Below are 100508 nucleotides of genomic sequence, written 5' to 3'. Positions count from 1 at the left end.
CAGCACCGGTGATCATGTTTTTAACGTAGTCGGCGTGACCCGGGCAGTCTACGTGGGCGTAGTGACGGGTAGCGGTGTCGTATTCTACGTGGGAGGTGTTGATGGTGATACCACGCTCACGCTCTTCCGGTGCCTTGTCGATCTGGTCGAAGGCGAAAGCCTTACCACCGAAGTGCTTGGCCAGCACGTTGGTGATAGCGGCAGTCAGGGTGGTTTTACCGTGGTCAACGTGGCCGATGGTACCCACGTTAACGTGCGGTTTATTACGCTCAAATTTTTCTTTAGACATGATCGTCCCTCTAAACTAACGCTGAGTACGCGGTGGCAAGCTAACCACAGAACAGTTTATATGATGGATTTGAATCTGGTGGGGAAGAGAGGCTGGTGCTGACAGGCAGGTTCGATTGCCGAACTCACCCTAAGGTGTGGCTCTGCTATCGCCTGAGCCGTATCAGCATCTTGGAGCGGGCAGCGGGAATCGAACCCGCATCATCAGCTTGGAAGGCTGAGGTAATAGCCATTATACGATGCCCGCATTTCTCTAACCCAAAGAACTCAAACCGCAGAGAAATATGGTGGAGGGAGAAGGATTCGAACCTTCGAAGGCAGAGCCGTCAGATTTACAGTCTGATCCCTTTGGCCGCTCGGGAACCCCTCCAGTTGCATAAATGCCACAACGGTAATTCTGCTTGCACCCGTTGTTTTATCGCTTTTGCCGAGCAAATAGACGACAGACATCTAAGCGTCGCGCATTTTATGGTAAGCATTTTGGGGATGCAACCATTGCGCCTTGCAAAATGTGCATTATTGCCGGGAACCAGGCAAAAAAGGACTCACTCTCCGCTCGAAACCGTCGCTTCTCTTGTCGCTCCCCACCCCTTGGTGTATGGTCGCCCTGCCCAAGAAACAGTGATGACACCATGACGACAGAGCATAACCCCTATCTGCAATTCACCCGCGAACAATGGGCGTTATTGCGCGACTCGGTCCCTTTGACCCTGACCGAGCACGATCTGCAGACCCTGCGCGGGATCAATGAAAAGGTGTCATTGCAGGAGGTGGAAGAGATCTACCTGCCCCTCTCCCGCCTGCTCAATCTCTACGTCAAGGCCAAGCAGCGCCGCAGCCGGGTACTGGAACAGTTTCTCGGTCAGTCCCGCGGCAAGGGTACCTACATCATCAGCATCGCCGGCAGCGTGGCGGGTGGCAAAAGCACCACAGCGCGCATCATGCAGGCACTGCTGGAGCGCTGGCCGGAGCACCCGCGGGTGGAGCTGGTCACCACCGACGGCTTTCTCTATCCCAACAAGGTGCTGGAAGAGCGCGGCCTGATGCGCCGCAAGGGCTTCCCGGAATCCTATGACATCCGTCATCTGGTGGAATTTGTCGCCAACATCCGCGCCGGCCACGAAAAGGTCGAGGCGCCCGTCTACTCCCACCTTATCTACGACATCATCCCTGACGAGAAGAAGGTGGTGGAGCAGCCGGACATCCTGATCCTCGAAGGGCTCAATGTACTGCAGAGCGGCATGGATTATCCGCAGGAGCCCCATAGAGTCTTCGTCTCCGATTTCGTCGACTTCTCCATCTATGTGGATGCCGAAGCCGAGCTGCTGCGCACCTGGTATATCGAGCGCTTCCTCAAGTTCAGAAGTGGCGCCTTCTCGGATCCCGACTCCTACTTCCACCACTACGCCAAACTGGCGGAGAGCGAAGCGACCAAGATTGCCAACAACATCTGGCAAGATATCAACTATCTGAATTTGAAAGAGAACATACTTCCGACCAGGGAGCGGGCCAACCTGATCCTGACCAAGGGCAACGAGCACGCCATCGAGCAGATCAAACTGCGCAAGTAGCGGCTACCAACACGAATCACAATGAAGAGGGGGCCCGCAGGCCCCCTCTTCTATTCATGACGATCGCCACTGCCTTCAGTCGCCCCGGCGCAGGGAGATCTCGCCGCCCAGGTAGAACTTGATCCCCTCAGCGGTCTCCAGCCGCAGGGCGCCGCGATCATCGATGCCGCGCGCCACGCCGCGGATCTCCTGCTCGCCCATCAGCAGCCGCACCGGCCGGCCGGCGAAGTGATCGAGCCGGTTCCAGTCCGCCACGAAGCTGGCGAGACCACTCTGTTCGAAGGTGAGCATGGCCTGCTGCAGGTGATCGAGCACCCGGCCGGCCAGCAGATTGCGATCCACCAGTTCCGGCTGGATATGGCGCAGTTCGGACCAGGCCTGATCGATCCGCTCCCCCTCCCGGCTCGGCATCGCCAGATTGAGGCCAACCCCGATCACCAGATGACAGCTGGCACCGGCACTGCCGCTCATCTCCACCAGAATACCCGCCAGTTTGCGGCCCTGATAATAGAGGTCATTGGGCCATTTCAGCTCCACTCCCGGATAACCGAGGGATTCCAGCGCCTGCACCACGGCCACGCCGACCGCCAGACTTAGTCCCATGGCGGCCGCCATGCCCTGCTCGAGCCGCCAGTACATGCTGAGGATCAGCTGGCAACCGAAGGGGGAGACCCAAGGCTTGCCGCGACGGCCACGACCGGCGGTCTGGCACTCGGCCAGGCAGCTCTCGCCGGAGCTCAGCTGATTAACCCGCTCCAGCAGGTACTGGTTGGTGGAGTCGATGACCGGAAAGCAGTGTACCGGCGCCATGGGCGCCAACGCCTGCAGCTGTGCCTCGTCATAGAGCGCCATCGGCACCGCCAGCCGATAACCCTTGCCGGTCAGGCTGAACAAGTCCAGCCCCAGCTCCTTGAGCGCAGCCATGTGCTTGCTGACCGCCGCCCGGCTGATGCCGAGCTGCTCACCCAGCTGTTCGCCGGAGTGAAACTGGCCGTCGCTGAGCAGGGTGATCAGGGTCTGTCTGATGGGGGTCAGGGTCATGAGAGCACCTCGTCGAGCCAGGTTTCACCGCTGCGCCCCATGAAGCGCACCTCGTGCTCCAGCAGCACACCAAATTTCTGCTCCACGCTGTCGCGTACGTGAGCCGCCAGGGCGATCAGCTCCATGGCGCTGGCACCGCCCAGATTGACCAGCACCAGGGCCTGCTCCTGATGCACGGCGGCGCGGCCGATGGCAAAGCCCTTGAGGCCGCACTGATCGATGAGCCAGCCCGCGGCCAGCTTGGCCTGCCCGTCAGCGGCCGGGTAGCAGGGAAGGTGCGGGAATTGCTGCTTGAGCTGGTCGGCCTGCGCCGCCGTCACCACGGGGTTCTTGAAGAAGCTGCCGGCATTGCCGAGCACGGCCGGATCCGGCAGCTTGGCCATGCGGGTGGCGCAGACGGTGTCGAAGATGGCCTGCGCCGTGGGCTGCTCCCCGAGCGCGGCCAGCGGGCCGTAACCCGCCACCGGCTGCCAGGCCTTGGCGAGGCGCAGCCCGACGGCGGTGATGAAGTGGCTGTCCTGACAGGCGTGCTTGAAGATGCTGTCGCGATAGCCGAATCCGCAGGCGGCCGCCTCGATGCGCTCCAGCTGGCCACTCTGCCAGTTGAACGCCTCCACATAGGCACAGACGCTGGCCAGCTCGACCCCGTAGGCGCCGATATTCTGCACCGGGGCGGCCCCGACCGTGCCCGGGATCAGCGCCAGGTTCTCGAGCCCGAACCAGCCCTGCTGCAGGCTATGGCACACCAGCTCATGCCAGCTCTCGCCGGCCGCCACGTGCAGCAACCAGTGATCCCCCTCGTCGTGCAGCGTTATCCCCTTGAGCCGGTTGAGCACTACGACACCGGCGAAGTCATCGCAAAACAGCACGTTGCTGCCACCGCCCAGCACCAGCCTCGGCAAGTCGGCCAGCTCGGGGTTGGCTACCAGTTGCGGCAGATCGTCGATCCGTTCCACTTCGGCCAGCCAGCGGCAATGGGCATCGAGGGCGAGGGTGTTGAGCGTCAACAAGGAGGCGTAAGGGGTGAGTTTCATCTGCGTGTCCCGACAATGGCAAGCGGGCAGTCTACCTTATATTGCCGCCGGACGAAAAATCCGCCCCCCTTTTCGGACTCATGCCGCAGGAGTAGAGTATCCGGCTCCGACGCTTGAGGAAGTACTCATGAACAACCAATTTGCCGTGATCGGCCTGGGACTGTTTGGCAGCGCCCTGTGTGAAGAGCTGCAACGGCAGGATGCCGAGGTGCTGGCGATAGACATCGACGAGAGCAAGACCCGCCAAATCGCCACTCTCTGCAACCACGTCATCGTCGCCGATGCCACCGACGAGGCCACGGTGGCCGAGCTGGGGCTGGCCGACTTCGACATCGTCTTCGTCGCCATCGGTGACAACCTCGAGACCAGCATCCTCACCACCCTCGTCCTCAAGGAAGCCGGCGTGAAGAAGGTGTGGGTCAAGGCGCGCGACAAGTTCCACGCCAAGATCCTGCAGAAGGTGGGAGCCGACAAGGTGATCAACCCGGAGTGGGACATGGGCCGCCGGGTCGCCCAGAGCATGCTGGACAACCGGCTGTTCGACTATCTGGAGCTGGGCCACGACATGGTGCTGACCGAATTCGTCATCGGTTTGCCGCAAAATGGCCGCACCCTCGCCGATCTGCATCTGCTGCAGCAGACCGAACTGCAACTGCTGGCCATCAAGCGCGGCCAGGTGCTGCACAACGTGCTGACCGGCAAGATGGAGCTGCAACTGGGTGACATCCTGATCCTGGCGGGCAACAAGCACGCCATCGACCACTGGCTGGAAACCCTATGACCCGCTGGCGTAGCAACTACGCCTTCGCCCTGCACCGGGACGACGAGTCGCGCTGGAGCGAAGCCAAGCTGATCCTCGGCAGCTTCCTGATCATCCTGCTGGTCGGCACCCTGTTTCTGGTGCAGCCCTCCAGCCACAACGGCGAAGTGAGCTTCATCAACGCCCTGTTCACTGCCACCTCGGCCATCAGCGTGACCGGGCTCGGGGTGGTGGATACCGGCACCGCCTTCACCCTGCAGGGGCAGATCTTTTTGCTGATGCTGATGGAGATTGGCGGCCTCGGCCAGATGACCATGACCCTGCTGCTGATCGCCATGTTCAGCAAGCGGGTCGGTCTGCGCCAACAAGTGCTGGCCAAAGAGGCGCTGGGCCAGGAGGGGTCGGTCAACATCATCCAGCTGGTGAAGCGGATCGTGCTGTTCGCCTTCATCGCCCAGCTCATCGGCACCGGCCTGATGGCCATCCGCTGGGTGCCCGAGCTCGGCTGGGAGCGCGGCCTCTACGTCAGCTTCTTCCACGCGGTCTCGGCCTTCAACAACGCCGGCTTCTCGCTGTTTGCCAACAATCTCATCGACTATAGAGACGACCCCATCATCAGCCTGACCATAGCCGCGCTGATCATTCTGGGGGGGATCGGCTTCACCGTCATCGTCGACCTGGTGCGCAATCGCCGCTGGCGCAAGCTCAAGCTGCACAGCAAGCTGATGCTGATCATGACCCCGGGCCTGCTGCTGCTGGGTACCCTGATGTTCTGGCTGCTGGAGCACAACAACCCGGGCACCCTCGGCAAGGCCTCCTTCGGCGGTCAGTGGCTGGCGGCCTTCTTCCAGTCCACCAGCGCCCGTACCGCCGGCTTCAACTCCATCGACATCGGCCAGATGGTGCCTGCCTCTCTGTTGTTCATGATGATGCTGATGTTTGTCGGGGCCGGCGCCACCTCCACCGGGGGCGGTATCAAGGTGACCACCTTCGCGGTGGTGCTGCTGGCGACCAAGGCGTTTCTGACCAAGCGCCCCCATGTCACCGCCTTCGGCCGCACCCTGTCACCCCAGATAGTGACCCGCTCGCTCGCCATCATCATCGTCAGCACCATGGTGCTGATGTTGGCCATGTTCCTGCTGATGCTCACCGAGCAGCAATCCTTCGACAAGATCATGTTCGAGACCATCTCGGCGTTTGCCACCGTGGGGCTCTCCACCGGCATCACCGCCGGTCTGAGCGAACCGGGCAAGCTGATCCTGGTGCTGGTGATGATCTGCGGCCGTCTCGGTCCGCTGACCCTGGCCTTCATGCTGGCCCGCCCAAGCGAGACCCGCATCAAGTATCCGGAAGAAGCCGTCTACACCGGCTGATGACACCGGGGCCCGCCGTGGCCCCGGTCATTCGCGCTGCCGCGTCTTGAGCCAGCGTCCCGGGCTCATGCCGAACTCCCGTTCAAACGCCCGCCCAAAGGCGGTTCCGCCGCTATACCCCGCCCCCAGCGCCACCTGAGTGATGGACTCCCCTGCCAGCAGCTGCTGACTGGCCAGCATCATGCGCCAGCGCGTCAGATAGCCCAGTGGCGTCTGCCCGGTCAACGCCTGGAAATGGGCGGCGAAGCGGGCGCGCGACATGCCCGCCTCCCGTGCCAGCGTCTCGACCGTCCAGGGCTCGTCCCCGCGCTGATGCATGACCGCGATGGCCCGCGCCAGACGCGGGTCGGAGAGCGCAGCCAGCATCCCCTGCCGGCAGTGCCCCTGCTCCACCAGATGGCGCAGCAGCAGGATCAGCAATACCTCCAGCAGACGGGAGAGGATCGGTGGCTGACCGTAGCGGTCGGCGAAGGCCTCCTCGAACAGCAGGGTCAGCACCGGCGCCATGGCCGGGATCGTCTGCAGCGGCAGTACCAGGGTATCCGACAGCGCCAGCTGCAATGGTGAGTCACCGGTCGGTCCAAACGACACGCTGGCGCACACCAGATCGCAACCTGCCAGCTGACGCGGCTCGAGCCAGTGTCCCCGCCCACGAGGAAACAGGATCAGGGTCGGTTCGGTCAGCAGCAGGGGCTCACCCCCCTCCTCGCGCAGCAGCAGTTCGCCACGGCGCAGCAAGTGCAAGTGGCCACCAGCCGGATAGTCATGGCTGTGGGAGTGCTGGCACAGATTGCCGGCAAAGAAGAGGTTGGCCCGGGGCGCGGCATGGACCAGCAGTATCGAGAGTGGATCCATGTTTGAGACGATAAGTCGCCAATAGTGGACTATGGGTGATAAACCGTACCATTAAAACCGGCATAGTGTCTCCCGTACCCAACCCAAACAGGAGCACACCATGAGTCGCATTCACACCGTGAGCCAGCCCAAACCGGCTGCCGCCCCCACCTTCGCCGCCCTCAAAAGCAGCCTTGGCAAGGTTCCCAACCTCTACGCCACCCTGGCCCATTCACCCGTGGTGCTCAACGGCCTGCTCGGTTTTGCCGATGCGCTGGGCAAAGGGCGACTCAGTGCCCGCCAGCGGGAGCTGCTGGCACTGGCCATCGGCCAGGCCAACGCCTGCCAATACTGCCTGTCGGCCCACACCCTGCTGGCTGGCCGGGCCGGTTTCGATGACGACGCCATCCGGGCTGCCCGTCTGGCCCAGGCAGCGGATCCACTCGATCACGCCCTGCTGCAGCTGGCGGTCGCCCTGGTTACCCAGCGCGGTGTCATCAGCGATCAACAACTGGCCGCAGCCCGTGCCGCGGGCGTGGATGATGAGCTGGCAATGGAGGTACTGGGACAGGTGGTCATCAATACCCTGACCAACTACGGCAATCATCTGGCGGCAACCGACATCGACTTCCCGCCGGTCACTCTCACCCCCTGACAAAGGAGCATGAATGGAACGCCATGACCGAGGTTTTCTGATCGCCCTCGCCGGGGTGGTACTGACCCTGCTCTGGATCGGCGTGTTCAAGTTCACGCCGACCGAGGCGGCGGCCATCCGGCCGCTGGTGGCAAGCCACCCGCTGATGAGCTGGCTCTATGCCGTGCTCTCGGAGCAAGCCGTCTCCAATCTGATCGGACTGGTCGAGATCCTGATCGCCGGCGGTCTGATTGCCGGCCTGTGGCGACCACGTCTGGGCTACTGGAGCAGCCTGGGGGCCATCCTGACCTTCCTCGTGACCCTCAGCTTTCTGCTGACCCTGCCGGGCGTCTGGAAGCTGGTCGACGGAGTGCCGGTCACCGAGTTCTTCATCTTCAAGGATCTGGTACTGCTCGGCGTTGCCTGGCACTACCTGAATTTGAGTCGCGCCAGACTGGCCGACGCCTGACGACAATGCCTTTTTGCGCCCCGACAGGGGCGCTTTTTTTATCAGGCAGCCTTGACCGGCCGCTTGCTCCCCCGCTTGGCTGTCCCGCTCGTACCACCAGCCGCCGTGCTGCGCTTGCGCTTGGTGAAGCGGCGCTTGTCGGCTCCGGGCGCCGCCTTGGGCAGGGCACTGAAGCTGGCCCCCGAATCCTGTCTGGCGCCGTCGATCAGGCCGTTCAACTGCTCGGTCAGCGGCCCCATGAATTGCTGATAGCTCGTCTGCCGCTCGGCAATCCGGCCGAGATGCTGCTCCCACAGCGCCGTCATGTCAGGGGTGGTCGCCGTGACAGGCAACGCCTGAATGAGAGCTCGCCCGGTCGGGGTCGCCTTGATGCTCTTGCCCTGGCGCACCAGAAAGCGGCGCTTGAACAGCAGATCGATGATGCCCGCCCGGGTCGCCTCGGTGCCGAGGCCGTCGGTCTCGCGCAGGGTCTTGCGGATCTCGGGATCCTGCACGTAGCGGGCGATGCCGGTCATGGCCGCCAGCAGGGTGGCATCGGTGAACGACTTGGGCGGCTGGGTCATCTTCTCCTGCAGCTCCCCCCGCTCGCACAGCAGTTGCTCGCCCTTGCGCAGGGCCGGCAGGGTCCCCGCCTCCTCCTCATCATCCTCCTCCACCCCGAGCAGCGCCTTCCAGCCCGCCTTGAGGATCCGCCGCGCCTTGGCCTGGAACAGCCCGCCGGCGATGCGCAGCAGCACTTTGCTGTCGTTGTACTCGAACGGCGGGTAGAACTGCAGCAGGTACTGACGGGCAATCAGGCCGTAAAGCTTCGCCTCGTCAGCCCCCAGCGTGGCCGGGCTGCCCTGCTTCTCGGTGGGGATGATGGCGTGGTGGGCATCCACCTTGCTGTCGTTCCACGCCTTGCTGCGGATCTTGCCGTCCGCCTCGCTCACCGCCTTGGCCAGCGCCGGCGCCGTGCTGGCGATGGCATCCCGCACCTGGCCGGCCCGGTTGAAGTGATCGCTCGGCAGATGACGGCTGTCGGATCTGGGGTAAGTGATGAGCTTGTGGCGCTCGTAGAGCCCCTGGCAGACGTCCAGCACCCGCTTGGCGTCCATGCCGAACCGCTTGGCGGCATCGATCTGCAGGCTGGAGAGGTTGTAGGGCAGCGGCGCCGCCTGCTTGCGGGCCTGCTCCTCCACCTCTTCCACCAGTGCAAGTTGACCCTGGATCCGCTCCACCACCTTGGCGGCCAGCGCCCGGTTGAGCACACGTCCCTCCTCGTCCTGCCAGGGCAGACAGGCCTCGGAGGGCAGCCACTTGGCGCTGAAACGCTCGTTGCCTTCGGTCTGTAGATGGGCCAGCACCTCGAAGAAGGGTTTGGGCACGAAGGCTTCTATCTCGAGATCCCGCCGTACCACCAGCCCCAGCAGCGGCGTCTGCACCCGGCCGACCGACAGCAGCTCGCTGCAACCCCCCTTGCGGCCAAGCAGGGTATAGGCCCGGGTCATGTTGATGCCGTAGAGCCAGTCGGCCCGGCTGCGGGCCAGCGCCGACACCGCCAGCGGCACGAACTCCTTGTTGTCTCTGAGCTTGTCGAGGGCACGGCGCACCGCCGGCGGATTGAGATCGCTGATGAGACAGCGCAGCACCGGCCTGGTTTTGCCATAGCCGAGGAAATCGATCACCTCGTCCACCAGCAGCTGCCCCTCCCGATCCGGGTCACCGGCGTTGACCACGCAGTCGGCTTGTTTGATCAGCCGCTTGATGACGGTGAGCTGGGTCTTGGTCTTCGGCTTGGCCACCAGTTGCCACTGGCTCGGAATGATGGGCAGCGATTCCATGCGCCACTGCTTGTAGGCGGCGTCATAGGCATCGGGCTCGGCCTGCTCCAGCAGGTGGCCGATGCACCAGGTCACCACATCCCCCTGCGCGGTCTCGATAAAACCGTCCCCCTTCTTGTGGGGCTTGGGCAGCACGTCGGCAATGGCACGTCCCAGACTGGGCTTCTCGGCGATGAAGAGTCGCATGGCAAACACCTGAATACTGTATATGTGAACAGTATATAACGGGCCCCGGGCAAAGCCCAAGCCCTCCCCGGGCGCGAGGCGACAGGCCCTTGCCGAGGCAGGAGCAATTGAGAGGGGGTGGCGGGCGGGTGCACAGCACCGCCGGGGCGTGGATGGCAGGCCCAGGCTGGCCATGCTTCAAACGAGGACGAAAGAGACGGTAAAATCGCAGGAAGTTAAATTAAATTCAATTAAATGATAAATTACAAAATAATAAATGCATTTAAAATAACAATACAAAATATAAATCATGATAGAGGTCAATCAACTACCTCTCCATGGATACTACTATATTGGTAATATTTGATCGTAGGAAAACGCCGTCATGCTTGGAAAATTGTTGAGAAAAACCTGGTTCTGGCTACTGCTGCTCGGAGCCCTCTTGGGCGTTGCAGCGCTGGGGGTTACGGTGACCGTCATGCACAAGACCAGCTCCACCGAGTTCTGCGTCTCCTGTCACTCCATGCAGACCCCGCTGGCCGAGTATCAGGGCAGCGTCCACTTCCAGAACGTGAAGGGCATCCGCGCCGAGTGCGCAGACTGCCACATTCCGGGTGATCCCACCTCCTATCTGTGGACCAAGATCCGCGCCGTGAAGGATATCTATCACGAGGCGATCGGCACCCTCGACACGCCTGAGAAATACGAGGCTCACAAGCTGCGCATGGCACAGTCGGTGTGGGACGAGCTGAAGGCCAACGACTCCGCTACCTGCCGCAGCTGCCACAGCTACGCGGCGATGGACATCCTGGCCCAGCGCCCCAACGCCCGTGCCGAGCACCCGGTCGCCATCAAGGAGGGCCAGACCTGCATCGACTGCCATCGCGGCGTCGCCCACATCATGCCCGACATGAGCGGCCTGGCCGCCGCCGGTGCCAGCGAGCTGGCGCAAGCCGCCGCCCAGACCCCGGCCAGCGTCACCACCCGTTACGCCATCGCCACCACCCCGCTCTATCTGGATGCCAACGCCAAGACCGACGAAGGCACCCTGATGCCCTCCACCCAGGTGGAAGTGCTGGCCAACGACAACGGCCGCGCCCAGGTGCGCATCGACGGCTGGCAGCAGGACGGGGTGAGCGAGGTGTTCTACGCCGCCCCCGGCAAGCGCATCCTGAGCACCCTGCTCGGCGACAAGGCCAAGGCGCAGCTCACCACCGGCAAGAGCGAAACCGACAGCACCACCAACCTCACCTGGCATCAGGTCAGCCTGACCGCCTGGGTGGATCAGAGCCAGCTCATCGGCGATCAGGGCAAGCTGTGGCAGTACGCCTCCACCCTGATGTCCAACAACTGTACCGGCTGCCACGGCCTCACCGCACTGGATCACTTCAACGCCAACCAGTGGATCGGCGTCATCAAGGGGATGGAATCACGCACCTCCCTGACCCCGGAACAGGCACGCATGTTGACCCAATACGTCCAGAAACATGCCAGTGACATGAACGCGGCGCACTAAGGCTGGCACAGAGGAAATCGTCATGACTTTTTTTACCGATAAGCAAACCAATCTCTCCCGCCGCAACCTGCTCAAGGGGCTGGGCGCCTGCGCCGCCCTGCCGCTGCTGGCCGGCGTCTTCCCGAAAAGCGCGCTGGCCCAGGCCATCAGCACGGCGCTTGAACAGTTCCCGACCCTGGTGCCCGCCCAGAAAGGCATCCTGACCGGCGCCCACTGGGGGGCTTTCGAGGCCATCGTCGAAGAGGGCCGCATGGTACGGGTCCAGCCGGTGGCCGATGATCCGGCCCCCAACGATCTCATCGACATGGCGCCGTTCCAGGTCCACGCCAAGAACCGCATCAAGTACCCCATGGTGCGCAAGAGCTGGCTGGAGCAGGGCCCGGGGGCCAAGCCCGAACTGCGCGGCGCCGACGAGTGGGTGCGAGTGAGCTGGGAGAAGGCCATCGCCCTGGTGGCTGGCGAAATAGGCCGGGTGCAGCGCGACTTCGGCCCGCAGGCGATCCACGCCGGTTCCTACGGCTGGAAGAGCGTCGGCATGTTCCACAACAGCCGCACCCTGCTGCACCGCCTGATGAACCTGGCGGGCGGCTTCACCGGCTATGCCGGCGACTACTCCGCCGGCGCCGCCCAGGTGATCATGTCCCACGTGATGGGCTCCATCGAGGTGTATGAGCAGCAGACCGCCTGGCCCAACGTCATCGAGCACGCCGAACTGGTGGTGCTGTGGGGGGTCAACGCCCAGGTCACCCTGAAGAACAGCTGGAACATGCCGGATCACGAGGGCCAGGCTGGCTTCAAGGCGCTCAAGGAGAAGGGTACCCGCATCATCAGCATCGACCCGGTCTACAACGAAACCGCCAAGCTGGCCGGGGCCGAGTGGATTGCGCCGAACGCCTACACCGACGTGGCCATGATGCTGGGGGTAGCCCACACCCTCTACAGCGAGCAGAAGCACGATCAGGCCTTCCTCGACCGCTACACCACCGGCTTCGACAAGTTCCTCGCCTATCTGCTCGGCCAGGAAGACGGCCAGCCGAAGAGCGCCGAGTGGGCGAGCACCATCTGCGGCGTCGATGCCAAGGTGATCCGCCAGCTGGCCCTCGACATGGCATCCAAGCGCACCATGATCATGGCGGGCTGGGGCATGCAGCGGCAGCAGCACGGCGAACAGCCCAACTGGATGCTGGTCACCCTGGCCGCCATGCTGGGCCAGATCGGCCTGCCGGGCGGCGGTTACGGCTTCAGCTACCACTACTCTTCCGGTGGCAGCCCCACCGCCAAGGGCGGCATCCTGGCGGGCATCTCAGCCGGCAATGCGCCGAAGAACGGGCCGTCTCCGATCCCGGTGGCCCGCATCGCCGACTGTCTGGCCAACCCCGGCAAGACCATCGACTTCAACGGCCGCAAGGTGACCTACCCGGACATCAAGCTGGTCTATGTGGCGGGCGGCAACCCCTTCCATCACCACCAGGACACCAACAACCTGGTCAAGGCCTGGCGCAAGCCGCAGACTGTGATCGTGCACGAGCCCTACTGGACCGCCACCGCCAAGCACGCCGACATCGTCCTGCCGGCCACCACCAGCTACGAGCGCAACGATCTGGAGATGGGCGGCGACTACTCCCAGCGCTACGTCTTCCCGATGCACCAGTGCGTGCCGCCCCAGTTCGAGGCGCGCAACGACTTCGACATCTTCCGCGACGTGGCCGCCAAGCTGGGTCTGCAGGAGCAGTACACCGAAGGCAAGGACGAGATGCTGTGGCTCAAGCAGATGTATGACGGCATGGCCGCCCAGGCCCGCGGCGCCCGGGTGGCGCTGCCGCCGTTCAACATGTTCTGGGAGTCCAACAACTACATCCGCTTCCCGGTGCCCGAGGCGAACCGCCAGTGGATCCGTCACGCCGATTTCCGTGAGAACCCGCTGCTCAACCCGCTCGGTACCCCGTCCGGCAAGATCGAGATCTTCTCCAGCACGGTGGCCGGCATGGACTATGCCGACTGCGCCGGCCATCCCAAGTGGTATGAGCCCAAGGAGTGGATCAAGAGCAAAGAGGCGACCCGCTATCCGCTGTCGCTCAACACCTCCCACCCGACCCAGCGGCTGCACTCCCAGCTCGACAACACCCCGCTGCGGGACAAGTTCGCCGTCGCCGATCGCGAGGCGATCCTGATCCACCCGGACGACGCCAAGGCGCGCGGCATCCAGGATGGCGATCTGGTACGGGCCTTCAACAACCGAGGCCAGATCCTGGTGGGGGCCCTGCTCTCGACCGACATCCGCCCCGGAGTGGTGCGAGTGTGCGAAGGGGCCTGGTTCGATCCGGCCAAACCGGGCGAGGCGGGAAGCCTGTGCAAGAACGGCAACGTCAACTGCCTCACCTTCGACGAGGGCACCTCCAGCCTGGCGCAGGGCAACTGCGGTCACATGGCCCAGTTGCAGATCGAGAAGTACCAGGGCCCGGCCCCGGCCAACACCGCCCACGCGGTGCCGGCCAACGCCTGAGCAGAGGAGTGAGCAACAAAAACGGCGCCATCAAGGCGCCGTTTTCTTATCGCGGTTTGGGGTGTGGCTCAGAATCAGAAGTCACCCTCAACCATCTACTCTTCCGGACACTCCAACCGCCTTGCAGCCAGAGCGCGGACAAGGGCTCAGAATCAGAAGTCCCCTTCCACCATGTACTCTTCCGCACACTCCACCAGCTGGGGCCAGAGTTCTTCCGGCACCCAGGCATCCGGGTCATCTTCATCCCCGTCGTACTGGCTCCAGAAATAGCGGCGCAGGCCGGAGGCGAAGTCATCGCTCAGCTCGGCCAGCTCGGAGAGCGGCCCCAGCCAGGCGATACGGCGCAGGCCGGAGGCGAGATCGTTGATGGCGTCCATCAGGCCGCGATCGTCGAAGCTCTGCTCCACCAGCAGGGTGAAGCGCTCGCGCGCCCGCTCGGTCTGATCCTCATCCAGCTCGCCCACGTCGGCCAGCAGGTCGACGAAATCTTCCAGCAGGAAGGCAATCAGGCTGTCGCGATCCTCAAACCACTGGATCTGGGCCCCCTTGGTGCCCAGCACGGAGGCATCGAACGAATCGTCCAAGTGACACAGTGCCCATGGATCATCGGTCATGGTTCTCTTCCTCAGGCTAAAACAGGTGCCATATCTTATGCCTAGCTCTCTACTCTTGCCACCTTGGGCAACGAGAGAGAAGCCGCCAGCCCGCCCAGTTCGGCGCGCCCCATGATGAGGCTGCCGCGATAGGCTTCCGCCAGATCGGAGACGATGTTGAGGCCCAGCCCCGAACCCGGCACCTTCTCGTCGAGGCGCACCCCGCGCAGCACCGCCTTGGCGATCTGATCCTCGCTCATGCCGGGACCGTCATCCTCGATGCGCAGGGTGATCCAGCCCCCCAGCTCGGCGCTGGAGATGCGCAGCCGGCCGGCCGACCACTTGAAGGCGTTCTCCAGCAGGTTGCCCACCATCTCATCGAAGTCCTGCTCCTCCACCCCGACCGCCAGGGTGGGCGGCACCTGCAGATCCACCTCCCGGCCCGGATAGAGGCGGGAGAAGGCGCGGCAGATGTACTCCACCCGCGCCCGCACCGGGGTCGACACCCCGAGGATCTTGGCGGCGCCAGTGACCCGCGCCTTGCCGAGGTGGTAGTCGATGTGGCGCTGGATCTGATCGAGCTGCTCGCCGAGGGCGGCCTGATCTTCCGGCGGCAGCTGGGCCACCTGATTGCGCATGATGCTGAGCGGCGTCTTGAGGGCGTGGGCCAGGTTGCCGGTGTGGGAGCGGGCCCGCTGCAACAGCTCGCCATAGTGGTGCAGCAGCCGGTTGATGTCCTCCACCAGCGGCTGGATCTCCAGCGGATAGCGCAGCCGGAACCCCTCCTGATGGCCCTGATGGACCCGGCTCAGCTCGCGGCGCAACAGGTGCAGCGGCCGCAGACCGTAGACGATCTGGAACATGAAGCCGAGTACCAGCCCGGTCGCGGCAAAGCCGAGGCCGAGGAACAGGCTGATGCGGGTCTTCTTCAGAGTCTGAGTCAGGGCGCTGCTGTCCTTGGCCATCACCAGGGTAAACACCCGATCCGAACCGGGCAGCAGCACGGTGCGGGTCATGATCAGCAGCGGCTCCTTGTTGGGCCCCTTGCCGACGAAGAGATCCGGATCGCCGAAGGCCGACTTCAGGCCGTGCACGTCGAGGTGCACATCCCACAGGGAGCGGGAGCGGCTGACCACGCTCTCCCCCAGCTCCAGCTGCCAGTAGTAACCGGAGTAGGGCTGGCGAAAGCGGGGGTCGGCCATGGGTTCGGTGACCACCGGCAGGCCATCCGGCTGGATCTCGAGGCGAGAGAGCAGATCGTAGAGCTGCAGGCGCAGGCCGTCGGCCTCCGCCTCCTGCCAGTAGTTGCGCATCATGGTCTGCAGGCTGAAGCCGGTGGCAAACAGGAACAGGCCGCACCAGACCATGGCGATGACCACCAGCCGCCCCCGCAGGGTGCGCACCAGCCTCATTCAGCCGCTCCGGCGCACGAGGGCATCAAGTGCCAGCTCATTCGTTGATCCGGTAGCCGAGACCGCGCACCGTCTCGATGAGATCAGAGTGGGTCTTCTTGCGGATCCGGCCGATGAACACCTCTACCGTGTTGGAGTCGCGGTCGAAATCCTGGGCGTAGATGTGGTCGATCAGCTCGCTGCGCGACACCACCTTGCCCCTGTGCTGCATCAGATAGCCGAGCACCCGGAACTCGTGGGCGGTCAGCTTGATGGGGGTGCCTTCGTACCACACCTGGGACGCCGCCATGTCGAGCCGCACCCCGCCGATCTCCAGGATCGAGCTGGCGTTGCCCGCGGCGCGGCGCACCAGGGCATGGACCCGAGCCACCAGCTCGGCCACCTGGAACGGCTTGGTGAGGTAGTCGTCGGCCCCGGCGTTGAGCCCCTCGATCTTCTCGTGCAGCTGACCACGGGCGGTCAACACCAATACCGGGGTGTCGATCCCCTTGCTGCGCCACTCTTTGAGCACGCTCAGGCCGTCGCGGCCCGGCAGACCGAGATCCAGAATGATGGCATCGTAGGGCTCGGTCTCGCCGAGAAAGCCGGCCTCGTTGCCGTCGTGGCAGAGGTCGGTCACGAAACCGGACAGGCGCAGCTGTTCCGCCAGCTGGCCCGCCAGGGTCTTCTCATCTTCAACTATCAGAATTCGCATAAATGGGTATCCAAAGCAGGGTTGTGCCGGTACCGGCGGCGGTTGGGGAACGAACCGGATGGCGGCGCGTTCGCGGACTCACTCCATCACTCCTCTTCCGGGGGCGGACGCGGTTCGAACAGCCGCTCCAGATGATGGCCCTTGAGCCACACCATCTCCAGGTTGTCGGCCCGATAGCCCACCTTGATGACGCTGTTCTCGCTGTCGATCAGCTTGAGTTCGTACAGCCAGATGCCGTCCTCCTCCCCCAGATCGACCCGCAGCACCCGTACCGGCAGGCGGGAAGCCACCTCCATCACCTCATGAAAGGGGCGTACCCGTCCCTCGCTGACCGCCTGCTGCAGCAAGGCCTCGTTCGGCGTGGCCGCCTGTGCCAGAGCCGGCAGCAGCAACCCAAGCAGAGACAGGGCTCTATTCATGGATGATTCATCTCCCAAAACCTAACATAATGCCGTTTATAGTCTGCCAGCCATGAATCCGGAATGAATATGATCCGACGCAGTTTCCTGCTGATCCTTTGCCTCTTCTCCACCCTCGGCTGGGCCGCCGAGAGCCGTCTCGACATGGCCGGGCTGGTCAAACTGCTGGTGGCCCAAGGGTATCACGACATTCGGGAAGTGGAGCTGGAAGGGGACAAATTCGAGGTGGAAACCCTGGATGCCCAGGGACAACGGGTACGACTCCTGGTAGACGCCCATACGGGTGACATCAAAAAAGAGGCCGACTAGGCCTCTTTTTTATGGCGGGTTGCCGGGGCGGGCACTGCCGGCCTCATGCCTCCCTCAGTTTCTGCGGCCGAAGCCGGCGCCAGGGGCGCAGCAGCTTGTCGCGGCGCGGCACCAGCAGGGCGCAGGCCAGCAGCAGATAGATGAGCGGCTCCTGCCAGCCGCTCTTGAGCGACCACCAGTAGTGCACCGGTACCAGCAGGGCCACCGCGTAGATCCAGTTGTGCAGCTGCTGCCAGGCCGGCCCCATGCGCCGCAGCAGGGCCGGGATCGAGGTGAGGCTGAGCGCCAACAGCAACAGCAGCGCCACCATTCCCACCACTATGTATCTGCGCTTGACCAGCTCGCCGCCAATCAGCCCCCAGTCAAACTGCAGATCCAGCCCCAGCCAGACCATGAAATGCAGACCGGCCCAGGCCGCGCACCAGAGCCCGAGCGGGCGGCGCAGCTTGATGAGTTGCCCCTGCCGCCAGCGTTTGGCCAGCGGCGACACCAGCAGGGTGAGCAGCAGCAGGTTGAGCGCCCCCTTGCCCAGATAGTGGGTCAGCCCCTGCACCGGATCCCCTCCCAGCAGGCCGCCGGGCACGGCCACCAGCAGCCAGAGCAGAAACCCCAGCGAGGCGAGGTGTACCAGTGCCCGCAGCAAGGTAATGTGACGCGCCGTCAGTCGCAGAGTCATGGTGTCAGCTCCTCTTGTCTCAATACCACTTGCGCAGATCCATGCCCTGATAGAGGGACGCCACCTCGTCGGCATAGCCATTGAATGGCAAGGTCGGCTGGCGCTTGGCCCCGAAGATGCCCCCCTCGCCGATGAAGCGCTCGCTGGCCTGACTCCAGCGCGGGTGATCCACCGCCGGATTGACGTTGGCGTAGAAGCCGTATTCGTTGGGGGCCAGCAGGTTCCAGGTGGTGGGCGGTATCTCCTCCACCAGCCGGATGGAGACGATGCTCTTGATGCTCTTGAAGCCGTACTTCCAGGGCACCACCAGCCGGATCGGCGCACCGTTCTGGGCCGGCAGCGCCTTGCCGTAGAGCCCCATCGCCAGGAAGGAGAGCGGGTGCATCGCCTCGTCGATGCGCAGCCCCTCGACATAGGGGTAGTCGATGCCGCCACCGAGGGAACGCGACGCCTGTCCCGGCAGCTGCTCCGGATCATAGAGAGTCTCGAAGGCTACGAACTTGGCGCGACTGGTGGGCTCGGCCTGGCGGATCAGATCCGCCAGCGCGATGCCGCTCCAGGGCAGCACCATGGACCAGGCCTCCACGCAGCGCAGCCGGTAGATGCGCTCCTCCAGCGTGCTCTTGTTGATGAGATCCCACACATCCAGGGTAAACGGTTTGGCCACCTCCCCTTCCACCTTCAGGGTCCAGGGCTCGGGCTTGAGGTAGTGACCGTTGCGGGCCGGATCCCCCTTGTCGGTGCCGAGCTCGTAGAAGTTGTTGTGGGTGGTGGCCTTCTCCTCCGGCGTGAGGATCTGCCCCTCCGGCCGGGTAGCGGCGTGGATGTTGAGCGCCCGGGTGGCGACCGGCGCCGGCTTGTCGCCAGAGAAGAGATCGAGCACCCCGGCCTGGGTCGGAAACGCCAGGGTGGCGGCGCCGAGCCCCAGCCCTTTCAGGATCAGGCGGCGATCCTGATAGACGGCTTCCGGCGTGACGTCCTGTTCGGTGAGGTGGTGGGCAGAGCGGCGCTTGAGCAACATGGAAAAACTCCCGGGGCGATGAGGGTAACAATCATAAGACCCGCCCCGGCCGAGTTTTATTTCACGGAAAATTACATGAATTGATAGAGGGGCAGTGCCTTGGCCATGGTTCCGACCAGAAACAGCACTACGAACACCAGCAGGGGAACGATCACATTTGGCACCATCAGACTCACTCCATGAGCAGGACAGGGCCTCTAACTATGGAGCAGGGGCCAGCGCCTCACCATGAAATATTTTCGCGAGCGCAAGCGTATTCCTGAGTTGAAATGAGTGATGCAGATCACACACAATCCCGCCCCTGCTTGCCGCCCCTCTTGCGCGGGGTAGGCTCCCTTTTTTCCGAATTTCACTACTGAAGAGTCACGCCATGAGCCCATTGATCGCCATCGCCATCACGACCGGGATCCTCTCCGCCGTCTGGGGCTGGGTCGCCGTTACCCTCGGCCTCATCTCCTGGGTCGGCTTCCTCGGCTGCACCAGCTATTTTGCCTCCAGCGGCGGCTACAAGGCGCTGCTGCAGACCCTGCTGTGCAATGCCAGCGGCATGCTGTGGGCCCTGCTGCTGATCCATGGCGACGCCTGGTGGGGCGCCGGCGTGGCGGGCTACCTGATGACCGGGGTGGTGGCCACCCTGATGTGCGTGCAGGCCAAGCAGCAGTGGCTCAGCTACATTCCCGGTACCTTCGCCGGTTGCTGCGCCACCTTCGGTGCGGCGGGAGAGTGGCGGCTGATCCTGCCGTCGCTGGTGATTGGTGCGCTGTTTGGCTACCTGATGAAGGCGAGCGGCCTCTGGCTCTCCCACAAAACCCAGAAAACCCAGGCCACCGCTGGCGTCACCGACCCTGCCTGATCCTGGCGATGTGACCGAGCCGGTCTGAAACAAGAGGGGCGGTCCGCCATCGACGGGCCGCCCCTCTGTCATTTATCCCTTCGACTTGAAGTTCGCGGCTTCGATGCCGTGCCGATTCAACAGCTTGTAGAAATCGGTGCGGTTTCTGCCCGCCATGTTGGCCGCCAGGGTGACATTGCCCTCGGTGGTGCGCAGCAGCCGGATCAGATACTCCTTTTCGAACTCGGCCCGCGCCTCGTTGAACGAAGGGATGCCACCACTGCCGCCGCTCAGCGCCGACTCCACCATGGCGGCACCGATCACCGGGCTGCAGCAGAGGCTGGCCAGCTGCTCCACCACGCTGCAGAGCTGGCGCACGTTGCCGGGCCAACCCGCCGCCGCCAGCAAGGCCAGCGCCTCCGGCGAGAAGCCGAGGGCGGCGCAGTCGCCATGGCGGCTGCGATAGTCATCCAGCGCCTGCCTGGCCAGCAGCGGAATGTCTTCGCTGCGGGCGCTGAGGGGGGGCAAGGTGATGTTGGCCACGTTGAGCCGATAGAAGAGATCCTCCCGAAAGCGCCCCTCCTCCATCGCCGCCACCAGATCCTGATGGCTGGAGCTGATGACCCGCACCTCGGGCGTGCCCTGGCCGTACTCTTGCAGCACCTGCAGCAGCTTGGCCTGCAGCGATTCCGACAGGTCCCCTATCTCGTCGAGAAACAGGGTCGCTCCCTTGGCCTGTTCAAACAAGCCGGACTGGCCATCCTCGCCGAACAGCTGCAGATCCAGCGCCGCCCACGGCAGCGCGGCACAGTTGATGACATGCAGCGGCTTGTCACGCCGGCTGCTGGCCTGGTGCAGCGCCTGGGTCATGACGCCCTTGCCGGAACCGGAAGGGCCCATGATCAGCACGGGCACCTCCATGGCGGCGATGCTGCCAGCCTGGATCAGCAACTGCTCCATCTGCGGGTTGCGGGTCAGGATCAGCGACTGCCAATCCTGTCGCTGCTTTGGGCGCGTCAGGCTCAACGCATGTTCTATGGTGGCGAACAGCTCATCCTTGTCGATGGGCTTGGTGAGAAAGCTGAACACACCGGAGCGGGTGGCCTGAATGGCATCGGGAATGGTGCCGTGGGCGGTCATGATGATGACCGGCAGCCCCAGCCACTGGGACTGGATCCGCTCGAACAGCGCCAGCCCGTCCATGCCGGCCATGCGCAGATCGCTCAGCACCAGATCGGCCCGCTGCTGGCGCAGCCGGTCCAGCGCCCCTTCGGCACTGTCGGCGGTATCCACCTCATAGCCCTGGCTGCGCAGGCGCATGCTCATCAGCTTGAGCAGGCTGGCATCGTCATCGACCAGCAGGATGCGACTCATTTCAGCGCCTCGCCATTGCCGTTCAGCTTGCGCTGATTGAGTTGATCATCGATGGCGGAGAGTTGCTCGATCTGGCGGCGCAGACGCTGCACCTCCTGACTCTGATCGTCGCGCCGGCTGTCGCGGGCCAGCAGCTCCTCGCCGAGGGCTATCCAGCTGCGCAGGAAAGCCTGGGCATCCAGCCCAAGCTCCGGCAGCAGGCTCTTGAGCTTGTCCAGACCGGCCCGCCGGCTGGCCACCGACTCGGACGGGTGGGTGTTGACCATGGCCAGGCTGACCCGGCTCTCGATATCGGTCGCCCCCTTGAGGCGCTGGCGCTCCTGGGCCCGCTGCTGGGCATGGCTGGCCAGCAGCCAGTCCGAGTATTGCAGGCGCACCTGCATCTCCTTGTTGGCAAACTCCATCCGTTTGGCGAGGGCGAGATCCGGCGACGCCGCCGGGTCACGCGCTGGCAGCAGGGAACAGCCTGTGAGCAGGCTCATCATCAATACCGGAACAACACATTGTTTCATCTTGGGCTTCACTTCAACGTCAACCGGAAACAGACATCCGCCTGTTCATCTTCAACCAATACCAACTCGCCGCCAAGGCTCATCGCCGATTCCCGGGCGATGGAGAGCCCCATGCCTGAGCCTTTCAGCAGCCCCTGGCGCACAATGCTGCCCTGCTCGAAGGGCTCGAAGATCCGCTCCCGCTCGGCCAGCGGAATCGCGGGCCCTTCGTTGGCCACCTCCAGCCAGCTGCCGTTGCCATCCTGCCCGGCGCGGATCCAGATCTGCCCGCCGCTGGCGCCGTAGCTGACCGCATTGGAGAACAGATTATCGAGGATCAGCCGCAAGCGATATGGCTCGGCCTGCAGGGTGATCGGATCGGTCGGCAAGTGTACACTGATTTGTTTGGATTCCAGCGCCAGCCGGTACTCTGCAGACAATTCTGACAGCAGGGGCGCCAGCGCCACCGGGGTCAGGGTGAACACCTCCTGCTGACTGAGCCGGTTGAAGTCGAGCAGCCGTTCGATCAGGGTCTGCAGCCGGCGGCTGTTCTCCTCCAGCATCTGACAGATCTCCTGCTGATCCGGGGTGAGCGGCCCTACAAGCTGCTCGGAGAGCAGATCCGCCCCTTCCCGCAGCACCGCCAGCGGGGTCTTCAGCTCGTGGGAAACGTGGCGCAGGAACTGGTATTTCTGCTGCTCCAGCTCCTTCAATTTATCGTGCAACCAGACGATCCGCTCCCCCAGCAATACCAGTTCGGCCGGCCCGTCCACCGGGCGTTTGTCCGGTTCCACGCCGGCACCCAGGCTCAAGATCCGCGACTCAATCTGACGCACCGGGTGGATGATCAGATAGGTAAACAGCAGCACCAGCAGCAGGCTGAGCACTGCCACGAAACCGCTGACCCACCAGATCTCCGTCATCAGGGCGGCAATGGTCGCCCGCACCCGGCTGACATGCTCGTCTACCTGGCTGCGGGTGATAATCTCAAGCTGCTGATTAACCTGATTAAATTCATCAAATTTGGGGCTGTTTGACTCGGCCTTGGCGCGGGCGAGATCCTGCAGGCTGTCGAGCCAGGCGAGTGCCTGCTCGAGACCCGTGTAAGCCTCGGCATCCGGGATGGAACTCTGGTGAGCGGCCAGCAGGCTGCGATAACTCGCCAGCTGCTGCTGATAACTGGCCAGGATGCGCTCATCCCCCAGCACCGCATAGCGACGAAGAGTACGTTCAAGATCAATAGCTTGGGTGGTAAGCAGTGTCGCTCGACGGGTGTCGCGCACCGCCCGTTCCAGCTCGTCGCTGGTCAACTGGCTGAGGTGTTCGAGGGACTGGCTGTCGTGCCAGATCATGCCGCCCAGAGGCATCAACACCAGAACGAACCCCATCAATACCACTTGCAGCAGGGAGCGTGGGCGTACCTTGGTCATCTTGGACTATCTCAATTCAGCAGGGGTGGGTCAGCATATCTGCACTCCCCCAAAAAGCAAAACCGGCCAGAGGGCCGGTTCATGCTGCAGCTTGGGCATTACGCCAGACCGACGGATGCCACACAGATAATCAGGATCATGGCCAACGCGCCAGATGCGGTCAGCAGTGCCCATTTCAGTTCCACGCTCATGCAAACCTCCTTTCTTGCCAAGATGATAGAGCCTGATCACAACAGACAAACCGATGTTAATGCATAGTTAACCCGATAACCGTGAGCTGTGTATGAATTTCAGATGAGCCCCATCCAAGGACCGGTGACATGTTCTATCTGTGTAGCATTGGATCGAATCTTGACCCCCATCAGCACGTCAGTCAGGCGGTCGGCGAGCTGCTCGTTCACTTTGGCCGCCTGCAGCTGAGTTCGGTGATCCAGACCAAGCCGGTCGGGATGCACTCCAGCCATGATTTCCTCAACTGCCTGTTCGTCGCCGAGAGCGAGCTGGCACCGCACCAGCTCAAGGCACACTTCATCGCCATGGAGCTGGCCCACGGCCGGGATCGCAGCGATCCGCGCTGCAAGGTGCTGGACCGGCCGCTGGACATCGACATCCTGGCCAGCAGCCAGAGCGATGACTTCTCCACCGCCCGGGTCGATGACTATCTCGACGAGCTGCTGGCGGAGCTCTATGGCCGTGGCCAGGTGCATGATCGCAAGGTGACCCTGCCGCTGCACACCCGCTTGATGGCGGGCAAGGTGATCGAGGAGCGCCAGGTCGGCCTCGCCCCCATCGCCCTGCAGCAGGAGATGGCGACCCCCGCCGCGCTCCTGCGCTGACCCCTAGATGACGGCCAGACTGCGGCCACCATCCACCCGGATGCTGGCCCCGGTCATGTAGTCGTTCTGCATCAACAGCTGAACCGCCTGCCAGATGGGCTCCAGCCCCCCTTCCCGCGCCAGCGGCGTCTTCGCCAGCACCTGCTGACGCCACGCCTCGCCATGCTCGTCGAGAAACAGAATGGGGCCCGGCTCTATGGTGTTGACCCGGACGGCGGGTGCCAGCTCGCGAGCAAAGCTCATGGCCAGCGAGTGGGCCCCCGCCTTGGTGGCCACATAGCTGGCAAACTGGGGCGCCGGCGCGTGGATGTAGATGTCGGTGATATGGATGATGCCAGCATTGGCGTTGCGCGCCAGCTGGGGCGCCAGCGCCCGGTTGAGCTGGAAGGGGGCCGCCATGTGCACCCGGTAGAACTGCTCAAACTGGGCCAGCTGCGCCGCCGGATCCGCCGCCTGCGGCTCAAACGCCGAGGCGTTGTGGATCACCAGCGCCAGATCCTGATGGACCGCCAGCGCCTCGATCAGCTTGCCGACCTCCTCCTCGCACGCGAAATCCGCCTGCACCAGCTCGACCCCCAGCGCCCGCAGCCGCACCAGCTCAGGCCGCTCGCTGCGATAGCTGCCCGTCACCTGCCAACCCGCCGCCACCAGCTGTTCGCACAGATAGAAACCAAGCCGGCGGCCACACCCCGTCACCAATGCACGCATACCCTCTCCTTGATTGTCTGGCCGGGGGATACCTATCGATCCCCACGGCACAAGCCATTGGCCGTGGCCGTCACCCGGCGGGCATAGTGGCGCCATTGCCACCTTACGGAGCCACTTCCATGTTACAGATCCGCGATCACATGAGCCGTTCGACCCACTCCCTCACCCCGCAGCTCGGCCTGGCCGAGGCACTGGACCGGCTGCATGACTCAGGCCTCAGCGGTCTGCCGGTGCTGGACCCGCAGCAGCGGCTGATCGGTTTTCTCTCCGAGCAGGATTGCATCCCGAGCCTGCTCACCGGCAGCTATCACTGCGATACCCGCACCCGGGTCGAGGATCTGATGAGCCGGACACCGCTCTCGGTCAGCCCGGATGACAGCATACTGGATCTGGCCCGCCAGATGACCGAGGCCAGACCCAAGGTCTATCCGGTGCTGGAGGGGAACCGGGTCGTCGGCATCATCAGCCGCCGGCAGGTCATGCAGGCCCTCAACGCCCAGATGAAGGGCTGCCAGCCCACCTAGATCTGGTAGCGCCCCTTGTCGCCGATATCGAAGTGCAGCGGCATGCGCCACTTGGCCAGGGAGAGCAGGCAGAGCAGCAATCCGCACACCAGCGCCACCAGGGCGGCGGCCCAGCCGATGCCGGCCAGCTCCAGCAGCCACAACAGGGGCAGCAGCAAGGGGACCGCCCTGACCCCCGGAATGGCGAAGCAGAACTGCTCCTTGAAGGCCAGCCCCGCCAGGGTGGCCAATGCCGCCCCCAGCACCAGCACATCCGGCGCCCCGCTCGCACTGAGCAGCAGGGCGCCCCAGCCCAGCCCCTGCAGTACAAAGCGAATGCGCTTGTCATAGACATGCAGGCATAACCCGCATACCCCGCTGGCCACGGCCAGCGCCACCAGCCAGCTCGCCGGCGCCCAAAAATCCTGCCCGAGCAGCAGGCTTGCCCCTCGACATAGCAGCAGCAAGGCTGCCAGACTCAAGCCAAGGCGATAGAGGCAGACCGACACTCTGTCGATGCCGTCCAGCTCGCTTTCTATTTCAGGGTTTGCCATCGGCGGTCGCCTCTGTTGCAGGTAGGGGCCAATATACTTGAATTATGCCCGCGAGCGATTCCCTATTCCGTGCAGGAGATGTGGTTTGCGAAGATTCATTCTGCTCTGCCTGTTGTTCCCCCTCTGGCTGCAGGCCAAAGAGTTGATCATCGGTGGCACCCTGGAGCCGCCGCTGAAGTTTCTGGATGCACAGGGCGTTCCCCATGGGCTGGACGTGGACGTGGTCAGCACCATCTTCGGCAAGCTGCGCATTCCCATCCGCATCGAGCTGACCGACTCGGGCGCCCGGCTGACCCGCAACGCCGAAACCGGGGTCTACGACCTGGTGATGACCCACTCCTACAAGCCGGAGCGGGAACGCTATCTGCTCTACCCGCAGCAAGCCCACTTGCGCCACAGCTGGCACTTCTTCGTGCGCAAGGCCGACCTGCTGAAGATCCGCTACGACACGCTGAGCGATCTGAAACCCTGGCGCATCGGCATCACCAAGGATTTCTCCTATACCCCGGAGCTGACAGCTGCCCTCGCCGACCCGGCCTATCACTTCCAGGAGATCCCCATCAACCAGCTGCAACTGCGCAAGCTGATCGCCGGGCGTATCGACGTGGTGCCCATGCCGCTGGTCACCGCCTTTGCCCAGATCAAGGAGGAGGGGCTGGAGGGTAAGCTCGATTACCTGCCCAAGCCACTCAAGGCCAGCCCTTACTACACCGTCTGGACCAAGGCCAGGGCCGATGCCACCACCCCGGCCCTGATGGCGGCCTACGACGCCGAACTGCTGCGCATGAAGCGCGACGGTCGGCTCAAGGCCATCTACGACCAGTACGGCATCCCCTATATCGAGCCCTGATCCCGACCGTCAGGGCTGCACGCCTCGCAAGATCGGGCACTGCAATGAAATCAGGGTTTCGCATGTGAAATGGAACTCCCGCGTCCCTCAGTCCTTAAGGCTTCACATCCCGCAAGATCGGGTTTTGCAGCGAAATTAACGTCTCGGTGGACTGGATCTCGTCGATGGTCTGGATCTTGTGGATCAGCACCGTCTGCAACTCGTCGATGGAGCGGGTCATCACCTTCATGAAGATGCTGTAGTGGCCGGTGGTGTAGTAGGCCTCCACCACTTCGTCCAGCGCCTGCAGCTTGGCCAGCGCCGAGGGGTAATCCTTGGCGCTCTTCAGATTGATGCCGATGAAGCAGCAGACGTCGTAGCCCAGCTTCTTGGGGTTCACCTGCACCCGCGTTCCCTCGATGATGCCCGCCTGCTTCATCTTCTCTACCCGCACATGGATGGTGCCCGGGCTGACCAGCAGTTGTTTGGCAAGCTCGGCATAGGGAATGCGCGCATTCTCCATCAGGGCGGTGAGGATGGCCTGATCGAGATTATCGATCCGATAATTTTCCGGCACTTTTTTGCACTCCCTTTGATGATTCATCATTAATTACCGGTGCATTTTGAAGAAAAAAATACACAAAGCCTATTTCTATTATCGAATATTGAATTTAGTTGGCAATCTATTGAAGAATCCTCACATCCAACGGGTTCAAGACAGGTATTCAGCATGAAACAGCACTACATTCGCAGCCAGCAACAGATCAGCTTCGTCAAAGAGATGTTCTCCCGCCAACTCGCCCAGCAGCTGGGTCTGATGGAGGTGCAAGCCCCCATTCTGAGCCGGGTCGGCGATGGCACTCAAGACAACCTCTCTGGCCACGAGAATGCGGTGCAGGTCAAGGTGAAGACCCTGCCTGAGCACAGCTATGAAGTGGTGCATTCACTGGCCAAATGGAAGCGCCAGACCCTGGGTCGCTTCGGTTTCGGCCCGGGCGAAGGCATCTACACCCACATGAAGGCGCTGCGTCCGGACGAGGATCGCCTCACCCCCATCCACTCCGTCTACGTGGATCAGTGGGACTGGGAGAAGGTGATGCCGAGCGAGCGCCGCGATCTGGCCTACCTGCAGGAAACCGTGCGCGGCATCTGGGCCGCCATCAAGGCCACCGAGCGCGCGGTCTGCGCCGAGCACGAGCTGACCCCCTTCCTGCCGGCCGAGATCCAGTTTCTGCACAGCGAAGAGCTGCTGACCCGCTACCCGGATCTCGATGCCAAGGGGCGCGAGCGTGCCATCGCCAAGGAGCTGGGGGCCGTGTTCCTGATCGGTATCGGCGGTGCCCTCTCCCACGGCGAGCGCCACGACGTGCGTGCCCCGGACTACGACGACTGGAGCAGCCACAGCGAGCTGGGTCTGGCCGGTCTGAACGGTGACATCCTGGTGTGGAACCCGGTACTGCAGGACAGTTTCGAGATCTCCTCCATGGGGATCCGGGTCGACGCCGAGGCGCTGCGCCGTCAGCTGGCTATCACAGGCGACGAGGATCGCCTGCAGTACGACTGGCACCAGGATCTGCTGGCCGCACGGATGCCGCAAACCATCGGCGGCGGCATCGGCCAATCCCGTCTGGCCATGCTGCTGCTGCAAAAAGAGCATATCGGCCAGGTCCAGGTCGGCGTCTGGCCGGCCGAGATGAAAGCCGCCGTGCAAGGCATGCTGTAACGAATGAAGGCCATGCCGGCGTCATCGCCGCCGGCATGGCAACAGGCAGGTGGCCGTCGGGGTTGAGCGAGCGCATCCCCGGCAGGCTGTAAGAAGCGAGGCCAGCAGTGGCCGCGCTTCGCAATCGGGGGCTTGCCCCTGCGACCCGCTCAACCCACGTCAGGTCGCTTCACTACATTCCTCCCGGCAATCTTCGGATTGCCGTTTTTTTTACGCCGAAAAACTGTGTTCGAACCCGGCCCCGATCTGGCGCTGGCGCGGCAACCCCGCCTTTCTGCTGCCGGTGCAGTGGCAGGCAAACAACTGATCCACCGCCTCTTCCTGCAGATAGGCACCGAGCGCCACCGCCCGCTCTGGGCCGGAAAACTTCAGGTGCAGGCCGCCGATGACGGCGTGGATCCGCTCGTCACCACACACCTCCTTGGCCCACTCGACGATGTTCTCGACCCCGGCGTGGCCACAACCGATAAAGACGATAAGCCCCTGCTCGCTCTTGTAGGCCAGCGCCGAATCGTCGCTGATGAGGTCTTTCTCCACCCGCCCGCCCCGCACTATGTAGCCGAGCAGCGAAGGCGCAGCCCGGTCGCGCCGCACAATGCTGCCGAGGAACACCAGACGATCCGAGAGCCACACCGGCTCGGCCGAGCAGTGGGGAAGCAAGCCTCTGGCCGGCAGCGACTCCCGAGCCAGCTCCCCCGACAGGCGATAGAGGTTGCGCCGCCAGAAGGGGAGCGACAGGAAGTAACCCCGCTCGCAGAACACGTCCGGACAGGCGATGAGCGGGATGGGTCTTGGATAGACGGGCAGTGAGCCGACCCCGCCCACATGGTCATAATGACCGTGGGAGAGCACCACATGGGTGAGCGAGGCGAGATCGATCCCCATCACGGCGGCGTTGTGGCACAGCGCCCGGCCACGGCCGCTGTCGAACAGCACCCTGAGGCCGTCACACTCCAGCAGCAGCGCTAACCCTCGCTCGGGCAGACAGCCAGGCAGATGAACGTCGTCATCCACCAGCACGGAAAACTTCAGCATCTCGCTCCCCCTGAAAACAAAACGCAGGCACGAGGCCTGCGTTTTTCATCGACAATCCCGTTACTGGGTCATGGTGAGGCCATTGCTGTCGGCCCCCAGCACCAGCTTTTTGCCCGGCACGATGCGACCGGAGAGCAGCGCTTGCGCCAGCGGGTTCTCCACCTTGTGCTGGATCGCCCGCTTGAGGGGACGCGCCCCGTAGACGGGATCGAACCCGGCGTGCACCAGCTTCTCGAGCAGCGCCTCGCTCACCTCCACCTCGTAACCCTGGGCCTCCAGTCGACCCATCAGGCTCTTGAGCTGGATGCGGGCGATGGACTTGATGTGCTCCTCGCCGAGCGGGTGGAACACCACGGTCTCGTCGATCCGGTTGATGAACTCCGGCCGGAAGCTGCGGGTCAGCACCTCCATCAACATGCCCTTCATCTCGTCGTAATCCTTCTCGGAGTGGTGCTCCTGAATGAGATCCGACCCGAGGTTGGAGGTCATGATCACCACCGAGTTGCGGAAATCGACGGTACGACCCTGACCATCGGTCAGGCGGCCATCGTCCAGCACCTGCAGCAGGATGTTGAACACGTCCGGGTGTGCCTTCTCCACTTCATCCAGCAGGATCACCGAGTAGGGGCGACGGCGTACCGCCTCGGTCAGATAACCGCCCTCCTCGTAACCCACGTATCCCGGAGGCGCCCCCACCAGACGGGCCACGCTGTGTTTCTCCATGAACTCCGACATGTCGATCCGCACCATGGCGTCCTGGGTATCGAACAGGAACTCGGCCAGCGCCTTGCACAGCTCGGTCTTGCCCACCCCGGTGGGCCCCAGGAACAGGAAGGAGCCGATGGGGCGGTTCGGGTCGGACAGCCCGGCACGGGAGCGGCGAATGGCGTTGGAAACCGCCTCGACCGCCTCTTCCTGGCCGATCACCCGGCTGTGCAGCTGATCTTCCATCCGCAGCAGCTTGTCGCGCTCCCCTTCCAGCATGCGGGCCACCGGAATACCGGTCCAGCGGGCCAAGACGTCGGCAATCTCCACGTCGGTGACCCGGTTGCGCAGCAGGCTGGTCTCCTGCATCTCGGCCTGGGTGGCGAGATCCAGCTGTTTCTCCAGCTCCGGAATGCGGCCGTACTGCAGCTCGGACATCCGGCCCAGATCGCCTGCGCGGCGCGCCACGTCGAGATCCTGGCGGGCCTGCTCGAGGGCCGCCTTGATGTGCTGGGTGCCGGCGAGGGCGGCCTTCTCGGCCTTCCACACCTCGTCCAGCTCGTTGTATTCACGATCTTTTTCGCTGATTTCCTGATTGATCAACTCGAGCCGCTTGCGACTGGCGTCATCATCCTCCTTCATCAGCGCCTGCTGCTCCAGCTTGAGCTGGATGATGCGCCGCTCGAGTCGGTCGAGGGACTCGGGCTTGGAGTCGATCTGGAGCCGGATGCTGGCCGCCGCCTCGTCGATGAGGTCGATGGCCTTGTCCGGCAGCTGGCGATCCGCGATATAGCGGTGCGACAGCTGGGCCGCCGCCACGATGGCGGGGTCAGTGATCTGCACATGGTGGTGCAGTTCGTAACGCTCCTTCAGGCCGCGCAGGATGGCGATGGTGTCCTCCACGCTCGGCTCCTCCACCAGTACCTTCTGGAAGCGGCGCTCCAGCGCGGCATCCTTCTCGATGTACTGGCGGTACTCGTCCAGCGTGGTGGCACCGACGCAGTGCAGGTCGCCACGGGCCAGCGCCGGTTTCAGCATGTTGCCCGCATCCATGGCCCCTTCACCCTTGCCGGCGCCGACCATGGTGTGCAGCTCGTCGATGAAGAGGATGACGTTGCCCTCCTCCTTGGCCAGATCGTTCAGCACGGCCTTGAGCCGCTCTTCGAACTCGCCGCGATACTTGGCACCGGCCACCAGCGCCCCCATGTCGAGCGACAGCACCCGCTTGTTCTTGAGCCCTTCCGGCACCTCGCCATTGATGATGCGCTGGGCCAGCCCTTCAACGATGGCGGTCTTGCCGACGCCGGGGGCACCGATCAGCACCGGGTTGTTCTTGGTACGGCGTTGCAGCACCTGAATGGTGCGGCGGATTTCGTCATCCCGGCCGATCACCGGGTCGAGCTTGCCGATCTCGGCCCGCTCGGTCAGATCGATGGTGTATTTCTCCAGCGCCTGGCGATTCTCCTCGGCGTTGGCATCTTCCACCTTCTTGCCGCCACGCACCTTGTCGATGGCCGCTTCGAGTTTCTCCTTGGTCAGCCCCTGGGCACGCAGCAGCTCGCCCAGCGTCCCCTTCTCGTCGAGGGCCGCCAGCACGAACAGTTCGGACGAAATGAACTGATCCTTGCGCTGCTGAGCCAGCTTGTCGCAGACGTTGAGCAGCCGGCCGAGGCCGTTGGAGAGCTGCACGTCCCCTTCCACGCCGCTGACGCGCGGCAGGCGATCCAGCTCTTCGCCGAGGCGCGAGCGCAGAGAATTGATGTCCATCCCGGTCAGGGTGAGCAGCGGACGGATGGAGCCGCCATCCTGATTGACCAGGGCGGTCATCAGGTGAACGGGTTCGATGAATTGGTGGTCACGACCCAGTGCCAAAGACTGGGCATCGGAAATAGCAATCTGGAATTTGCTGGTCAGGCGATCGAGGCGCATTGCACTCCCCCTTTCAAGACAGACGCCGCTTGCGCGGCAAACAACATAACTTTCTGAGATGAAAGATGAGGCCCGTACGGACTATTTCAAGGGGCGGGGCTGGTTATTTTTTCTGCAAAGCGGAAAGCAGGCAGGATCCCCGCCCGGCAAGATGCAGGGCGGGAAGCGTCGTCAGGACGCCAGCCAGATAATCGAGGCCATGCGACCGGTCTGGCCGTTGCGACGACATGGGCAGTAGCACTGCTCGCTGTATGGGGAACTTCCCCAGACACTTACTCAGCCAGCCAGATAATCGAGGCCATGCGGCCGGTCTGGCCGTTGCGACGATAAGAGTAGAACTGCTCACTGTCGCTGAAGGTGCAATGTTCGCCGCCATAGACGGCGGTGACACCGGCGCGTGCTAGGCGCAGTCGGGCCAGCTGGTAGATATCCGCCAGCCATTTCCCTTTGTTGGGCGAAGGGACGAACGCAGCAGCCGCCTCGGCCTGCTCGGCCACAAAGGCCTCGCGCACCTCGCCACCCACTTCAAACGCAGTGGGGCCGATGGCCGGACCCAGCCAGGCCAGGATCTCGCCCGGCTCGCAGCCCATGGCGGCGATGCTCGCCTCCAATACGCCACCCTGCAGCCCGCGCCAGCCGGCGTGGGCGGCGGCCACCACAGTGCCGGCCCGATCGCAGAACAGCACCGGCAGGCAGTCGGCGGTCATCACGATGCAGGCCTGACCCGCCTCACGGGCGCAGGCGGCATCCGCATCCGGCGCACAGCCATAGTCGCGGCTGACGGGATGCACCGCGGTACCGTGCACCTGATTGAGCCAGTTGAGAGTGCCGGGGATCCCCGCCGCCTGCTGCAGCCGGGTCCGGTTGGCCTCGACCCGTGCCGGCTCGTCCCCCACGTGGGCCCCCAGGTTGAGGCCGGCAAAGACCCCCTCGCTGATACCGCCGTCACGGGTGGTCGACAGGGCGCTGACCTTGGCCGGTGCCGGCCAGTCGGGTTCGATCCATTTCATCTGTGGCTCCTCTCCTTCATATAAAACGGGGCCCCTTGGCTGCAACCAGTCAAGGGGCCCCATATCAGGTCATGCAGGGCGGGTTACGGCAGGAATCGTCGCAGAGCCGCCCTCTTCATCAGTTCCAGACCAAATCGTCCGGATTGGCCAGGGTATCCGCCCTCAGCACTTCCATCAGGTCCAGCATGTCCTGCGGCGTAGGGGAGTGCCATTCCATCACTTCACCCGTGATGGGATGTGCCAGCTTCAGCATGGTGGCATGCAGTGCCTGACGATGGAAGCCACGCAGGGCCTCGGTCAGCTCGGGGGTGGCGTTGCGCAGCAGACGCAGACGGCCACCGTAAGCGGGATCCCCCACCAGCGGATGCTTGATGTGGGCCATGTGGACACGGATCTGGTGGGTACGACCGGTTTCCAGTCGCAGCCGCAGACGGGTGTGGCCACGGAACTTCTCGTGCACCCGGTAGTGGGTGACGGACTCGCGCCCATTGGGCACCACGGCCATGTGGGTACGCTGGGTCGGGTGACGGCCGATGGGGGCATCGACGGTACCGCCGGCAGTCATGTGACCGATGGCGATGGCTTCGTACTCACGGGTGATCTGGCGCGCCTGCAGCGCTTCCACCAGATGGGTCTGGGCCGGAATGGTCTTGGCGACCACCATCAGCCCCGTGGTGTCTTTATCCAGACGGTGCACGATACCGGCGCGGGGCACCTCGGCGATGGCGGGGTAGCGGTGCAGCAGGGCGTTGAGAATGGTGCCATCCGGCGTGCCTGCGCCCGGGTGGACCACCAGACCGGCCGGCTTGTCGATCACCAGAATGTGTTCATCTTCATAGACGATGTTGAGCTCGATGTTCTGGGCATCCCAACGGGTATCATCCGCCAGCTCGACATCCACATGTACCTTCTGCCCGGCCAGCACTTTCTCGCGCGGGGTATTGGCAACCTGACCATCCAGGGTCACTCTGTCCTGTAAAATCCACTCCTTGATGCGGGTGCGGGAGTAGTCTGGAAACAATTCGGCCAGGGCCTGGTCGAGTCGCTGCCCGAATTGGTGATCCTGGAATTCGCCTGTCAGTTCAATATGCTGGCTCATGTATGGTCTCTTGAGCGGGGGGTATCAATTCGAAATAATCCGGGTATTCTAGCTTTTCTTTTAGCCAAGCATAACGGATACTTTGCCAATTTCGTGGAAATGGACCGGATGTTGTTGATGGGAAAGAAGTCTCACCTGCTGATGTCGCTCGCCTTGGTCGCTACCTTGATCACAGGCTGTTCCAGCACCAAACCCAAGGTACCGGACGAACCGCCGGAGACCCTGTACCAGAAAGCACGCCTCAAGCTGGATGCCGGTAACTACCTGAATGCTATCGAGTTACTGGAAGCTTTGGACTCGCGCTATCCTTTCGGCGCCTACTCCAATCAGGTTCAGCTCGACCTCATTTACGCCTACTACAAGCAGGATGATACTGCCCAGGCGATCGCCAATATCGACCGTTTTATCCGCCTCAATCCGGCGCATAAAAATATCGATTACGTATTCTACATGCGCGGTCTGACCAACATGGCCGGCGATTACAACTTCTTCCAGGACTTCCTGGGCATCAATCGGGACGACAAAGACCCCTCCTATGCCCGTCAGGCCTTCCAGGATTTCAAGACCCTGTTGCAGAACTATCCCAACAGCGTCTATGCCGCCGATGCCCGTGCCCGCATGATCGGTCTGAAGAACCGGCTTGCCCGTTACGACCTGAGCGTGGCCGAGTACTACGTGAAGCGTGATGCGCTGATCGCCGCCGCCAACCGCGCCAAGCTGATCGTCGAGACCTATCCCGACACGGCCGAAACAGAGAAGGCGCTGGAGATCATGATCAACTCCTACGACAGCCTGAAGATGCCGACCCTGGCCCAGCATGCCCGCGAAGTGCTGGCCAAGAACTACCCGGACAATCGTCTCGGCCGCGGCTGACTCGCAGCAACGCAATGAAAAACCGGAGCCACTGGCTCCGGTTTTTTTATGGGCGCCGTTCATGAAGGACATACCCCTTTCCCCCGTGCCGGCGGCATGGGGAGAGACGGCGCACATCAGCCACGCCGTCATGCCGTACGTTACTTGGCGACGTTGCCCGCCACGTTGAGCACATCCCAGGTGCGGGAGAAGGGTGGCGCATAGGCAAAGTCCAGCATGCCGAGCTGCTCGGTGGTCACCCCCATGGTGATGGCAACCGCCAGCGCGTCGATGCGGTGTACCGCCCCCTTGCGACCGAGGATCTGACCCCCCAGCAGCCGCTTGCTGCCCGCCTCGTATACCAGCTTGACGTGAATGTCGGACTGGCCCGGGCAGTAGTTGGTGTGGCACTTGTCCTTGATCACCACGGTGCGATAGTCGATGCCCATCGCCTTGGCTTCCTGCTCGGAAAGACCGGTACGGCCCGCCTCCAGCCCCAGCACCTTGAGCGCGGCAGAGCCGAGAGTGCCCGGGAACTCCTGCTCGGCACCGGCCAGGTTCTCGCCCACCATGCGCCCCAGCTTGTTGGCGATGGTGGCAAGCGGCACATAGACCTGCTGCTGCTTCACACTGTGCCAGACGCTGGCACAGTCACCGGCCGACCAGACGTTGGCCAGCGAGCTGCGCCCCTGCCGGTCCACCTTGATGGCGCCGTTGCCGAGCCGCTCGATGCCGGTATCGGCCAGGAACTCGGTGTTGGGTTTGACCCCGGTGCAGACCACCACGATGTCGGCCTCGTACTCGCCATGGCTGGTACGCACACCGGTCACCCGGCCCTCCCCCAGCAGCGCTTCAACTCGCTCGCCGACATGAAGGGAGACCCCCTGCTCGCGCAGTTCGGTCTCGATATGCTGGGTGATCTCGCCATCAAACGCATCGGGGATGACCCGCTCGGCCAGCTCGATGAGACGCACCTCTTTGCCCTGATGCACCAGCGCCTCCACCACCTCCAGCCCGATAAAGCCGGAGCCGATCACCAGGGCACGGATGTTGGCCTGGTCCTGCACGGCGGCCTTGAGGACCAACCCGTCGGCCATCCGGCGCAGGCCGAATACCCCCTCCTGCTGCAGGCCGGGGATGGGGGGCATCACTTCGCGGGCGCCGGTGGCGATCATCAGCCGATCGTAGCGATCGGTGAAGGTGTCACCCTTGTGCTCCACTGTCAGCGTCTGGGCGGCAGCATCCAGGCCCAGCACCCGGTGGCCGGTCTTGACCTCGATCCCCTTGGCGACGAACTGCTCCGGGGTGAACTCGGCCATGTAGCCGGGCTCCTGAAACTCGTCGCCAACGAAGTAGGGCAGACCGCAGGCGCCGAAGGAGATCACCTCGGATGCCTCATACACCACTATCTCGGCCTCTTTGACCAGTCGGCGCGCCTTGGCGGCCGCACTCATGCCGGCGGCTTCGCCACCGATGATCACGATTCTCATACTCGCTCCTTTCCATGCAACGGGGAGGGCATGCCCTCCCCGCTCTCTTCATTGGTTGCTCGCCGGGGCAGGGTCGACTCCCCCGGACAGACGGATCAGATGGTGGACTCTTCGCCGTCCAGACACACCTCGTGCTCGCTGTTGAACACCGCCATGTCGGTCTCCCCCAGCAAACGGCTGGTGACGGTACCGGCGGTGATGGAGCCGGAGACGTTGAGGGCGGTACGGCCCATGTCGATCAGCGGCTCGATGGAGATGAGCAGACCGGCCAGCGCCACCGGGAAGTCCAGCGCAGAGAGCACGATCAAGGCGGCGAAGGTGGCACCGCCGCCAATCCCGGCCACCCCGAAGGAGCTGACTGTGATGATGGCGATCAGGGTCATGATGAAGCCCGGATCCATGGGGTTGACCCCCACAGTCGGCGCAATCATCACCGCCAGCATGGCCGGATAGATGCCGGCGCAGCCGTTCTGGCCGATGGTCGAACCGAACGAGGCGGCGAAGTTGGCGATCCCCTCAGGAATGCCGAGCGCCTTGGTCTGGGTCTGCACGTTCATCGGGATGGAGCCCGCACTGGTGCGGGAGGTGAAGGCAAAGGCCAGCACCGGCATGATCTTCTTCAGATAGCGAGCCGGGTTGATGCCCACCAGGCTCACCAGCAGCAGGTGCACCGCAAACATGATGGCGATGGCGCCGTAGGAAGCCATGACGAAGCTGAGCAGATTGAGGATGTCAGCATAGTTGGAGCCGGACACCACCTTGGTCATCAGCGCCAACACGCCGTAGGGGGTGAGGCGCAGCACCAGGGTCACCATCCGCATCACGATGACGTGGGCAACCTGCATGAAGTGACTGAAGCTCGCGAAGATCTCCGGCTTCTTGCGGGCGATGCCGGTGGCGGAGAGGCCGATGAAGATGGAGAAGATCACCACGGCGATGGTGGAAGTCTTGCGCGCGCCCGTCATGTCGAGGAAGGGGTTGGCCGGGATGAACTCCAGCACCATCTTGGCAAAGGACATGCTCTCGACGCTGCCGAGGGTGGTCTGCAGGGCAGCGCCGCGGGCGGTCTCTGCGGCGCCGGCGGTGAGTCCCTCGGCGGTCAGGCCGAACAGGTTGGACATCAGGATGCCCGCCCCGGCGGCAATCATGGTGGTGAAGATCAGCACGCCTATGGTCATGGCGCTGATCTTGCCAAGGGCGGTGCCGCCGTTGAGCTTGAGGATGGCGCCTATGATGGAAACCATGATGAGCGGGGTGATGATCATCTGCAGCAGCTTCACATAGCCGCTGCCGACGATATCCAGGTAGTCACCGGTCTGCACCAGCACGCTGGAGCCGGCACCATACAAGAGTTGCAAGGCGGCGCCGAACAGGATGCCCAGCCCCAGCCCCGAGAAGACCCGGCGGGTGAAGCTGACGTGGGTTTGCTGCAACCGATAGAGAAACAGCAGCAACATGACCAGGATGGCCAGATTACCTATAACGCTAAGAGTCATGACGATATTCCCCAAATGATCGGGCCGGGCCCGAGGTATACGGACGAGTGTCCAGTGCACACTCCTCCCTGAAACGTGCCGCATCGTGGCGGCCCGCCCCCCGGTGTGACCGGGGTGGCGTCAACAGGCAGAAAAACGGAGGGTGGCCTGCGCCACCCTCTTGCATCACTCGGCCTTGCCTTGTTGCTTGGCCCGCATGATGTTGATGATCTCGATATCGGTATCCAGCATCCCCTGTTTGGAGAGGCGGCCCAGGTTGGCGATGGTCTGATCCACATCGTCGGAGACGATGCCTTCGCTCTGGGGCACGTGCAGGTTGTTGATGGCCATCAGCGACGATTTGACCGCCGCCGAGGTGGAGGTAGAGACCTTCATGGAACAGGCGCTGCCCGCGCCGTCGCAGATAATACCGGAAACGTCGCCGATCATGTTGTTGATACAGTGACTAATTTGCTCGAACTGGCCGCCCAGCAGCCAGGTGATGGCGGCCCCCGCCCCCATGGCGGCGGTGCTGGCGGCGCAGAGGGCCGACAGCTTGTTCTGGTAGGTCTTGATGTAGATGGCCACCAGGTGGCTCATCACCAGCGCCCGGGTCAGCTGCTCATCGCTCGCCTGCAGGAAGCGGGCAGCCGCCACCACCGGCATGGTGGCGGCAATGCCCTGGTTGCCGGAGCCCGAATTGGACATGGCGGGCAGCATGGCGCCATCCATCCGCGCATCGGAGGCGGCGGACGACAAACGCATGGCCAGGGTCATCAGATCATCGGAGAGCAGCTTGCGCTCCACCTGCTCGGTGAGGATCTTGCCGATGCGCAGGCCATAGCCCTGCAGCCCTTCATCTGCCAGCGCCTGGTTCATGGTGGCCGCCTCGCGGATGAAGTCGATCTCGGCCAGCGGCACCTGCAGGGCAAAATCGACAATCTCGCGCAGGGTCATGGTGGGCTTGCTGGAAGGGGCGGCCTGGATCTGCACGCCGGGGGCGCTGTCCTGCGCCATCAGCACCTCGCCGTCACGCTCCATCAGGATGATGCGAGTGTGGTCGGTACAGATCACCACCCGGGCGCTGTGCCCCTCCACCTGTGCCAGCACCTCGGCGTAGAGCACGTCCGGCACGTCCTTCACATCCACCTTGATGGCGGGCAGCAGGGCCTTGGCGGCTTCCACCTGATCCGGCGTGAGTGTCTTGAGCACCTCCAGCCCGGCATCCGGGTTGCCGCCGGTGATGCCGACGGCGGCCGCCACCGGCAGGCCTATCATGCCGGTACCCGGCACGCCGACCCCCATGCCGTTCTTGAACAGATTGCCGCTGACCCAGACGCTGACGCGGGTCGGCACCTGTCCCAGCAGCTTGCGGCAGTTGGCCGCCGCCAGCGCCACCGACATGGGCTCGGTGCAGCCAAGGGCCGGCACCACTTCACGCTTGAGCAGGGTAATAAAGTCGGTCCATTGTGCTTTCATTGCGATGTGTCTCATGTTCACGGTGCCCGATGCGGGCTTGTCATTGTGCTGTCCGCTCCACAATGGCGGAGCGACATATAACCAGTATGGCGGGAGATGCCGGGTCGGCTGCAGCCGGTCGAGGGCCGAGCCGATGATCGGGGCCGCCTGAGTCGTTGGGCCATCCGATCAACTTTTGGTAACTCTAAAGCAATAGGACTCAAATAAATTTGAGCCGCTTCGCTTTTTGCGCAGGCATTATGCCCAACTGGCGGTGAAGTGCCACAAAATGTGAACAAGCGCACGGCAGGTCGCTGCCGACCTGGTTCAGCCGGCAGCGGAAGGAGTCAGAGCCCGTAACGGGTCAGCAGGGATTGATATTCGGGGGTCTGCTTGAAGGCCTTGAGGGCGAGGGAGAACTGATAGGCCAGCCGCTCGTTGCCAGGCCTGTGGGTGAAGGCGAGGAAATTGCGGTTGCTCTCGCTCACCAGTTTTTCGCTGTGACCGACCTGATCCTGCAGCCCCTGTCCCTTGAGCAGGTAACGGCCCACCATCTGGTTCATCACAACGGCATCGAGCCGCCCCGCCATCATCAGGTGCAACTGCTTGATCATGTTGCTCTCCCCGGTCATGGCCACCCGGGTAAACAGGGCCGAGGTGAGGAACTCCTCGCCGTAGGCGTAATCGGCCTGGGTACCGATACGCAGCCCCTTGAGGCTGGCCAGCCCCTGGAAGTCGACGGGCCGGGCGAACGGGAAGAAGAGCACCTCCCCGCTCTGGGAGAGGGGTTCATCCGGATAGTGCAACCACTCCAGCCGGCGCTCTTCGAAGAAGGCATCGACGATGGCGTCACCACGCTGGAACCTGGCCTCCTGCAGCACCCGCTTCCAGGGCAGTACCTTGACCGTGGTCCGGTAACCCATCCGCTTGAGCACGGTGCGGGCCAGCTCCAGATCGGCACCGCCCAGGCTGCCGTCATCGAGCCGCATCACATAGGGCGGCCACAGCTCGGTCAGCAGGGTCAGGGTCGGTGGCTCGCTCGCCTGTGCCGCCCACCCCCACCAGAGGCAAAGCAGGATCCATCCTTTACGCCACACCATGCAGTGATCTCCTCTGTGTATTGGCTGAGGATATACCAAAAAGTGAGTAATAAAAAAGGAGGCCGGAGCCTCCTTTTTTGCTTTCCTCTCCGGCGCTTACAGCGCTTTCAGGATAGCCTCGACGCTGGCCTTGGCATCGCCAAACAGCATCTGGGTGTTCTCCTTGAAGAACAGCGGGTTCTGCACACCGGCATAGCCAGTGTTCATGGAGCGCTTGAAGCCGATGACGTTCTGCGCCTTCCACACTTCCAGCACCGGCATGCCGGCGATGGGGCTGCCCGGATCTTCCATGGCGGCGGGGTTGACGGTGTCGTTGGCACCGATCACCAGCACTGTGTCGGTATCGCTGAAGTCTTCGTTGATCTCGTCCATTTCCAGCACGATGTCATACGGGACTTTTGCTTCCGCCAGCAGCACGTTCATGTGGCCTGGCAGACGACCGGCCACCGGGTGAATACCGAAGCGCACCTTGACACCGCGATCACGCAGCTTCTGGGTGATCTCGGCCACCGGATACTGGGCCTGTGCCACCGCCATGCCGTAGCCCGGGGTGATGATGACGGAGCTGGAATTCTTCAGCAGGTCAGCCACGTCTTCAGCGCTGGTTTCGCGGTATTCGCCCATCTCCTGGTCGGCCGTGGAGGCCACGCCGTCGGAGCCGAAGCCACCGGCGATCACCGAGATGAAGGAGCGGTTCATCGCCTTGCACATGATGTAAGAGAGGATCGCACCGGAGGAACCCACCAGCGCACCCACCACGATCAGCAGGTCATTGGAAAGCATAAAGCCCGCCGCCGCTGCCGCCCAACCGGAGTAGGAGTTCAGCATGGAAACCACCACCGGCATGTCGGCGCCACCGATGGAGGCCACCAGGTGCCAGCCGAAGGCGAAGGCGATCAGGGTCATCACCAGCAGGGCGAAGGTAGAACCGCCCGCGTTGACGAAATAGACCATCAGCGCCAGCGAGGCGACCACGGCCAGCAGGTTCAGCTTGTGGCGGTGCGGCAGCATCAGCGGCTTGGAGGAGATGAGACCACGCAGCTTGCCAAACGCCACCACGGAACCGGTGAAGGTCACCGCACCGATGAAGACGCCGAGGAAGATCTCGACCAGGTGGATGTTCAGCATGGCGCCGGAGAGGTGCTCGACCTGGGCGACGCTGGCCGCCTGCTCGAACGCCGCGCGCGCGGCTGCCAGGGTGGCATCCAGGTTGGAACCGACGGACACAACCACTTCAGCAGGCGCGGAGGGGTGCAGATCGATGAAGCTGTTGAAGCCCACCAGCACGGCCGCCATCCCCACGAAGCTGTGCAGCACGGCCACCAGCTCGGGCATCTCGGTCATCTCGACCTTGAGCGCCAGACGCACGCCGATGGCACCGCCGATCACCATGGCCAGAATGATCCAGTGCACGCCACTGGTTTCCGGGTTGAACACGGTCGCGAGCAGGGCGATGGCCATCCCCGCGATACCGAACAGGTTGCCATGCTTGGCCGTCTCTTGCTTCGACAGTCCCGCGAGACTGAGGATGAAGAGCACGGCGGCAACGATATAGGATGCTGTTACCAGTCCTTGAGACACGTTAAACCCCCTTAATCCTTACGGAACATCTTCAGCATGCGCTGAGTGACGGTGAAGCCACCGAAGATGTTGATACTGGCAATCAGCACGGCGACGAAGGCCAATGCGGTGACCAGGGTCGACCCTTGCCCAATCTGCAGCAGGGCACCGACCACGATAATGCCGGAGATGGCATTGGTGACCGACATCAGCGGCGTGTGCAGGGCGTGAGAGACGTTCCACACCACGTAGTAACCGACCACGCAGGCCAGGATGAATACGGTGAAGTGGGAGAGGAACGCCGCAGGCGCCACGGCAGCAACCCAACCGAAGGCGGCGATGCCAAGGGCACCGAACACGAACTTCTTGTTGGAGGGCTTGGCCGCTTCCTTCTTGGCGGCCGGTTTGGCGGCAGCCGGTTTTTGCGGGGCGGCAGAGACCGAGATGGCGGGCGGCGGGAAGGTCACTTCACCGGCCTGGATCACCGTCATGTTGCGCTGCACCACGTCTTCGAAGTTGATGGCAACGTTGCCGTCCTTCTCCTTGCACATCAGCTTCATCAGGTTGACCAGGTTGGTACCGTAGAGCTGGGAGGATTGGGCAGGCAGGCGGCCCGGCAGATCGGTGTAACCAATCACCTTGACGCCGTTGCCGGTGACATGCAGTTCACCCGGCACTGTGTATTCGCAGTTGCCGCCAGCCTGGGCAGCCATGTCCACGATCACCGAGCCCGGCTTCATGCTGTCCACCATCTCTTTGGTGATCAGCTTGGGTGCCGGCTTGCCCGGGATCAGGGCGGTAGTGATGATGATGTCCACTTCCTTGGCTTGCTGGGCAAACAGCGCCATCTCGGCCGCGATGAACTCTTCGCTCATCACCTTGGCGTAACCGTCGGAGGAGGAACCATCCTCGCCACCGAAGTCCAGCTTGAGGAACTCGCCACCCATGGACTCGATCTGCTCGGCCACTTCCAGACGGGTATCGAACGCACGCACGATGGCACCGAGGGAACCGGCAGTACCGATGGCGGCCAGACCGGCTACGCCGGCACCGATCACCAGGACCTTGGCGGGCGGCACCTTGCCGGCTGCGGTGATTTGGCCGGTGAAGAAGCGACCAAACTGGTGCGCGGCTTCCACCACGGCGCGATAGCCACCGATGTTGGCCATGGAGGAGAGGGCATCGAGGGACTGGGCACGGGAGATCCGCGGCACCATGTCCATCGCCATCACATTGATGTTGCGCGCGGACAGCTTCTTGACCAGCTCAGGGTTCTGGGCAGGCCAGATGAAGCTCACCAGGGTGGCACCATCTTTAATTTGTGCGATCTCGGCATCGGTCGGCGCATTGACCTTGAAGATGAGGTCGGCTTGCCAGACGCTCGGCACCACGCTGGCACCGGCAGCCTCGAAGGCGGCATCATCGAAGCTGGCCAGCAGGCCGGCACCGGCCTCGATGGCGACCTCGAAGCCGAGCTTTTTCAGCTGCTCAACGGTGGCCGGGGTCGCTGCGACCCGGGTCTCACCGGCGAGACTCTCTCTCGGTATTCCAATCTGCATGACTATTCCCTGATGGTTAATAAACAATCGCTGCCCAGTGTCGCATTTCTGGCGAAACAAGACATGACCAAAGTGCAGGTCACGGGCCCTTTGTTATGAAAATCAGTAGGCTTTACCTCAACCTCCTGTCATGGCCAGGCCCCCGCTTTTCAGGCGCGAAGGTGATTAGTATCAAATTTTGGAGTTTTATTACAACCGCAGTCCCGGCGGGGCGCGTACAGAATTCAGCCCATCCCGGACCATGATTTAAAAAAACAAACCAAATTAGCGACTTATACCAGTAAAAAGCGCTGGAAAAAGTGATCCAACCAGTCAAAAAAAATGTTTTACCGGCCCTCTATCTTAGCGCTTTTTGTTCTTACGAAATCCGCACGGATCACAGATATCGGGCCGAAAACGAAAAAAGTAACTGTTTTGTAACAGACAAGGGGCCGGCTACCCGCCAAACGAGCGGATCCGGCCCCTGCTATTTAATCGTTTCGATGGTGGCGGGCCAGTGCGCCCCGCTTACCAGGCCGCCTCATAAATATGCTGGCTCTGCACCAGGTCGATATCACCGTGCTCGCCGATGGCGGTCATGCCGTGTTCTGCCAGCTTGCCGAGCAGGGTATCAATTCCTGCGTCCGCCACGCCGTAATCCCGCAGCCGGGTCTTGACCCCCATCCGCTCGAAGAAGTCGCGGGTGGCGGCAATGGCGCCATCAATGCGCTCCGCTTCACTGCCGCTGCGCAGACCCCACACCCGCTCGGCGTATTGCAGCAGCTTGGCGTGTTTCTGCTGACGCTTGGCCTGCAGCAGGGCCGGCAGCACCACCGCCAGGGTCTGGGCGTGGTCGAGGCCGTGCAGGGCGGTGATCTCGTGGCCCAGCATATGGGTCGCCCAGTCCTGCGGTACGCCGGCCCCGATCAGGCCGTTCAGCGCCAGGGTGGCGCTCCACATGATGTTGGCGCGCACCTCATAGTTTTCCGGTTCCACCAGCGCCTTGGGGCCCTCTTCCAGCAGGGTCAGCAGCAGGCCTTCGGCGAAGCGATCCTGCACCTTGGCGTTGACCGGATAGGTGAGGTACTGCTCCAGGATGTGGATGAAGGCATCCACCACCCCGTTGGCCACCTGACGGGCCGGCAGGGTGTAGGTCAGCACCGGATCGAGCACGGCGAAGCGCGGCATCACGAAGGGCGAGAAGAAGTGCACCTTGTCGCCACTGCTGCGACGGGTCACCACGGCGCCCATGTTCATCTCGGAACCGGTAGCCGGCAGGGTCAGCACGGCGCCGAGCGGAATGGCGGAGCGCACTTCGTTGCCCACGGTCTCGAGGATGTGCCAGGGATCCCGGGCCGGATCATAGTGGGCGGCCGCGGCGATGAACTTGGTGCCGTCGAGCACGGAGCCGCCGCCGACGGCCAGCAGGAAGTCGACCCGCTCGGCGCGGGCCAGCTCGACCGCTCCCATCAGGGTTTCATAGGTGGGGTTGGGCTCGATGCCCCCGAATTCAAACAGGGTCATGCCGGCCAACTCGCTGCGGATCTGGGCCAGCAGGCCGCTGCGCACCACGCTGCCGCCGCCGTAGGTGATGAGGATGCGGGCATCGCGCGGCAGCTGTTCACGCAGCTGGGCGACCTGGCCCTTGCCGAACAGGATCTTGGTCGGGGTATGCAGGGTAAAGTTGTTCATCGACATTGCCTTTGTGAGTATCTGGCGGCCTGGCCGCAAAAATGTGATTGCATTTTTCTCCAGACAACCAATACCATCAAGGCAACATCCTGCTTTATTTTTGCCTATTCCTACAAAGCAGCCAAAATAGAACCCAAGAGCATCCCATGCAGACCCGCTACACCGATCTCGCCGCCAAGCTGGCCCGCCACGTCACCGCCCCCGGCATCACCCCCTCGCCGGTGGATCAGGTGAGCCTCATCTACACCACCGAATACCACGGCCGCACCCCGGTGCTCTATCAGCCGCGGATGATAGTGATCCTGCAGGGGCACAAGGTGGGCTATCTGGCGGACCAGGTGTTTCGCTACGACCCCAACCACTACCTGCTGATGACCCTGCCGCTGCCCTGCGAGTGCGAGTGCTTCGCCTCCCCCGAGCAGCCCCTCATCGGCTTCTCCCTCGAGATCAACCTGGTGACCCTGCAGGAGTTGCTGCTGGAGCTGGGGGATGCCCTGCCCGCCCCCGCCCCGCAAAAGAGCGGCGTGCACTCGGTGCCGCTGTCGGAGGCCATGTTCTGCGCCGCCGAGCGGCTGATCGATCTGATGGACAAACCCCACCACGCCAGAGTGCTGGGGCCGCAGACGGTGCGGGAGATGCTGTTTTATGCCCTGCACGAAGGGGGTGGCCTGGCGCTGCAGGCACTCGCCAATCGCCACAACCACGTGGGCCAGATTGCCCGGGTGCTGCGTATGATAGAGTCGCGTTACGCCGACAACCTGACCATGGAGGAGCTGGCGCGGGAGGTGAACATGAGCGTCTCCGCCTTCCACCACCACTTCAAGGCGGTCACCGCCACCTCGCCGCTGCAGTACATCAAGTCGTTTCGCCTCCACAAGGCGCGGATGATGATGCTGCACGACGGCATCAAGGCGGGCACCGCAGCGACCAGGGTCGGCTACGAGAGCAACTCCCAGTTCAGCCGGGAGTACAAGCGCTTCTTCGGCAGCACGCCGACGGATCAGGCCTCCCGCTTTCGGGAAGGCCAGCTGCGCATCATAGAGGGATAACCAGAGAGGAATTGTTCATGCGTGCACTGCTTTGCCTGCTCACCGCCTGCCTGCTGACGGCCTGTACCGGTCTCGCCGACGGCATCCGCCCCGTTACCGGCTTCCAACTCGACCGCTACCTCGGCACCTGGTACGAGATCGCCCGTCTCGACCACGGTTTCGAGCGGGGGCTGGAGCAGGTGAGCGCCACCTACAGCCTGCGCGACGACGGCGGGGTCAAGGTACTCAACCGCGGCAAGCAGAGTGACGGCAGCTGGCGCGAAGCCGAGGGCAAGGCCTACTTCGTCGACAAACCGGACGAGGCACGGCTCAAGGTGAGCTTCTTCGGCCCCTTCTACGGCGGCTACAACGTCATCGAACTGGATCCCGATTACCAGCTCTCGCTGGTGACCAGCTACAACCACGACTATCTCTGGATCCTCGCCCGCTCACCCAATCCGCCCAAGGAGAAGGTGGACGCGCTGATCGCCAAGGCGAAGTCGCTGGGCTTTGCCACCGATCAGCTGATCTGGGTCAAACAGACCCCCTGAACCTATCGTGAAACAAGAAAGGGCAGCCCGCGGGCTGCCCTTTTTCATGGACGTTCGAGCGATAATCAGAGCCGGAAGCGGCCAATCTCCTGCTCCAGCCGCTCGGTCAGCCCCTTCAGCTCGGCCGCTTGTGCCGCCTCCTGATTGGCCTGCTCGGCCAGCTCCTGAGAGACGTGGCGGATGTTCTCGGTGTTGCGGCTGATCTCGCTGGTGACCGAGGTCTGCTCTTCGGCCGCCGCCGCAATCTGGGTCGCCATGTCGCTGATGGCGCCGATCGCCTCGTTGATCTGCCCCAGGCTCAGGTTGGCAGACTCTGCATCCTCCACGCTGGTACCCGCCAGCTGGCGGCTGGTCTCCATGCCGCTCACCGCCCGGCGGGTAGTCTGCTGCAGAGTCTCGATCATCTGCTGGATCTCGTCGGTGGAGTCGTGGGTGCGGCGCGACAGCACCCGCACCTCGTCCGCCACCACCGCAAAGCCGCGGCCCTGTTCGCCGGCCCGGGCTGCCTCGATGGCGGCGTTGAGCGCCAGCAGGTTGGTCTGCTCGGCGATACCGCTGATGGTGGCCAGAATGCCGCTGATCTTCTGGGCGTGGGCATCCAGCTCCACAATGATCTGGCTGGCGTCGGCCACTTCGTCCGCCAGCCCCGTGATGCTGCGCTGGCTCTGGCCGACCTGCGACTGGCCGGCCACCGCCAGCTTGACCGCATCGCCCGAGGTGGTGGCGGCAAACTCGGCGTTGCCGGCGATCTCCTGAGTGGCGGAGGCCATCTCGGTCACCGCGGTCGCCACCATCACGATCTCGTCCTGCTGCTGGCGCACCCGCTGGCTGCGGGACTGGGCCCCGGCTGCCTGGGTGCGGGACTGGGCCGCCAGCTCGACGGTGACGTCCCGCAGCCGGCTGACGATGCCGTGCAGCCGCGCCACGAACTGGTTGAAGCTCTCCGCCAGCTGACCCACCTCATCCTTGCTGCGAGTGTTGATGTGCACCGTGAGGTCCCCCTCGCCGTGAGCGATGTCGTGCAGCGCACCAGCCACCCGGCCCAGATCGGCAAACAGATACTTGAACATGGCGGTGAGCAGGGCGCTGAACACCAGCATCAGCACCAGGGTCAGCCCCACCAACTGCCACAGCAGGGTGGCAAGCGGCGCCTCCAGCACGTCGCGATACATCACCATGGCCAGCAGCCAGTCGGTGCCCGCCACCGGCTGCACCGCCAGCAGCACGTCACGCCCGTCCAGGGTGGCGGCGTGCAACTCGTTGTTCTCACGGCCCCACTGCTGGAAGGTGGCCGCCGACAGGTCGGGGGAAAGCTCACCAATCTGCTTGAGCGCCAGCTCCTTGTTGGGGTGGCCGACGATGAGGCCGCTGCTGTCGAGCAGCATGGCGTACCCCTCGCCCTGCACCTGCATCGCCAGCACCTCGTCGATCAGCTTGTCGAGCGCCAGGTTGGCACCCACGGCGCCGACCAGTTCGCCCTGATGCAGCACCGGCTCGGAGAGGGTGACCACCAGCTTCTGCATGGTGACGCTGACATAGGGAGCGGTGACGATGAGCTGCCCCGCCTTCACCGCGTCCTGATACCAGGGGCGCTCGCGCGGGTCATAGTTGCCGGTGTTGAGGGAGGGGTCCTGCCGGGTCATCACCCCCAGGGTCGAGCCAAAGTAGGTAAGCCCGAACCCGCCCGAGGTGTAGGCCTGCTTCAGATGCGGCACCAGCTCGGCCTGCGGGTTGTCGGCGATCAGGTTCACCAGCGCGTGCACCGTGTTCTTGCGATCCGCCATCCAGTCGCCGATGGCGACCGAGTAAGCGTGACCATAGTTGACCGCCTCGCTCTGAATGGCGCTCATGGTGCGGGATTTGAGGGTGTGAAAGGCAACGATGCCGAGCAGTGAGGCCATCAGCAGCACCACCCCCAGACTGGTGGCCAGCAGCTTGCCGCGCAACGAAAGTGTCATGACTACGGATCCTTGTTGTTGTGACGGGCCAGGGAGAGACCCTTATTTAATCAAGGCTATCGGCGAACAGGCACCGGGACTTTAGTGACTCCGTTCAGTTTGTGCCTTTTAAGCCGCAGGACGTGCTACCGATCACGAAAATGGCGACATCCCTGTCTGCCAGCCCTCGTTTCGGCGAGCAAGGCGTCAGCTGTCGACGGGTCGATGCGACCTCAGAGCGGGGTCTCGCCACCCAGCTCGGTCAGCAGCAAATTCAGCAGCGCGGGCGGGCGCTCCCCGTGCCAAGCCAGCGCAGTGGTTACCACCTGCACCTCTCCCGCCAGGGGGCGGATCACCACGTTGGCCGGGGCGCTCTTGTGCAGGGTCTCGGGCACCAGGGCCACCCCCTGGCCACAGCCGACGAAGGCCACCTGGGAGGCTACGGTACGCGCCTCATGCAGCACCCGGGGAGCGAAGCCCGCCTCGTGGCAGCAGGCCATCAGGGTATCGAAATAGGCCGGGTTGAGGGCGCGGGGGAACAAGACGAAGGGATCCTCCGCCAGGGCAGCCAGGGGCACGGACGCTTCCCTCGCCAGCGGGTGGGTCAGGGGCAGGGCCACCGCCAGCCTGTCCTGCTTCAAGGGGCGCACTCGTATACTCCCCTCATCCCGCCCGGCCAGCCGCACCAGGGCCAGATCCAGTTCGCCGCTCTCCAGCGCCGGGATGGCGTCGGCGCTGTCTATCTCCCGCACCGAGACGGTGACGCCAGGATGGCTCAGCTTGAGCCGCTCGATCACCGCCGGCAGCTCGTCCAGCATGGCGGAGGTGATGGCCCCTATGGTCAGCAACCCCACCTGACCCGATGCCGCCTCCCGCACCGCCAGCTCCAGGTGTTCGAGCTGATCCGCCAGCCGCCGCACCGCAGGCAGGATCGCCTGACCCGCCGGGGTGAGCTGCACCCCCTTAGGGGTGCGATCGAACAACTTCACCCGCAGGGCATGCTCCAGCACCTTGATCTGCTCGGTCAGGGGCGGCTGGGTCATACCGAGGCGGCGGGCTGCGCGGCCGAAATGGCGCTCCTCGGCCACTGCCAGAAACAGCCAGAGATGGCGGACGAGTCGGAAATTGATCATGGTTGATAGCCTGTTCGAATCGGGTCGTTACTTTCTTTGAATTTTACGTATAGGCATAGGCTCACAACAATGACGCCGACCCTCTCAACAACATAGGAAGCGACGTGCAAGCCTACCTGATGTTTATCGCCATGGCAGGGCTCACCATACTGAGTCCTGGCCCCAGCACCCTCAAGTCCCTCACCAATGCCCTCAATCACGGGCTGGGACCGGCCCTAGTCGGCATGGCCGGCCTCACCTGCGGGGTGCTGGGGGTGGCCACCCTCTCCGCCACCAGCCTGGGGGTGCTCCTCGCCACCTCCCCCACCGCCTTCGAGTGGGTGCGCTACGGCGGCGTGCTCTACCTGGCCTGGCTCGGGGTGAAGCTGTGGCGCAGCCCCCCTCCCAGGATGGGTGAGAACCCGCCATCGGCCCGCCACCGGCTGTTCTGGGAGGGTGTCATGCTGCAATTCACGAACCCCAATGCGCTGATCTTCTTCCTCTCCATACTGCCCCAGTTTATCGACCATCGGCGCGCCTATTTGCCGCAGTTCCTGTTGCTGGTTTCCAGCTTCTGCCTGCTGATGGTGCTGGTGCACGGCGGCTACATCTTCTCGGCCCGCAAGGCGCGGCGCTGGCTGCAAGGGGGTGGCGGGCGCTGGATCAACCGCCTCGGCGCCCTCGCCTTCGGGTTGCTCGCCATGGTGCTGCTGCGGGGCTAGGAGGCCCCGCACTCTCGATGCCCACCAGGGCGCGTATCACCCGGCGGCCATGTAGCGCTCGCTCTCTTCGAAGAACTCGGCCAGCGCCCACCACATCAGCACAGGGTTCGAATACATGGGGAAGTGGCCGCAGCGGGGGATCTCGGTCAGCCTGACCCCGGCCTGCGACAGCGCCCCCAGATAGGAGAGGTGGGCGTTCTGCTCCCCATACAGGAAGTGCCGGGGGCACGGCAGGGCGAGGAACTTGCCGAGCAGACCCCCCTCATCCGAATGGGCCACCATGGAGCGGAAGATGGGGCGCACCGCCTCGGTGCATACCTTGTGACGCAGGCTGGCGGCATAGAGGGCGCTCGCCATGTCCCGGCCATGGCGGGTGCGTTCGATGAAGGCGGCGAAGAAGGCCTCGTCACTCTGCGCCGGGTAGGCCTGCACCTGACGGCTCAGGAAGCAATCCTCCGGCGCCAAGTTGCCCTCCATGCTGGTGAAGCTGAGCACCCGCTCGGGATGGCGATATGCCAGCAGCAGGGCGGTCAGCCCGCCCATGGAGTGGCCCACCAGATGGAAGCGCCCGAACCCCTTGCTCTCGATCATCTTGAGTGCCGTCAGCACCAGCAGATCCAGATCAATGCGATCCGGCCTGTCCAGGGTGGTTGCCCCGCAGCCGGGGGCATCCCAGGCGAGGAAGGGGCGATCGTCGAAGTCGGGATGGTGGACGAGGTCGGCGTAATCCTCCTTGGTGGAGCCGAAGCCGTGCAGGAAGACGACGGGGGCACGCGTACCCGGGCGGCCGATGGCGGCGATGTCGAGCCGCACCTCCCCCAGTTGCAGGGCTTGGGTCCATTCGGTGAAGCGGGGGGACATGGGATCTCCTTGGTATGGATGGGCCAACGATGGCGGCCCCCGATTATGGCCAGCCCCGGCGAGCCGGTGAATTTTGATCACCGTATCAACACCATTCGCTCAGACTATGACGATGGCGCTATTCATTCGATTTACCAGTTCCTGCCCGCCCCTCGCGCCAATGAAAAAGGCCGCCATATGGCGGCCTTTTTAGGCAACATTATCCCTATCTCACCCGGGCGATGGCGGTATTGAGCCGCATATTGGTCGCATCCAGCCCTGGGGTCTGACCATGGAAGTCGAACTCCAGCCTGACACCGGGGCGGAACAGCAGGCAGTGGGTGGAGCCGCCGAAGTGGAACATGCCAAGCGGATCCCCCTTCTGCACTCGATCCCCCGCCTGCACCGTGATCTCGCAGCTCGACACCTCGGCCATCCCCACCGGCACCACGCACATCAGGCCGATTTTGGGGTTGTCGGCCTCGATGAAGATGAGTGCCCGGGTCGCCACCGAGGTGAGGAACGGCTGGGAATTGTTGGGGGCGCTGGGATCCGCCCCCTGCGGGTCGGCAAAGCCTTCGAACTGGTTTTCCAGATAGTAGGTGCCATTGACGATGCGCACCTTGCGGATGGTGCCGCTCACCGGGCTGTGCCAGCGGTGGTAGCTGAGCGCACTGAGGAAGGCCTGGTAGACGGTGCCGCCTTCGAAACGGGGCGCCAGATCGTCAAAATCGAGCATGTTGTCCAGCGAATAGGGCTGCCCCTTGAGCCAGAACTGATCGCTGCGGCTCACCTCCTTGCGCACCTGCAGCGGCGCCGATTCGCAGGCGTTGACGATGACACTGTCATCCGTCGGCGCAGATACCGGCCGCACCCCGGCCCGAAAACGTCGGGTGAAGAAGTCGTCCCAGCAGCTGAACCCGTGGTATTCGGCCGCCGGCTCGCACTCGAAGATCTGCTCGAAGCTGCCCGGCGTGGGGTTGGGCCCCTCCCCGACCGCCTCGTTCGCCACCTTGACCATCTCGGCCTTGGCCACCTTGCCAAGCCAGGGCACCACCAGGGTCTCCTGATCCAGCCGGCTGACCGGTTCATTCAACACGTAGCGGGAAGCCGGGCTCTGCAGGAACTGGGCCCAGTAGTCGAGGATCTTCTTGAACTGCTGGTTGATCAGGGCGTTGGCAAAGAAGTGATAGCCGGACTGGGTGGCCATGGGCCAGTCGAGCAGAGCATTGATGGGAAAGCCGATGAGACCGGATGGCTCGTGGCTGGGGATGTCCTGATACGCCTCGGGTGCCGTGGTCATGATGCCGTTGAGCAGCCCCAGGAACTCCTCGAACGAGCGTACCTCTGGCTGACCGAGCGGGGTCAGGTGCTTGTGGCGCCAGGCTTCCTTGAACATGGCTTCGGCCTGGGCATGCAGCGCAGGGTCGGCATGGACCAGATCCCGCAGCTCGGCGATGGGGGGCACCAGCGCACGCGGCTGCTGGGTCACGTAGTGCTTGATCCGCCGGATCCAGCGCTCGATATGGGCGCCATCGCGGGGGATCCAGCCACCGGGACGGGACTTGTTCAATCGGGTTTCAACTGCCTTGTTCATGGTTCGCTCTCCTCAGCTGATGTTCACGCCCACAATCCACGGCTTGAGCATTGAGTGCCGGCCTGCCAACGGCATGCTAGGGCACCGACCCTGTTATGTAGCACAGGGAGCGCGGCGGGACGATTGCCAGAAACGACAGGGCAAACCGGCGCAACAACGACTAGCGGTCGGGATGAACGAGTACAACAGGAGGAAGCGCCCTGCTACAGCAGGCGGGACAAGGGACGACGGGAAAAAACGGGAGGCCCGGAAAAGCGAAAAGCCAGCTCAATGAGCTGGCTTCTCTGAAGAATGGCAGGGGCGGCAGGACTCGAACCCGCAACCATCGGTTTTGGAGACCGCTGTTCTACCAATTGGAACTACGCCCCTGCAACAAACGAGGCGAATTATACAAAGCCGGGATCAAAGGTAAAGGCTTTTTTCTCACTTTCGGTGCGATTGTACAAAGGACGAGCAGATCTCGTCACTTTTTACAGCCAAAGGGGGTAACTCGCTGTATTTACAGCCTTGTTTGGGTAGGAAAGCAGCGGCAATGGGGGTAGGGTGAAGAGGTGGCCAGGCAATGAGGAGGCTGCTCATGCTCAATTATCGGTTACTTCAACAACTTGCACCGCTCAACTTCCGGGATGAGAGCAAAACCGAGGCCCTGCCGGACTATCTGGCACGGGTCGCCCCGCTGGTGCCCTTCATTCCCGACAATGTGCTCTCCCAGTGGATTTACCGCCATTGGCGCGGTTTTGAATCCAACTGGAGCTTTATCGATCTCGCCCACCACCAGTTCGAGTGTGAAAGCTGGCCCACCGCCAGGATCATCGAGCAGACCGGCTCCCGCCATATGGAGGTGGTCGAACGCTGGGGCGAGATGCTGAGGCACAACCGTTACGTCCGTCGATCCTGGCTCGGGGAGTACATGCTGAGCCAGGGGACCTGGTCAGAACCCATCATAGTGCTGGCATCGGCGACGGGCAGCAGCTACCCGGACGGTCACCCGCTGCCACAACCCTATTGTCTGCTGGAGGGGCACCACAGACTCGCCTATCTGCGCAGCATGGCCGAAGATGCACAGCCATTGCAGGCCGAACACCAGGTGTGGGTTTGCCGGCCAGTTCACGAAAGTTAAACGTTTTTCCGAGCAAATCTTGCCTTTGAAATAAATTTTTGACAATTCAAAATGCGACTCTATAATCTGTCCGGTTTGAAAAAAGGTCAGGACAGGACGATGCAGTTTTTGCTGAAAAAGACAGCCTTGCAGACGGGTGGAACGCACCAGAGCGGCCCCGTTGTTTCCGGTTCCCGACCCACAGATCCCCAATTGTTTTTAAAAAAAGCCCCTGTTTCAGGGGCTTTTTTTTGTGCCCGAAAAACCTTCATTGATGTCAAAGGGAATGCAGACGATGACCAATCCACTCTATAAGAAACATGTCATCTCCATTTCGGACCTGACCCGGCCCGACATGGAACTGGTGGTCGCAACCGCACAGCGGTTGAAGGCCGAGCCCGACACCCGCTTGCTGAAAGACAAGCTGGTTGCCAGCTGCTTCTTCGAAGCCTCCACCCGTACCCGCCTGTCGTTCGAGACCGCGGTCCAGCGCCTGGGCGGCAACATCATCGGCTTCGCCGACGGTGGCAACACCAGCGCCAAGAAGGGCGAGACCCTGGCTGACTCCATCAAGATCATCGGCTCCTACACCGATGCGGTGGTGATGCGTCATCCGAAAGAGGGGGCTGCCCGCCTCGCCTCCGAGTTCTCCCGCGTGCCGGTCATCAACGGCGGTGACGGCTCCAACCAGCATCCGACCCAGACCCTGCTCGACCTCTTCTCCATCCACGAGACGCAAGGCAAGCTGGACGGCCTCAACGTCGCCTTCGTCGGTGACCTCAAGTACGGCCGCACCGTGCACTCGCTGGCCCAGGCCCTCAGCCTGTTCAACTGCCGCTTCTTCTTCATCTCGCCGGAAGCCCTGGCGATGCCGGACTACATCTGCGAGGAGCTGGAAGAGAAAGGCATCCAGTTCAGCGTGCACGAGACCATGGAAGAGGTGATGCCGGAGCTCGACATCCTCTACATGACCCGGGTCCAGAAAGAGCGCTTCGACGAGACCGAATACAAACACATGGCCGCCAAGTTCGTGCTGGAAGTGGCCACCCTGGAAGGCGCCAAGCCCACCATGAAGATCCTGCACCCCCTGCCCCGCGTCGACGAGATCGACGTCGCGGTCGACAAGACTCCCCACGCCTACTACTTCCAGCAGGCGGAGAACGGGGTTTATGCACGCCAGGCGCTGCTGGCTCTGGTACTGAACGAAACCGTCTAAGGGAAAGGGGTATATCATGTCCGAGAAGAACCAACTGCAAGTCGAAGCCATCCGTCACGGCTCCGTCATCGACCACGTCCCCGCCGGCCAGGGCATCAAGATCCTCAAGCTGTTCCAGCTGATCGAGACCCAGGAGCGCATCACCGTCGGTTTCAACCTGAAATCCGGCGCGCTGGGCAAGAAGGATCTCATCAAGATCGAGAACACTCGCCTGACCGAACAGCAGGCCAACCAGCTGGCGCTGTTCGCCCCCAAGGCGACCGTCAACATCATCGAAGACTTCGCCGTGGTGAAGAAACACCAGTTGGAGCTGCCGGAGTTCATAGCCGGGGTGTTCCACTGCCCCAACTCCAACTGCATCTCCCACAACGAGCCGGTGGACAGCTACTTCCGGGTGCGCGAGGTGAAAGGCGTGGTGCGGATGAAGTGCAAGTACTGCGAGAAGTCCTTCACCCAGGACATCGTCAGCGAACGCTACTGATAGCCAGACTCAAAAGATATCCAGGTGGGCCCCAAGGGGCCCATTTTTGACCCCTGTCACATCACCAAATAACCAGTTGGTTATAATTTGCCATCCAAACAGAGCTATTCCCGCTCATTTCCTGCCAGTGCATTGATTGCCAGTATTTTTTGCTGATGTTCAGCGAATGCGGCAGATATCGAGCGTTTACCGTCGGTCATCATCAAAGGAATTCGCCGTGGTCAAAACCCTCAGTCGTCCCGTGGAACAAGAGCCCGATCTGGCCCAGCTGGATGCCTGTCGCCAGATCATCGGCCAGCACTGCTACAGCACCCAGGAGGAGATCCGGCGCGAGCTGTCGGAGCGCGGTTTCGCCGACATCAGCCAGTCCACCATCTCCCGTCTGCTGCGCCGGCTCGGCGTGGCCAAGGCCCAGAACGCCAACGGCAAGAAGGTCTACACCCTGGTGGACGAGCAACTGGAGCCCGCCGGCAGTACCCGCTCGATCCACGACATGGTGCGCGAAGTGGTGCACAACCAGCAGATGGTGCTGATCCACACCACCCCGGGTGCCGCCACCGTGGTGGCCCGCCTGCTGGATCGCAACGCCAATCCCGAGATCATGGGCGCCGTCGCCGGCAACGACGTGGTGCTGGTCGCCCCACGCCACATCAGCCGCACCCGTCAGGCCCACGCCGCTGTAGTGCGCACCCTGGCGCAAGCCCGCTAACCCCCTCTCCCGAAGAGATCGAGGCGACCAGAAGGTCGCCTTTTTGTTGCTGCTGATATGCGCCAAGGCGGTTCATCCTCACCCATTCTCCCCTCCCCACGACTTTAATCGTCATGAATCAGCCATAAAAAACGGGAGCCAGTGGCTCCCGTTTTCAGCTTTCTCTTCGTTGTGGATCAGAGCACTGCACCCAGGCTCAGGCAGACCACGATCAGCACGGTCAGGATGCCGAGCAGCGGGGCCACCCATTTCAGCCAGCGTACATAGGGCACCTTGGCAATCGCCAGGCCACCCATGACCACGGCGGAAGTCGGGGTCACCAGGTTCACCAGGCCGGAGGCGGACTGATAGGCGGTGACCACCAGCTCGCGACCCACGTTGGCGAAGTCGGCCAGCGGCGCCATGATCGGCATGGTCAGCACGGCCAGACCGGAGGAGGACGGCACCAGGAAGGAGAGCACCACTTCCAGCACGAACATCACGTTGATGAACACCACGGTGGAGAGGCCGGTCACGATCCCTTCTGCGCTGTGCAGGATGGTGTGAGTGATCATGCCGTTGTCCATCACTACCACGATACCGCGGGCGATACCGATGATGAGGGCAACGCCGAGCAGGTCGCGGGCACCGTCGATGAAGTTGGAGGTCAGCTCCTCTTCACTCATGCGAGAGATGACGCCGACGATGATGGCGGCGGCCAGGAACACCCCAGAGATCTGCGCCATCCACCAGCCCAGCACGGCCACCCCGTAGATCATCACGGCGAAGGCGGCGACGAAGATACCCAGCACGATTTTACGGGTCAGGGTGAACTCCAGCATCTGGTCGCTCTTGTTGCCAAGGAAGTGGGCACGGTTCTCTTCCCACTTGTCAGCCACCAGGGATTTGCTCGGGTCGTTGCGCACCATCTTGGCGTAACGCATCACATAGGCCACGCACAGCAGCCAGCCGGCAACCAGCATGGCGACGCGCAACCAGATGCCGTCGGTGAAGGAGATACCGGCCGCGTTGGCGGCAATCACGGTGGCGAACGGGTTGATGGTAGAGCCCAGGGTACCGATACCGGCCCCCAGCAACACGGTTGCGGCAGCCACCACCGGGTCGAAGCGGGCGGCCATCATCACCGGCACCAGCAGGGTGTAGAACGGCAGCGACTCTTCCGCCATGCCGTAGATGGTGCCGCCCGCGGCGAACAGCGCCATCAGGATCGGGATCATCCACTCTTCCCGGCCGCGCAGACGGTCGGTTACACGCTCGATACCGGCATCGATGGCGCCGGTCTTGGTCACAATGCCAAGAAAACCACCGATGATCAGGATGAACAGGGAGACGTCGATGGCGCCTGCCTGATAGGTGTCATGGTTATAAAGACCGTCGATAGGTGCCAGCAGCACATCGACGATCCCCTGGGGATTGCCCTCCACCAGTTTGTAGGTACCAGCCACCGGCACTTCCTTGCCGAGGGCTTCGTTCATGGTCATTTCATATTTGCCGGCCGGCACTATCCAGCTCAGGGCGGCCACCAGGGCGATCAGCACGAACAGTATCGTGTAGGCTGACGGGAACTTGAATTTGGTCATGGTCCAGCTTCCTTCTGTGGGTGTGGTATCCATGCAGGCTGCGGGTCGTAGGGTTAGAGGTATTATGCCGCTGCCACATGGTCGAAAAGCCGGGGGTCACCCCCCGGCACCACTACTGCGACCTTAGTCGCCCAGCGTAGCAACCATCACTGCCTTGATGGTGTGCATCCGGTTTTCGGCCTCGTCGAACACGATGCTGTGCTCGGATTCGAACACGTCCTCGGTCACTTCCAGGCCTTTCATGCCATATTTGTCAGCCACTTCCTTGCCCATGGTGGTCTCATCGTTGTGGAACGCCGGCAGGCAGTGCATGAACTTCACATCCGGGTTCTTGGTGGCGTTGATGACATCCATGTTGACCTGATACGGGGTCATCAGTTTGACGCGCTGATCCCAGGCTTCTTTCGCTTCACCCATGGAAACCCAGACGTCGGTGTAGAGGAAGTCGGTACCCAGCACACCCTCTTTGACGTCTTCGGTCAGGGTGATGCGTGCGCCGGTCTCTTCGGCGATCAGACGGCACTTGGCAACCAGCTCCTCTTCCGGCCAGAAGGCTTTCGGAGCGACCAGACGGATGTCCATGCCCATTTTGGCGGCACCGACCATCAGGGAGTTGCCCATGTTGTTGCGGGCATCACCCAGGTAGGCGAACTTGATTTGATCCAGACGTTTGCCCTTGCCGTGCTCCAGCATGGTCATGAAGTCGGCCAGGATCTGGGTCGGGTGGAATTCGTTGGTCAGGCCGTTCCAGACCGGTACACCGGCGTAGGCACCCAGCTCTTCCACGATCTCCTGACCGTAGCCACGGTATTCGATGCCGTCATACATGCGACCCAGTACCCGGGCGGTGTCCTTCATGGACTCCTTGTGACCGATCTGGGAACCGCTTGGGCCAAGGTAGGAGACTTGCGCGCCCTGGTCGAAGGCTGCCACTTCAAACGCACAGCGGGTGCGGGTGGAGGTCTTCTCGAAAATCAGGGCAATGTTTTTGCCGGTCAGGTGTTTACGCTCATAGCCACCGTATTTGGCTTTCTTGAGGTCGATGGCCAGATCGATCATGTATTGAATTTCGCGCGGGGTGAAGTCCAGCAATTTCAGGAAGTTACGGTTACGCAGATTAAAAGCCATGATGAGTGCTCTCTATATTTGTTCAGACCAATTTAGGCAGTAGTGTTGACTACGCATTCTTCAGTACAGATTTGTGCAGACCCCAGAGGGCCGAGTTTCAATTACGCATTCACGGTACGGGTGGCGACAATATTGGTGCCGGCTTCGCCCTTGAGGATGGCCAGGCCATCTTCCAGCGAACCGATGCCGACCATGCCGCCGGTCGCTTTGACAAATTCACAGGAGGCTTCGACTTTCGGTCCCATGGAGCCGGCATCGAACTTGACCCCGGCCAGCTCATCCGGGCTGGTGATCCGCAGCGGACGCTGGGTCGGTTTGCCCCAGTCGAGATAGACGGCATCGGCATCGGTCAGGATCAGCAGGGCGTCGGCCTTGATCTGCTTGGCCAGGTAGGCGGCAGACATGTCTTTGTCGATGACAGCTTCGATACCGGTCAGGCTCTGGCCATCCCAGGTCACCGGGATGCCACCACCACCGGTACAGATGATGAGGTGACCCTGGGCGATCAGGGTTTCGATGGCGTCGCCTTCGACGATGCGCTGGGGCAGCGGGGACGGCACTACACGGCGGAAGAACTTGCCGTCAGCCTTGACCACCCAGTGCTTTTCTTCTGCCAGGGTGCGGGCTTCAGCCTCTTCGTAGACGGGGCCGATAAATTTGGTCGGATTGGCAAACGCCGGATCCTTGGGATCGACCTGCACCTGGGTCAGCAGCGCGGTGACGTTGCGGCTCGGCATCAGGTTTTTCAGCTCCTGGATCAGCATGTAGCCGATCATGCCCTGAGACTCGGCACCCAGCACATCCAGCGGATAGGGGGATACCTTGGTGTAGGCACTGTTTTGCAGGGCCAGCAGGCCGACTTGCGGGCCGTTGCCATGCACCAGCACCACGTTGTACTCCTGAGCGATCAGGGCGATGGTTTTGGCCGCAGTAGCGATGTTCTTGCGCTGGATGTCAGCTTCGAGCGGCTCGCCACGACGGAGCAGAGCATTGCCACCCAGGGCGACGACGACAGTTGGTTTTTTCATGAGTGTTACTCTCGAGTCTTGGTATCTGTGGCGCCGGCCTCTTGCCGGCGCCACGCCGTCTTGTTAGATGCCGTCGCGTTCCATCGGGCAGCTCATGCAGCGGGCGCCGCCGCGACCACGTCCCAGCTCTTCACCCGGGATGGGCAGCACTGTGATGCCTGCCTTGTCGTACTTCTCGTTGGTGTAGGTATTGCGCTCGTAACCCACCACCACGCCGGGGCGTACGGTCAGTACGTTGTTGGCATCGTTCCACTGCTCGCGCTCGGCCTCGAAGGTGTCACCGCCGGTGGTGATGAGCTTGAGCTGATCGACACCCAGTGCCTTCTCGATGGCGGTGACGAAGTAACCCTCTTCCTTGATGTTCATGCCGGTGGCGCCGCCCGGAGTCAGGCTCCAGCAGTTCACATCCTTGCGGATGACTTCCGGATAAACGGAGAAGGTGTCTATGTCCATGTGGGTCATGACGGTATCGAGGTGCATGCAGCTGCGGTGTTTCGGCAGTTGCATGGCGATGACCTGTTTGGCCTGGCCGTGCTTGAACAGGCCGCGCGCCAGGTGTTCGACCCCTTGCGGCGTTGTGCGCTCGGACATGCCGATGAGCACTGAACCGCGGCCGATGACCAGCACGTCACCACCCTCGATGGTGGAGTTGTCGTAGTCGCGATCTTCATCACCGAAGTATTTGATGAAGTCCTGACCGGCGAACTGCGGGTGCCAGCGGTAGATGGCCTTCACGTGGTTGGTCTCGCGACGACGGGCGGCCTTGGCCATGGGGTTGATAGAAACGCCACCATAGACCCAGCAGGAGGTGTCACGGGTAAAGAGGTGGTTGGGCAGCGGCTCGATGATGAAGTCGGTCGGGGCGTGCATGCCGACGACCATGTTGACGCCGCTGTAGGGCATCTCGGAGTAGGTCAGGCCACCGGAGAGAATGCGGGCCAGTTCACGGTGCGGCATGTCTGCCAGGAAGCAGCGCACGTCGTTGGCAAAGGAGGTGCCGAGGCGATAGTCGGAGACCTGATGTTGCAGCAGCCAGGTTTTGGCTTCCGGCACGTCCAGGGTTTCGGCCAGCAGATTGGTCAGCAGGAAAACTTCGACATTCTGATCGCGCAGCACCTGAGCGAATTTGTCGTGCTCCTGACCGGCACGTTCAACCGACAGGACGTCATCAAACAGCAGATCCTGGCAGTTGGAAGGAGTCAGACGCTTCAGACTGAGGTTGGGGCGGTGCAACATGACACGGCGCAATTGGCCAACTTCAGAACCTACATAAAATTTGCTCATGATTATATTCCGTCTAGCAGTGGTCCCTGCGAGTGATTGAATAGATTCCTTCTATTCATGCTCGTGGCTAAGGCGGGATATTCTTTATGTAGGGTAATCGGCTTGTGTTCTATCCTGCCCTTGCCTTTCGAGACCGAGGTTAGACCTGCCAATCACGCCAAACTTAGACATTGATCACATTCACTTATAACTGAATAAAATCACGGTTTATTCTTTGATAGGGATAACAGAACTGACAATCTCCCATTCATTACCTTCGTTTAAATACGCACTTTTCATCGTGTATTTTTCATATTTTTCCTTGTTTCATTCATTCACCATATCTACTAAGGGATATATGTAAAAACAAAAAACCTTAACTTTCATGAAGATAAAAACAAAATCAACATTCATTGAATTTAATATGCAAAAAATTGAATTTTATGAGCTTTCAAAGCGGTGATACGGGGAAATAAATAGTCATTGCCTGCCTGCTCACTGAATAATCTGTTTGTTGTTCCAGATCATGGCATCTCGTCCAACCCGCTCGCGCAGGCCCGCTGCGGCGCACCTGCCGGCTCGCCGTTTATATGGATATGCACCCAGTCCGCATCTTGGCCGATCATTTTTCAGGACGCCTGCCATCGGCTCTTTTCAAACTTTTTTCATTAGTTGAATTTATTTCAGCACCTTGCGTCACCAACCACCTCGGCTTAACTCAGAAAGTGATCAGGATCACACCCGTTTTATCACCAAGGAGCTAACCATGAAGATCAAGTCACTGCTGTTGTTTGCAAGCCTGCTGCTGCCCATGACCCCAGCACTGGTCAGTGCAGAAGGGGCACCGGCCATGCCGCTGGTGGTATGCCAGGTCGATAAGGCTCCCCAGATGCTGGTGCCGGCCTATGTCTGTCAGTGGTATGGCGGCAGCCAGCACTATTGAGAGTGAGAGCCCAAGAGGAGGCCACCTCCTCTTGGCTTGTCATGGCCCAACCCCCTCCTATACTCAATGCAGCTGTTTTTCATAGGGATAGGAGACGGTCATGATCCTGCTGGTCGGTGGCGAAAAAGGGGGGAGCGGCAAGAGTTGCCTGGCCCAGAATCTGGCGGTTTACCTCAGGACCCAGTTTCATGGTGAGGTGTTGCTGGTCGATTGCGATCCACAGCGCACCACCTCGGACTGGATCCAGGAGCGCAATGACAATCCGGACCTGCCCCAGATAAATTGTGTTCAACTCTACGGCAACATCCGCAACGACCTGCTCAGCCTGAAAAACCGCTATGACTATCTCATTGTCGATTGCGGCGGCCAGGATAACCGGGCACTGCGTTCCACCATGGCAGTTGCCACCCACGCCCTGATCCCGCTGCGCCCCAAGCGCCGCGACCTCAAGACCTTGCCGCACATGGAAGACCTCATCACCACCTGCAAGATGGTCAACCCCAGCCTGCGGGCAGCCGTGGTGCTGACCCAGTGCCCTGCCCTCCCTAACCAGGTGAAGCGGATCCTGGAGGCCAAGGAGGTGTGCTCTTCTTTCGGTGTCGACGTACTCAACTCCATTACCTATGGCCGCAATGTCTACGACGACAGCGAGGAGAAGGGGTTGTCGGTGATGGAAATAGAACCGGATGGCAAATCGGCCGAAGAGATCCGGGCCATCGCCAAGGAGTTTCTGGAGCTGGGGGTGTGAGATGGGCCTTGCCGACCTGAAGAAGAAACACAATCTGCATCATCAGAAGAAGTTCACCATTGACGAGTTCATCGAAGATGCTGACTTCTACGCCAAGGGCAAACCCAAGGTTGTCAGCCTGGAGCTGAATCTGCATCGGGAGGAAGCCCTCACTGCACTCGCCTTCATCGAGAATGGTGAACACCTGAAACCCAGCTACAAAAAAGCGACCTTTTCCCTGAGTACCACCGCTATCGATGAGCTTGGCAGCCTGACCCAGCAGGATGGCATGAACAAATCTCTGTTGCTGCGTCTGTTTACCCATTACTTCTCCTCCTTGAGCCCGGAAGAGCGCCAAACCATCTATGAACGGCTTCAGGAACACAACTGACACGATAGTCGTGACACTGATTATCGCCCCCAGCCCCCGCGCTCTGCTCCCCTTATCCCTTTCTGAACCCCGGTTAAATGGCGTGTGAGATATTCGCCATTCACCTCGTGAGCAAAGCGCCTAAAAAGTTCTCGCGATAGTCGGAAGATAGGATCAAAAAACCTGAACACAAATAAAACAACCTACTGATTTAAAATGAAATATATCGAAACAAGTTTCCTTCGTAACGAGATGCGTAAAAACGTTTTTCAATCTACCGTTGTCGTGCCCCGTGAAATCCTTATAGTTACTCCTGCACGGACGCAATGAAGTCGGTCAGGAAGACTGGCTGCCAGGGTTGGGCAAATGGACTCACCACAGGATGTGGTAAAGGACACCTCCCAGGACGGAGAAAGTGCGACGGGAATGGATGACTCGTCAGGCCATGATGGCTAAAGGACACCCCAAAGGATTGGGAAGGGGAAACCTAAAGGAAGAGGTATAGTCAGGGATTGCAGGGAGCAACTTCGTTCAAGGATATGAGCGATAAGACTATCGGGGGCGACGCAAGTCGCCCCCATCTTTTTTGGCCATTTTTCTTCGGCGGCCAGCCTTCAGCATCTACTCGAGCCGGAAGTGGCCCACAATCTCCCGCAGCCTGTCATAGGTCTGCTGCATCGCGGCGGAGCTGGCTACCGTCTCCTCCCCGTTGTGAGTGAGCAGCCGGATCACCTCGGCAATCGCACTCATGTTGCGATTGATCTCTTCGGCTACCGCACTCTGTTGTTCCGCCGCCGTGGCGATGTGGCTGATAAGATCGTTGATCTCCACCACCTCTCCCGCCATCAGATCCAGCGACTCATTGACCCTGGTAGTGTTCTCGGCGGCGCCCTGGCAACTCTGCTTGGTGTTGCTCATGGCATCCACCACCGTCTGGGTACCCCGCTGCAGACTGGCCAGCATGGTCTGGATCTCCGCCGTGCTCTGCTGGGTGCGAGCGGCAAGGGAGCGCACCTCGTCGGCCACCACCGCAAAACCGCGCCCCTGTTCGCCGGCGCGGGCCGCCTCGATGGCGGCGTTGAGGGCCAGCAGGTTGGTCTGCTCGGCTATGCTGCCAATCACGCCCAGTACTGAACCAATCTGCTGCACATCCTGCTGCATGGCTTCGATGGAGCGGGCAGTGGCCTCCACTTCGTCCACCAGCGCCATCACGCTGGCCATGGCCTGATCTACCACCTGGCGGGACTGGCTCGCCAGCTGCTGGCTCTGGCCGGTCAGCTGGGCCGTGCTGGCTGCACTCTCCGACACCGAGACGGCGGTACGGCTCATCTCGTTGATGGCAGTCACCACCTGCTCGGTCTCCCGCACATGATCCGCCAGCAGGGACTGGGCAGCACCGGTCTGGCTGGCCAGCCCCTCGATACCGCTGTTGAGCTGGCCACTGGCCTGCCGCACCTCGTTCATCATCTCCTGCAGCCGCTCGATAAAGCGGTTGATACCGGCCGAAATCTGGCCCAGATCATCGGTACTGGTTACCGCCAGCCGACGGGTCAGGTCGCCGCTGCCACGGGAGAGCTCCAGCACCAGATCCCGCAGCGAAAGGATGGGACGATAGGCGAGATTGAGCGCCAGTACGGCGAGTACCATCACCACCACCGCCACCCCGAGCAACGCCATGATGATCTGGCCGTTGAGCGCCTGGGTCATGGTGCGGATGTAGTCGAGATCGATGTATCCGGTCAGCGTCCAGCTGCTGCCACGGATATCCAGCGGATTGGGGCGAGCCTCGTTCTCCCCCTGCGGCTTGCTGCTGTAGAGCACATTGCCCTGGCCATCGGTCAGCGAGAAGTAACGCCCCTCGCCGCTCACCTTCTCCAGCAGGTTCTTGAACTCGCTCATATCGAGGTAATAAAGGTAGGCAGAGTCGGCCCCTCGCGGCACCAGAATGGAGATGACGGGTTTGCCATCCACCTGCTGCAGCGGGCTGACGGTGATCTGGTTGTTGGCGGCTGGGATCAGCTTGCGCAGCGTATCGACCTTGGCCGTATCGTTGATGACCCCGCTCACGTCGAACGCCATGTCGCCGATCACCTTGACGATATTGTGAAAGCCGGTCTCTTCCAGCGTCTTCTTGACGTTGGTGACCCCGAAGTTGAGGTTGGCCGCCAGCAGGATTTTTTGATTGATGTCGCTGGCCAGCTTCTCTTTGACCAAGGTGATCTGCTCGTTGATGTTCTGGGTGGCCTGAGTGCGGATGTAGGCGCTGATGAAGTGATTGACGCTGAACCAGGCAGTGCCGATGGTGACCAGAATGGCCAGCAGCAGCAAGACGTAAATCTTGACCTTGAATGGCATGGGATCCCTCCAGAAGAGAGGGCTGGCACTGCCAACCCTCTCTGCCAATCGTTATTTCTTCTTGGCGTACTTCATGGAGTCCAGTGCCACCGCCAGAATGATGATGCCGCCCTTGATGATAAACTGCCAGTAAGGGCTGACCCCGATATAGGTCAAACCATAGTTGATCAATGTAAAGATGAGTACCCCGGTGATCACCCCGGCAACCGTGCCCACACCACCGGCAAACGACACCCCGCCCACCACGCAGGCGGCGATGGCATCGAGTTCATACATGAAGCCGAGGTTGTTGGTGGCACTGCCGATCCGGCCTGCTTCCAGCATGCCGCCGAAGGCGTAGAAGACACCGGCTAGGGCATAGATCATCACCAGATTGACCGCCACGTTGACGCCGGAGACTTTGGCGGCTTCCGGGTTGCCGCCGATGGCGAAGATGTTCTTGCCAAAGCGGGTCTTGTTCCACAGCACCCAGACGAACACGCTGGCGATGGCGGCGTAGAAGGTCAGATAGGATAGCTTGAAGCCGCCCAGCTTGATGAACCCCTGCGCGAAACTGGAGAAACGAGGGTCAAAACCGGCCACCGGCGAAGCCCCCACCGAATCAAAGTAGAGGGAGTTGATGCCGTAGACGATGATCATGGTCCCCAGGGTGGTAATGAACGGGGTGACGTTCAGATAGGCCACGATGAGACCGTTGACCAGACCAATCAGGGCCCCCACCACGCACACCAGCAGGATCACCGCCGGAATAGGCACTTCGCCCAGGCTGGGAAACACCTTGTTGACGTTGGTCAGCGCCTGCAGCATGGTCGCCGCGATGAGCGCCGCCAGGCCGACCTGACGACCGGCCGACAGATCCGTCCCCTGGGTGATGATGATGCCAGCCACCCCCAGCGCAATGATGACCCGTACCGAAGACTGGGTCAGGATGTTGCTGAAGTTGGTGAGACTCAGGAAGGAGGGTTCCTTGATCACGATGATCATGAGCAGCACCAGCAGCACCACGTAGATGCCGTTCTCCTTGAGCGCCCGCATCAGATTGAAATTTTTAGCCGACTCCATAAATGTCTTCCTGTCTCTAGAGGTACAGAGATGCCAGGCGCAGTATCTCGCTCTGGTCAGTTTCTTTGGTATTGACGATCCCGGCGACCCGGCCATTGCTCATGACCATGATGCGATCCGTGATGCCGAGCAGTTCGGGCATTTCCGACGAGATGATGATGATGCCCTTGTCCTTCTTCGCCAGCTCCAGGATGAGCTGATAGATCTCGAACTTGGCCCCCACGTCGATGCCGCGAGTCGGTTCGTCCAGCATCAGGATCTCCGGCTGGGTCAGCAGCCAGCGGCCGATGATCACCTTCTGCTGGTTGCCCCCCGAGAGGGAGCCGATCTGGGTCTGTTGGGTCGGTGTCTTGACCCGCATGGAGTCGATGACCCACTGGGTATCGCTTTTCATCTTGTTGTCACTGAGCAGCCCCATGGAACCCTTGTAGTTGTCCATGTTGGCGATCAGGGAGTTGAAGGCGATGTCGAGGCGCGAATAGATGCCGGTGGAGCGCCGCTCCTCGGTCACCAGTGCAAAGCCGTTGCGGATTGCCTCGTGGGCATTGTGGTTCGCCACCGGCTGACCGTGCAGCTTGATGATCCCTTCACTGCGATCGCGGATGCCGAACAGTGTCTCGACGATGTCGGTGCGCTTGGCCCCCACCAGTCCGGCGATGCCGAGGATCTCCCCCTTGTGCAGGTTGAAGGTGATGTCCTGAATGGAGGGCTGGTTCTTCGCCGTCAGGTGCTCGACTTCGAGGATCACCTCTTTCGGCTGGTTGGTCTTCTCCGGGAAGCGCTGGGTCAACTCACGGCCAACCATCATGCCGATGATCTGATCCATGGTCATACCCTTGAGCGGCTGGGTCGCCACCCACTGGCCATCCCGCAATATGGTGATCTCGTCACACAGCTGGAAGATCTCTTCCATCTTGTGGGAGATGTAGACGATGCCGCAGCCCTTCTCCTTGAGCTTGTTGATGATCTTGAAGAGGTGGCTCACCTCTTTCTCGGTCAGGGAGGAGGTGGGCTCGTCCATGATGACGATCTTGGCGTCATAGGAGAACGCCTTGGCGATCTCGATCATCTGCATCTGGGAAACGGAGAGGGTACCGACCTTGACCCTTGGGTCGATGTCGATGTCCAGCTCGTCGAAGATATGCTTGGTGTCCTGATACATCTTGCCGTGGTCGACGAACAGCCCCTTGGTGGGATAGCGGCCGAGCCACATGTTGTCCATCACCGAGCGTTGCAGCACCAGGTTCAACTCCTGATGCACCATGGAGACGCCATTCTCCAGCGCCTCTTTGGAGGAGGTGAAGTTGATCTCCTGCCCCTTGAAGAAGATCTTGCCCTGATCCTTCTCGTAAATGCCGAACAGGCACTTGAGCAACGTGGATTTTCCTGCCCCGTTCTCGCCCATCAACGCATGCACAGAATGAGGACGGACCCGTAAATTGACATTATCGAGTGCCTTGACGCCGGGAAAGCTTTTACTGACGTCAATCATCTCCAACAGCCATTCTGATTGTTGCTGTGTTGTCATATCAGCCATCACATCTGGTTGAAACTGAGGGCAAGGGGAGACCCCTTGCCCGGGAGGAGGGAATTATTCAAATTTGGACAAGTTGTCAGCATCGACACCAACGTAGGGAACGCGCACAACCTTGTTGACGATGTTCCACTTGGTGCCTTCACCGGCCGCTTTGCCTTCCGCCAGGTTCTTGGTCAGCTCGTAAGTCGCCTTGGCCTGGTTGGCGGCATCGTTCAACACGGTACCGGCCATGGCACCACTCTTGACCAGTGCCAGCGCTTCCGGCAGGGCATCAACCCCGAATACCGGGATGGCGGTCTTGCCCTGGGCCTTCAGCGACTCGACGGCACCCATCGCCATGCCATCGTTGTTGGCGATGACCACTTCGATCTTGTTGGCATTGGGGCCGGAGATCCAGGCGTCCATCTTGTCCTTGGCCATGGCGGTATCCCACATACCGGTATCCATGTGCAGCTGCTCGGTCTTGATGCCGCCGTCGTTCAGCGTCTTGATGACGTAGGTGGTGCGGGCTTCGGCATCGGGGTGACCCGGCTCGCCCTTGAGCAGCACGAACTGGATGACGCCGTCCTTGTTCAGATCCCAGGCCGGGTTGGCTTTCCAGTGCTTGGCGATCAGCTGACCCTGGATGATGCCTGACTCCTTGGAGTCGGTACCCACGTAGTAAGCCTTGTCATAGCTGGCGAGATCGGCAGCGCTCGGCTCCTTGTTGTAGAACACCACGGGCACGTCCTCGCCACGGGCCTTCTCGATCACGACCGGGGCCGCAGCCGGGTCAACCAGGTTGATGGCCAGCGCCTTCACGCCTTTGGCCAGCAGTACGTCAACCTGATCGTTCTGCTTGGACTGGTCATTCTGGGAGTCATTCATCAGCAGCTCCACCCCCGGGTTGGCCGCCGCTTCCTTCTCGATTGCCTTGCGCACTACCGCCATGAAGTTGTCGTCGTATTTGTAGACGGTCACCCCGATGCGGGTTTCGGCATGAGCGGTGGCTCCAGCCATCAGGCTCATCAGTACGGCGGCAATGGTCGTGATCTTTTTCATTGTTATGCTCCGATCTCTCTATCTGTTTTTGTAGGGAATGCTGTACACCAAGTGAACTGGCGCCAGCCTAATGTAATCAGTTTGTTGTATGACAATCTGTGATCATGACAACAAAATGAAAACGTTTACACTCTGTTACATAGCAACAAATCAATTAAAAATCATTAGGTTACATTTTATCGCTAAAGGTGAAGCCCTGAACGAGGCTCTTTCTTGTTAAGCAATCGCTCAGATTCAGCGTAGAACACAGTTCCAATAGTAGCCGCCCGGCTGCAACCAATATTCCGGCCGCACGCTCTGGCTCCAGGAGTCATCGCCCCCAATCCCCATATGAAAGCCATCGAGACAGAGGTGCAGCCCTCCCTCGGCCACCAGATCGGTCTGGTGGCGGGCCTGTGTCAGCTGCTGCTGACTGAAGCGGCTCAGGCTGAAATGGAACAGCCCCTCGACCTCGACACTACCCAGTTGCAGCTGGCGGGTGTCGCAGCGCAGCCCGTTGTCGGTCGGGAACACATACGCGGTGTGCAGCGCATCGAGCGACGACTGCCAACGACCGAGGTCGGCAGCCAGCAGGCGATCCGGATAGTTCTCGTGTGGACCACGCCCTAGCCAGCTCACCTCCTCCCCTGCTGCCAGCACCTCGTCGGTCAGCCAGAGCCGGGCGCCGATGCGCGGCAGAGAGGGCATCTCGGCCGCTACCTGCACCTCGATGGCGAGGCGCATGGCCCCATCCTGATCGAACTCGTGGCGCCAGCGGATCAGCAGCTTGAGCGTATCGCCGACGAAGTAACCGTGGTGTACCGTCACAACCCCTTGGTCAGGGCTCACTACCAGATCGAGGCAGCGGTGCTGCAACTCATTGAGCCCAGCCTCCTGCCAGCGAGCGATCCAGGCGTTGGGATCGGCGTGGTCCGCCTCGCTGGTACCAATGTCGTTGTCGAGCGGTGCCCGATAGAAGTGATCGGCGATGGCCTCTTTCAGCTGCTCGCGGCCCAGCTTGCACCAGCTTTGGACGCGGCCGCTGGCCTTGTCCAGCCGCCACTCGCTGGCGGCCGCCCGGATCTGCCAGCCATCCGCCAGCTCAATAAAGGTGGCCGGCGTGCGGGCGACAGGCAGCGCCAGCGGCGCAGGCAACATGCATTGCTGGCGCGCCACCTCGTGACCGGCCGCTGACCAGTGCGTGGCAGCGGGCTGCACGATGGCGAGCTCCAGCCAGGCGAGCGCCCCCGGCGCAAAGGCCGGCAACCGTTCCAGCAGAGTCAGCCTCATGCTGCCCTGCGGTGCCAAGGTGAGTGGGCATTCACCCTGGCTCACCACTACGCCGTCTTCGCACAACCGCCACTGCAGCCGCTCGTTGTCCGTCTCGCGAAACAGGTATTCACTGCGGATCTCGACCGTCAGCGGCTGGCGCTCGAGCAGCCTCAACCCGAACTGCTGCTGGGCCCGCTTGGCCTCGAACAGGGCGGGATGGGGGGTGCGGTCGGGGAACACCAAACCGTTGCAGCAGAACTGGCGATCATTCGGGGTATCGCCGAAATCACCGCCATAGGCCCAGAAATGGCGGCCGTCATCGGTCAGCTTGTCCAGTCCCTGATCGACCCAATCCCAGACGAAACCACCCTGCAGCCGCGGATGATCACGAAATGCCTGCCAGTAGTGGGCATAGCCCCCCAGGCTGTTGCCCATGGCGTGGGCGTATTCACACAGGATCAGCGGGCGGGTCTCGCCCGGCAGGCCGATCCACTTGGCCAGCGCCCACTTGGGCACCGCCGGGAAGGGTTGATCCTGATGGGTGCGGGCATACATGGGGCAGATGATGTCGGTGGCCGGCGTATCGGCCCCGCCCCCTTCGTATTGCACCGGACGGCTCGGATCCGACTGCTTGACCCAGCCATACATGGCATCGTGGGCCGGGCCGTAGCCCGACTCGTTGCCAAGGGACCAGATGATGATGCTGGGGTGGTTGAAGTCGCGGGCCACCATGCGGGTCACCCGCTCCAGGAAGGCGTTGCTCCAGGCGGGATCCCGCGCCAGCCGCCCCATGGGGGTCATGCCGTGGGTCTCCAGGTTCGCCTCGTCCACCACGTAGAGACCGAGCCGGTCGCACAGCCGATAAAGCTCGGGGTGATTGGGGTAGTGAGAGCAGCGCACCGCGTTGAAGTTGTGCCGCTTCATCAACAGCAGATCCTGCTCGATGGCGGCGGGGGTCACCACATGGCCGTTGGCCGCATCGTGTTCGTGACGGTTGGCGCCGCGAATGAGCAGCGGCTGGCCGTTGACCCGCAGCAGGCCGCCACGGATCTCCACCGCCCGAAAGCCCACGTCATAGGCCTCGCTCTCGATAGGTTCCCCCTGCTCGTCCAGCAGGGTCAGGGTGAGGCGATAGAGGTGGGGGGTCTCGGCGCTCCATTTGCGCGGGGCCGCCACCTCGAGCCAGCACTCGGCGCGATCGTCATACGCCCCTTTCTCGTCAATGGCTTGCGTGCCGATCGGCTGGCGCAGGGTCGCCACCCGCTCACCGCCGTCATAGAGATTGGCCGCCACCGACAGACCAGCCCCATTGGCCGCCTGCAGCGCGATCTTGAGGCGGCCATCGCGATAGCAGGCGTCCAGCTCTGGGGTGACCCTAATGTCCATCAGATGACGGGCCGGTTTGTGCAGCAGGCTGACGGAGCGGAAGATGCCGCTCATGCGCCACATGTCCTGATCTTCCAGATAGGAGCCGTCGGACCAGCGCAGCACCAGCACAGCCAGCCGGTTGTCACCGCTGCAGAGGAAAGAGGTCAAGTCAAATTCGGCGGGCAGCCGGCTGTCCTGGGAGTAACCAACCCAGCGACCATTGCAGAAGAGGTGAAAAGCGCTGTCCACCCCGTCGAAGATGATCCGGGTCTGACCGCTGGCGAGCCAGTCGGCCGGCACGCTGAACTCGCGGGAATAGCAGCCGGTGGGATTCTCGGCCGGCACCCGCGGAGGATCGCACGGGAAGGGATATTTGATGTTGGTGTAGATGGGCACGTCTGTCGCAGGCCGCAACCCTGGGTAGGCCGCATCCAGCTGCCAGTTGCCCGGCACCTTGATGGCACAGGCATCCGGCAGATCCTTGACCAGCCAGTGCTCCGGCACCAGCTCGGGCGCCGCGAAGAAGGAGAAACGCCACTCCCCGTCCAGCAGGGTGCGCCATGGCGAGGCGAGATCATCCCGCGCCGCGGCTTCGCTGCGCCAGCTGAACAAGGGGGTATGGGCAGGCAACCGATTCACTGCGGTAATCGCCTGGGTCTGCCAGTCCTGACGGGCCACTATCTCCCTGAGCATTCTTCTCTCTCCCTGCATGAACGCCGAAAACGTATGCAGTGTAGGGGAGTTTTGCCCGGTGATCGGCGATCTCGCTCACACAGATGTAAACGATTACACTAAATTTGTTAAGTAAAACAGGGTAAAAATGCGCTAAATGCAGGTAAAAGACCAAGGCTCCGGATCACGCGCCGCAAAAACGGCGATCCGGAGCGATAAACGGAGATAAATGAAAGGGATCAGCTTCGAACGGGAGCCACCGAGTGGCGGTTGATCAGGGTCGGGGTGTAAATGCGACTCTGCACCGCCTCGCTTTCGCCCGCCGCCAGCTGCAGAGCCAGCTTGGCCGCCTGGGCTGCCATCAGTTCAACCGGATAGCGCATGGTGGAGAGCTTGGGGCGCAGGTATCTGGCATAGATGATGTCATCGAAGCCTACCACCGACACCTCCTCCGGCACCTTGAGGCCGTTGTCCGCCAGCACCGAGATGGCCCCCGCCGCCATGGCATCGTTGTAGGCCACCACGGCCGTGATGGGCAACCCCTTGGCCAGCAAGTTGAGCATGGCGCGCTCGCCGCCCTCCTCGTTGGGCATGCCGCTCTCCACCAGCTCGGGATCGGCCCGCAGCCCCGCCTCGGCCAGCGCATCCTGATAGCCCTGCAGCCGCAGGATGGCATCTTCGATGGCGTGATCCGAACTGAGGAAGGCGATGTGGCGGTGGCCCAGCTCCAGCAGATGGCGGGTCGCCGTGGCGGCCCCCTGCCGGTTGTTGAGGGCGATGCAGCGCCCCTTGAGCGCCGGGATGTCGCGGTTGATCAGCACCATGCCGGGCACCCGCAGCGCGTAGTCGATCAGCTCCTCGTCGCTCAGCGCCTTGCTGTGCACCACCAGCGCCTCACAGCGCTTGCCGATCAGCAGTTCGATGGATTCGCGCTCCTGCCGAGCCTTGTGAAAACCATTACCCATCAACAGGTGCAGACCCTGTTCCACCGCCACCGCGGCCACCCCCTTGACCAGGGCGCCGAAGAAGGGATCCGCCACGTCGCCCACCAGTACCCCCATGGTGTCACAGGTCTGGCTGACCAGTGCCCGCGCGTTGGCATTCGGGGTGTAGCCCAGTTCGGCCATGGCCTTCTGTACCACCTCGCGGGAGGCGGCGCTGGCCTTGGGTGAGTTGTTCATCACCCGTGAAACCGTTGCCACCGATACGTTGGCCAAACGGGCGACATCCTTGATGGTACTCATGCTGTTTTCACTTATTTCACGGCTCGGGATGGCGCCATTATACCGAGCAATGTCACTGATAACAGGGGGGAAAACCATATTGCTGAAATGATGACCATCAAAACAAGTGTAATCGTTTACACATATTTGTTAGCCAGTTCACAGTTTGCCCGCCGGCCCCTCGGCTAGACTCCTTCACAGGCTTTTTTCAGCGTGGAGATGAGGATGAAAGTACTGGTCACCGGCGGCTGCGGCTACATCGGCAGCCACACCTGCCTGGCACTGCAAGCGGCTGGCATGGAGCCCGTGGTGGTGGACAACCTCTGCAACAGCAAGGCGGGCGTACTGGCTCGCATCGCCGCCATCAGCGGGCGCGAGCCCCGCTTCTATCAGGGGGACATCCGTGACCCGGCTCTGCTGGATCGCATCTTCAGCGAGCAACGGATCGACGCCGTGATCCACTTCGCCGCCCTCAAGGCGGTCGGCGAGTCCACCCGCCTCCCCCTAGCATACTACGAGAACAACCTGAGCGGCACCCTGGTATTGCTGCAAGCGATGCAGCGGGCCGGCGTCCATAACCTGGTGTTCAGCTCGTCGGCCACCGTCTACGGCGACCCGGCCAGCACCCCCATCCGGGAGGATTTCCCGCGCAGCGCCACCAACCCCTACGGCCGCTCCAAGCTGATCATCGAAGAGATCCTCGAGGATCTGCAACGGGCCGAGCCGCACTGGAGCATGACCCTGCTGCGCTACTTCAACCCGGTTGGCGCCCACGAGTCGGGCACCATGGGGGAAGATCCCCAGGGGATCCCCAACAACCTCATGCCGTTTTTGACCCAGGTCGCCATCGGCCGGCGCGACTGCCTTTCCATCTTTGGTAACGATTACCCCACCGTCGACGGCACCGGCGTGCGCGACTACATCCACGTGATGGATCTCGCCGAGGGGCACGTCAAGGCGTTGCAGCACTGCGCCAGCCAGGGCGGCGTGCATGTCTACAACCTGGGCACGGGCCAGGGCCAGAGCGTGCTGCAGATGGTCGCGGCGTTCGAGGCGGCCAGCGGCCGCCCCTTGCCCTATCGCATCGAACCAAGACGCCCCGGCGACATCGCCGAATGCTGGGCCGATCCCGCCAAGGCCGAACGCGAGCTGGGCTGGCGTGCCCGGCGGGATCTGGCCGCCATGTGCGCCGACAGCTGGCGCTGGCAATCCGCCAACCCCCAGGGGTACGAGGCGTGATGTCCGTTTTGCACCCTTCTCCCATCACGGGAGAGGGGCCACAGATGAGCGGCGCACCCGCCCTCATCACTGCCCGCAATTCCTTTTATTGAGCTTGAGGAGTGATGATGTTCAACCCGGTTGATCACCCCCACCGTCGTTTCAACCCGCTGACCGGCCAATACGTGCTGGTCTCCCCTCACAGGGCCAAGCGCCCCTGGCAGGGCCAGGTCGAGAAGGTGAGCCAGGCGCCGAGCCAGGCCCATGATCCCGACTGCTTCCTCTGTGCCGGCAACAAGCGCGTCACCGGCGACCAGAATCCCGACTATCGAGACACCTTCGTCTTTACCAACGACTTCGCCGCCCTGATGCAGGACACCCCGGCCGCCAGTGGCCAGCAGGATCCCCTGCTCAAGCTGGAAGCCGCCCGTGGCACCAGCCGGGTCATCTGCTTCTCGCCGGATCACGGCAAGACCCTACCCGAACTGCCCCTGCCTGCCATCGAGCAGGTGATCACCACCTGGATGGAGCAGGTGGCCGAGCTGTCGGCCCAGTGGGAGTGGGTGCAGGTGTTTGAAAACAAGGGCGCCGTCATGGGTTGCTCCAACCCTCATCCCCACGGTCAGCTGTGGGGCAGCGACTTCCTGCCCAATGAAATTGCCCGCGAAGAGCAGCACCAGCGCGACTGGCTGGCGGAGCACGGCCGCCCGCTGCTGGTCGACTACGTGGAGCGGGAGCTCAAAGACAGATCCCGTATCGTGGTGGAGACCGCCCACTGGCTGGCGGTAGTTCCCTTCTGGGCGGCCTGGCCGTTCGAGACCCTGCTGCTGCCCAAGCGCCACGTTCCCTCTCTGCTCGACCTCACTCCCGAGCTGCAGCAGGATCTGGCCATCGCGCTCAAGGAGCTCACCAGCCGCTACGACAACCTGTTCGAGTGCAGCTTCCCCTACTCCATGGGCTGGCACTTTGCCCCGCCCCGCTCCGACTGCCCAGAGGCGTGGCAACTGCATGCCCACTTCTATCCGCCGCTGCTGCGCTCCGCCACGGTGCGCAAATTCATGGTGGGCTTCGAGATGCTGGCCGAGACCCAGCGTGATCTCACTCCCGAGCAAGCCGCGGAACGGCTGCGCGCGCTTTCCCCCATTCATTACAACCAGACCAATCAGGCCAACGAGGAGGCCCTATGACCCCGAGCCAGCGCGTCAGCGCCGTGTTTGCCGAGCAGTTTGAGCAACAACCCGACCTGCTGGTGCGAGCCCCCGGCCGCGTCAACCTCATCGGCGAGCACACCGACTACAACGACGGCTTCGTGCTGCCCTGCGCCATCGACTACGAGACCTGCGTCGCCATCGGCCTGCGCGACGACAGCCTGGTGCACGTGATCGCCGCCGACTACGGCAACCAGCGCGACCTGTTCGATCTCGACCAGCCCATCGGCCACCATGCCGACCAGCGCTGGAGCGACTACATCCGCGGGGTGGTGAAGTACCTGCAGGAGCGGGGCTATGCCCTGCGCGGCCTCAATCTGGTGGTCTCCGGCAACGTGCCGCAGGGGGCCGGCCTCTCCTCTTCCGCCTCGCTGGAGGTGGCCATCGGCCAGGCTTTCAAGGAGGCACTGGGGCTCGCCATCACGCAGGCCGAGATTGCCCTCAACGGCCAGCAGGCGGAGAACCAGTTCGTCGGCTGCAACTGCGGCATCATGGACCAGATGATCTCCGCCAGCGGCAAACAGGATCATGCCCTGCTGCTCGACTGTCGCTCGCTGGAAACCCGGCTCATCCCCATGCCCACCGATCTGGCGGTGCTGATCGTCAACTCCAACGTGCGCCGCGGCCTGGTGGACAGTGAATACAACACCCGCCGCCAGCAGTGCGAAGCCGCCGCCCGTCACTACGGGGTCCAGGCGCTGCGCGATCTGGATCTGGCGGCGCTGGAAGCGAGCAAGGCCGGGCTGGATGAGGTCTGCTACCGCCGTGCCCGTCACGTGGTGGGCGACAACAGCCGCACCCTGGCCGCCGCCGATGCGTTGGCGCAAGGGGATCTGGTGCGCCTCGGCGAGCTGATGGCCGACTCCCACGCCGCCATGCGCGATGACTTCGAAATTACCGTGCCCGCCATCGATGGTCTGGTGGAGATCATCAAGGCCAGGATCGGCACCGAGGGCGGCGTGCGGATGACCGGCGGCGGCTTCGGTGGCTGCGTGGTCGCCCTGCTGCACCCCGACAAGGTGGCCGAGGTGATCGCTGCGGTCGATGCCGAGTACCCGGCCCGCTTCGGCCTCAAGGCCGACAGCTACGTCTGCCGCGCCAGCGCAGGGGCAGGAAAACTATGAGCCCATTGATGATGCAGACCGACGGCGACGTCTGCCGGATCGGCAACACAGGTGCAGGCAGACTATGAGCGATGCCATGATCCCGTTCGAGCTTGAAAGCGAGGAGGGGCTGCGCCTGCGCGGCCTCGATTTCGGCGCCACCCTCACCTCCCTCACCCTGCCGGTGGCGGGCGGGCGCCGCGAAGTGTTGCTGGGCTGCGCCGATGAGGCCTACCCCGTTCAGCAGGTGTGGCTGGGGGCGGTAGCGGGGCGCTTTGCCAACCGCATCGGCAACGCCGAGCTGCTGCGCGATGGCCAGCGTTGGCCGCTGGATGCCAACCAGTCGCCCCACTGCCTGCACGGCGGGCGGGCGGGGTTTCATCGCCAGCACTGGCAGATCAAGGAGCGGGAGGCGGACCGGGTCAGACTGACCCTGCTCTCCCGGGCGGGGGATCAGGGCTTTCCCGGCAACCTGCGGGTCACGCTGGAGTACCGGCTGGAGCAATGCGATCTGGTGGTGGATTTCGTCGCCAGCACGGATGCCGCCACCCCGGTCAGCCTCACCAGCCACACCTACTTCAATCTCGATGGGCAAGCCACCGGCGGCGATGTGCGCGACCACCTCATCCGCCTCAATGCCGACCGTTTCCTGCCGACCGACCAAAGCGGGCTGCCACTCGCGATCGCACCGGTGGAAGGGCCGTTCGATCTGCGCCACGAGCGCCTTATCGGACAAGATTGGCTGAGCCACCCTCAGCAGCAACAGGCCAAGGGGTATGACCACGCCTTCGTGCTCAACGGGCCGAGTGCCGAATGGGCGGCACGGGTGGTCGCGGGGGATCGCCAGCTGGCGATGGAGGTCTACACCAACCAGCCCTCGCTGCAGTTCTACACCGGCAACTGGCTGGCCAATACGCCGGCATGCGATGGCCGACTCCATCAGGATCACGCCGGCTTCTGTCTGGAGGCCCAGCAGCTGCCGGACAGCCCCAACCGGCCCGAGCTGGGGGATCCCTGGCTGTTGCCGGGGCAGACCTATCGCCACCAGACCCGTTATCGCTTTATCGCCGCCGGCTGACCCGGCGCCCTCCGCCAAGCCTGCGCTGACTACCACAGGCGCGGCCGGGGCGGCGTCACCGTTTCGCGGCACTCTGGCTACACGCTGGCCCCGCGCGATCTTCCCCACGCCGATATGGCGGATGAAGAGGGCGCGGGGTCACCCGTCACATCCGCTCGCACACAAGTCCACGCAAGGAGTCGTTATGGATGATCACTACCTCGCCGCCCCCGACCGCTATCAGCGCCAGCCCTATCGACCCGCCGGTCGCCACGGCCTGCGCCTGCCCGGCATCGGTCTCGGCCTCTGGCACAACTTCGGCGCCGAGTGCGATCCCGCCACCGCAAAAACCATGGTGCACCAGGCGTTCGATCTGGGCATCACCCACTTCGACCTGGCCAACAACTACGGGCCGCCGCCGGGGTCGGCCGAGATCACCTTCGGCAAGCTGCTCAAGGGTAGCCTGGCCCCCTATCGAGACGAGCTCATCATCGCCAGCAAGGCGGGGTACATCATGTGGGATGGCCCCTACGGCGATGGCGGCAGCGCCAAATACCTGTTTGCCAGCCTGCACCAGAGCCTGCGCCGACTCGGCCTCGACTACGTGGACATCTTCTATCACCACAGGCCGGATCCTCGCACCCCGCTGGAAGAGACCTGTCAGGCGCTGGCCCTGATGGTACGTCAGGGCAAGGCGCTCTACGTCGGCCTCTCCAACTACCCGGCCCCGCTCGCCGCGCAGGCCGCCGCCCGGCTGGCGGAGCTGGGCACCCCCTGTCTGGTCAATCAGCTCAAATACTCCCTGTTCCAGCGCGATATTGAAGCCGAAACCCTGCCGGCCTGCCGCGAACACGGCATGGGGGTGGTCGCCTTCTCCCCGCTGGCCGGCGGGCTGCTGAGCGATCGCTACCTGGCCGGCATTCCAGCGGATTCGCGCGCCGCCAGTGCCAGCCCCTTCCTCAAGCCCGAACAGATCACCGCCGGCAAGCTGGCCACCATCCGTGCCCTGCATGCGCTGGCGCAGCAGCGGGGCCAACCGCTGTCGCAACTGGCGCTGCAGTGGGTCCTGCGCGACTCTGTGGTGAGCTGCGCCCTGATCGGTGCCAGCAGCCCGCAGCAGATTGTCAGCGCGGTGGAAGCCCAGGCCAAACCCCCGCTGGATGCGGCGCTGCTGCAGCAAATCGAGGGGATCCTGGCCAGCCAGGGCACCGCCTGATCGGGGCCGATGCCGACAGCGAACAAATCTGACCCGAACGAAAACCCATGGCCCCGCCGTCGATCCCGTCGGCGGGGCCTGCCACCGACACAATATTCACTGGTTGCCCGCCCGATTTTCCTCCATCATTGGTCGCCCCTGGCTCGGCTCGGGGCCGACTTCATCCGGACCAATAATCAAGAGATCTGAAACATGACAGAGTCTTACGCCCTGTTTGTCGCCTTCGTGCTGGGCATAGTGGAGGGCCTGACCGAGTTCCTCCCCGTCTCCTCCACCGGCCACATGATCATCGTCGGCCACCTGCTTGGCTTCGACGGACCCAAGGCTGCCACCTTCGAAGTGGTGATCCAGATGGGCTCCATCCTGGCGGTGGTCGCCGTGTTCTGGCGCCGCCTGTTTGGCCTGATCGGCATCCACTTCGGCCAGAAACCGGCGCAGGGACACGCCACCCTCTCGCTGGTGCACATCATCCTCGGCATGCTGCCCGCCGTGATCATCGGCCTCGCAATCCACAGCTGGATCAAGGCTCATCTGTTCGGCCCGCAAACCGTGATGTACGCCCTGGTGGCCGGCGGCATCCTGCTGATCATCGCCGAGAAGTTCCGCCCGGCAGTGCGCTCCGAAACCCTGGACGACATCAGCTACAAGCAGGCGCTCGGCATCGGTCTGTTCCAGTGCCTGGCGCTCTGGCCCGGTTTCTCCCGCTCCGGTGCCACCATCAGCGGCGGCATGCTGATGGGGATCAGCCGTCAGGCGGCGGCCGAGTTCTCCTTCATCCTGGCGGTGCCCATGATGGTGGCGGCCAGCGGGCTGGATCTCTACAAGAGCCGGGATCTGCTCTCCATGGCCGACTTCCCCATGTTCGCGGTGGGTTTCATCACCGCCTTCGTGGTGGCCATGATCGCCATCAAGACCTTCCTGGCGCTGATCCGTCGCCTCGACTTCATCCCGTTCGCCATCTACCGCTTCGTGGTGGCCTTCGCCGTCTATCTGGTGTTCGTCGCCTGATCCGGCCGCGACACCATGCAAAAAGGGACCTCGAGGGTCCCTTTTTTATTGCCGCCATGGCTCAGTAGAGGCGATGGCTGATGCCGTTGAGCAGCCGCGACAGCCCCTTGGTGAACTGGACCGGCGCGTCCTGCACCGTGTAGCAGAGGCAGCCGTCCGGGGTGTGCGGACTGTGGGCGTGGCTGGCATCACGCCAGATGAAGTCCCCCGCCTGATAGCGGGTGTCGCCATCTTCGATGGTGCCTGCCAGCAGCAGGGTCAGCTCATAGCCCTTGTGGGTGTGCTCCGGGATGCGGCCGCCCGCCTCGATGTGCAGCAGGCTGGCGCGGGCCCCCTGCTCGTCGAGCGGCAGGCTCACCTGCCGGATGGCGCCGATGTGGCGCCAGCTGGGGGCGTGGTGACGGGCCAGCACCCGCGGCAACCGGTACGACTGGCCCGCCACCTGCAGCTCAGGCTGGACCGCCGCCGACTGACTCAGCGCGGCGGCACTGGCCACCGGCTGCTGCAGGATGCCGGCCAGCATGGCATCGAACGCCGCCGGCAGCGGCTCGCACTCTTCGGCCGGCGCCAGGTATTGCCGGGCCAGCTCCTCTTCGCAGGCCCGCAGCCGGGCCGCGCAATCGGGGCAGAGCTCGCAGTGAGCGGAAACGCCGACGGCCAGCGGCAGGGGCAGTTCGTCGGCGGCAAAGGCGCGCAACATGGCCTGAACGGGATGGGCTTTAATCATGGCCTTGCTCCACTTGTTCCTTCAATTTTTGTAATGCCAGTCTGAGGCGGGATTTGATGGTGCCGAGCGGCACGCCGAGCCGGTCTGCCAGCTCCTGCTGGGAGAGCTCCTGCAGGTAGATGCCGCGCACCACCTGCTGCTGCGGTTCCGGCAGGGTGCCGACGTAATGGGCCATCTGGCGGGTCAGCACGGCGTCTTCGCCGCCGCTCAGGTGCTCCTCTTCCGCCCTGAACTCCAGCATGGGCCACAGCTCCTCGGCACACAGCTCTTCCTTGCTGGCGCGGCGCCGGCGCAGCATATCGAAGCCCTGATTGCGCATCACGGTGTAGATCCAGGTGGTGGCAGCCCCCTTGTCGGGGTGATAGAGCCGGGCCTTCTGCCACACCAGCAGCATGGTCTCCTGCACCAGCTCCATGGCGTTGGCCTCGCTGCCGAGGTGGCGCAGCCCGTAGCTGCGGATGCGCGGGGCAAAGTGCTGGAACAGGGTGGCGAAGGCGGCCTTGTCGCCATGCTCGGCCACCCGCACCAGCAGGGATTTCAGATCGCCGGCGGGGTCATCCATAGGGGGCGATATCCTGTGCGGAGTCGATTGTGATTGGCCAGTATATGCCATGGCGCCGTACCTTGAAGAGGGTGATGAGTGCCAATACGTGCGCCGCGGCAAAAGGATCACCGGTGCCGTATCAAAGAGGGCTCAGTGGCTAGCGACCAGCAACCCGCTCAGCAGGGAGAGCGCCGGCTGGTTGTCTTCCGCCGCCACCAGCCACTGCTTCTGCTCCACCGGGATCGGCAGCACCTCCAGCCAGCGCTGGGCCACCCAGCTGGCATCGCCCCAGTCGGGGTTGCGATAGAGGGCCGCGTATTCCGGGTAGTCCTCGAACACCTCCTGCAGCGCCCTGGCCAGCGAGTGCTGGTCGGCATTGAGCCGGCCGGTACGCCAGGGGGGCAACTGCTCCACCTCCCCGATCCGCAAGCCGTCTGCCTCCTGCCACAGATCGGTGATCCTGACCCGCTCCATGCCGAGCACTGTGATGCCGAGCAGACCGTCCGGCAGTTGATCGAAGTCGACGATCCGCACCCGGGTGGCGATGGGGTACATGTTGCGCAGCGCATCGGGCTGGCGGGGATCCAGCATGCAGAGGGCGAAGCCCTGATCTCCCGCCTGGGCGATCATGCGCTGGTATCTGGGCTCGAAGATGCGCAGCGGCATGATGCCACCGGGCAGCAAATGGGCCGAGAGGGGAAACAGCGCCAGTTTCATCGACAGATTCCTCGGTAAAAGGTCCCTGTTGATACGACCGTGCCGACGGGGCAGATCATTCAGAACGAGTTGGAATAAAAAACCCCTTAACAATCAGGGGAAAATAGCCTGGACAAGCCGCTTCGATATGCAGTAGAAATGGATAAGCACCACAATTTCCGTCCAATATTCTGGATTACGGTGCCAAATGCAGTGAAATATCCGCCCGTCCAACTCCGGCGGGCCGTCCCTATAGTTTTCTCGGGCCGATGCGGGTAAAATTCACGCCCTTATATATCAGTCATTTTTCGACGCGCAACCTTGGTGGTCAGTTATGAAAGAGCATATTCATCATCTACTTGAACAAACGGTAGCCAATCTGAAGTCAGCAGGCGTCCTGCCGGCGGACCTGGAAGCCCGCGTGCAAGTAGACCGATGCAAGGAGAAGGCTCACGGCGACCTGGCCACCAACCTGGCCATGCTGCTGGCCAAACCGGCCCGCAAGAATCCCCGTGAGCTGGCCGCTGCCATCATCGAGCACCTGCCCGCCTCCGATCTGATCGCCAAGGTCGAGATCGCCGGCCCCGGCTTCATCAACTTCTTCTTCGACCCGAGCTGGCTGGCTGGTCAGGTGGAGGCCATGGTCGCCTCTGCCAACGCCAACGTGAAGCTGCCGGTGCCGCAGACCGTGGTGGTGGACTACTCCGCCCCCAACGTGGCCAAGGAGATGGCGGTGCACCACATTCGTTCCACCGTCCTCGGTGACGTGGCCGCCCGCGCGCTGGAGTTCCTCGGCCACAAGGTGGTGCGTGCCAACCACATCGGCGACTGGGGTACCCAGTTCGGCATGCTGATCGCCTATCTGGAGAAGATGGCCAACGAGCACGCCTCCGACATGGAGCTGCGCGATCTGGAAGCCTTCTACACCCAGGCCAAGCGCCACTACGACGAAGACGAAGCCTTCGCCGAGCGCGCGCGCAACTACGTGGTCAAGCTGCAGGGCGGCGATGAGTACTGCCGCACCATGTGGAAGAAGCTGGTCGACATGACCATGGAGCAGAACCAGCGCAACTACGACCGCCTGAATGTCTCCCTGACCAACAAGGACATCATGGGCGAGTCCATGTACAACGACATGCTGCCGGAGATCGTCGCCGATCTGAAAGCGCGCGGCCTGGCGGTCGAGAGCGAAGGCGCCACCGTCGTCTTCCTGGACGAGTACAAGAACAAGGATGGCGAGCCCATGGGCGTCATCATCCAGAAGAGCGATGGCGGTTTCCTCTACACCACCACCGACATCGCCTGTGCCAAATACCGTTACGAAACCCTGGGCGCCGACCGGGTGATGTACTTCATCGACTCCCGTCAGCACCAGCACCTGATGCAGGCCTGGACCATCACCCGCAAGGCGGGCTATGTGCCGGAATCCGTACCGCTCGAGCACCACGCCTTCGGCATGATGCTGGGCAAGGACGGCCGTCCCTACAAGACCCGTTCCGGCGGTACCGTCAAGCTGGTCGAACTGCTGAACGAAGCCGAAGAGCGCGCCAGCGCCCTGCTGGAGAGCCGCAACAGCGACCTCTCCGCCGAAGAGAAGGCCCAGGTGGTGCACGCCATCGCCATGGGCGCGGTCAAGTATGCGGATCTCTCCAAGAACCGTACCACCGACTACATCTTCGACTGGGATCTGATGCTCTCCTTTGAAGGCAACACGGCGCCGTACCTGCAGTACGCCTACACCCGTATCCAGTCCATCTTCCGCAAGGCCGGCGTCGATGCCGACACCCTGAGCGGTCATGTGATCCTCAGCGAGGAAGCGGAAGAGGTGCTGGCCCAGAAGCTGATCCAGTTCTCCGACGCGGTCAACGGCGTGGCGGACAAGGGCATGCCGCACCTGCTCTGTACCTATCTGTACGAGCTGTCCGGCAACTTCATGACCTTCTACGAAGCCTGCCCGATCAACAAGGATGGCGTCGACGAAGCGACCCGTCAGAGCCGTCTGCTGCTGTGCGCCGCCACCGCCAAGGTCCTCAAGCTGGGTCTGGGCGTACTGGGCATCCACACCCTGGAGCGCATGTAATAGATGGCGACCCGGGATTATGTCGGCAGCCGCCCGCGACGTCGGGCGGGTGGTCGCAACACCAAGAAAGCGGCACCTCGCCGCTTTCCTGTTATCCCGGCCCTGCTGGCCGGGGCGCTGCTGGCAGGGTTCGGCGGCTTCCTCTACACCATCAGTGGCAAGGGTCATGATGCCCCGACCATCGAAGAGCAGGTGAAAGCCAACAAGCCCAAGGCACAGAACAACGGTCTGCCGCAGGAGAAGTGGAGCTATATCGAACGGCTGGAGAACAAGCAGGTCGATATCACCGAGCCGCCGCCCCAGCCGGGCGTGCTGCCACCACCGCCGGCGGAAACCATGACCCTGCAGCCGGAGAAGCTGCCGCAACCGGTGCCGACCGACATTCCTCAGCCGGGTACCCCCATCGGTCAAGTGCAGCCCTACAAGCCGCAACCGGTACAACCGGCCAAGCCGGCCACCGGCGCACCGGTGACCAGTGCCCAGGAGCAGGTGATCGACCGCAAGGCCGAACGGGATCGGATGGAGCGGGAGCTGCGCGCCGAACTGGAGCGGGAACGGGCCGAGGCCGCCAAGGCCAAGGCGGCGACCCCGCCCGCGACGGCCGACAACGAACGCTACATGATGCAGTGCGCCGCGCTGCGCTCGCAGGATTCCGCCGAATCGCTCAAGGCGCGTATCGCCTTCACCGCCGGGCTCTCTTCCAGCCTGCAGGTGGTCAACGGGGCCGGTGGCGCCGTCTACAAGGTGATGGTCGGTCCCTTCAGCGGCAAGGCGGCGGCCGATGCGGCCAACCGCAAGCTGCAGGGCTCCGGCATCAGCGGCTGCATCCCCAAGAAGGGCTGATCGCCGCGTCCATACCACAGGGCCGGGTGGCAACACCCGGCCCTGTTTCTTTTGGTGCCACTTGCCACCGCTCCTCTCTCACCCCGTTGGTCTCGCCACACCGCAGGCTTGAAAAGCCGGTTTGCCATCCCCATCTTTCTTGCCATGCACAGTCAGGCCGTCATTCGGCTCAAGCGAGGTAAGTAAAGTGACTACCATAGTTTCAGTTCGCCGCAACGGTCAGGTCGTCATCGGTGGCGATGGCCAGGTTTCCCTTGGCAACACCGTCATGAAGGGCAACGCCCGCAAGGTTCATCGCCTCTACAACGGCAAGGTACTGGCTGGTTTCGCCGGCGGTACTGCCGACGCCTTCACCCTGCTCGAGCGCTTCGAAGCCAAACTGCAGGCCCATCAGGGCAACCTGGAGCGCGCCGCCGTGGCGCTGGCCAAGGACTGGCGCACCGATCGCGCCCTGCGCCGCCTCGAGGCCCTGCTGGCCGTCGCCGACGAGCACAAATCCTTCATCATCACCGGCAACGGTGACGTGGTGCAGCCGGAACACGATCTCATCGCCATCGGCAGCGGCGGCAACTTTGCCCAGTCCGCCGCCATCGCCCTGCTGGAGAACACCGAGCTCGATGCCAAGAGCATCGTCGAGAAGTCCCTCAAGATTGCGGGCGACATCTGTGTGTTCACCAATGGCAACCACACCATCGAAGTGCTGGATTATTCAGCTAAATAAGTCGGCGAAATAGGGCCGCCAAATAAGGCCGCCAGCCAAACCCCATTTTCCAAGGGGTGGGCCCTGCCCGCCCCGGATACAGGAACGCCATCATGTCCGAGATGACCCCGAGAGAAATCGTCCACGAGCTGGATCGTCACATCATCGGCCAGGCCGATGCCAAGCGCGCGGTCGCCGTCGCCCTGCGCAACCGCTGGCGCCGGATGCAACTCGATGAAGAGATGCGCCATGAAGTGACCCCGAAAAACATCCTGATGATCGGCCCGACCGGCGTCGGCAAGACCGAGATCGCCCGTCGTCTGGCCAAGCTGGCCAACGCCCCCTTCATCAAGGTGGAAGCGACCAAGTTCACCGAAGTGGGCTATGTCGGCAAGGAAGTGGACAGCATCATCCGCGATCTGACCGATGCCGCCATCAAGCTGGTGCGCGAAACCGAGATGGAGAAGATGAAATACCGCGCCGAGGAAGCCGCCGAAGAGCGCATCCTCGACGCCCTGCTGCCCAACCCGCGCAACAGCTGGGGCGAGGAAGAGAAAGCCGACAACTCCAACACCCGCCAGATCTTCCGCAAGAAACTGCGGGAAGGTCAGCTGGATGACAAGGAGATCGAACTGGAGCTCTCCGCCTCCCCGATGGGCGTCGAAATCATGACCCCGCCGGGCATGGAAGAGATGGCCAACCAGTTGCAGGGGCTGTTCCAGAACCTGGGCCAGAACCAGAAGAAGAAGCGCAAGATCAAGGTCAAAGAGGCCATGAAGGCGCTGATCGAAGAGGAAGCGGCCCGCCTGGTCAATCCGGAAGAGCTGAAGCAGAAAGCCATCGCCGCGGTCGAGAACAACGGCATCGTCTTCCTCGACGAGATCGACAAGATCTGCAAGCGCGGCGAGAGCTCAGGCCCCGACGTCTCCCGTGAAGGGGTACAGCGCGACTTGCTGCCGCTGGTCGAGGGCTGCACCGTCAACACCAAGCACGGCATGGTCAAGACCGACCACATCCTGTTTGTCGCCTCCGGCGCCTTCCAGATCGCCAAGCCGTCAGATCTTATCCCCGAGCTGCAGGGCCGCCTGCCGATCCGGGTCGAGCTGACCGCGCTGACCACCGATGACTTCGAGCGGATCCTGACCGAGCCGAACGCCTCGCTGACCGATCAGTACCAGGCGCTGATGGCCACCGAAGGGGTCAAGATCGAGTTCACCAAGGATGGCATCCGCCGTCTGGCCGAAGCGGCCTGGCAGGTCAACGAGCGCACCGAAAACATCGGTGCCCGCCGCCTGCACACCGTGATGGAGCGCCTGATGGAAGACATCTCCTACGACGCCTCCGAGAAGTCCGGCGAGACCTTCGTCATCGACACCGACTACGTCAACGCCCACCTCGGCAAACTGATTGAAGACGAGGATCTGAGCCGCTTTATCCTGTAAATCGAGAACGAGGAGCTGAGCGGTTTAATATCCTGTAAATCGAGAACGAAGAGCTGAGCGGTTTAATATCCTGTAAGCGAACAGCTCAATCTCATAGCAAGACGCCTCCCCTGTGGAGGCGTCTTTGTTTTCAGCCCCCTCCCGACTCACAGCCTGCCCGGGTCGCATCGCCTGGCACACTGCACAGGTCTCTTCCCGCCAGCCAGAGCGCGGCCAGCAACAACACGCCGCTCAGGGCGAAGCTGGCCTGCATGGCGAGGTGCAGCTCGCTGGCACTGGCGACGGCCGGATCGCCCCCTCCCGCCAGGCCGGCAAACAGGGCGCCGAGCCCGGCCGCCCCCATCAGCTGACCCAGATTGCGCGCCAGGGTCAGCAACCCGGCCACGGCACCGCGGGCCAGTCCGCCGCTGCCACCGATCACGGCGCTGTTGTTGGCGGTCTGAAACAGGGCATAGCCGGCGGTCAGCAACAGGATCGGCAGCAGATAGCCGAGCGGGCCAAGGGCTGGGCTGAGCACCGCCAGCAAGGCCACGGCGCAGCTCATCAGCAGCAAGCCCAGCCGCACCACTGTGATGGCGCCGACCCTGTCCACCAGCCAGCCGGCGGGCAGCCCGGTCAGTGCCGCCAGCAGGGGCCCGCCCGAGATGAGCAAGCCGCTGGTGAGCGGGTCGAGCCCGAATGCCCCCGGCAGATAGAAGGGGCCGATCAGCAGGGTCAGCACCATGATGCCGGCCACCAGTGCACTGGCCGCCAGACCACCGCGCAGCCGACGGGTACCCAGCAGCGCCAGCGGCAACAGGGGGGCAGCAGTACCCAGCTCGCTGCGCACCAGCCAGGCGGTGGCCAGCAGCGCCCCGCCCCCCAGCCAGAGGGCCAGCGCCGCCGTCGAGATGAGGGCCAGCCCGTAGCAGAGCAGCGCCACCAGCAAGAGCGACAGACTCGCCAGATTGAGCCTCTCCCCCTCTGTGTACGCCGCATCCCGAGGCAGACCGAACAGGCCACAGACCAGCGCCAGCAGGCCGATCGGCAGCAGCGCGAGAAAGGCCGGCTGCCAGCCGGCAATATCCAGCAGCAGACCGCCAAACGAGGGGCCGAGGGCCGTGCCACAGGCCGAGAGGGTACCGAGCAACCCCATGCCCCGGCCACGCCGGGCCGGCGACACCAGCTGGCCCACCATGGCCAGCGACAGCACCAGCATGCAGGCCGCTCCCGCCCCCTGCAGCACCCGGGCGGCGAGCAGCCAGCCGATGGTCGGGGCCAGCGCGCAGAGCAGGCTGGCCAGCACAAACAGCCCTATGCCCCAGAGCAGCAGGCGGCGCCGGCCGAACCTGTCCCCCAGCCGGCCCGCCACCACCGTCAGGCAGGTGAGCCCAAGCAGATAGGCCACCAGCACCCACTGCAAGCTGGCGAAGGGAACGGCAAAGTCCGCGCCCAGTGCCGGCAGCAGCATGCTGGCCATGCTCCCCGCCAACATGGGCAACAGGGTGGCGAGGCCAAGCGCCAGCAGACCGAGGCGGCGCGCAGCGGGAGGTAAAACGTGGGTGAAGGGTGACATGATCCGGGCTCCACAAGGGGGTGATGACAACAAGGCTAGTGGGGCCGGTGAACAGGCGGAAGACGCACCAGTTGCAGCTTATCAATGCACTGGACGCCATATGAGGGAGTCCATTCTCGGGTATGATGAAGCTGGCCCCTTGCACCCACCTCGATGAAGGCATGCACATGAGCACTCCCGACCTCAACCTGCTGATCACCCTGGATGCCCTGCTGGACGAAGGCAGCGTGGCGGGCGCGGCCAGGCGACTGGGCTTGAGCCCCTCCGCCATGAGCCGGGCCCTGGCCAGGCTGCGGGAGACCACCGGCGACCCGCTGCTGGTGCGGGCCGGCCGCGGCCTGGTACCCACTCCCAGGGCGTTGCTGCTGCGCGAGCAGGTCGGCCGGCTGGTGCAGGAAGCCGAGGAGGTGCTGCGCCCACGGCTGGAGGTCGACCCGGCGCGGCTGGAGCGCACCTTCACCCTGCGCGCCAGCGAGGGGCTGGTGGAACTGTTCGGCGCAACCCTGCTGAGCCGGCTCGCCGCCGAAGCGCCGGGGGTGCGGCTCCACTTTCTGGCCAAACCCGACAAGGAGAGCGGCCCCCTGCGCAGCGGCGAGCTGGATTTCGAGACCGGGGTCATCAGCGCCACCACGGCGCCCGAGTTGCGTACCCAGGCGCTGTTTCAGGACCACTTCGTCGCCGTGCTGCGCCCGGGCCATCCACTGTGCGACGGCCCGCTGACCGCCAGCCGCTACGCCGAGGCACGCCACGTGCTGGTGTCCCGCCGCGGCCAGCCCCACAGCCCGGTCGATGAGGCGCTGGCCAAGCTGGGACTGACGCGCCCCGTCGCCACCCTGGTACCCGGCTTTGCCACCGCGCTGACGCTGGTGCGCGGCAGCGATCTGGTGGCCACGGTGCCGGAGCATCACTGCGCCGCCCTGCTGGGCGATCTGGTTGCACGGCCCCTGCCCTTCACCCTGCCCGGGATCCGGGTCGCCCTGCTCTGGCATCCCCGGCTGGACGCGGATCCGGCCCACCGCTGGCTGCGCACCCTCATCCGCGACATCTGCGCCCAGCGCCCCTACCACCCCCTGCCGTAGGCCCCTCGTCTTGCCAAACTGCCAATGAAGGAATCTTTCACGTCTTTTGGCGGTACGGGCATTGCTTTACGTGGTCAGCCAGGCCGCCCCTGCTGCTGTGGTCCCGATCCGCATTCCGCCACCAATTGCACTACTGGTATACCCATTTATGTATAGCTTTGAATTATCAGGAATTACCCCTGAGGGGATATATAAATAGACACTTGATTTGCATCAATCGTCTGCCCCTGCCGACTGGGTAGCCTAGCCTCAGAATGATGTTTTATTACTCCAAACTTGAGGCAACTATGAGCAAAGTCAGACTGGTCGTTGTGGGCAACGGCATGGTGGGGCACCGCTTCATCGAAGAGCTGATCGAGCGGGCCGACCCGGGCCGCTACGAGATCACCGTCTTCGGTGCAGAACCCCGTCCCGCCTACGATCGCGTCCATCTCTCCTCCTACTTCTCCCATCACACCAGCGAAGATCTCTCCCTCGTCAAACCCGGCTTCTACGACAAGCACGGCATCCGCCTGCTGCTCGGCGAAGCGGTGAAAAAAATCGACAGGGCCAACCGCGAAGTGCACTCCAACAAGGGCACTGTGGTCGAGTACGACAAGCTGGTGCTGGCCACCGGTTCCTACCCCTGGGTGCCGCCCATCCAGGGCAGCCAGCACCACGAGTGCTTCGTCTATCGCACCATCGAGGATCTGAAAGCCATCCGCAGCGCCGCCAAGAGCGGCAAGAGCGGGGTGGTGATCGGGGGCGGCCTGCTTGGCCTCGAAGCCGCCGGTGCCCTCAAGGCACTGGGTCTCGAGACCCACGTGGTGGAGTTTGCTCCGGTGCTGATGGCCGAGCAGCTCGACGGTCAGGGTGGCCAGCTGCTGCGCCGCAAGATTGAATCCATGGGCGTGCAGGTGCACACCAGCAAGAGCACCAGCGAGATCCTGATGCACGGCGGCCGCGACGCCCAGCACCGCCTCGCCTTCGCCGACGGCAGCCAGCTGGAAGTAGACGTGGTCGTCTTCTCCACCGGCATCCGCCCGCAGGATACCTTGGGCCGTTACTGTGAACTGGCCATTGCCGACCGTGGCGGCGTGCTGATCGACGATCACTGCCTCACCTCCGACCCCGACATCTATGCCATCGGCGAGTGCGCCGCCTGGCAGGGCCGCTTCTTCGGGCTGGTGGCGCCGGGCTACAAGATGGCCCAGATCACCGTCGACCATCTGCTCGGCGGCGACAGCCGCTTTGAGGGGGCGGACATGAGCGCCAAGCTCAAGCTGCTCGGTGTCTCCGTCGGCTCCATCGGTGATGCCCACGGCCGCACCCCGGGCAGCCACAGCTATGTGTTTCAGGATGACCAGGCCGGCGTCTACAAGAAGATAGTGGTGAGCGAAGACAACAGCCGATTGCTCGGCGCCGTGCTGGTGGGTGACGTGGAAGATTACGGCAACCTGCTGCAGATGATGCTCAACGCCCTGCCGCTGCCGAGCCACCCGGACACCCTGATCCTGCCCGCCTACGCCGGGGCCAAGCCGACCCTGGGGGTGGATGCCCTGCCGGAAAGTGCCCAGATCTGCTCCTGCTTTGACGTCTCCAAGGGCGACATCGCCAAGGCGGTGGCCGAGGGTCACACCACGCTGGCCGCCATCAAGCAGCACACCAAGGCTGGTACCGGCTGTGGCGGCTGCGTGCCGCTCATCAGCCAGGTGCTCAACGCCGAGCTGGTGAAGCAAGGCATCGAGGTCAACAACCACCTCTGCGGCCACTTCCCCTACTCCCGTCAGGAGCTGTTCCACCTGGTCAAGGTGGAGGAGATCAAGAGCTTCGACGAGCTGCTGGCCAAGCACGGTCACGGCCATGGCTGCGAGGTGTGCAAACCGACCGTCGGCTCCATCCTCGCCTCCTGCTGGAACGACTATGTGCTGAGCCCGCTCAACACCCAGCTGCAGGACACCAACGACATCTTCCTCGGCAACATGCAAAAGGACGGCAGCTACTCCGTCATCCCGCGCATGGCCGGCGGTGAAGTGACCCCGGCAGGGCTGCTGGCGGTGGCTGAAGTGGCCCGCGACTACAAGCTCTACACCAAGATCACCGGCGCCCAGCGCATCGGCCTGTTCGGGGCCCAGAAGGATGATCTGCCCGCCATCTGGCGCAAGCTGCTGGCGGCAGGCTTCGAGACCGGTCAGGCCTACGCCAAGGCGCTGCGCATGGCCAAGACCTGCGTCGGCAGCACCTGGTGCCGCTTCGGCGTGCAGGACAGCGTCGGCCTCGGGGTCTTCCTCGAGAACCGCTACAAGGGCATTCGCACCCCCCACAAGATGAAGTTCGGCGTCTCCGGCTGTACCCGTGAATGTGCGGAAGCCCAGGGCAAGGACGTTGGCATCATCGCCACCGATGCGGGCTGGAACCTCTATGTGGGCGGCAACGGCGGCATGAAACCGCGCCACGCCGATCTGCTGGCGTCTGACCTCGACCGCGAGACCCTGATCAAGCTGATCGACCGTTTCATGATGTTCTACGTCACCAGCGCCGACAAACTGCAGCGCACTTCGGTCTGGCTCGGCAATCTGGAAGGGGGCGTCGACTACCTGCGCGAAGTGATCGTCGACGACAAGCTGGGGCTGGCCGAGACGCTGGAGCGCGATATCCAACGCCTTATCGACAGCTACGAGTGCGAATGGTCGCGCACCCTCAATGAAGAGGAAGCGCTCAAGCGTTTCAGCCACTTCATCAACAGCGACAAGCGCGACCCGGACGTTCAGTTCGTCAGCGAACGCGACCAGCACCGACCGGCCACCCCGGCCGAGCGCATCCCCGTCTACCAGATCGAGGTGGAGACCAAATGATGAAATTAGCCTGCCAACTCAACGACATCCTGCCGGGAACCGGCGTCTGCGCCCTGCTCGAGGGGCGTCAGATCGCCCTGTTCCGCCCGAGCGCGGCCGCCGAGGTGTTCGCCATCGACAACCGAGATCCCTTCTTCGCCGCCAACGTGCTGTCGCGTGGCATCGTAGGTGAACACGAGGGTGAGCTCTGGGTCGCCAGCCCGCTCAAGAAGCAGCACTTCCGCCTGCGCGACGGCCACTGCCTCGAGAACGCCGCCATGTCGGTGCAAAGCTATCCCGTTGAAGTACGCGACCAGCAGGTCTGGGTCGCCGTCTAAAGCCGATTTCACTCTCTTTCGGGCTGCCTGCGGGCGGCCCTCTTGAAGGAACCAAAGATGTATACCGAAACCATCAACAAGTGCGCCGCCAACGCGGCCCGCATCAACCGCTTCGAGCGCAGCGACAAGCTCGGCTTCTGGCTCAGCTCCGCCATGGCGGGGGCCTATGTGGGCCTTGGCATCATCCTCATCTTCACCCTGGGCAACCTGGTAGATCCGAGCATCCGTCCGCTGGTGATGGGGGCCACCTTCGGCATCGCCCTGACCCTGGTCATCATCGCCGGCTCCGAGCTGTTCACCGGCCACACCATGTTCCTCACCTTCGGGGTGAAGACCGGCAAGATTTCCATGGGGGATCTGCTGCGCATCCTGCCGCAGACCTGGGCCGGCAACCTGCTCGGATCCATCGCGGTGGCGCTGATCTACTCCTACGGCGGCAGCCTGCTGCCGGACGCGGGCAGCCTGGCGCACAAGGTGGCGCTGGCCAAGACCCAGGCACCGGCGTTGACCCTGTTCATGAAGGGTGCGCTGTGCAACTGGCTGGTCTGCCTCGCCATCTGGATGGCGCTGCGCACCGAGGGTGCCGCCAAGTTCATCGCCATCTGGTGGTGCCTGCTGGCCTTCATCGCCTCCGGCTACGAGCACTCGGTCGCCAACATGACCCTGTTCGCTCTCTCCTGGTTCGGTGCCCACTCCGAGGCCTACACCCTGGGCGGTATCGGCCACAACCTGCTGTGGGTGACCCTGGGCAACACCGTCTCCGGCGCCCTCTTCATGGGCCTCGGCTACTGGTATGCCACCCCCAAGGCTGAGCGCCCGGTCGCGGTGAACGAGACCACCACCACTGCCAGCCAGACCCAAACCGCCTGATCAGGAGGCCCCATGGACTACTTGCCCATCTTTTGCCGACTCGACAACAAACCCGTGCTGCTGGTCGGCGGCGGCGAGGTAGCGGAGCGCAAGGCGCGCCTGCTGCTGGATGCCAGTGCCCAGCTCACCGTGGTCGCGCCCGAGCTCGACCCCGAGCTGGCAGAACTGGCTGCCAACGGCAGCATCGAGTGGCTGGCCGGTGAATTCGCGCCGCAGCAACTGACGGGCAAGTGGCTGGTGGTGGCCGCCACCGATCGGCGCGAGGTGAACGCCCTGGTCTACCAGAGCGCGAACCAGGCGGGAATCTTCGCCAACGTGGTGGATGACCCGAAACGCTCCAGCTTCATCATGCCGTCGATCATCGACCGCTCGCCGCTGATGGTGGCCATCTCCTCCGGCGGCAAGGCCCCGGTGCTGGCCCGGCTGCTGCGAGAGAAACTCGAAGCCATGCTGCCTCAACATCTGAGCGCCGTCGCGGCCTTCGCCGGCAGCCTGCGGGAGCGGGTCAAGGCCCGCTTCGCCAGCATGGGCGAGCGGCGCCGCTTCTGGGAACGGCTGCTCGGGGCGGACCGGCTCGGGCAGGCACTGGCACGGGGCGATAGCGCCTCTGCCAATCAGCTGGCCGACAGCCTGTTTGCCGACGAGAGCCAGAGCGGTGGCGAGGTGGTGCTGGTGGGGGCAGGCCCCGGCGATCCGGGTCTGCTCACCCTGCACGCCCTGCGCCAGATGCAGCAGGCGGACGTGGTGGTCTATGACCGGCTGGTCTCCGACGAGGTGATGGCGCTGGTGCGCCGGGATGCCAAGCGCATCTTCGTCGGCAAGCAGGCGGGCAATCACTGCGTGCCGCAGGAGGGGATCAACCAGCTGTTGCTGGACGAGGCGAAGAAGGGCCAGCGGGTGGTGCGGCTGAAGGGGGGTGACCCCTTCATCTTCGGCCGTGGCGGCGAGGAGCTGGAGACGCTGGTGGGCAGCGGCATCGGTTTTCAGGTGGTGCCGGGGATCACCGCGGCCAGCGGCTGCGCCGCCTACGCCGGCATTCCGCTGACCCACCGCGACCACGCCCAGAGCGTTCGCTTCGTCACCGCCCACGGCAAAGGGGGCGCCCAGGATCTCGACTGGCCGCTGCTGGCCAAAGACAAGCAGACCCTGGTGTTCTACATGGGGCTCTCCTCCTGTGCCACCATCCGCGAGCAGCTGCTGACCCACGGCAAGGCGGGCGACACCCCGGTGGCGCTGATCGAGCGTGGCACCCAGCCAAGCCAGCGGGTCATTCGCGGCACTCTCGATCAGTTGCCCGAGCTGGTGGTGGGGGTCGAGAGCCCGGCCCTCATCATGGTGGGATCTGTGGTGACCCTGGCGGACCAGCTTGCCTGGTTCGGGCAAGGAGGCGCCGCAGACGCGGCCCTGGCCTCGGCTTGATCGCGGCATCTATGTCAACGCCACCCTCGGGTGGCGTTTCTTTTTCTGCATTTACTGTCATAACCTCTTGTTTTGAGTCTGGTATCCTATGGGGTGTGTCAGCCGGACCACCGAATTCAGGAATTCTGCTTCATGTCCCTCCCCGCCAAGAACAGCGCCAAACAGCGTGAACAAGACAGATCACGCATTCTCACCCTGCTGCTGGCCGATGATGCCCTCACCGACAGCCTGCTCGACCCGCAAGGGGTGCAGGATGCCACCTTGCGGGATCAGACCAGCGAACTCACCCGGCTGGTCAACAGCCTGCCCGCAGCCGATATCGCCGATGCGCTGGAATCCCTGCCGCCGGACGAACGTCACGTGCTGTGGCAGCAGGTGGACGAGGAGAAGCACGGCCAGATCCTGGTGGAGGCGTCGGAAACGGTGTGGGACAGCCTGATCAGCGGCATGAGCGACAAGGAGCTGCTGCACGCCCTGCGCACCCTCGACATCGACGATCAGATCTATCTGGGCCAGTACCTGCCCCGCAACCTGATGGGACGGCTGCTCACCTCCATGGCCCCGGCCCAGCGCGACCGGGTGCGGGAGGTGATCCGCTACGGCAAGCACACGGTCGGCGCCATGATGGACTTCGAGCTCATCACGGTGCGGGCCGAGGTGAGCCTGGCCACGGTGCAGCGCTACCTGCGCCTGCGCGGCAAGATCCCCGCCAACACCGACAAGCTGTTCGTCACCGACCGGCGCAACCGGCTGCAGGGGGAGCTGCCGCTCACCACAGTGTTGCTGCACAAACCCGAGACCCTGGTGCGCGACGTGATGGAGAAGGATCCGGTCACCTTCGATCCGGAAGACAACGATGAAGCCGCCGCCCGTACCTTCGAGCGGGACGACCTGGTCTCCGCCGCCGTCATCGACGGCCGTGGCAAGCTGATGGGCCGGCTCACCGTCGCCGAGGTGGTGGACCTGGTCTATGAAGAGAGCGACACCGACCTGCGCCGGATGGGGGGGATCAGTGAAGAGGAGGACGTGTTCGCGCCCGTCTCCAAGGCGGTCAAGACCCGCTGGGCCTGGCTCGCCATCAACCTCTGCACCGCCTTCGTGGCATCGCGGGTAATCGGTCTGTTCGAGCACACCATCTCCCAGCTGGTGGCGCTGGCGGCGCTGATGCCCATCGTCGCCGGCATCGGCGGCAACACCGGCAACCAGACCATCACCATGATAGTGCGGGCGCTGGCGCTACAGCATATCCAGACCGGCAACGTCTCCTTCCTGCTGTGGCGCGAGCTGGGGGTGGCCCTGATCAACGGCCTGGTGTGGGGCGGCACCATGGGGGTGGCCACCTACATCCTCTATCAGGATGCGGCGCTGGGTGCGGTGATGACGCTCGCCATGATGCTCAACCTGCTGGTGGCGGCACTGATGGGGGTCATCATCCCCATGACCATGAGCCGGCTGGGCCGCGACCCGGCAGTGGGTGCCAGCGTGATGATCACCGCCATCACCGACACCGGCGGCTTCTTCATCTTCCTGGGGCTGGCCACCCTGTTCCTGCTTTAATCCGCTTGGCAATAAAAAGGGAGCCTTTATGGCTCCCTTGTTCATTCGGCGCGGCCGCTACACCCGGTATTTGGCCACCGCCTGGTTGAGCAGCTTGGCCTGCTCGGTCAGGCCGTGACTCGACTTGGCATTCTCCTCCGCCATCAGGCTCGACTCCTGGGCGATGTCGCGGATGTTGTTGACGTTGCGGTTCACCTCGTTGGCCACCAGGCTCTGCTGCTCGATGGCGGCGGCAATCTGGGTGCTCATGTCCATGATATGGGTGACGTCCTGGGTGATCTGCTCCAGCAGTTCGCCCGCCATGCTGGCCTGCTCCGAGCTGCTGTTGCCCTGCTCGCGGCAGGTTGCCATCATGCCCACTATGTTGCCGGTCTGCTTCTGCAGCGAGCTGATGATACCGGCGATCTCCTGGGTCGACTTCTGGGTGCGAATGGCGAGGCTGCGCACCTCGTCCGCCACCACCGCAAAGCCGCGCCCCTGATCCCCCGCCCGCGCCGCCTCGATGGCCGCGTTGAGGGCCAGCAGGTTGGTCTGCTCGGCGATGCCGCGGATCACGTCCAGCACAGAGCCGATGGTTTCGCTCTCCTGCTGCAGCTGGGCCACTTCGCGGGAGGAGTTCTCCAGGTTGTCGGCCAGGGAGCGGATCTGGCTGACGGTGTTCTCCACCGCACTGCGCCCCTCCATCGCCTTGTTGTTGGTGGTCTGGGCATTGTTGGCGGCCTGCTCGGTGTTGCGGGCAATCTCCTCTATGGTGGAGCCCATCTCGGTGGAGGCGGTCGCCACCATGTCGGTCTCCTGCAGCTGGCGAGCGGCCCCCTCGCTGGTGCGGCGGACGTTGCCGGAGAGGTGATCCGCCGCCTCGGTCAGGGTGTGCACGCTCTGCTTCACGTCGCCGATGAGGTGGCGAAAGCCCCCCAGCATCACGTCCAGATTGCCTGCCAGCTGGGCCATCTCGTCCGCCCCCTGCAGCTCTATCTTGAGGCGCAGGTCGTTGTCTTGCCGGATGCGGTTGACGGTGTCGTTCACCCGCGAGATGGGGCGGTCGATGCTGCGCCCCAGCAGTATGCTCATGATGCCGATCAGCACTATGATGATGCCCCCGCAGACCAGCATCAGGGTATTGAGACGCGAGGTCTGCCGTACCAGCTCGTCGGCGATGTGCTTGCCGACGGCGGTAAAGCCCTGCTCGGTCTGATGCACCAGGCCCCGCATCTCATTGCGCAGCCCCTCATCTTCACTCAGTCCCAGCACTTGCATGCCCTGCACCAGTGCGACGAAGTCCTGCCGGTACTGCTCGCTGGCCTGCTCCAGCTTGCCGCGATCAGCCTCCGGCAAGGTTGCCAGCCGCTGCTGGAAATCCTTGTGCAGGGTCTGGAAGCGTTCCAGATACTGGATGTCGGAGCGCAGCATGAAGTCTTTCTCCGACCGCCGCAGTTGCAACATGGTGATGAGCAGACCCTGTTCATCCAGCTGCTTGAGCCCCTCTTCCACCTGATGCACCGCGGTTCTCAAACGCCCGTAGAGGCCGTCTTCCGGCCCCAGCCCGATGATCTGCTGCTGGGCCACCAGATCGTTGAAGGCCTTGCCATAGGCTCCCATCTGCTGATCCAGCCGGGTCAGCTCGCCCTGCACGGCACTGAGGTTGTCATCCTGACCCAGGGTCTGGTTGAGCTGGTGAAAATTGGCCAGCACCTCGTTGAAGCGGGTCACGAAGGCCGGATCCTTGCGGATCAGGAAATCCTTCTCGGCCCGTCGCAGGTTGAGCATAGCGATCTCGAGCCCGTCCACGTTGCGCTGGGCCTCGGTCAAATGGCGACTCACCTGGTTGGAGTAGAGAAACAGGCCGCTCAATACCAGCATGGCAACGGCGACCAGCGCGGTATTCAGGATCAATTTATGACGGATCAGCACGATGAACCTCTCACAAGCACGGATGGACTGCATTGAGCTTATGCGGAAAACGTTATCCCCGTTGTTGTTCAAGGAATATTCATTGAAATGCCGGTCCCACTCCTTATACTGGATCCCACCTGTTTCCAGCAGTGGATTTGACACAATGGAATACAACACTTCAGAACTGTGCGACATCTATCAGGACATGGTGGATGTACTCGAACCCATGCTCTGCTCCTTCGGCGGCCGCGCCTCGTTCGGCGGCGTCATCACCACAGTCAAATGCTTCGAATCAAACGGCCTGATCCGTGAACTCGTCAAAGAGAACGGCGTCGGTCGGGTGTTGCTGATCGATGGCGGTGGCTCCATGCGCCGCGCCCTGATCGACAGCGAGATCGCCACCACGGCGGCCGAGAACGAGTGGGAAGGGATCGTCTGCTACGGCTGCGTGCGCGAGGTCGACATTCTGGAAGACTTGGATATCGGCATTCAGGCGCTGGCAGCCATTCCGGTGGGTGCCGACAGCAAGGACGTGGGCGAGACCGATCTGCCGGTCAACTTCGGTGGCGTCACCTTCCTGCCGGACGATCATCTCTACGCCGATACCACAGGGGTGATCCTCTCCCCCGATGCACTCGACATCGAGTAAGCGGAGCAGAGTGAAAATGGGAGCCAAGGCTCCCATTTTTTATGCCCGTCGCTGGCCGAAAACACGCAAAAAAAGAGGGCCAGTAAAAACTGGCCCCTTAACTGGAAGCAATGTGAGCAATGTCGTGCCTTCACAAGAAGTCCATCACGTTGGAACGAATGAAGTCTTTCCCGGAAAACAAGTTAACAATAATCATTCTCATTTAACTTGGCAACCCTTATTTGCCAAAAATGCAAAAAAATTGACCACCCCTGGGGGTGGTCAATCTCGTCAGGCTTGTCGCGTGGCCGTTTGT

The 100508-nt window shown here is 62.8% G+C and carries 91 protein-coding genes and 3 tRNA genes (1 of these 94 cut by a window edge); 42 read left to right on the top strand and 52 right to left on the bottom strand.

All coding sequences use genetic code 11. The features are described 5' to 3' along the window. From QLG02_RS09120 to QLG02_RS09110, 3 genes are all read right to left on the bottom strand, one after another. Window positions 1–289, bottom strand: a 289-nt coding sequence (locus QLG02_RS09120; protein ID WP_235210092.1) for a GTP-binding protein, incomplete at its 3' end; no start/stop codon positions are given. Window positions 290–460: 171 nt separating this feature from the next. Next, window positions 461–535, bottom strand: a tRNA-Gly gene (locus QLG02_RS09115). A gap of 38 nt (window positions 536–573) precedes the next feature. Further along, window positions 574–658 (bottom strand) — tRNA-Tyr (locus QLG02_RS09110). A gap of 262 nt (window positions 659–920) precedes the next feature. Between QLG02_RS09110 and coaA the strand changes: the two genes are divergently transcribed. Then, entirely contained in the window at window positions 921–1859 is a 939-nt protein-coding gene (coaA, locus tag QLG02_RS09105; RefSeq protein WP_011707706.1) for a type I pantothenate kinase, read from the top strand. A 75-nt stretch (window positions 1860–1934) separates the two neighbouring features. Here the strand turns inward: coaA and birA are convergent, their stop codons facing one another. Continuing rightward, window positions 1935–2900: a bifunctional biotin--[acetyl-CoA-carboxylase] ligase/biotin operon repressor BirA gene (birA, locus tag QLG02_RS09100; protein ID WP_024945204.1), complete on the bottom strand. Its 966-nt coding sequence runs from the start codon at window positions 2898–2900 to the stop codon at window positions 1935–1937. Further along, window positions 2897–3934: a UDP-N-acetylmuramate dehydrogenase gene (gene murB / locus QLG02_RS09095; protein WP_282465017.1), complete on the bottom strand. Its 1038-nt coding sequence runs from the start codon at window positions 3932–3934 to the stop codon at window positions 2897–2899. The genes birA and murB overlap by 4 nt, the downstream gene beginning before the upstream one ends. A 127-nt stretch (window positions 3935–4061) precedes the next feature. On the opposite strand from murB, the gene QLG02_RS09090 reads away from it, so the two are divergent. After that, window positions 4062–4715 carry a TrkA family potassium uptake protein gene (locus QLG02_RS09090; RefSeq protein ID WP_011707709.1) on the top strand — a complete coding sequence of 218 codons (654 nt, stop codon included), beginning with the start codon at window positions 4062–4064 and terminating at the stop codon, window positions 4713–4715. Next, on the top strand, window positions 4712–6067 hold the full coding sequence (locus tag QLG02_RS09085; protein WP_024945202.1) for a TrkH family potassium uptake protein: 1356 nt from the start codon (window positions 4712–4714) through the stop codon (window positions 6065–6067). Before QLG02_RS09090 ends, QLG02_RS09085 begins: the two co-directional genes overlap by 4 nt. Before the next feature lie 27 nt (window positions 6068–6094). Here the strand turns inward: QLG02_RS09085 and QLG02_RS09080 are convergent, their stop codons facing one another. Continuing rightward, window positions 6095–6922, bottom strand: coding sequence for an AraC family transcriptional regulator (locus tag QLG02_RS09080; RefSeq protein ID WP_282465016.1), 828 nt, complete (start codon window positions 6920–6922; stop codon window positions 6095–6097). 100 nt (window positions 6923–7022) lie between these two features. On the opposite strand from QLG02_RS09080, the gene QLG02_RS09075 reads away from it, so the two are divergent. Beyond that, on the top strand, window positions 7023–7556 hold the full coding sequence (locus tag QLG02_RS09075; RefSeq protein WP_282465015.1) for a carboxymuconolactone decarboxylase family protein: 534 nt from the start codon (window positions 7023–7025) through the stop codon (window positions 7554–7556). Window positions 7557–7569: 13 nt separating this feature from the next. Continuing rightward, window positions 7570–8004, top strand: coding sequence for a DUF417 family protein (locus QLG02_RS09070; protein ID WP_017409799.1), 435 nt, complete (start codon window positions 7570–7572; stop codon window positions 8002–8004). A gap of 41 nt (window positions 8005–8045) precedes the next feature. On the opposite strand, the gene QLG02_RS09065 is transcribed toward QLG02_RS09070, so the two are convergent. Then, window positions 8046–10013, bottom strand: coding sequence for a DNA topoisomerase III (locus tag QLG02_RS09065; protein WP_282465014.1), 1968 nt, complete (start codon window positions 10011–10013; stop codon window positions 8046–8048). A gap of 364 nt (window positions 10014–10377) precedes the next feature. Here QLG02_RS09065 and QLG02_RS09060 point away from each other — a divergent pair, with 364 nt between their 5' ends. Continuing rightward, window positions 10378–11508 (top strand): NapC/NirT family cytochrome c, encoded by a 1131-nt coding sequence (locus QLG02_RS09060; RefSeq protein ID WP_282465013.1) that lies wholly within the window; start codon window positions 10378–10380, stop codon window positions 11506–11508. Window positions 11509–11530: 22 nt separating this feature from the next. Next, on the top strand, window positions 11531–14011 hold the full coding sequence (gene torA / locus QLG02_RS09055; protein ID WP_282465012.1) for a trimethylamine-N-oxide reductase TorA: 2481 nt from the start codon (window positions 11531–11533) through the stop codon (window positions 14009–14011). Between the two features lie 152 nt (window positions 14012–14163). Here torA and QLG02_RS09050 read toward each other — a convergent pair whose 3' ends face one another. The 4 genes from QLG02_RS09050 to QLG02_RS09035 form a co-directional block, all read right to left on the bottom strand. Beyond that, complete coding sequence (locus QLG02_RS09050; RefSeq protein ID WP_010635837.1) at window positions 14164–14625, bottom strand: hypothetical protein; 462 nt, start codon at window positions 14623–14625, stop codon at window positions 14164–14166. A 41-nt stretch (window positions 14626–14666) separates the two neighbouring features. Then, on the bottom strand, window positions 14667–16016 hold the full coding sequence (locus QLG02_RS09045; RefSeq protein WP_168755809.1) for a sensor histidine kinase: 1350 nt from the start codon (window positions 16014–16016) through the stop codon (window positions 14667–14669). 37 nt (window positions 16017–16053) lie between these two features. Beyond that, window positions 16054–16710: a response regulator transcription factor gene (locus QLG02_RS09040; protein WP_011707717.1), complete on the bottom strand. Its 657-nt coding sequence runs from the start codon at window positions 16708–16710 to the stop codon at window positions 16054–16056. Window positions 16711–16796: 86 nt separating this feature from the next. Then, window positions 16797–17129 (bottom strand): hypothetical protein, encoded by a 333-nt coding sequence (locus QLG02_RS09035; RefSeq protein ID WP_011707718.1) that lies wholly within the window; start codon window positions 17127–17129, stop codon window positions 16797–16799. 63 nt (window positions 17130–17192) lie between these two features. Here QLG02_RS09035 and QLG02_RS09030 point away from each other — a divergent pair, with 63 nt between their 5' ends. Beyond that, the gene (locus tag QLG02_RS09030) at window positions 17193–17438 is read left to right on the top strand and encodes a PepSY domain-containing protein (RefSeq protein ID WP_010635834.1); all 246 of its coding nucleotides are present in this window, start codon (window positions 17193–17195) and stop codon (window positions 17436–17438) included. 43 nt (window positions 17439–17481) lie between these two features. On the opposite strand, the gene msrQ is transcribed toward QLG02_RS09030, so the two are convergent. After that, window positions 17482–18114, bottom strand: a complete 633-nt coding sequence (msrQ, locus tag QLG02_RS09025) for a protein-methionine-sulfoxide reductase heme-binding subunit MsrQ (protein ID WP_206866025.1) — start codon at window positions 18112–18114, stop codon at window positions 17482–17484. Window positions 18115–18133: 19 nt separating this feature from the next. After that, window positions 18134–19135, bottom strand: coding sequence for a protein-methionine-sulfoxide reductase catalytic subunit MsrP (gene msrP / locus QLG02_RS09020; protein WP_206866026.1), 1002 nt, complete (start codon window positions 19133–19135; stop codon window positions 18134–18136). A gap of 370 nt (window positions 19136–19505) precedes the next feature. Here msrP and QLG02_RS09015 point away from each other — a divergent pair, with 370 nt between their 5' ends. Next, a complete protein-coding gene (locus tag QLG02_RS09015; RefSeq protein ID WP_282465011.1) occupies window positions 19506–19988 on the top strand; it encodes a DUF1097 domain-containing protein in 483 nt (160 codons plus the stop codon). 72 nt (window positions 19989–20060) lie between these two features. Here QLG02_RS09015 and QLG02_RS09010 read toward each other — a convergent pair whose 3' ends face one another. From QLG02_RS09010 to QLG02_RS08995, 4 genes are all read right to left on the bottom strand, one after another. Then, on the bottom strand, window positions 20061–21341 hold the full coding sequence (locus QLG02_RS09010; protein ID WP_011707722.1) for a sigma 54-interacting transcriptional regulator: 1281 nt from the start codon (window positions 21339–21341) through the stop codon (window positions 20061–20063). Then, window positions 21338–21853: a hypothetical protein gene (locus QLG02_RS09005; RefSeq protein WP_011707723.1), complete on the bottom strand. Its 516-nt coding sequence runs from the start codon at window positions 21851–21853 to the stop codon at window positions 21338–21340. Before QLG02_RS09005 ends, QLG02_RS09010 begins: the two co-directional genes overlap by 4 nt. A gap of 8 nt (window positions 21854–21861) precedes the next feature. Beyond that, window positions 21862–23262: a HAMP domain-containing sensor histidine kinase gene (locus tag QLG02_RS09000; protein ID WP_011707724.1), complete on the bottom strand. Its 1401-nt coding sequence runs from the start codon at window positions 23260–23262 to the stop codon at window positions 21862–21864. 98 nt (window positions 23263–23360) lie between these two features. Then, window positions 23361–23453: a YnhF family membrane protein gene (locus QLG02_RS08995; protein WP_017409791.1), complete on the bottom strand. Its 93-nt coding sequence runs from the start codon at window positions 23451–23453 to the stop codon at window positions 23361–23363. Window positions 23454–23582: 129 nt separating this feature from the next. Here QLG02_RS08995 and QLG02_RS08990 point away from each other — a divergent pair, with 129 nt between their 5' ends. Beyond that, window positions 23583–24098, top strand: coding sequence for a 2-amino-4-hydroxy-6-hydroxymethyldihydropteridine diphosphokinase (locus QLG02_RS08990; RefSeq protein WP_269384580.1), 516 nt, complete (start codon window positions 23583–23585; stop codon window positions 24096–24098). Between the two features lie 3 nt (window positions 24099–24101). Here the strand turns inward: QLG02_RS08990 and QLG02_RS08985 are convergent, their stop codons facing one another. After that, window positions 24102–24806, bottom strand: a complete 705-nt coding sequence (locus QLG02_RS08985) for an SDR family oxidoreductase (protein WP_269384579.1) — start codon at window positions 24804–24806, stop codon at window positions 24102–24104. A 119-nt stretch (window positions 24807–24925) separates the two neighbouring features. Here QLG02_RS08985 and QLG02_RS08980 point away from each other — a divergent pair, with 119 nt between their 5' ends. Continuing rightward, a complete protein-coding gene (locus QLG02_RS08980; RefSeq protein WP_269384578.1) occupies window positions 24926–25330 on the top strand; it encodes a CBS domain-containing protein in 405 nt (134 codons plus the stop codon). Here the strand turns inward: QLG02_RS08980 and QLG02_RS08975 are convergent. Continuing rightward, entirely contained in the window at window positions 25327–25863 is a 537-nt protein-coding gene (locus tag QLG02_RS08975; RefSeq protein WP_282465010.1) for a DUF2301 domain-containing membrane protein, read from the bottom strand. The genes QLG02_RS08980 and QLG02_RS08975 overlap by 4 nt on opposite strands. An 85-nt stretch (window positions 25864–25948) precedes the next feature. Between QLG02_RS08975 and QLG02_RS08970 the strand changes: the two genes are divergently transcribed. Further along, window positions 25949–26713 (top strand): transporter substrate-binding domain-containing protein, encoded by a 765-nt coding sequence (locus QLG02_RS08970; protein WP_269384576.1) that lies wholly within the window; start codon window positions 25949–25951, stop codon window positions 26711–26713. Window positions 26714–26807: 94 nt separating this feature from the next. Here QLG02_RS08970 and asnC read toward each other — a convergent pair whose 3' ends face one another. Then, window positions 26808–27269: a transcriptional regulator AsnC gene (asnC, locus tag QLG02_RS08965; protein WP_011707730.1), complete on the bottom strand. Its 462-nt coding sequence runs from the start codon at window positions 27267–27269 to the stop codon at window positions 26808–26810. Window positions 27270–27422: 153 nt separating this feature from the next. Between asnC and asnA the strand changes: the two genes are divergently transcribed. Further along, window positions 27423–28415, top strand: coding sequence for an aspartate--ammonia ligase (gene asnA, locus QLG02_RS08960; protein ID WP_016352287.1), 993 nt, complete (start codon window positions 27423–27425; stop codon window positions 28413–28415). A 210-nt stretch (window positions 28416–28625) separates the two neighbouring features. Here asnA and QLG02_RS08955 read toward each other — a convergent pair whose 3' ends face one another. From QLG02_RS08955 to rluD, 4 genes are all read right to left on the bottom strand, one after another. Next, entirely contained in the window at window positions 28626–29450 is an 825-nt protein-coding gene (locus QLG02_RS08955) for an MBL fold metallo-hydrolase (RefSeq protein WP_282465009.1), read from the bottom strand. Window positions 29451–29510: 60 nt separating this feature from the next. Next, window positions 29511–32084 (bottom strand): ATP-dependent chaperone ClpB, encoded by a 2574-nt coding sequence (clpB, locus tag QLG02_RS08950; RefSeq protein WP_024945187.1) that lies wholly within the window; start codon window positions 32082–32084, stop codon window positions 29511–29513. A 272-nt stretch (window positions 32085–32356) separates the two neighbouring features. Further along, window positions 32357–33094: a peptidoglycan editing factor PgeF gene (gene pgeF / locus QLG02_RS08945; RefSeq protein ID WP_270831870.1), complete on the bottom strand. Its 738-nt coding sequence runs from the start codon at window positions 33092–33094 to the stop codon at window positions 32357–32359. 118 nt (window positions 33095–33212) lie between these two features. Beyond that, window positions 33213–34193, bottom strand: coding sequence for a 23S rRNA pseudouridine(1911/1915/1917) synthase RluD (gene rluD, locus QLG02_RS08940; protein WP_011707736.1), 981 nt, complete (start codon window positions 34191–34193; stop codon window positions 33213–33215). A 117-nt stretch (window positions 34194–34310) separates the two neighbouring features. On the opposite strand from rluD, the gene QLG02_RS08935 reads away from it, so the two are divergent. Beyond that, window positions 34311–35066: an outer membrane protein assembly factor BamD gene (locus tag QLG02_RS08935; RefSeq protein ID WP_017409782.1), complete on the top strand. Its 756-nt coding sequence runs from the start codon at window positions 34311–34313 to the stop codon at window positions 35064–35066. 140 nt (window positions 35067–35206) lie between these two features. Here the strand turns inward: QLG02_RS08935 and QLG02_RS08930 are convergent, their stop codons facing one another. From QLG02_RS08930 to yqhD, 7 genes are all read right to left on the bottom strand, one after another. After that, window positions 35207–36535, bottom strand: a complete 1329-nt coding sequence (locus QLG02_RS08930) for a CoA-disulfide reductase (protein WP_282465008.1) — start codon at window positions 36533–36535, stop codon at window positions 35207–35209. A 95-nt stretch (window positions 36536–36630) separates the two neighbouring features. Then, window positions 36631–38031, bottom strand: a complete 1401-nt coding sequence (locus tag QLG02_RS08925) for an L-cystine transporter (protein WP_282465007.1) — start codon at window positions 38029–38031, stop codon at window positions 36631–36633. Between the two features lie 165 nt (window positions 38032–38196). Further along, window positions 38197–39504 (bottom strand): L-serine ammonia-lyase, iron-sulfur-dependent, subunit alpha, encoded by a 1308-nt coding sequence (locus QLG02_RS08920; protein WP_282465006.1) that lies wholly within the window; start codon window positions 39502–39504, stop codon window positions 38197–38199. 311 nt (window positions 39505–39815) lie between these two features. Next, window positions 39816–40568, bottom strand: coding sequence for a transporter substrate-binding domain-containing protein (locus QLG02_RS08915; RefSeq protein ID WP_254201999.1), 753 nt, complete (start codon window positions 40566–40568; stop codon window positions 39816–39818). Between the two features lie 96 nt (window positions 40569–40664). Beyond that, window positions 40665–42149, bottom strand: a complete 1485-nt coding sequence (pntB, locus tag QLG02_RS08910) for a Re/Si-specific NAD(P)(+) transhydrogenase subunit beta (protein ID WP_011707742.1) — start codon at window positions 42147–42149, stop codon at window positions 40665–40667. Window positions 42150–42160: 11 nt separating this feature from the next. Continuing rightward, on the bottom strand, window positions 42161–43687 hold the full coding sequence (pntA, locus tag QLG02_RS08905; RefSeq protein WP_011707743.1) for a Re/Si-specific NAD(P)(+) transhydrogenase subunit alpha: 1527 nt from the start codon (window positions 43685–43687) through the stop codon (window positions 42161–42163). A gap of 507 nt (window positions 43688–44194) precedes the next feature. Next, a complete protein-coding gene (yqhD, locus tag QLG02_RS08900; RefSeq protein WP_282465005.1) occupies window positions 44195–45358 on the bottom strand; it encodes an alcohol dehydrogenase in 1164 nt (387 codons plus the stop codon). A gap of 146 nt (window positions 45359–45504) precedes the next feature. Between yqhD and QLG02_RS08895 the strand changes: the two genes are divergently transcribed. Both QLG02_RS08895 and QLG02_RS08890 read left to right on the top strand, forming a co-directional pair. Continuing rightward, a complete protein-coding gene (locus QLG02_RS08895) occupies window positions 45505–46407 on the top strand; it encodes an AraC family transcriptional regulator (RefSeq protein WP_282465004.1) in 903 nt (300 codons plus the stop codon). A gap of 17 nt (window positions 46408–46424) precedes the next feature. Next, a complete protein-coding gene (locus QLG02_RS08890; RefSeq protein ID WP_201887245.1) occupies window positions 46425–46937 on the top strand; it encodes a lipocalin family protein in 513 nt (170 codons plus the stop codon). A gap of 65 nt (window positions 46938–47002) precedes the next feature. Here QLG02_RS08890 and QLG02_RS08885 read toward each other — a convergent pair whose 3' ends face one another. Together QLG02_RS08885 and QLG02_RS08880 are read right to left on the bottom strand one after the other, a co-directional pair. Beyond that, window positions 47003–48895: a methyl-accepting chemotaxis protein gene (locus QLG02_RS08885; protein ID WP_282465003.1), complete on the bottom strand. Its 1893-nt coding sequence runs from the start codon at window positions 48893–48895 to the stop codon at window positions 47003–47005. A 212-nt stretch (window positions 48896–49107) separates the two neighbouring features. Further along, entirely contained in the window at window positions 49108–50007 is a 900-nt protein-coding gene (locus tag QLG02_RS08880) for a LysR substrate-binding domain-containing protein (RefSeq protein ID WP_039212990.1), read from the bottom strand. Window positions 50008–50111: 104 nt separating this feature from the next. Here QLG02_RS08880 and QLG02_RS08875 point away from each other — a divergent pair, with 104 nt between their 5' ends. Continuing rightward, window positions 50112–50708, top strand: coding sequence for a LysE family translocator (locus tag QLG02_RS08875; RefSeq protein WP_039212991.1), 597 nt, complete (start codon window positions 50112–50114; stop codon window positions 50706–50708). Window positions 50709–50744: 36 nt separating this feature from the next. Here the strand turns inward: QLG02_RS08875 and QLG02_RS08870 are convergent, their stop codons facing one another. The 3 genes from QLG02_RS08870 to QLG02_RS08860 form a co-directional block, all read right to left on the bottom strand. After that, a complete protein-coding gene (locus QLG02_RS08870) occupies window positions 50745–51569 on the bottom strand; it encodes an alpha/beta hydrolase (RefSeq protein ID WP_052143496.1) in 825 nt (274 codons plus the stop codon). A 205-nt stretch (window positions 51570–51774) separates the two neighbouring features. Next, the gene (locus tag QLG02_RS08865) at window positions 51775–53145 is read right to left on the bottom strand and encodes a phosphatidylserine decarboxylase family protein (protein ID WP_106551539.1); all 1371 of its coding nucleotides are present in this window, start codon (window positions 53143–53145) and stop codon (window positions 51775–51777) included. A gap of 292 nt (window positions 53146–53437) precedes the next feature. After that, window positions 53438–53514: transfer RNA gene (locus QLG02_RS08860), tRNA-Trp, on the bottom strand. 208 nt (window positions 53515–53722) lie between these two features. Here QLG02_RS08860 and QLG02_RS08855 point away from each other — a divergent pair. The 5 genes from QLG02_RS08855 to QLG02_RS08835 all read left to right on the top strand — a co-directional run bounded on the left by QLG02_RS08855 (window position 53723) and on the right by QLG02_RS08835 (window position 56650). Then, entirely contained in the window at window positions 53723–54265 is a 543-nt protein-coding gene (locus QLG02_RS08855; RefSeq protein ID WP_282465002.1) for a hypothetical protein, read from the top strand. A gap of 99 nt (window positions 54266–54364) precedes the next feature. Then, window positions 54365–54559: a hypothetical protein gene (locus tag QLG02_RS08850; protein ID WP_155270350.1), complete on the top strand. Its 195-nt coding sequence runs from the start codon at window positions 54365–54367 to the stop codon at window positions 54557–54559. Continuing rightward, window positions 54540–55460, top strand: a complete 921-nt coding sequence (gene pyrB, locus QLG02_RS08845; RefSeq protein WP_016352301.1) for an aspartate carbamoyltransferase — start codon at window positions 54540–54542, stop codon at window positions 55458–55460. Before QLG02_RS08850 ends, pyrB begins: the two co-directional genes overlap by 20 nt. Window positions 55461–55476: 16 nt before the next feature. Then, the gene (gene pyrI / locus QLG02_RS08840) at window positions 55477–55941 is read left to right on the top strand and encodes an aspartate carbamoyltransferase regulatory subunit (protein ID WP_011707750.1); all 465 of its coding nucleotides are present in this window, start codon (window positions 55477–55479) and stop codon (window positions 55939–55941) included. A 217-nt stretch (window positions 55942–56158) separates the two neighbouring features. Further along, a complete protein-coding gene (locus QLG02_RS08835) occupies window positions 56159–56650 on the top strand; it encodes an arginine repressor (protein WP_016352302.1) in 492 nt (163 codons plus the stop codon). Window positions 56651–56826: 176 nt separating this feature from the next. Here the strand turns inward: QLG02_RS08835 and QLG02_RS08830 are convergent, their stop codons facing one another. From QLG02_RS08830 to arcA, 4 genes are all read right to left on the bottom strand, one after another. Beyond that, window positions 56827–58230 carry a YfcC family protein gene (locus tag QLG02_RS08830; RefSeq protein WP_017409771.1) on the bottom strand — a complete coding sequence of 468 codons (1404 nt, stop codon included), beginning with the start codon at window positions 58228–58230 and terminating at the stop codon, window positions 56827–56829. Window positions 58231–58353: 123 nt separating this feature from the next. Continuing rightward, a complete protein-coding gene (gene argF / locus QLG02_RS08825; RefSeq protein WP_017409770.1) occupies window positions 58354–59358 on the bottom strand; it encodes an ornithine carbamoyltransferase in 1005 nt (334 codons plus the stop codon). Window positions 59359–59459: 101 nt separating this feature from the next. After that, window positions 59460–60386, bottom strand: a complete 927-nt coding sequence (gene arcC, locus QLG02_RS08820) for a carbamate kinase (RefSeq protein WP_011707754.1) — start codon at window positions 60384–60386, stop codon at window positions 59460–59462. A gap of 63 nt (window positions 60387–60449) precedes the next feature. Then, entirely contained in the window at window positions 60450–61670 is a 1221-nt protein-coding gene (arcA, locus tag QLG02_RS08815) for an arginine deiminase (RefSeq protein ID WP_011707755.1), read from the bottom strand. Window positions 61671–62415: 745 nt separating this feature from the next. Between arcA and QLG02_RS08810 the strand changes: the two genes are divergently transcribed. The 3 genes from QLG02_RS08810 (at window position 62416) to QLG02_RS08800 (ending at window position 63710) form a co-directional block, all read left to right on the top strand. Continuing rightward, window positions 62416–62592, top strand: a complete 177-nt coding sequence (locus QLG02_RS08810; RefSeq protein WP_017409769.1) for a hypothetical protein — start codon at window positions 62416–62418, stop codon at window positions 62590–62592. Between the two features lie 100 nt (window positions 62593–62692). Then, the gene (locus tag QLG02_RS08805; protein WP_011707757.1) at window positions 62693–63340 is read left to right on the top strand and encodes an AAA family ATPase; all 648 of its coding nucleotides are present in this window, start codon (window positions 62693–62695) and stop codon (window positions 63338–63340) included. A 1-nt stretch (window position 63341) separates the two neighbouring features. Further along, entirely contained in the window at window positions 63342–63710 is a 369-nt protein-coding gene (locus QLG02_RS08800) for a CopG family transcriptional regulator (protein WP_011707758.1), read from the top strand. Between the two features lie 600 nt (window positions 63711–64310). Here the strand turns inward: QLG02_RS08800 and QLG02_RS08795 are convergent. From QLG02_RS08795 to QLG02_RS08770, 6 genes are all read right to left on the bottom strand, one after another. Further along, window positions 64311–66044 (bottom strand): methyl-accepting chemotaxis protein, encoded by a 1734-nt coding sequence (locus tag QLG02_RS08795; protein ID WP_282465001.1) that lies wholly within the window; start codon window positions 66042–66044, stop codon window positions 64311–64313. Between the two features lie 51 nt (window positions 66045–66095). Next, window positions 66096–67106: a galactose/methyl galactoside ABC transporter permease MglC gene (gene mglC, locus QLG02_RS08790; protein WP_011707760.1), complete on the bottom strand. Its 1011-nt coding sequence runs from the start codon at window positions 67104–67106 to the stop codon at window positions 66096–66098. 16 nt (window positions 67107–67122) lie between these two features. Then, complete coding sequence (gene mglA, locus QLG02_RS08785; RefSeq protein WP_011707761.1) at window positions 67123–68643, bottom strand: galactose/methyl galactoside ABC transporter ATP-binding protein MglA; 1521 nt, start codon at window positions 68641–68643, stop codon at window positions 67123–67125. A gap of 54 nt (window positions 68644–68697) precedes the next feature. Then, the gene (gene mglB / locus QLG02_RS08780) at window positions 68698–69684 is read right to left on the bottom strand and encodes a galactose/glucose ABC transporter substrate-binding protein MglB (protein ID WP_011707762.1); all 987 of its coding nucleotides are present in this window, start codon (window positions 69682–69684) and stop codon (window positions 68698–68700) included. 234 nt (window positions 69685–69918) lie between these two features. Continuing rightward, a complete protein-coding gene (locus QLG02_RS08775) occupies window positions 69919–72996 on the bottom strand; it encodes a beta-galactosidase (protein WP_282465000.1) in 3078 nt (1025 codons plus the stop codon). 218 nt (window positions 72997–73214) lie between these two features. Then, on the bottom strand, window positions 73215–74219 hold the full coding sequence (locus QLG02_RS08770) for a substrate-binding domain-containing protein (RefSeq protein ID WP_011707764.1): 1005 nt from the start codon (window positions 74217–74219) through the stop codon (window positions 73215–73217). A 204-nt stretch (window positions 74220–74423) separates the two neighbouring features. Between QLG02_RS08770 and galE the strand changes: the two genes are divergently transcribed. The 6 genes from galE to bacA all read left to right on the top strand — a co-directional run bounded on the left by galE (window position 74424) and on the right by bacA (window position 81008). Then, window positions 74424–75437, top strand: a complete 1014-nt coding sequence (galE, locus tag QLG02_RS08765) for a UDP-glucose 4-epimerase GalE (RefSeq protein WP_282464999.1) — start codon at window positions 74424–74426, stop codon at window positions 75435–75437. A gap of 107 nt (window positions 75438–75544) precedes the next feature. After that, on the top strand, window positions 75545–76603 hold the full coding sequence (locus tag QLG02_RS08760) for a UDP-glucose--hexose-1-phosphate uridylyltransferase (protein ID WP_029302305.1): 1059 nt from the start codon (window positions 75545–75547) through the stop codon (window positions 76601–76603). Next, window positions 76600–77748, top strand: coding sequence for a galactokinase (galK, locus tag QLG02_RS08755; protein WP_282464998.1), 1149 nt, complete (start codon window positions 76600–76602; stop codon window positions 77746–77748). Before QLG02_RS08760 ends, galK begins: the two co-directional genes overlap by 4 nt. Window positions 77749–77812: 64 nt before the next feature. Continuing rightward, complete coding sequence (gene galM, locus QLG02_RS08750) at window positions 77813–78805, top strand: galactose-1-epimerase (RefSeq protein ID WP_282464997.1); 993 nt, start codon at window positions 77813–77815, stop codon at window positions 78803–78805. A gap of 184 nt (window positions 78806–78989) precedes the next feature. Beyond that, window positions 78990–80000: an aldo/keto reductase gene (locus QLG02_RS08745; protein ID WP_282464996.1), complete on the top strand. Its 1011-nt coding sequence runs from the start codon at window positions 78990–78992 to the stop codon at window positions 79998–80000. 192 nt (window positions 80001–80192) lie between these two features. Next, entirely contained in the window at window positions 80193–81008 is an 816-nt protein-coding gene (bacA, locus tag QLG02_RS08740; RefSeq protein WP_011707770.1) for an undecaprenyl-diphosphate phosphatase, read from the top strand. A gap of 61 nt (window positions 81009–81069) precedes the next feature. Here the strand turns inward: bacA and QLG02_RS08735 are convergent, their stop codons facing one another. The 3 genes from QLG02_RS08735 to QLG02_RS08725 form a co-directional block, all read right to left on the bottom strand. Further along, the gene (locus tag QLG02_RS08735) at window positions 81070–81735 is read right to left on the bottom strand and encodes a ChrR family anti-sigma-E factor (RefSeq protein WP_085734485.1); all 666 of its coding nucleotides are present in this window, start codon (window positions 81733–81735) and stop codon (window positions 81070–81072) included. Beyond that, window positions 81728–82297, bottom strand: a complete 570-nt coding sequence (locus QLG02_RS08730; RefSeq protein WP_016352315.1) for a sigma-70 family RNA polymerase sigma factor — start codon at window positions 82295–82297, stop codon at window positions 81728–81730. Before QLG02_RS08730 ends, QLG02_RS08735 begins: the two co-directional genes overlap by 8 nt. 132 nt (window positions 82298–82429) lie before the next feature. Beyond that, the gene (locus QLG02_RS08725; RefSeq protein WP_049045479.1) at window positions 82430–82996 is read right to left on the bottom strand and encodes an LON peptidase substrate-binding domain-containing protein; all 567 of its coding nucleotides are present in this window, start codon (window positions 82994–82996) and stop codon (window positions 82430–82432) included. Between the two features lie 313 nt (window positions 82997–83309). Here QLG02_RS08725 and argS point away from each other — a divergent pair, with 313 nt between their 5' ends. The 4 genes from argS to hslU all read left to right on the top strand — a co-directional run bounded on the left by argS (window position 83310) and on the right by hslU (window position 88040). Beyond that, window positions 83310–85055, top strand: coding sequence for an arginine--tRNA ligase (argS, locus tag QLG02_RS08720; protein ID WP_045788812.1), 1746 nt, complete (start codon window positions 83310–83312; stop codon window positions 85053–85055). A 3-nt stretch (window positions 85056–85058) separates the two neighbouring features. Next, on the top strand, window positions 85059–85898 hold the full coding sequence (locus QLG02_RS08715; RefSeq protein WP_042067104.1) for an SPOR domain-containing protein: 840 nt from the start codon (window positions 85059–85061) through the stop codon (window positions 85896–85898). Between the two features lie 187 nt (window positions 85899–86085). Then, on the top strand, window positions 86086–86619 hold the full coding sequence (gene hslV / locus QLG02_RS08710; protein ID WP_005306539.1) for an ATP-dependent protease subunit HslV: 534 nt from the start codon (window positions 86086–86088) through the stop codon (window positions 86617–86619). Between the two features lie 92 nt (window positions 86620–86711). After that, on the top strand, window positions 86712–88040 hold the full coding sequence (gene hslU, locus QLG02_RS08705; RefSeq protein WP_024945162.1) for an HslU--HslV peptidase ATPase subunit: 1329 nt from the start codon (window positions 86712–86714) through the stop codon (window positions 88038–88040). Window positions 88041–88170: 130 nt separating this feature from the next. Here the strand turns inward: hslU and QLG02_RS08700 are convergent, their stop codons facing one another. Further along, on the bottom strand, window positions 88171–89595 hold the full coding sequence (locus QLG02_RS08700; protein WP_282464995.1) for an MFS transporter: 1425 nt from the start codon (window positions 89593–89595) through the stop codon (window positions 88171–88173). Window positions 89596–89762: 167 nt separating this feature from the next. On the opposite strand from QLG02_RS08700, the gene QLG02_RS08695 reads away from it, so the two are divergent. From QLG02_RS08695 to mgtE, 6 genes are all read left to right on the top strand, one after another. Next, window positions 89763–90674, top strand: a complete 912-nt coding sequence (locus tag QLG02_RS08695) for a LysR family transcriptional regulator (RefSeq protein WP_282464994.1) — start codon at window positions 89763–89765, stop codon at window positions 90672–90674. 287 nt (window positions 90675–90961) lie between these two features. Next, window positions 90962–93508 carry a nitrite reductase large subunit NirB gene (nirB, locus tag QLG02_RS08690; RefSeq protein WP_282464993.1) on the top strand — a complete coding sequence of 849 codons (2547 nt, stop codon included), beginning with the start codon at window positions 90962–90964 and terminating at the stop codon, window positions 93506–93508. After that, entirely contained in the window at window positions 93508–93825 is a 318-nt protein-coding gene (gene nirD, locus QLG02_RS08685) for a nitrite reductase small subunit NirD (RefSeq protein WP_016352322.1), read from the top strand. Before nirB ends, nirD begins: the two co-directional genes overlap by 1 nt. Before the next feature lie 57 nt (window positions 93826–93882). Then, complete coding sequence (gene nirC / locus QLG02_RS08680) at window positions 93883–94695, top strand: nitrite transporter NirC (RefSeq protein ID WP_282464992.1); 813 nt, start codon at window positions 93883–93885, stop codon at window positions 94693–94695. A gap of 12 nt (window positions 94696–94707) precedes the next feature. Next, window positions 94708–96114 carry a siroheme synthase CysG gene (gene cysG, locus QLG02_RS08675; RefSeq protein WP_282464991.1) on the top strand — a complete coding sequence of 469 codons (1407 nt, stop codon included), beginning with the start codon at window positions 94708–94710 and terminating at the stop codon, window positions 96112–96114. Window positions 96115–96246: 132 nt separating this feature from the next. After that, window positions 96247–97671, top strand: coding sequence for a magnesium transporter (gene mgtE, locus QLG02_RS08670; RefSeq protein ID WP_024945584.1), 1425 nt, complete (start codon window positions 96247–96249; stop codon window positions 97669–97671). Window positions 97672–97728: 57 nt separating this feature from the next. On the opposite strand, the gene QLG02_RS08665 is transcribed toward mgtE, so the two are convergent. Next, window positions 97729–99582, bottom strand: a complete 1854-nt coding sequence (locus QLG02_RS08665) for a HAMP domain-containing methyl-accepting chemotaxis protein (RefSeq protein ID WP_282464990.1) — start codon at window positions 99580–99582, stop codon at window positions 97729–97731. A gap of 145 nt (window positions 99583–99727) precedes the next feature. Between QLG02_RS08665 and rraA the strand changes: the two genes are divergently transcribed. Further along, complete coding sequence (gene rraA, locus QLG02_RS08660) at window positions 99728–100213, top strand: ribonuclease E activity regulator RraA (RefSeq protein WP_005306574.1); 486 nt, start codon at window positions 99728–99730, stop codon at window positions 100211–100213. Window positions 100214–100483: 270 nt separating this feature from the next. Here the strand turns inward: rraA and QLG02_RS08655 are convergent, their stop codons facing one another. Next, window positions 100484–100508, bottom strand: partial view of a 7-cyano-7-deazaguanine/7-aminomethyl-7-deazaguanine transporter gene (locus QLG02_RS08655; RefSeq protein WP_257685835.1) — the 3' end only. It continues 650 nt past the right edge of the window; the window shows 25 of its 675 coding nt (coding positions 651–675); the start codon falls outside the window, past its right edge — the gene reads right to left on this strand; its stop codon occupies window positions 100484–100486.

Origin of the sequence: Aeromonas sp. V90_14, from assembly GCF_029967615.1 — a bacterium.
GTDB lineage: Bacteria > Pseudomonadota > Gammaproteobacteria > Enterobacterales > Aeromonadaceae > Aeromonas > Aeromonas hydrophila.
This window is presented reverse-complemented; position numbering and strand designations above follow the sequence as displayed.

Coding starts and splice junctions, on each gene's coding strand:
- coaA (WP_011707706.1), top strand. CDS start 921: ATGACGACAGAGCATAACCCCTATCTGCAATTCACCCGCGAACAATGG.
- birA (WP_024945204.1), bottom strand. CDS start 2,900: ATGACCCTGACCCCCATCAGACAGACCCTGATCACCCTGCTCAGCGAC.
- murB (WP_282465017.1), bottom strand. CDS start 3,934: ATGAAACTCACCCCTTACGCCTCCTTGTTGACGCTCAACACCCTCGCC.
- QLG02_RS09090 (WP_011707709.1), top strand. CDS start 4,062: ATGAACAACCAATTTGCCGTGATCGGCCTGGGACTGTTTGGCAGCGCC.
- QLG02_RS09085 (WP_024945202.1), top strand. CDS start 4,712: ATGACCCGCTGGCGTAGCAACTACGCCTTCGCCCTGCACCGGGACGAC.
- QLG02_RS09080 (WP_282465016.1), bottom strand. CDS start 6,922: ATGGATCCACTCTCGATACTGCTGGTCCATGCCGCGCCCCGGGCCAAC.
- QLG02_RS09075 (WP_282465015.1), top strand. CDS start 7,023: ATGAGTCGCATTCACACCGTGAGCCAGCCCAAACCGGCTGCCGCCCCC.
- QLG02_RS09070 (WP_017409799.1), top strand. CDS start 7,570: ATGGAACGCCATGACCGAGGTTTTCTGATCGCCCTCGCCGGGGTGGTA.
- QLG02_RS09065 (WP_282465014.1), bottom strand. CDS start 10,013: ATGCGACTCTTCATCGCCGAGAAGCCCAGTCTGGGACGTGCCATTGCC.
- QLG02_RS09060 (WP_282465013.1), top strand. CDS start 10,378: ATGCTTGGAAAATTGTTGAGAAAAACCTGGTTCTGGCTACTGCTGCTC.
- torA (WP_282465012.1), top strand. CDS start 11,531: ATGACTTTTTTTACCGATAAGCAAACCAATCTCTCCCGCCGCAACCTG.
- QLG02_RS09050 (WP_010635837.1), bottom strand. CDS start 14,625: ATGACCGATGATCCATGGGCACTGTGTCACTTGGACGATTCGTTCGAT.
- QLG02_RS09045 (WP_168755809.1), bottom strand. CDS start 16,016: ATGAGGCTGGTGCGCACCCTGCGGGGGCGGCTGGTGGTCATCGCCATG.
- QLG02_RS09040 (WP_011707717.1), bottom strand. CDS start 16,710: ATGCGAATTCTGATAGTTGAAGATGAGAAGACCCTGGCGGGCCAGCTG.
- QLG02_RS09035 (WP_011707718.1), bottom strand. CDS start 17,129: ATGAATAGAGCCCTGTCTCTGCTTGGGTTGCTGCTGCCGGCTCTGGCA.
- QLG02_RS09030 (WP_010635834.1), top strand. CDS start 17,193: ATGAATATGATCCGACGCAGTTTCCTGCTGATCCTTTGCCTCTTCTCC.
- msrQ (WP_206866025.1), bottom strand. CDS start 18,114: ATGACTCTGCGACTGACGGCGCGTCACATTACCTTGCTGCGGGCACTG.
- msrP (WP_206866026.1), bottom strand. CDS start 19,135: ATGTTGCTCAAGCGCCGCTCTGCCCACCACCTCACCGAACAGGACGTC.
- QLG02_RS09015 (WP_282465011.1), top strand. CDS start 19,506: ATGAGCCCATTGATCGCCATCGCCATCACGACCGGGATCCTCTCCGCC.
- QLG02_RS09010 (WP_011707722.1), bottom strand. CDS start 21,341: ATGAGTCGCATCCTGCTGGTCGATGACGATGCCAGCCTGCTCAAGCTG.
- QLG02_RS09005 (WP_011707723.1), bottom strand. CDS start 21,853: ATGAAACAATGTGTTGTTCCGGTATTGATGATGAGCCTGCTCACAGGC.
- QLG02_RS09000 (WP_011707724.1), bottom strand. CDS start 23,262: ATGACCAAGGTACGCCCACGCTCCCTGCTGCAAGTGGTATTGATGGGG.
- QLG02_RS08995 (WP_017409791.1), bottom strand. CDS start 23,453: ATGAGCGTGGAACTGAAATGGGCACTGCTGACCGCATCTGGCGCGTTG.
- QLG02_RS08990 (WP_269384580.1), top strand. CDS start 23,583: ATGTTCTATCTGTGTAGCATTGGATCGAATCTTGACCCCCATCAGCAC.
- QLG02_RS08985 (WP_269384579.1), bottom strand. CDS start 24,806: ATGCGTGCATTGGTGACGGGGTGTGGCCGCCGGCTTGGTTTCTATCTG.
- QLG02_RS08980 (WP_269384578.1), top strand. CDS start 24,926: ATGTTACAGATCCGCGATCACATGAGCCGTTCGACCCACTCCCTCACC.
- QLG02_RS08975 (WP_282465010.1), bottom strand. CDS start 25,863: ATGGCAAACCCTGAAATAGAAAGCGAGCTGGACGGCATCGACAGAGTG.
- asnA (WP_016352287.1), top strand. CDS start 27,423: ATGAAACAGCACTACATTCGCAGCCAGCAACAGATCAGCTTCGTCAAA.
- QLG02_RS08955 (WP_282465009.1), bottom strand. CDS start 29,450: ATGCTGAAGTTTTCCGTGCTGGTGGATGACGACGTTCATCTGCCTGGC.
- clpB (WP_024945187.1), bottom strand. CDS start 32,084: ATGCGCCTCGATCGCCTGACCAGCAAATTCCAGATTGCTATTTCCGAT.
- pgeF (WP_270831870.1), bottom strand. CDS start 33,094: ATGAAATGGATCGAACCCGACTGGCCGGCACCGGCCAAGGTCAGCGCC.
- rluD (WP_011707736.1), bottom strand. CDS start 34,193: ATGAGCCAGCATATTGAACTGACAGGCGAATTCCAGGATCACCAATTC.
- QLG02_RS08935 (WP_017409782.1), top strand. CDS start 34,311: ATGGGAAAGAAGTCTCACCTGCTGATGTCGCTCGCCTTGGTCGCTACC.
- QLG02_RS08930 (WP_282465008.1), bottom strand. CDS start 36,535: ATGAGAATCGTGATCATCGGTGGCGAAGCCGCCGGCATGAGTGCGGCC.
- QLG02_RS08925 (WP_282465007.1), bottom strand. CDS start 38,031: ATGACTCTTAGCGTTATAGGTAATCTGGCCATCCTGGTCATGTTGCTG.
- QLG02_RS08920 (WP_282465006.1), bottom strand. CDS start 39,504: ATGAGACACATCGCAATGAAAGCACAATGGACCGACTTTATTACCCTG.
- QLG02_RS08915 (WP_254201999.1), bottom strand. CDS start 40,568: ATGGTGTGGCGTAAAGGATGGATCCTGCTTTGCCTCTGGTGGGGGTGG.
- pntA (WP_011707743.1), bottom strand. CDS start 43,687: ATGCAGATTGGAATACCGAGAGAGAGTCTCGCCGGTGAGACCCGGGTC.
- yqhD (WP_282465005.1), bottom strand. CDS start 45,358: ATGAACAACTTTACCCTGCATACCCCGACCAAGATCCTGTTCGGCAAG.
- QLG02_RS08895 (WP_282465004.1), top strand. CDS start 45,505: ATGCAGACCCGCTACACCGATCTCGCCGCCAAGCTGGCCCGCCACGTC.
- QLG02_RS08890 (WP_201887245.1), top strand. CDS start 46,425: ATGCGTGCACTGCTTTGCCTGCTCACCGCCTGCCTGCTGACGGCCTGT.
- QLG02_RS08885 (WP_282465003.1), bottom strand. CDS start 48,895: ATGACACTTTCGTTGCGCGGCAAGCTGCTGGCCACCAGTCTGGGGGTG.
- QLG02_RS08880 (WP_039212990.1), bottom strand. CDS start 50,007: ATGATCAATTTCCGACTCGTCCGCCATCTCTGGCTGTTTCTGGCAGTG.
- QLG02_RS08870 (WP_052143496.1), bottom strand. CDS start 51,569: ATGTCCCCCCGCTTCACCGAATGGACCCAAGCCCTGCAACTGGGGGAG.
- QLG02_RS08865 (WP_106551539.1), bottom strand. CDS start 53,145: ATGAACAAGGCAGTTGAAACCCGATTGAACAAGTCCCGTCCCGGTGGC.
- QLG02_RS08855 (WP_282465002.1), top strand. CDS start 53,723: ATGCTCAATTATCGGTTACTTCAACAACTTGCACCGCTCAACTTCCGG.
- QLG02_RS08850 (WP_155270350.1), top strand. CDS start 54,365: ATGCAGTTTTTGCTGAAAAAGACAGCCTTGCAGACGGGTGGAACGCAC.
- pyrB (WP_016352301.1), top strand. CDS start 54,540: ATGACCAATCCACTCTATAAGAAACATGTCATCTCCATTTCGGACCTG.
- pyrI (WP_011707750.1), top strand. CDS start 55,477: ATGTCCGAGAAGAACCAACTGCAAGTCGAAGCCATCCGTCACGGCTCC.
- QLG02_RS08830 (WP_017409771.1), bottom strand. CDS start 58,230: ATGACCAAATTCAAGTTCCCGTCAGCCTACACGATACTGTTCGTGCTG.
- argF (WP_017409770.1), bottom strand. CDS start 59,358: ATGGCTTTTAATCTGCGTAACCGTAACTTCCTGAAATTGCTGGACTTC.
- arcC (WP_011707754.1), bottom strand. CDS start 60,386: ATGAAAAAACCAACTGTCGTCGTCGCCCTGGGTGGCAATGCTCTGCTC.
- arcA (WP_011707755.1), bottom strand. CDS start 61,670: ATGAGCAAATTTTATGTAGGTTCTGAAGTTGGCCAATTGCGCCGTGTC.
- QLG02_RS08810 (WP_017409769.1), top strand. CDS start 62,416: ATGAAGATCAAGTCACTGCTGTTGTTTGCAAGCCTGCTGCTGCCCATG.
- QLG02_RS08805 (WP_011707757.1), top strand. CDS start 62,693: ATGATCCTGCTGGTCGGTGGCGAAAAAGGGGGGAGCGGCAAGAGTTGC.
- QLG02_RS08800 (WP_011707758.1), top strand. CDS start 63,342: ATGGGCCTTGCCGACCTGAAGAAGAAACACAATCTGCATCATCAGAAG.
- QLG02_RS08795 (WP_282465001.1), bottom strand. CDS start 66,044: ATGCCATTCAAGGTCAAGATTTACGTCTTGCTGCTGCTGGCCATTCTG.
- mglC (WP_011707760.1), bottom strand. CDS start 67,106: ATGGAGTCGGCTAAAAATTTCAATCTGATGCGGGCGCTCAAGGAGAAC.
- mglA (WP_011707761.1), bottom strand. CDS start 68,643: ATGGCTGATATGACAACACAGCAACAATCAGAATGGCTGTTGGAGATG.
- mglB (WP_011707762.1), bottom strand. CDS start 69,684: ATGAAAAAGATCACGACCATTGCCGCCGTACTGATGAGCCTGATGGCT.
- QLG02_RS08775 (WP_282465000.1), bottom strand. CDS start 72,996: ATGCTCAGGGAGATAGTGGCCCGTCAGGACTGGCAGACCCAGGCGATT.
- QLG02_RS08770 (WP_011707764.1), bottom strand. CDS start 74,219: ATGAGTACCATCAAGGATGTCGCCCGTTTGGCCAACGTATCGGTGGCA.
- galE (WP_282464999.1), top strand. CDS start 74,424: ATGAAAGTACTGGTCACCGGCGGCTGCGGCTACATCGGCAGCCACACC.
- QLG02_RS08760 (WP_029302305.1), top strand. CDS start 75,545: ATGTTCAACCCGGTTGATCACCCCCACCGTCGTTTCAACCCGCTGACC.
- galK (WP_282464998.1), top strand. CDS start 76,600: ATGACCCCGAGCCAGCGCGTCAGCGCCGTGTTTGCCGAGCAGTTTGAG.
- galM (WP_282464997.1), top strand. CDS start 77,813: ATGAGCGATGCCATGATCCCGTTCGAGCTTGAAAGCGAGGAGGGGCTG.
- QLG02_RS08745 (WP_282464996.1), top strand. CDS start 78,990: ATGGATGATCACTACCTCGCCGCCCCCGACCGCTATCAGCGCCAGCCC.
- bacA (WP_011707770.1), top strand. CDS start 80,193: ATGACAGAGTCTTACGCCCTGTTTGTCGCCTTCGTGCTGGGCATAGTG.
- QLG02_RS08735 (WP_085734485.1), bottom strand. CDS start 81,735: ATGATTAAAGCCCATCCCGTTCAGGCCATGTTGCGCGCCTTTGCCGCC.
- QLG02_RS08730 (WP_016352315.1), bottom strand. CDS start 82,297: ATGGATGACCCCGCCGGCGATCTGAAATCCCTGCTGGTGCGGGTGGCC.
- QLG02_RS08725 (WP_049045479.1), bottom strand. CDS start 82,996: ATGAAACTGGCGCTGTTTCCCCTCTCGGCCCATTTGCTGCCCGGTGGC.
- argS (WP_045788812.1), top strand. CDS start 83,310: ATGAAAGAGCATATTCATCATCTACTTGAACAAACGGTAGCCAATCTG.
- QLG02_RS08715 (WP_042067104.1), top strand. CDS start 85,059: ATGGCGACCCGGGATTATGTCGGCAGCCGCCCGCGACGTCGGGCGGGT.
- hslU (WP_024945162.1), top strand. CDS start 86,712: ATGTCCGAGATGACCCCGAGAGAAATCGTCCACGAGCTGGATCGTCAC.
- QLG02_RS08700 (WP_282464995.1), bottom strand. CDS start 89,595: ATGTCACCCTTCACCCACGTTTTACCTCCCGCTGCGCGCCGCCTCGGT.
- QLG02_RS08695 (WP_282464994.1), top strand. CDS start 89,763: ATGAGCACTCCCGACCTCAACCTGCTGATCACCCTGGATGCCCTGCTG.
- nirB (WP_282464993.1), top strand. CDS start 90,962: ATGAGCAAAGTCAGACTGGTCGTTGTGGGCAACGGCATGGTGGGGCAC.
- nirD (WP_016352322.1), top strand. CDS start 93,508: ATGAAATTAGCCTGCCAACTCAACGACATCCTGCCGGGAACCGGCGTC.
- nirC (WP_282464992.1), top strand. CDS start 93,883: ATGTATACCGAAACCATCAACAAGTGCGCCGCCAACGCGGCCCGCATC.
- cysG (WP_282464991.1), top strand. CDS start 94,708: ATGGACTACTTGCCCATCTTTTGCCGACTCGACAACAAACCCGTGCTG.
- mgtE (WP_024945584.1), top strand. CDS start 96,247: ATGTCCCTCCCCGCCAAGAACAGCGCCAAACAGCGTGAACAAGACAGA.
- rraA (WP_005306574.1), top strand. CDS start 99,728: ATGGAATACAACACTTCAGAACTGTGCGACATCTATCAGGACATGGTG.